General features: G+C 47.3%; 80 protein-coding genes and 3 pseudogenes (2 of these 83 only partly in view). 69 read left to right on the top strand and 14 right to left on the bottom strand.

Features of this window, described 5'->3' with window-relative positions; genetic code table 11:
* From EJQ19_RS08995 to sigK, 8 genes are all read left to right on the top strand, one after another.
* Positions 1-769, top strand: partial view of a carbohydrate ABC transporter permease gene (locus EJQ19_RS08995; RefSeq protein WP_126140867.1) — the 3' portion only. It extends 119 nt beyond the left edge of the window; 769 of the gene's 888 nt are visible here — the last part of the coding sequence; the start codon falls outside the window, past its left edge; the stop codon is at positions 767-769.
* Positions 770-850: 81 nt separating this feature from the next.
* A complete protein-coding gene (locus EJQ19_RS08990; protein ID WP_126140866.1) occupies positions 851-2470 on the top strand; it encodes an extracellular solute-binding protein in 1620 nt (539 codons plus the stop codon).
* 399 nt (positions 2471-2869) lie between these two features.
* Positions 2870-4474: an extracellular solute-binding protein gene (locus EJQ19_RS08985; RefSeq protein ID WP_126140865.1), complete on the top strand. Its 1605-nt coding sequence runs from the start codon at positions 2870-2872 to the stop codon at positions 4472-4474.
* 84 nt (positions 4475-4558) lie between these two features.
* Entirely contained in the window at positions 4559-11065 is a 6507-nt protein-coding gene (locus tag EJQ19_RS08980; RefSeq protein WP_164716410.1) for a glycosyl hydrolase 53 family protein, read from the top strand.
* A 164-nt stretch (positions 11066-11229) separates the two neighbouring features.
* A complete protein-coding gene (locus tag EJQ19_RS08975; protein ID WP_164716409.1) occupies positions 11230-12864 on the top strand; it encodes an S-layer homology domain-containing protein in 1635 nt (544 codons plus the stop codon).
* Between the two features lie 258 nt (positions 12865-13122).
* A complete protein-coding gene (locus EJQ19_RS08970) occupies positions 13123-15342 on the top strand; it encodes a helix-turn-helix domain-containing protein (RefSeq protein ID WP_126140862.1) in 2220 nt (739 codons plus the stop codon).
* A 290-nt stretch (positions 15343-15632) separates the two neighbouring features.
* Positions 15633-15920, top strand: a complete 288-nt coding sequence (locus tag EJQ19_RS08965) for a hypothetical protein (RefSeq protein ID WP_126140861.1) — start codon at positions 15633-15635, stop codon at positions 15918-15920.
* A gap of 290 nt (positions 15921-16210) precedes the next feature.
* Positions 16211-16735: an RNA polymerase sporulation sigma factor SigK gene (gene sigK / locus EJQ19_RS08960; RefSeq protein WP_126140860.1), complete on the top strand. Its 525-nt coding sequence runs from the start codon at positions 16211-16213 to the stop codon at positions 16733-16735.
* Positions 16736-16894: 159 nt separating this feature from the next.
* Here the strand turns inward: sigK and EJQ19_RS08955 are convergent, their stop codons facing one another.
* The gene (locus EJQ19_RS08955; protein WP_164716407.1) at positions 16895-19330 is read right to left on the bottom strand and encodes a sialidase family protein; all 2436 of its coding nucleotides are present in this window, start codon (positions 19328-19330) and stop codon (positions 16895-16897) included.
* A gap of 350 nt (positions 19331-19680) precedes the next feature.
* Between EJQ19_RS08955 and EJQ19_RS08950 the strand changes: the two genes are divergently transcribed.
* The 9 genes from EJQ19_RS08950 to EJQ19_RS08910 all read left to right on the top strand — a co-directional run bounded on the left by EJQ19_RS08950 (position 19681) and on the right by EJQ19_RS08910 (position 31171).
* Positions 19681-20850 carry a mandelate racemase/muconate lactonizing enzyme family protein gene (locus tag EJQ19_RS08950; protein WP_126140858.1) on the top strand — a complete coding sequence of 390 codons (1170 nt, stop codon included), beginning with the start codon at positions 19681-19683 and terminating at the stop codon, positions 20848-20850.
* Between the two features lie 22 nt (positions 20851-20872).
* On the top strand, positions 20873-21835 hold the full coding sequence (locus EJQ19_RS08945) for a D-2-hydroxyacid dehydrogenase (RefSeq protein ID WP_126140857.1): 963 nt from the start codon (positions 20873-20875) through the stop codon (positions 21833-21835).
* A 27-nt stretch (positions 21836-21862) separates the two neighbouring features.
* Positions 21863-22936 carry a sialidase family protein gene (locus EJQ19_RS08940; RefSeq protein ID WP_126140856.1) on the top strand — a complete coding sequence of 358 codons (1074 nt, stop codon included), beginning with the start codon at positions 21863-21865 and terminating at the stop codon, positions 22934-22936.
* Between the two features lie 119 nt (positions 22937-23055).
* The gene (locus tag EJQ19_RS08935) at positions 23056-23835 is read left to right on the top strand and encodes a response regulator transcription factor (protein ID WP_126140855.1); all 780 of its coding nucleotides are present in this window, start codon (positions 23056-23058) and stop codon (positions 23833-23835) included.
* On the top strand, positions 23835-26624 hold the full coding sequence (locus EJQ19_RS08930; protein WP_126140854.1) for a sensor histidine kinase: 2790 nt from the start codon (positions 23835-23837) through the stop codon (positions 26622-26624). Before EJQ19_RS08935 ends, EJQ19_RS08930 begins: the two co-directional genes overlap by 1 nt.
* 99 nt (positions 26625-26723) lie before the next feature.
* Positions 26724-28403, top strand: a complete 1680-nt coding sequence (locus EJQ19_RS08925; RefSeq protein ID WP_126140853.1) for a type 2 periplasmic-binding domain-containing protein — start codon at positions 26724-26726, stop codon at positions 28401-28403.
* 83 nt (positions 28404-28486) lie between these two features.
* Positions 28487-29437 carry an ABC transporter permease gene (locus tag EJQ19_RS08920; RefSeq protein WP_126140852.1) on the top strand — a complete coding sequence of 317 codons (951 nt, stop codon included), beginning with the start codon at positions 28487-28489 and terminating at the stop codon, positions 29435-29437.
* A gap of 2 nt (positions 29438-29439) precedes the next feature.
* Positions 29440-30351, top strand: a complete 912-nt coding sequence (locus EJQ19_RS08915; RefSeq protein ID WP_241242802.1) for a carbohydrate ABC transporter permease — start codon at positions 29440-29442, stop codon at positions 30349-30351.
* 16 nt (positions 30352-30367) lie between these two features.
* Positions 30368-31171 carry a polysaccharide deacetylase family protein gene (locus EJQ19_RS08910; RefSeq protein ID WP_126140851.1) on the top strand — a complete coding sequence of 268 codons (804 nt, stop codon included), beginning with the start codon at positions 30368-30370 and terminating at the stop codon, positions 31169-31171.
* A 92-nt stretch (positions 31172-31263) separates the two neighbouring features.
* Here EJQ19_RS08910 and EJQ19_RS08905 read toward each other — a convergent pair whose 3' ends face one another.
* The 3 genes from EJQ19_RS08905 to EJQ19_RS08895 all read right to left on the bottom strand — a co-directional run bounded on the left by EJQ19_RS08905 (position 31264) and on the right by EJQ19_RS08895 (position 34447).
* Complete coding sequence (locus EJQ19_RS08905) at positions 31264-32103, bottom strand: carbohydrate ABC transporter permease (RefSeq protein ID WP_126140850.1); 840 nt, start codon at positions 32101-32103, stop codon at positions 31264-31266.
* Positions 32104-32114: 11 nt separating this feature from the next.
* On the bottom strand, positions 32115-32999 hold the full coding sequence (locus EJQ19_RS08900; protein ID WP_164716405.1) for a carbohydrate ABC transporter permease: 885 nt from the start codon (positions 32997-32999) through the stop codon (positions 32115-32117).
* Between the two features lie 89 nt (positions 33000-33088).
* On the bottom strand, positions 33089-34447 hold the full coding sequence (locus tag EJQ19_RS08895; protein ID WP_126140848.1) for an ABC transporter substrate-binding protein: 1359 nt from the start codon (positions 34445-34447) through the stop codon (positions 33089-33091).
* A 177-nt stretch (positions 34448-34624) separates the two neighbouring features.
* Here EJQ19_RS08895 and EJQ19_RS08890 point away from each other — a divergent pair, with 177 nt between their 5' ends.
* From EJQ19_RS08890 to EJQ19_RS08845, 10 genes and pseudogenes are all read left to right on the top strand, one after another.
* Positions 34625-36424, top strand: coding sequence for a sensor histidine kinase (locus EJQ19_RS08890; protein WP_126140847.1), 1800 nt, complete (start codon positions 34625-34627; stop codon positions 36422-36424).
* Positions 36405-38024 carry a response regulator transcription factor gene (locus tag EJQ19_RS08885; RefSeq protein ID WP_164716403.1) on the top strand — a complete coding sequence of 540 codons (1620 nt, stop codon included), beginning with the start codon at positions 36405-36407 and terminating at the stop codon, positions 38022-38024. Before EJQ19_RS08890 ends, EJQ19_RS08885 begins: the two co-directional genes overlap by 20 nt.
* Before the next feature lie 44 nt (positions 38025-38068).
* Positions 38069-40393, top strand: a complete 2325-nt coding sequence (locus EJQ19_RS08880; protein WP_164716401.1) for a helix-turn-helix domain-containing protein — start codon at positions 38069-38071, stop codon at positions 40391-40393.
* Between the two features lie 269 nt (positions 40394-40662).
* Positions 40663-41547, top strand: coding sequence for an ABC transporter permease (locus tag EJQ19_RS08875; protein WP_241242801.1), 885 nt, complete (start codon positions 40663-40665; stop codon positions 41545-41547).
* 24 nt (positions 41548-41571) lie between these two features.
* Positions 41572-42441 carry a carbohydrate ABC transporter permease gene (locus EJQ19_RS08870; RefSeq protein ID WP_241242800.1) on the top strand — a complete coding sequence of 290 codons (870 nt, stop codon included), beginning with the start codon at positions 41572-41574 and terminating at the stop codon, positions 42439-42441.
* Between the two features lie 58 nt (positions 42442-42499).
* Positions 42500-44095, top strand: coding sequence for an extracellular solute-binding protein (locus EJQ19_RS08865; protein ID WP_126140842.1), 1596 nt, complete (start codon positions 42500-42502; stop codon positions 44093-44095).
* A 100-nt stretch (positions 44096-44195) separates the two neighbouring features.
* Positions 44196-49274, top strand: a complete 5079-nt coding sequence (locus tag EJQ19_RS08860; RefSeq protein ID WP_126140841.1) for a CBM96 family carbohydrate-binding protein — start codon at positions 44196-44198, stop codon at positions 49272-49274.
* A gap of 93 nt (positions 49275-49367) precedes the next feature.
* Positions 49368-49964, top strand: a complete 597-nt coding sequence (locus EJQ19_RS08855; protein WP_164716400.1) for a cellulase family glycosylhydrolase — start codon at positions 49368-49370, stop codon at positions 49962-49964.
* A 21-nt stretch (positions 49965-49985) separates the two neighbouring features.
* Positions 49986-50492, top strand: a pseudogene (locus EJQ19_RS08850) (glycosyl hydrolase); the annotation flags it as partial.
* Between the two features lie 128 nt (positions 50493-50620).
* Positions 50621-51226: a hypothetical protein gene (locus tag EJQ19_RS08845; protein ID WP_126140838.1), complete on the top strand. Its 606-nt coding sequence runs from the start codon at positions 50621-50623 to the stop codon at positions 51224-51226.
* A 4-nt stretch (positions 51227-51230) separates the two neighbouring features.
* Here the strand turns inward: EJQ19_RS08845 and EJQ19_RS08840 are convergent, their stop codons facing one another.
* Complete coding sequence (locus EJQ19_RS08840) at positions 51231-52100, bottom strand: AraC family transcriptional regulator (protein WP_126140837.1); 870 nt, start codon at positions 52098-52100, stop codon at positions 51231-51233.
* A gap of 164 nt (positions 52101-52264) precedes the next feature.
* On the opposite strand from EJQ19_RS08840, the gene EJQ19_RS08835 reads away from it, so the two are divergent.
* The 11 genes and pseudogenes from EJQ19_RS08835 to EJQ19_RS08785 form a co-directional block, all read left to right on the top strand.
* Positions 52265-53227, top strand: coding sequence for an N-acetylneuraminate lyase (locus EJQ19_RS08835; protein ID WP_126140836.1), 963 nt, complete (start codon positions 52265-52267; stop codon positions 53225-53227).
* Between the two features lie 12 nt (positions 53228-53239).
* Positions 53240-53713: a NanQ anomerase/TabA/YiaL family protein gene (locus EJQ19_RS08830; RefSeq protein WP_126140835.1), complete on the top strand. Its 474-nt coding sequence runs from the start codon at positions 53240-53242 to the stop codon at positions 53711-53713.
* Between the two features lie 258 nt (positions 53714-53971).
* The gene (locus EJQ19_RS08825; RefSeq protein ID WP_126140834.1) at positions 53972-54895 is read left to right on the top strand and encodes an ArsR/SmtB family transcription factor; all 924 of its coding nucleotides are present in this window, start codon (positions 53972-53974) and stop codon (positions 54893-54895) included.
* Between the two features lie 243 nt (positions 54896-55138).
* Positions 55139-56533 (top strand): ABC transporter substrate-binding protein, encoded by a 1395-nt coding sequence (locus tag EJQ19_RS08820; RefSeq protein WP_206438386.1) that lies wholly within the window; start codon positions 55139-55141, stop codon positions 56531-56533.
* Between the two features lie 80 nt (positions 56534-56613).
* Positions 56614-57513: a carbohydrate ABC transporter permease gene (locus EJQ19_RS08815; protein WP_126140833.1), complete on the top strand. Its 900-nt coding sequence runs from the start codon at positions 56614-56616 to the stop codon at positions 57511-57513.
* Between the two features lie 18 nt (positions 57514-57531).
* Positions 57532-58368, top strand: a complete 837-nt coding sequence (locus tag EJQ19_RS08810; protein WP_126140832.1) for a carbohydrate ABC transporter permease — start codon at positions 57532-57534, stop codon at positions 58366-58368.
* 104 nt (positions 58369-58472) lie between these two features.
* Positions 58473-60836, top strand: coding sequence for a family 43 glycosylhydrolase (locus tag EJQ19_RS08805; protein ID WP_206438385.1), 2364 nt, complete (start codon positions 58473-58475; stop codon positions 60834-60836).
* A gap of 99 nt (positions 60837-60935) precedes the next feature.
* The gene (locus EJQ19_RS08800; protein ID WP_126140830.1) at positions 60936-63008 is read left to right on the top strand and encodes a hypothetical protein; all 2073 of its coding nucleotides are present in this window, start codon (positions 60936-60938) and stop codon (positions 63006-63008) included.
* 279 nt (positions 63009-63287) lie between these two features.
* Positions 63288-65048: a glycoside hydrolase family 2 protein gene (locus EJQ19_RS08795; protein WP_126140829.1), complete on the top strand. Its 1761-nt coding sequence runs from the start codon at positions 63288-63290 to the stop codon at positions 65046-65048.
* A 138-nt stretch (positions 65049-65186) separates the two neighbouring features.
* Positions 65187-66134, top strand: coding sequence for a glycoside hydrolase family 43 protein (locus EJQ19_RS08790; RefSeq protein WP_126140828.1), 948 nt, complete (start codon positions 65187-65189; stop codon positions 66132-66134).
* An 8-nt stretch (positions 66135-66142) separates the two neighbouring features.
* Positions 66143-66250 (top strand): annotated as a pseudogene (locus tag EJQ19_RS08785) (sigma factor-like helix-turn-helix DNA-binding protein); the annotation flags it as partial.
* A gap of 153 nt (positions 66251-66403) precedes the next feature.
* On the opposite strand, the gene EJQ19_RS08780 reads toward EJQ19_RS08785, so the two are convergent.
* Positions 66404-67759 (bottom strand): LLM class flavin-dependent oxidoreductase, encoded by a 1356-nt coding sequence (locus tag EJQ19_RS08780; protein WP_126140827.1) that lies wholly within the window; start codon positions 67757-67759, stop codon positions 66404-66406.
* Positions 67760-68468: 709 nt separating this feature from the next.
* Here EJQ19_RS08780 and EJQ19_RS08775 point away from each other — a divergent pair.
* From EJQ19_RS08775 to solA, 12 genes and pseudogenes are all read left to right on the top strand, one after another.
* A pseudogene (locus EJQ19_RS08775) lies at positions 68469-69085 on the top strand (lyase family protein); the annotation flags it as partial.
* A 433-nt stretch (positions 69086-69518) separates the two neighbouring features.
* On the top strand, positions 69519-70853 hold the full coding sequence (locus EJQ19_RS08760; RefSeq protein ID WP_126140826.1) for an LLM class flavin-dependent oxidoreductase: 1335 nt from the start codon (positions 69519-69521) through the stop codon (positions 70851-70853).
* 1 nt (position 70854) lies between these two features.
* The gene (locus tag EJQ19_RS08755; RefSeq protein ID WP_126140825.1) at positions 70855-71391 is read left to right on the top strand and encodes a GNAT family N-acetyltransferase; all 537 of its coding nucleotides are present in this window, start codon (positions 70855-70857) and stop codon (positions 71389-71391) included.
* Positions 71392-71416: 25 nt separating this feature from the next.
* Complete coding sequence (locus EJQ19_RS08750) at positions 71417-72313, top strand: transporter substrate-binding domain-containing protein (protein WP_126140824.1); 897 nt, start codon at positions 71417-71419, stop codon at positions 72311-72313.
* Positions 72314-72346: 33 nt separating this feature from the next.
* Positions 72347-73051, top strand: a complete 705-nt coding sequence (locus tag EJQ19_RS08745) for an amino acid ABC transporter permease (RefSeq protein WP_126140823.1) — start codon at positions 72347-72349, stop codon at positions 73049-73051.
* A gap of 59 nt (positions 73052-73110) precedes the next feature.
* Complete coding sequence (locus EJQ19_RS08740; RefSeq protein ID WP_126140822.1) at positions 73111-73779, top strand: amino acid ABC transporter permease; 669 nt, start codon at positions 73111-73113, stop codon at positions 73777-73779.
* 20 nt (positions 73780-73799) lie between these two features.
* Positions 73800-74552 (top strand): amino acid ABC transporter ATP-binding protein, encoded by a 753-nt coding sequence (locus tag EJQ19_RS08735; RefSeq protein ID WP_126140821.1) that lies wholly within the window; start codon positions 73800-73802, stop codon positions 74550-74552.
* A 12-nt stretch (positions 74553-74564) separates the two neighbouring features.
* The gene (locus EJQ19_RS08730) at positions 74565-75581 is read left to right on the top strand and encodes an LLM class flavin-dependent oxidoreductase (RefSeq protein ID WP_126140820.1); all 1017 of its coding nucleotides are present in this window, start codon (positions 74565-74567) and stop codon (positions 75579-75581) included.
* A 42-nt stretch (positions 75582-75623) separates the two neighbouring features.
* Positions 75624-76115, top strand: a complete 492-nt coding sequence (locus EJQ19_RS08725) for a DinB family protein (RefSeq protein ID WP_126140819.1) — start codon at positions 75624-75626, stop codon at positions 76113-76115.
* Positions 76112-76651: a GNAT family N-acetyltransferase gene (locus tag EJQ19_RS08720; RefSeq protein ID WP_126140818.1), complete on the top strand. Its 540-nt coding sequence runs from the start codon at positions 76112-76114 to the stop codon at positions 76649-76651. The genes EJQ19_RS08725 and EJQ19_RS08720 overlap by 4 nt, the downstream gene beginning before the upstream one ends.
* Complete coding sequence (locus EJQ19_RS08715) at positions 76648-77682, top strand: LLM class flavin-dependent oxidoreductase (RefSeq protein ID WP_126140817.1); 1035 nt, start codon at positions 76648-76650, stop codon at positions 77680-77682. The genes EJQ19_RS08720 and EJQ19_RS08715 overlap by 4 nt, the downstream gene beginning before the upstream one ends.
* Positions 77679-78821, top strand: a complete 1143-nt coding sequence (gene solA / locus EJQ19_RS08710; protein WP_241242799.1) for an N-methyl-L-tryptophan oxidase — start codon at positions 77679-77681, stop codon at positions 78819-78821. Before EJQ19_RS08715 ends, solA begins: the two co-directional genes overlap by 4 nt.
* Positions 78822-78911: 90 nt before the next feature.
* On the opposite strand, the gene EJQ19_RS08705 is transcribed toward solA, so the two are convergent.
* The 5 genes from EJQ19_RS08705 to EJQ19_RS08685 are packed head-to-tail and all read right to left on the bottom strand — an operon-like array spanning position 78912 to position 83996.
* Positions 78912-80129, bottom strand: coding sequence for an aminotransferase-like domain-containing protein (locus tag EJQ19_RS08705; protein WP_126140815.1), 1218 nt, complete (start codon positions 80127-80129; stop codon positions 78912-78914).
* Between the two features lie 24 nt (positions 80130-80153).
* Entirely contained in the window at positions 80154-80930 is a 777-nt protein-coding gene (locus EJQ19_RS08700; RefSeq protein ID WP_126140814.1) for an ATP-binding cassette domain-containing protein, read from the bottom strand.
* Between the two features lie 17 nt (positions 80931-80947).
* Complete coding sequence (locus EJQ19_RS08695) at positions 80948-81733, bottom strand: ABC transporter permease subunit (RefSeq protein WP_126140813.1); 786 nt, start codon at positions 81731-81733, stop codon at positions 80948-80950.
* A gap of 25 nt (positions 81734-81758) precedes the next feature.
* The gene (locus EJQ19_RS08690) at positions 81759-82853 is read right to left on the bottom strand and encodes an ABC transporter substrate-binding protein (RefSeq protein ID WP_126140812.1); all 1095 of its coding nucleotides are present in this window, start codon (positions 82851-82853) and stop codon (positions 81759-81761) included.
* Positions 82854-82886: 33 nt separating this feature from the next.
* A complete protein-coding gene (locus tag EJQ19_RS08685; RefSeq protein ID WP_164716396.1) occupies positions 82887-83996 on the bottom strand; it encodes an iron-containing alcohol dehydrogenase family protein in 1110 nt (369 codons plus the stop codon).
* A gap of 441 nt (positions 83997-84437) precedes the next feature.
* Between EJQ19_RS08685 and EJQ19_RS08680 the strand changes: the two genes are divergently transcribed.
* On the top strand, positions 84438-84887 hold the full coding sequence (locus EJQ19_RS08680) for an acetyltransferase (protein ID WP_126140810.1): 450 nt from the start codon (positions 84438-84440) through the stop codon (positions 84885-84887).
* Between the two features lie 12 nt (positions 84888-84899).
* On the opposite strand, the gene ilvN is transcribed toward EJQ19_RS08680, so the two are convergent.
* Entirely contained in the window at positions 84900-85115 is a 216-nt protein-coding gene (gene ilvN, locus EJQ19_RS33025; RefSeq protein WP_420901668.1) for an acetolactate synthase small subunit, read from the bottom strand.
* 270 nt (positions 85116-85385) lie between these two features.
* On the opposite strand from ilvN, the gene EJQ19_RS08670 reads away from it, so the two are divergent.
* From EJQ19_RS08670 to EJQ19_RS08640, 7 genes are all read left to right on the top strand, one after another.
* Positions 85386-87731 carry a helix-turn-helix domain-containing protein gene (locus tag EJQ19_RS08670; protein WP_164716392.1) on the top strand — a complete coding sequence of 782 codons (2346 nt, stop codon included), beginning with the start codon at positions 85386-85388 and terminating at the stop codon, positions 87729-87731.
* A gap of 171 nt (positions 87732-87902) precedes the next feature.
* The gene (locus EJQ19_RS08665; protein ID WP_164716390.1) at positions 87903-88808 is read left to right on the top strand and encodes an SGNH/GDSL hydrolase family protein; all 906 of its coding nucleotides are present in this window, start codon (positions 87903-87905) and stop codon (positions 88806-88808) included.
* Between the two features lie 231 nt (positions 88809-89039).
* Entirely contained in the window at positions 89040-89942 is a 903-nt protein-coding gene (locus tag EJQ19_RS08660; RefSeq protein WP_126140807.1) for an ABC transporter permease, read from the top strand.
* Positions 89943-89954: 12 nt separating this feature from the next.
* Positions 89955-90863, top strand: a complete 909-nt coding sequence (locus tag EJQ19_RS08655; protein ID WP_126140806.1) for a carbohydrate ABC transporter permease — start codon at positions 89955-89957, stop codon at positions 90861-90863.
* 72 nt (positions 90864-90935) lie between these two features.
* Positions 90936-92483 (top strand): DUF3502 domain-containing protein, encoded by a 1548-nt coding sequence (locus EJQ19_RS08650; RefSeq protein ID WP_126140805.1) that lies wholly within the window; start codon positions 90936-90938, stop codon positions 92481-92483.
* Between the two features lie 88 nt (positions 92484-92571).
* Complete coding sequence (locus EJQ19_RS08645; protein ID WP_126140804.1) at positions 92572-98838, top strand: OmpL47-type beta-barrel domain-containing protein; 6267 nt, start codon at positions 92572-92574, stop codon at positions 98836-98838.
* Between the two features lie 60 nt (positions 98839-98898).
* The gene (locus EJQ19_RS08640) at positions 98899-99975 is read left to right on the top strand and encodes a Gfo/Idh/MocA family protein (RefSeq protein ID WP_126140803.1); all 1077 of its coding nucleotides are present in this window, start codon (positions 98899-98901) and stop codon (positions 99973-99975) included.
* Positions 99976-100031: 56 nt separating this feature from the next.
* Here EJQ19_RS08640 and EJQ19_RS08635 read toward each other — a convergent pair whose 3' ends face one another.
* The gene (locus tag EJQ19_RS08635) at positions 100032-102578 is read right to left on the bottom strand and encodes a glycoside hydrolase family 2 protein (RefSeq protein WP_164716387.1); all 2547 of its coding nucleotides are present in this window, start codon (positions 102576-102578) and stop codon (positions 100032-100034) included.
* 113 nt (positions 102579-102691) lie between these two features.
* On the opposite strand from EJQ19_RS08635, the gene EJQ19_RS08630 reads away from it, so the two are divergent.
* The 6 genes from EJQ19_RS08630 (at position 102692) to EJQ19_RS08605 (ending at position 108190) form a co-directional block, all read left to right on the top strand.
* On the top strand, positions 102692-103546 hold the full coding sequence (locus EJQ19_RS08630) for an AraC family transcriptional regulator (RefSeq protein WP_126140801.1): 855 nt from the start codon (positions 102692-102694) through the stop codon (positions 103544-103546).
* Between the two features lie 83 nt (positions 103547-103629).
* Entirely contained in the window at positions 103630-104466 is an 837-nt protein-coding gene (locus tag EJQ19_RS08625) for a class I fructose-bisphosphate aldolase (RefSeq protein ID WP_126140800.1), read from the top strand.
* A gap of 13 nt (positions 104467-104479) precedes the next feature.
* Positions 104480-105640 (top strand): Gfo/Idh/MocA family protein, encoded by a 1161-nt coding sequence (locus tag EJQ19_RS08620; RefSeq protein ID WP_126140799.1) that lies wholly within the window; start codon positions 104480-104482, stop codon positions 105638-105640.
* Between the two features lie 2 nt (positions 105641-105642).
* Positions 105643-106860 (top strand): carbohydrate kinase family protein, encoded by a 1218-nt coding sequence (locus EJQ19_RS08615; RefSeq protein ID WP_126140798.1) that lies wholly within the window; start codon positions 105643-105645, stop codon positions 106858-106860.
* Between the two features lie 4 nt (positions 106861-106864).
* A complete protein-coding gene (locus EJQ19_RS08610) occupies positions 106865-107401 on the top strand; it encodes a D-lyxose/D-mannose family sugar isomerase (RefSeq protein WP_126140797.1) in 537 nt (178 codons plus the stop codon).
* 30 nt (positions 107402-107431) lie between these two features.
* Entirely contained in the window at positions 107432-108190 is a 759-nt protein-coding gene (locus EJQ19_RS08605; RefSeq protein WP_126140796.1) for a DeoR/GlpR family DNA-binding transcription regulator, read from the top strand.
* Here the strand turns inward: EJQ19_RS08605 and EJQ19_RS08600 are convergent.
* Positions 108187-109059 carry a helix-turn-helix transcriptional regulator gene (locus EJQ19_RS08600; RefSeq protein ID WP_164716385.1) on the bottom strand — a complete coding sequence of 291 codons (873 nt, stop codon included), beginning with the start codon at positions 109057-109059 and terminating at the stop codon, positions 108187-108189. The genes EJQ19_RS08605 and EJQ19_RS08600 overlap by 4 nt on opposite strands.
* Before the next feature lie 153 nt (positions 109060-109212).
* On the opposite strand from EJQ19_RS08600, the gene EJQ19_RS08595 reads away from it, so the two are divergent.
* The 5 genes from EJQ19_RS08595 to EJQ19_RS08575 form a co-directional block, all read left to right on the top strand.
* Positions 109213-111690: a glycoside hydrolase family 38 N-terminal domain-containing protein gene (locus tag EJQ19_RS08595; RefSeq protein WP_126140794.1), complete on the top strand. Its 2478-nt coding sequence runs from the start codon at positions 109213-109215 to the stop codon at positions 111688-111690.
* A gap of 18 nt (positions 111691-111708) precedes the next feature.
* Positions 111709-112236: a carbon-nitrogen hydrolase family protein gene (locus EJQ19_RS08590; protein ID WP_126140793.1), complete on the top strand. Its 528-nt coding sequence runs from the start codon at positions 111709-111711 to the stop codon at positions 112234-112236.
* 26 nt (positions 112237-112262) lie between these two features.
* The gene (locus EJQ19_RS08585; RefSeq protein WP_126140792.1) at positions 112263-113174 is read left to right on the top strand and encodes a dienelactone hydrolase family protein; all 912 of its coding nucleotides are present in this window, start codon (positions 112263-112265) and stop codon (positions 113172-113174) included.
* 366 nt (positions 113175-113540) lie between these two features.
* The gene (locus tag EJQ19_RS08580; protein ID WP_126140881.1) at positions 113541-114476 is read left to right on the top strand and encodes an ABC transporter permease; all 936 of its coding nucleotides are present in this window, start codon (positions 113541-113543) and stop codon (positions 114474-114476) included.
* A 15-nt stretch (positions 114477-114491) separates the two neighbouring features.
* Positions 114492-115343: the 5' portion of a carbohydrate ABC transporter permease gene (locus EJQ19_RS08575; protein WP_126140791.1), read on the top strand. Its footprint extends 30 nt past the window's final position; the window shows 852 of its 882 coding nt (coding positions 1-852); the start codon lies at positions 114492-114494; the stop codon falls past the right edge of the window.

Below are 115343 nucleotides of genomic sequence, written 5' to 3'. Positions count from 1 at the left end.
CTCGCTAAGCTCCAAACATGCGATCTTGTCTGATTTGGTGACAATTTTCCCGCGGGGATGGGACTTTAACGCTTATGGTATTGTATTTCAAGATACGAGAATGCTTTGGTCAATGGGACTGACGATTGTCCTGACTGTTACGTATACGACTTTGAGTATGATCATGAGTATTTGTGCGGCGTATCCGTTAACGAAGGAACGTCTCAAAGGCAGGAAATTTTTCATGCTGCTCATCGTTTTCACGATGTTTTTCAGCGGAGGCTTGATTCCCGAGTATTTGCTGGTGAAGCAACTGGGCATGTTGGATAGTCTGTGGGCTTTGATCGTGCCTGGCATGATCTCCGCGTTCAATCTGATTATTCTACGGTCTTTCTTTTCTTCGATACCCGCCTCGTTGGAGGAGTCGGCGTATTTGGACGGGAGCTCCCATATCGGGACGTTGACCCGGATTATTTTGCCGCTTTCCATGCCGGCACTGGCAACACTGTGCTTGTTCTATGCGGTATCCCGCTGGAATGGTTTCATGGATGCGCTCTTCTATATCACGCATGCTGAAATGTACCCGATCCAATTGAAGCTGTATCAGGTTGTGATGAATAGCATGGTGACGGATTTGACGGCTCAGGAAGGGGCTTCACAGATTGAGTCTGTGCCAGAAAGCCTGAAGGCAGCGAGTATTATGTTCGCGACGACGCCGATTCTGATTGTGTATCCTTGGCTGCAGCGTTATTTTGTGTCAGGAGTTATGATCGGCGCGGTGAAGGGGTAAACTGGTAGTCGCGGTTTTACCCTGTTATTGAGGATTGTACATCCAGTCATGATACAATACATGCAAAGGGGAGTTCGTCTTATGAAAATGATGCAACGTAAAGTATTGGGGGCTTCAACCGTTGTACTGCTGCTCGCTGGTATTCTGTCCGCATGTTCCGGCAATACCAAAGAAGCTGCGCCAAGCGCGTCCGCAGGAGCCACGGCAACCAGCAATGCAAGCAAGGAGCCTGTCACGCTGAAGGTGGAGGTATTCGATCGTGGAAATGCGCCTGCTGGTGCAGGTCCGGTGGACAATAACTTCTGGACGCAGTGGATCCAGAAAAACTTCGGCGACCCGAACAACATCAAGCTGCAATTCGTCCCGGTTCCGCGGAACCAAGAGGTCGATAAGCTGAACGTTCTGATGGCCTCCGGCGATGCTCCGGATCTCGTGTTTACGTATGACACGACGACAATCAATAACTATGTCAAAAGCGGCGGCCTAACCGATCTGACCAAGGTGCTCGACGAGAATGGCCCGAATCTAAAGAAATTCCTGGGTCCAGATGTCTTGAAGTACGGCATTTTCAGCGGAAAGCAATTCACGATCCCTGCGAAAAGAACGCTTCAATTCACCCAATCCTCTTACATTCGTAAAGATTGGCTAGATAAACTCGGTATGCCGGTGCCAAAGACGACCGATGAATTTTATAAAACGATGAAAGCATTTAAAGAAAAAGATCCGGGCCAAACCGGCGGTAAAGTCATTCCTTATGATTTCAGCACACTGGACAGCAACGGCATCACCTCGGCCTTCGTGTTGATGAACTCGTTCGAGAAGAAAGTGTCCGAAGAAGATAACTATGCACTTTCCACGTCCAACTTTATTCCTGAGCTCACGAAGCCGGGCTTCAAGGAAGGCGTGCAGTTTATGAATAAACTGAATGCCGAGGGCCTGATTAATTCTGATTTTGCCCTGGATAAAGACGGCAAAGCGTTCCAAAAAGATGTCTCCAACGGTCTAGTTGGCGCATTCACAGCCTTAGCTGCACATAACGATTTGATGGGGAACGGCCAAGTGTTCGATACGTTGAAAAAGAATGTGCCGGGCGCGGAATATGTGGCGATGGATCCGTTTACGAATGAAGAAGGCAAGTCGATCAAATCGATCTATGATCCGATCGGCGCTTACATCATGATTCCGAAATCCAGCAAGCATGCAGCGGAAGCGGTTAAGTACCTTGATTGGATGTCGAAGCCGGATGTGCTTTTTACATTGCAGAACGGGATCGAAGGTCAGCACTATACGATGGAGAACGGCTTCCCGAAAGCGATTACGACGGACGAGGCGAAGAAGACTTTCTATAACAACATTGATATCGCGATTATCAGCAACGGTAAGGATTTTGGATCTACGGAGAAAAATATTCAAGCAGCTACACTAGCGTTCCCGAACTATGCGGAATTGGCGAAACAAACGATTATCAATGGGTTAAAAGACGGCTTCACACTGCCGCGCTTCGATCGTCCGATTGATTCCGAGATTAAATTCGGCAAAACGATCAAGGATAAAGCGATGGAGACGGTCGTGAAGAGCATTCTGGCGAAGCCGGAAGACTTCTCCAAGACGTATGAAGCTGGAACGCAGGAATATTTGAAAATCGGCGGTCAAACCGTGATTGATGAGCGCAGAGCGGCTTATAAGGAAATGAAAAAGTAAGACATGGTTATGCGAAAGACGAAAGACGAAAGACGAAAGACGAAAGACGAAAGACGAAAGACGGACCCCATTGCTGCAATGGGGTCCGTCTAGTTTTGTATGCCGATGCTGGCGTACAAGATGAGGGAATGCCGGTAGTGACCGACATTCCTTTTTTTGTGCTAAACAGCCGAAAAAGCCCGCCGCATCAACGTTTCTGAAATTAGTTTATGCCCTGAAAAGAGTTTATTGTGCAACGATTCGCCGTCCGCGTATAGTGTGATTACCGTCACCGACAATGAGACTTTGGAAGCGTTTGCTAGCTCAAAGGTTTCTCCTAATGGTCGGTTAATCCCTCCCTGTTAGGGAGGTTAACATATACAAAACGATGATGTTCACGGCGAAAGGGGATAACAAAAGATGAATGTAACACAACGCAAATGGTTGGGAGCATCGGCAGTACTACTTGTCCTAACAAGTATGCTTTCTGCATGCTCGAACGGCTCCAAGGAAACGACGTCGGCAAGCTCATCCGCAACAGCGGCAACAAGCAGCGCAAGTAAAGAGCCAGTTACGCTGAAGATCGAGGTGTTCGATCGTGGCAATGCGCCGGCTGGCGCAGGTCCGGTGGATAATAACTTTTGGACGCAGTGGATTCAGAAAAATTTTGGCGACCCAAACAACATCAAGCTGCAATTCATTCCGGTTCCCCGCAATCAAGAGGTGGATAAACTTAACGTGCTGATGGCTTCCGGCGACGCACCGGATATGGTGTTCACGTACGACCAGCCTACGATCAACAATTATGTCAAAAACGGAGGGCTCACCGACCTTGGCAAGCTGATCGACGATAATGGACCGAACCTGAAGAAGTTTCTCGGTCAGGATGTGTTAAACTACGGCATATTCAGCGGCAAGCAGTATACGATTCCGGCGAAGCGACCGCTGCAATTCACGCAATCCTCTTATATCCGCAAGGATTGGCTGGACAAGCTGGGCATGCCGGTTCCAAAGACGACGGATGAATTTTACAAAACAATGAAAGCGTTTAAAGAGAAGGATCCGGGGCAGACGGGCGGCAAAGTGATTCCTTATGATTTCAGCGCGATGAACGGCACGAACATTACGACGGCGGGACTGTTAATCAGTTCTTTTGTGAAGAAAATCTCGGAAGAGGATTTCTACGCTGTGCCTGAGCTGCTGAAGCCGGGGTACAAAGAAGGCGTGCAATTCTTGAACAAAATGAACCAAGAGGGCCTCATCAATCCCGATTTTGCTTTGGATAAAGACGGAAAAACATTCGAGAAAGATGTTGCGAACGGCCTGGTCGGAGCCTTCACGGCATTAGCTGCTCATCCAAATCTGATGGGCAACGGCGGCGTGCTCGACACGCTCAAAAAGAATGTTCCAGGTGCGGAATTCGTCGCGATGGATCCGTTCACGAATGAAGAAGGCAAGCATCCGAAGGGGATTTACGATCCGATCGGCGCCTACATCATCGTTCCGAAAACGAGCAAGCATGCGGCGGAAGTCGTGAAGTATCTGGACTGGATGTCGAAACCGGACGTGCTCTTCACGTTGCAGAACGGCATCGAAGGCCAGCACTACACGCTGGAGAACGGCTTTCCGAAAGCGATTACGACAGATGAAGCGAAGAAAACGTTCTACAATAACACTGACATTGCTATGATCAGCAACGGCAAAGACTTCGGTTCCAAGGATAAGAATATCGATGCTGCTGCTATTCAATTCCCGAACTACAAAGAGTTGGCGAAGCAAACGATCATCAATGCGTTAAATGACGGCTATACAAACCCGCGCTTCGATCGTCCGATTGATGCTGAGATTAAGAACGCCAAAACGCTGTCGGACAAAGCACAGGAAGCCGTTGTTAAGAGCGTCTTGGCGAAGCCGGAAGAGTTCAGCAAAACATTCGACGCAATCACAGCCGAATATTTGAAAATCGGTGGACAGGCCATGATCGATGAGAAACGGGCAGCTTATAAGGATATGAAGAAGAAATAACTAGGTTTGCATACGGGGGAGATGGAAGCACGTTCTGACCGAACGCCGTCTCCCTCTTTAGTTCAAGAGGAGGGAGATGTCTCGATGCTAAAAAAGATACTTTCTAGTCTGCTCTCAGTGTTGATTTTATTTTCAATTGTATCTACGAGACCAGTTGTGACTGTATATGCACAGGAAGATGTAGGGGGAGGAAACTTAGGATTTGAATCTAATTTTGATGAGTGGAAAGTAAATGGTAATGTAACGATACAAGCTACGGGAGGAAAAAGCGGTAACTATGCGTTAATGAAATCCGGCTCTTCTTTAAGCAAGACGGTCAAAGGGATTCCCCAGGGAAGCTATACGGTAAGCATGTGGGTAAAAGGTGCAACTAGCAGCAACTCCGCTAAAGTAACGATGAAAGATACAGGGGGCCCTGATTCCGTACTTAAAGTGGATACCTTCTTAGACGCGAGCACATGGCGGCAAATTGCTCATAGAAATGTACTGGTCTATAACGGGCAAATGACGATTAATATTGATGCAGGAACGTCAAGCGGGCTGCAGATTGATGAGGTTACAATAACGCTAGATTCAAATGATAACAATCCGGTGAAAAACTGGGATTTTGAAGGGGGACTTCAAAACTGGGTCACCAAAGGTGGAGTTAATCTTGACACAGCAAATGCCGATACAGGTGTAAATGCAGTTAAACTGGCGGATCATTCTGAAGTAAGTCAAAAAGTGTCTGTAAAGCCTAATACAGATTATATTGCGACTGTTCGCATGAAAGTAGATCAGCAAGACACGTACAAAACAACCAAACAGTACGACCTAACCAATACATCTGTTTTGGGTCTATTGGTTGAGAGGGTAACGCTGGGCAATCGCGTTAATCTTGGTGTTAGAGGCTTGGATGGAGTTGTTCTGCGTCAGGCTCCTGCCAGTACTGAAGGGTATGCATTGGTCACAATCGCGTTTCACACTGGCGTAAATCAAACTGAGGTTGAGTTGTACGCAAACACCATATTTGATCAAAACTATATCAATTCTGTCACCGTGCATGAAAATAAAGATACAGACCATCCTTTTCCAAATGGGTGGCAAAGACCCAAATATGATGAAATGGACAATACTCACCCGGCAGATGGATGGACTTCAAATGGCAGCCAGTTTGCTTATGTTGATAATCTGAATGTGTTCGAAGTATCCAATGATTACATTAAAGGGGCAGACATGACTTTTCTTCAGGCAATGGAGGATGCTGGAGGAAAATATTTTGCAAATGGTGTGCAGCAGGATGCATTGAGGATTCTTTCCAACCATGGCGTGAATTCCATATTGACTACGCTATGGGTCAAGGCTGGAAATCCAGTTTATGACTGGATCACTTTAACGCCATTAAAAACAGCAACCACAGGTTATGATGGAGAAACGGTTACCGGACGTCAAACGATACCAGGATATTTCGATAAAAAACATAGTGTTGCGATTGGCAAACGCGCTAACGAATTAAATATGACATATACACCGAGTTTCCACTATAGCGATACATGGATTAGTGCGGCTAAAGCACATATCCCGTATGAATGGATTGAAAAAGATTACAATGGGAAGCTGTCGAACCCTGATATTCAGATGCTTGAAACGGCAGTGTATAACTATGTGCATGATACCCTTTCTGAGATGAAGTCTCAAGGTGTCAATGTTATCTCTGTGAAGAATGGAAATGAACAGGATGGCGGACTATTATTCCCGGTAGCCATGGGTTCAAATTATACGCAGCATGCAGCAATCATAACCGCTTCTTCACGTGCGGTAAAAGAAATTTATCCTAGTGCAATCAACACGATACACACAAATACCGGATACGATCCTGCGCAAATCTCAGGCTTTTTCCAGGCTTTTGCTAATCGCGGAGCTGAATATGACGGGATGGCTTTCTCACTCTATGGCGGGCGTGAAGTTACGGGCCAATTTGGCATGATGAATACCGCCATGCAGAATAGTGCCACAAAATACTATGATTATATTAATGTAGAAACGGGATTCTCATTCACGACTTCTTCTCAGATTGTTGACACGGAGAGTACCTTGGGGTTGTCACAATATTATAGCGCTAGTCCAAATGGGCAGTACAATTACCTGCTGGATTATATGCAGGCGCCTCTTGATTTACCTAATCCTTATGGCACAACAAGAGGATTCTACTATTGGAACACGGAGTCATTAGCGATCTATGGAGCTGGCGCTAAGGCAGGAGAAGGTCCAGGACCTAGCAAGCGTGGCATGTTTAACAATGGCGCAGAAAGCATTAAAGAAATGGGCAGTACGCAGGTCGGTAAATCAGGCGATATGATGGATAGTATGTATGCCTACCTGATCAGGGGACATGTTAAGAAATCATCGGATACCGTCTATAGCCCATTGCGATACAACGGAGTCAATTATGATGTAGGTGAGGCTACCAGCTTAACATTTATGAATAATAACTTGACCCTTAGTGTAGGCAAGGTCAGCCGTTTGCAGCCTACAATTGCGCCAATGGATAAGTTGCTTACTGATTATAAAATTCGTTACAGTTCTAATAACCCTAGTGTGGCTGAAGTATCTAACGCTGGTCTTGTTACAGGAAGATCTGCTGGAACAGCCGTCATCACTGCAACAATTGGAACAGTCACTACAACAGTGAATGTGACGGTTACTGATACGGTTGCGACAAGCGGAATTTCGATTACCTATGACATTATAAGAGCCGGAATCAGCGTTGGCTCAGGGACAATAACGCCAGGAAGTACAATTAATGCCAAACCTTTTGATAAGATGAAGTTTAAAAGTGCGGTTTCGGGTACGCCCACCAATAAAGCAGTGGTATATACAGTATCCGATCCCAAGATTGCATGGTGGTATGGAGATACTTGGCAGACCGATGACAAAACAATTCGTACACTTTCGGATAAGCTTTCAACGGCCAATTATGAACCAGTTGTACAGCTTAATCCGATTAAAGGCGGAACAGCTGCGATCACTGTTGCATCAGCAGACGGAGCAAGCAGTGTGAACTTCAATGTGGCCGTCACTCAAACAAATGTTACCGGTATATCCATTAATGGTGGAAATCGTTCTGTTCTCGCTGGTAAGAGCTTGCAACTAACTGCTGCTATAACCCCAAGTGACGCATCCTTTTACAAGGTGAACTGGAGCAGTGATAACGAAAGTATTGCGAAAGTGGATTCGACAGGATGGATTACGGCCATTAAACCTGGCAGCACAACAATTAGAGTCATATCTGATTCCAATCCTGCAATAACGGCATCCATAACGCTAACTGTTACTGATGTACTCGTTGAAAAACTACTGCTCTCAAGTAGCAAGATAGGGTTGCCTGTTGGAAGCAGCAAGGCACTCGTCTATTTAGCACTTCCAGATAATGCAGTGAATAAGGCCGCTATATGGAGTATTAAATCAGGGGATGAGGGGACTATCACTGTAAATCAAAATGGTGTAGTGACGGGGCTGAAGACTGGTACTGGAACCGTTTTTGTTACTTCGGCTGATGGCAGTCATGTGACCGCAGAATGTATTGTACAAGTGGTAGAAGGATCGATAGCTTCAACGAGTATGAAGTTATCCAAAAATGAAGTATGGGTTAAATCCAATTATTTTTCACCCGATTCAACTGTAAAGGGTGATAGCAAGCCTGCAAATAAGCTGGAAGCGATATTTACACCAGAGGAAGCCACGAATACTGGCGTCATTTGGTCCTCTAACAATGATGCGGTGGCATCTGTAGATGCAAATGGCATTATTACAGCACATAAGACAGGTGTAGCCGTGATTACTGCGACATCTATAGATGGCGGTTTTACGGATAAAGCGACCATCTATGTCCCTCAAATCAGTGAGGATTGGGAAAACTACAGTTTAGGCACCAAAGGTGGCTTTACAGATGGCAACACGTTTACTTACCAAGTAGTGGACGCGTCTGGCAATAAAAAACTTCAGGCATCTGTAGCTAGTAAAGCTGGCAGTAGCACTTCACTAAGCCGTAGAACCTTCACTCCGGTAAGTGACGATCTAGTGGTTGTTGATTTTGACTGGAATGTAGGTTCCTTTACAGCAGATAACCGTTACAGAGGCGGACATATTTCAATTGAAGATACAAACGGAAATACGTATTTGGCATTAGCCACATACCCGGCACCAACTGCAGGGGCCAATTCTGGGATCTATCCTGAAATGACGTATTACTATAATAAAACATACAATTCGACGGCATTTCCCGCAAAAAATGGAACCGTAAATGGAGATTTTAACTACATCCATGGTGGCTTCACAGGGACCAGCGGGACTGTCGGGAGTTATGCAGATACGAAAGATGTAGGTATAGGCTTTAAAGGAGCAAACAAAGATTACAATGTAAGAGTAAATCTGGATTTTAAAAACAAAAAGATCAGCTTTACAGTGACAGATAAGAGTAGCCCAAGCATCACATCCACAGTTACCAATTTAGCCATGGATCCCAGGATTAGTTATTCAAATGGCTTCGGTGCAATTGCCTTTTCACATTATTTCAACTCCGTTGCATCATGGACTACGGCGATAGATAATTTGTCCGTTTATCCGACAACAATTCAGCCAGAGAAGATTGAATATAAAGTGGATGCTATTAATGTGAATGCGAGTCAAGGAATTAAGCTGGTACCCGTAAAAGATGCTTTGAGTTCTACCGCGAAGATTAATGCGCGTGTAACTCCAACCGATGCCAATCAGAATATGGTATTTACGCCGCTAGGTGATTTAGTGGGGGTTGTGACTGTAGATGCAAATGGGAACATAACTGTAAATCCAGCTGCATTGGTCAACTATGGGAATTATGAAGCCATTCAAAGTGTTAGTGGTTATGTCCGAGTATCCTCTGTCAGTACACCTAGCGTATACACCGATGTGCAAGTTACTGTAGGTAGTCCAAATGCATCTGAAATTCTCCAGGTATATGTTGACGGCAAGGAGTATCTCCTACCTGTGACATTGGCTGCAAATGCAACTTCAAAGTTAACCTTCGCTGCTTCTGGTGGGGACGGGGTATCAGATATTTACGCGTATAACTGGAAAGTAACTTATGGTAATGCCCAAATTGATGCAAATGGTCGATTATCCGCATCTGCACCTGGAAAAGTCATCGTTACATTTACAATTGATGTATTCCGGAAGCAAGAGGTTCGAACGCTAGAATTTAATATTAAAGACCTAACAACACATCAGGTTACTTATGACATAAACGGTGGTTCGGGAGCAATGCCAGTTGAGATAGCTAAAGCAGCAGGCGATACGTTTGCTGCAGCAGAAGTTGCTGGCGTAACTGCACCACAAGGTAAACGTTTCAAAGAATGGAATACGAATCGAGACGGAAATGGTACGGCATATACCGCGGGCGCGGAAGTGACCATGCCGGCTGACAATCTGACGCTTTATGCGATTTGGGAAGCGGTGAGCGTCATCGGTCTACCTTCCGTTCCTCAGAATGTGAGCGTAACGGCAGCAAGTGCGAGTTCGATCGTTGTGGGGTGGAATCCTGCCAAAGATGCTGTCAGCTACAATGTGTATCGTTCGGATTCGGAGAATGGCACGTATACGAAACGAAATGCTTCGCTTGTGACAACGGCGGCTTATACAGACAATGGGCTATCTGCATCAACGACCTACTACTACAAGGTGTTGGCTGTTAATGCTGCGGGTGAATCGGCGCAATCTGCTGCGGTATCTGCGACGACAAGTGCTGCTCCGCCAGTTAATACAACGGCTTATTCTTTAACCGGACCAAGCGCTGTGAATGTTGATCAGTCCTTCCAATTAACATACGGTTTGTCCAATGTAACTGAAAGTGTTTATGCTAAATCGGTCACTGTGAATTACGATCCTGCTGTACTGGAGTTTGTGGATATGAGCTCCTTATTAAATGGCTTTATGGTTGTAGGAAGCACGACAGCCCCAGGTAGTGTGAAAATCGTAGAAGCGAACACCGGATCTACAAGTCCAGTGACGGGTACGCTGGATCTACTTGCACTTACCTTCAAGGCGCTTGCCCCATCGGTAAGTACGAACGTGTATATGACAGGTATCGTGCTGGGAGATCAGTTCGGCAATGAAGTGACCGTGGCAAGCGGTAGCGGAACTGGTCATTGGCTGACAGTTGCCATAACTGTTCATGTCAACAAATCTACTCTCGCTTCGATGGTCGCTGATGTGAATTCGGTTGTAGCTGGGGCCAAAGTGCTAAACGCTGCATCACCGCGTTATGGTTACTACCCTCAAAGCGCGATAGATGCGATTAAAGCTGCGCTAACTGCAGCGAATACAGTTCTAGCTCTAGACTCAGCAACACAAGTCCAAGTTGATGCTGCTGCTGCGACGCTTACGCAGGCTTTGACACTGTTCCGAGCAACTGCGAGTCAGTCGGCTGGTGTTGGCGATTTGGCCATAATTGCTGCAAACTATCATGCGAACAGCAGCCATGCGAATTGGCAAGTGCTCCGGCTTTATGATCTAAACAATGACGGGAAGTTGGATCTCTACGACCTTGTCTCCATGGCTCAACGAATTCTGAACTAATACTTTTGCGGTTAGATGGGAGATGACGTTGTCATCTCCCATCCATCGCAACATGGGGGAATATAAGGATGAAACGGTTTTTACAATGGTTAGGTATGACATCGTTACTACTAATTTCACTAGTTCCATTTTCAGCCGCAGCACAAGAAGGAAGCAACTTTCAATTGGTTCCTTCTACGGCAAGTGTGAAAGCTGGCGAAAGCGTAACGTTTACAGTCGCGGGTAAATCACTCGCGGACGTTTATGGCGCAGAGTTTGAATTTTTCTATGACCCAGCGAAACTGAAGTACACCGGTGTAAGAGGCCTCGGAACAGATGAGTTTGTGATGGCGCCGACCTTAGACGGCAATAAGATTGAACTTGTCTATACACGAACGAAACCTGTGGCAGGGCTGACCGGGGATCGCAATTTATTCACAGTAACCTTTCAGTCAGTAGGGACAGGTGCTGCTGCGGTTAGCATTACTCCTACAACTGTTCTAAACAGTCAGAGCCAGCTTATGTCTGGTATCTCGGGTGGTTCCGCCAACGTGTCAATAACCTCCGGTGACAGCACGAGCACTTCGTTACCAAACGGAGGAAGTACGAGTACTCCACCACCCAGTAACCCAGCCACACCGTCAACACCCCCGGCGCCTGTGCCTGGCGTAGTCTCGGTCGAAGCAACGCTGTCAGGTAAAGGCGTCGTCAACATCGACGTCGACTCAAAGGTTTTGCTGGCAGCGGCGGTATCCTCGCTGAATAAAACTGTACTGATTCAACTCGGCAATACTGCTGGAACGAAGGCATTGAGCGTTACGCTGCCTGCCGGAGCGTGGAATCAAGCAGGAGCTGCAACAGGCAAAGTAAAATCAATCACCTTTGAAACAGGAATCGCGAATGTCTCAATTGATACCAAGCTAATCGAAAAATCGCCTGCTGTCGGCTTAAATTCGAAGCTTCAGTTAACGGTCGCGAAAGTTGAACCAACGACTCTCCCGGCAGATATTAGACAAACGACTGGCTCACAGACTGTATATGATTTTAGCCTGAGTCTCGATGGGCAGAAGATCACCAAATTTAATGGAGAAATTAAAGTTGAACTCCCGTATACGCTCGCTCCTGGAGAGAAGCCGAATCAGGTAGTCATTTACTATCTCGCAGATGACGGTACGCTAGAGGTTGTTAAAAATGGGCGCTACAATGCCTCAACAGGCATGGTGGAATTTAAACCGAAGCACTTTAGCAAGTATACGGCAAATTATGCGTCGATTGCCTTCCGAGACATGGATGGAGCAGTATGGGCAAAAGAAGCGGTGCTCGGGCTGGCTGCTCGTGAAGTGATTCAGGGACGCAGCGAGGGGAGCTTTGTGCCTGGCGGAGACGTGACCAGGGCTGAATTCGTACAAATGCTAGCGCAGCTGTTTGATTTGCAAAACACGGCGAAGTCTGCTCCGTTCACCGACGTTACGACTGGCACCTGGTATTATGGCGCCATCGCATCGGCGCAGCAAGCCGGCCTCGTCCAAGGCAAAGCGGACGGGAGCTTCGGCGTGAACGACCGGATCACCCGGGAGGACATGGCGGTGCTGATCTATCGTGCCTGGCAGCTGCTCGGCGCGGGTACGCTGAACAGCGGTGCGGGAATCACAGTGTTCCAGGATCAGAAGCTGACGTCGGATTACGCTAAAGAAGCCGTCGCAGCCTTGCAGTATGAGGGACTTATGAACGGCGTAACCGAGGGCTTCTTTGATCCGAAGGGCGCGTCGACAAGAGCGCAAGCGGCAATGGTACTGTATCGATTGTATCAACGCATGTAATACCTTAGAATTTATAAAATTAGATGTACTTTCTACACCTTGTGTGTGTCGGGCAGATTGGAGAGAGTACCCACTCTATGGACTTTCGGAAATAAGTTAACCAAACGGAAATCGGTTTATTGCAGGAATCGGAATAGGCACTTATAGTGAGAGCAAGCCCTAAACGGCGATCTGAAAAAATGTGGAAGCGTACTCATGCTACACTCGTGTGTGTTATAGTAAGGAAACAACCAAGGCTGCAAACAGGGTGAGCAAACGATGAAAAATAACACGTATATTCGGCGCATGATGTTCTCCTATTTACCGATCCTGTTCCTAACGATTTCGATTCTGATTTCGATCTTCGTAACGGTGATCAATGAACTCAACGTTCGCAATGCGATTCAAGCCAACAAAGTCACGACGGAATATATCAGCAACATGGTCGATAACTCATTAAAAACGATTGATGCCGACGCCCGTAAAGTGATTCAAACGAACACGGACTTGCAAGCGTTTCTCGAAACGCCCTCGGATCGTCTACTTAGCTATACGGCCTCCAAAATTTTAAGCGACATGATGGTCCAGCATAATTTTATCGATTCCGTCTATTTCTACCGAGCTAAAGATAAGTTTGTTCTCGATCAAAGCGCGATTCGGTCGATTGACTTATTTCAGGACCGTGAGGCGATCCAGGAGATCATTCAGCAGCCGTATCCGGTCAATTGGTCGTCTCCGCGGATCAAAAACGGGGACACCAAGATGAATCAAAAGGTGGTCACGCTCGGGCGAAAAATCCCGCTGGATTCAGGCAGTCTGGGGTACATGATCATTAATGTGAATATGGATGCGATGTCCAAATTCGTGGATACGATGATCGACCGTACGGTGACCAATGCGCAGATCTACGATGCGCAGCATCAGCCCTTTTTCTCGGCTGTCAGCCATAGCGAAAAAGACAATAGTGTACTGGCCGAAGTCACCTCGGATTATTCAGGCTGGACGTATCAAACCGGGATAAAAGGGAGCCGGCTGTACAGTATTTTGCTGCACGGTAATACGATCTGGATCGTTGCGGCGCTTGGTGCGATCGCTTTGGCCATCGGTTCTACATTTTATGTGACGCGCCGGAGTTATCGTCCGATTGAGGCGATTCTACACCGGATCGACCGATTCTCTAATTCATTCATGTCGAATGATCTTAAAAATGGGACGAATGAATTTGCCTTCATTGATCACGCGATTGAACGGCTCATTACGAACAATATGGCGTTTCAAGAAAAGCAGGTTGAGCATCTGACGGTTCGCAGGCAGCAGTTTTTGCAGAACCTGTTGAACGGAGAATACGCGGAAGATCAGGAAGTATGGAAGCTGGAAAGCGAACGTTATGCGCTTCGGGAAGACTGCCGATATATCGTGGCGCTGCTCGAGATCGACCATTATGTACAATTTTGCCTAACATATAATCAGAAGGATCAGTCGCTGTTCAAATTTGTGATCAGCTCAGTGGCGGAAGAATTCGCGGAACAGAATGGACAGCAGGTTTTGATGGAGTGGGTGTCGAAGAATCGGCTCGTGCTTCTTTACATCTCTCATGAGGATCAGGATGTCGAACACCATCTGCTGAAATTGGCCGAACAGATCCGCGCTTGGATTGAGGGGCAGTTGGATTTTACCGTGACGTTAGGCGTAGGGACTGTGGCGGAGGACGTGGCGTTAATCCGCCGTTCTTATCAGGAAGCGGGTCAGGCGGTCAACCGTAAAGTGACGCTGGGCACGAATCAAATTATTGATTCCATTGAAAGCGGCGACAGACTGACAGACGAGTGGTTTACGTATCTGCAGCTGATTCAAGCTGTCGTACGGCAGGTTCGCATGACGGAGAATGGCTGGCTAGAGAATTATGCCAGGCTATTCCATGAAATGCGCGTCGGGCAGCTGCCTAGAGAAGAGATCGCAAGACTTCTGGAATACTTCATTTTTCAATTGGAGCGGGAGCTGGACGGCATTCAGCCGGAAATCGATACGTTTTGGAGAAATAATTTGAAGCTAGACATGCTGCATGGCTTGGAAGAAATGGAGACGCTTCAGGAACTGGAATCCCGTTATCGCACGTTGTTGGAGAGCGTGGTAGATCAAATTCAAGACCTTTCGCAAAACCGGAAGCACCATGCCTTGATGAAGGAAATCCGCAGCTATGTGGCGGAGAACTTCACGGATCCGAACCTTTCGCTGACGCTGCTTAGCGATCGCTTCCAAGTGAATTCGAAATACTTGAGCCAATTGTTTAAAGAAGAACTCGGCGAAAATTTCAGCGATGTCTTGATTTCGCTGCGAATGGCGTATGCCCAGAAACTGCTAGTCGAAACGATGGAAACGGTCCAGGATATTTCGGTCAAAGTAGGGTATACGAATTCAATCTCGTTCAGCCGTATTTTCAAGAAGTGCGTCGGCTTATCGCCAGGGCAATACCGGGAGTCGCAGCTTCCGAATAATTGATTAGGAGGACCGCCGTTGCCGGCGGTCTTTTGGTCTATAATCTGCCAGAGGAAATGGAAATGAAAGAACAATTTCCGAACATTCGGGGGACAATCGTGGATGAGGGAAATGAGCTATAATTTAGGATAAGGATTTTGGAGGGGGCGTCAATGCCAGACAGACTTGCTTGATCAGCTTGATCAGCTTCACCAGAGGGCTTTTATATTGGAACGAAAAAACATAGACAACTATCCGCTCGCTTTACATTTCCATATCGGCTATGCGCTGGTGTGGGTGCGCAGTGGAAAGACATGGTACATCCTAGAGGATCGCGTGTTTCCATCGAGCCGAACAGCCTGCTGTTATTTCAAGGGTGGACGATCCACAAGGTCAAAAGACGGAGCCGGACGCCGTATGAGCGCGACATCGCGCACTTTCTCCCGGATTTTGTAACGGATTGGGAAGAAGATGAGACGGCGTCGCTCGCTACGCAGCTTGAGCAGGTTGCGTGCCGTAATATCCGTCTCGGACAATACGAATATTACGGCACGGTTTATGAACGGAACGAAAACCCTTATAAAGTAAACACAATAATATAATAAAGTAGCCCCGCAATATTGTGAAAGAAACCTAGACGCCTTAAATAAAGGATATACTACACTGTTGTCTTATTTGGATGAAAAAGCTGATTATGCATTACATTTATTCGAACAAGCCAAGAAAAGTAGGGGATAAGGACAGATAATGTAATATTTCTAGGGTAATCCCTTCATACATTGGATGCGCCTTCATACGCCGCTCAGCTGCGACTGGAGCTGACGTTCCGTTGAAGCGCAGACGAATCGTGCTGTGCCGAAGGTGAACGCGAAGATTACTGTAGTAATCTACCTTGCTTCGTGTTCACAACGTCAAAAAATTCGACAATACCGGCGAAGATCTCGAGGTCTTGATCTCGATCGGGACCATCGGTCTGATTAAAGCGATCGAATCGTTCTCGCCGAACAAAGGCACGAAGCTCGCCACATTCGCGGCGCGCTGTATCGAGAACGAGATCTTAATGCATTTGCGTTCATTGAAGAAAACACGTAAAGACGTATCCCTGCATGACCCGATCGGAACGGATAAAGAGGGGAACGAAATCACGCTGATCGACATCCTCGGCAGCGAAGCGGACGATGTCGTGGATGCAGTGCAGCTGAAGATCGAGAAGAGCAAGATCTATAAGAACTTGGATATATTGGATGACCGTGAGAAAGAAGTCGTGGTTGGCCGATTCGGGCTCGAACTCGGCGGGGAGGAGCGGACGCAGCGGGAGATCGCGAAGGAGCTGGGGATCAGCCGCAGCTACGTGTCTCGGATAGAGAAAAGGGCGCTCATGAAGTTGTATCATGAGTTTTATAAGGCGAAGCGATAAGAGACGGAGAGATGCCATGATTGCTGAGTCACGGAGACGATGGAGGCATGTGCTTCATACAAATCGCGCGAATGGGCTTGGTTTATCATTGGAGATGTTAAAAAGGTAGGTGCTGCTAGAACGCAGTACCTACCTTTTTGGACTGTAATTGTTTTCATTCTATTGCAAGCTTTGCACATCAGCAGCACTTAAAGGATAAGCGAATATGCTAACTTGGTCGATCAGGCCGTTCATCGTACTAGCGGAATTGACGCCTACGGTCAACGGAAACGCATTTGAAATATTTCCTCCCGTAAGTGCAGTGTTTTGGCCGACCAAAACGGAATCGACGTATAGCTTAAGACCCGAAGCTCGATCAGCAACAGCCACGACATGATGCCATTGCCCGTCTGCAAAGGTCGCTGTGGATTGAACCGCATCACTGGTACTCCCATAATCCAACAAAAATCGAATCGTATTGTTTGTTTCAAATCGTAACCAATACGCCGCGTTGGTATCACCTTTATTCACAATGTATTTAACGGTTCCCGGTATACTCGTCTTCACCCAGGCGGAAATGGAGAAATTTCCTGTGGTTCCGAAATCAAAATCATTACTGAAGGGATCTCCCAACGTGGCATAATCGCCATTTCCGTCAAAGCTTAAAGCACCGCCAAACATACCGTTTGTACTCCGGACGGCATTCGTAATAGTTCCATGATAACCGTTTAAGGTAGAATCGAGCACGGTACTCCCTGTGGTTTCATCGAACTTCCAATATCCGCTCAACCCGTATAAATGTCCTATTTCCGTAGCATTTAAAGCGTAGTTGTAAAGTCGTACTTCATCAATGGAACCATTCATTGTGTTTGCAGAGCTGTTGCCAAGCGTCAATGGCAGGGAGTTGGAGATGGACCCGCTCGTAGGGTTGGTATCTTGACCTACTAATACTCCGTCCACGTAAAGCTTAAGACCTGTTGCTCTATCGGCTACACCAACAACATGATGCCATTGTCCGTCTGTGAAGGTAGCTGTCGATTGAGCGGAATCGAAGGTGCTGCCGTAGTCGAGAAGAAATTTAATCGTATTGTTGGCCTCAAAACGTAACCAGTACGAAGCGTTCGTGTCTCCTTTATTCAGAATGTACTTTGTTGTGCCCGTTACACTGGTTTTCACCCAAGCGGAAACCGAGAAGCTTTGTGAGGTTCCGAAATTAAACGCACCGCTGGAGGGATTGCCTAAGTTCACATAGTCGCCACTGCCGTTAAAGTTTAAAGCGCTGCCGAATTTGCCGTTCGAGTTTCGTGTCGCATTTACAATGGTTCCGGGATATAGACCGGTCGCGGAATCCACAACAGTAGTTCCTGAGGTTTCATCTAATTGCCAGTTGCCGACCATCGACTTATTCCACCAAATTCTCGAGACGATGGCCCGATTCGGAACGAGGGATCTCCATTCGTTGCTTGTCACGATGCTCAATTCTGGTGTAACTGCAGTGGTTCCAAAATTGCCTAATTGTGCACGGTTATCCGTGATCGACATCACGATTTGTTCCGTGTTTTTTTTGAGCCGAAGCGTAACCGGATCGACTTCGGCCATCCACAAAGGAGCCCGATATCTAAGTATATCGGTGTTGGAAGCGTCTTGACGAGTATAAACCAGATAGAGTGTATTCGGTTGTGTCACCCAATGCATCTGCGTATTCATACTTCCGGTTACAGCGGTTCCGTCCTCCCATTGTAAGGGCACCGCAGACTGCCAGGTCAAGCCGTCACTGCTTTTGGCCAACCTGTTCTGAATATCATCGCGAAGGGTCATAAAGTATTCGTTATTGTATTTGGTAAGGGAGGTTTCAATGCCGGAACGATTCCCGTTGCCTCCTGTATCGGGGACCGATGTACCTTGGCTGATGTAGGATAGCGCAGTCCCGTTAAAGGAGGCTTTAACAACCTTTACATTGCCTGTTCCGTCCAATAAATTGATTGGCCAAAGAATATCACCTGAACCATCGCCTACTTCATAAGGATAAACGCTGCCGGTATGGCCGTAAACATTAGGCCAGTCGAATAAATACCAGTCGCTGCTCCAAGTTGAACTGGCAGGATCATATACCGCATAAGCGGGGTAATTATGTTTCTTGTTGAAATTAAGGTCGTACGATTGGGCCATGCCGTAAAGGATGATCTTTCCTGTTTTTTCGTGATAAACGGGTACGGGATCAATTAACATCCCCTGGTAGCCATCAGGCAGTGTCTTCCATTGATATTGTGGGATGGTTGTAAGGGAGGACCAAGTCTCCCCAAGATCTGTACTGAACGTATAGGCGATATCATAGAAAACGTCAGACAAATTGGTAGGGCTTTCATTTTTATCTTTGGATACGGTGCACATGATTTGTGGACTAGCACCGTTAGGTATGGTTGCGCACCGCAAGTGAGTCCACCAAAAGTTATTTGAACCGTCATTTTGATAAACTACCTTTTCATCAAGTGTATAAGAAGGTGGCGAAGAAGCATGAGCAACAGATGAATTTACAACGATGAAACACCCAAGCATCAAGGTAAATATTAAAGTAAAACTGAGGCTATACAGAAGTATTCTTTGCATTTCTTTCATCATAAAGTCTCCTCTCAACATTCAACTGCCATGAATCCCAGTATTCGGTAAGCGCATTCAAAAATAGGTCCCCATGATTCTCCTCCCCTATCGGATTTAAAAGCTTGATCTTATCCTATCACTATGAATGCTGTACGATAACGGATGAAATTTAGATTTAGTGGACTAAATAAAGGAATATGCTGCTGATTTTACACCCTGTCATCCACGACAAAAGAACGTCTCCAATTTTGTGAAGATTGTATTAGATACCTCTAATGATTGTGTTACGGACCTCAGATGCTTCTTTTATATAATGAATAGCGGAGCCACCGTGTTTGGTGAAATTGAGCATCGAGGGGGAAAGCGTAATGAAAATTACATCAGTTAAATGTATCCTTGTCAGCGCTCCGTACGCAAATAAAGGGGATGCAGAGCGGGAAATTTGCCTGAAAACGGGATATCGTCCCACAGCCTTTCTGAAAGTGGAAACCGATGCAGGCATTTACGGTTTAGGTGAAACCTACGCGGGCACTTATGCGCCCGAAGCAGTCAGAGGGATCGCAGAACAGATGGAACACGATCTAATTGGACAAAATCCGATGTCCGTCCTTGAGATGTCCGATCGAATGCGGGTTGCTAATTACTACCTGGGTCGGATGGGATTAACACAATGCGTGATCGGCGGCATCGAAATGGCGCTTTGGGATCTCAAAGGCAAGGCGCTTGGCGTTCCTGTGTACGAATTGCTCGGGGGTAAGGTGCATAATGAAATAATGGCGTATGCGAGCGGTGGTAATAATAAGCCGATGGACGAGCTTAAACAAGAAATGCATGACTATGCGAAACAAGGATTCCGGGCGGTGAAAATTCGCATCAACCTGCTCCCGGATATCGACGCGATTGAAGAGAAGGTAGCTGTATGCCGTGAAGCGCTTGGACCATATATCGGAGTGGCTGTTGATGCCGCACAAGGCTTGGCGAAATATCCATGGTCTGTCAAAAAGGCCATTGAGATTGCAAAGCGTATTGAGAAATACAACCTACTGTGGATTGAAGAGCCGGCAGAGGTAACAAACTATGAAGGATTTGCGGAAATTCGGCGCAACGTCAGCATTCCGGTTGCAGGAGGGGAGACGGTAACGAGCTTGGTAGAAGCTGAATCTTATTTGAAAGCCAATTCGCTCGACCTGTTTCAGCCGGATGCGGCCGTTATCGGGGGATTGAGCGTGTTCCGCCGTGTGGCGCAAATGTGTGAACGCAAGTCCATTCCAATTGCCGTTCATGCATGGTGTGGAGGCGTAGGCATCATGGGGAATTTCCACGCGGCGTTCGCTTCTAGGAACTGTACGATTCTGGAGCTTTCCAGTGTGCCGAATCCCCTGCGTGAGGAAATGATGGTTGAGCCTTTGAAAATGGTGAATGGATACATACAGGTTCCATCGACCCCTGGGTTGGGCGTACACTTGCCAGATGGACTGGAAGAGAAATATCCATACCTTCCAGGTTCCGTATATCGAGTTCCGCTGACGGTTTCTTAATAGGGAGATGAACGAATAAACGATGAAACCTCACGTCCTAGTGGCAGTCAATGGATTTACGGAAAAACACATGGAGCGTATCCAGCAAGTCGTGTCTGGTTGGGCAACGTTGGAGCAAATTAACGAAGAAACCTCGGAATCTGTTTACCGTGAAAAGATAGGAAGGTCTCACATCGTGGTTGGTTGGCCCAAAGCGGAATGGCTTGCAGGAAGCCCGGTTCGGCTTGTCCAATTAGGAAGTGTTGGTTATGACGCTTTCTTGGGCAGTACGACGCAAGATCATGCCTCGTTTACACTTTGTAACGCTAGCGGTGTCATGTCGGTTGCAGTGGCAGAACATTTAATTGCTATGATGTTCGCACTGACACGACGTATTTCACATCATATACGCGATATGCATGAACATAAATGGCGTCGTCAATTCGAATATGAAGAGGTGTTTGGCAGCACGGCATGCATTGTCGGCGTTGGCGACATAGGGACAGAAATCGCGCGACGTCTGCGCGCTCTGGGCGTTCGCACGATTGGCGTGCGACGTGAAATCGGAGAGTTGCATCCTTACATGGATGACATGTACCCGATCTCTCGAATGAACGAAGCTTTAGCCCAAGCTGATCATGTGATCCTGATTTTACCAGGCAACGCATCAACTGAGAAATTGTTTAACTATAACATGTTCGCTTCAATGAAGAATGGAGCCTATTTCTATAATCTGGCCCGCGGAAGTATTGTCGACGAGAATGTTCTTCATGCGGCATTGACTAGCGGTAGGCTGAAGGGAGCGGGGCTTGATGTCTTTGAGATAGAGCCGCTTCCGCAGGGAAGTCCGTTATGGGAATTGGATAATGTGATTATTTCACCGCATGCTGGAGGACGCTCGGTGAAAGAATTCGATCGGTTCTGCCAGTTGCTCTTGAACAATCTGATGAATTACCGTGACGGAAAATCGTTTCTCAATCAAGTCAATTATAAAAGGGAAAGTTAGCCATGGCCCTATACGAGGTGAAATGTCATGATAAATACTATCCAATATGCGACAATTGCCAAATCCTCCGCCCATAACCCAAGGAACGATACGGCCTCCATTGCTGAGCTGAAAGACGGCACATTGTTAGCGGTTTGGCACAAGTATGACGGTACATTTGGAAGCGATTTCGATCTATGCCGCATTTATGCCAAAACCTCCATGGATGGCGGAATAACCTGGGGACGCGAGCGGATGCTGATCGATGTCCATCCGGGAGATCATAATGTCCAGGCTCCGGGTCTTTGTCTTCTTCCGAACGGAACGTTAATACTCCATTGTTTAAGGGGCCATCAGGGGGGAGCCAGCTCCACGATGGAAGTCCATGCCTCGAAGGATGGAGGCGAAACGTGGGAACTGTTGACACACATTTGGGAACGTTCGGGGGGCCAATGGCTGCAAGGCGGCGCGAATCACCTCAATCGGTTGTCCAGTGGCCGATTGCTGCTTCCCTTCCACTTCGGCACGGGCCATCAAGGCGGTCAGCATAATGAGATCGGATGCTACTATAGCGATGATGACGGATTTACGTGGACGCGTGCCGCAGGCACCGTAGATCTGCCTATGCGTGGCGCGATGGAATCCTCCGTTGCTGAAATGAGCGGCGGACGTCTTCTGATGTCCATCAGATCTCAATTGGGCTCCGTGTTTATGTGCCATTCAACAGATGGGGGCAACACGTGGAGCTTACCGCAAACAAGCGGTTTGAAATCGCCGGAATCCTGCACGTGCTTACGGCGGATTCCCGGGACCGATGCCCTGTTTCTGTTATGGAACGATAGCCAGTACGAACCCGGTAAGCATCATTTTGGCCGACGCACACCTTTAAGTGCAGCGATTTCTAAGGATGGCGGGGAATCATGGCGAAGGCTGGGGAATATTGCGGAGGGGCCGAATGAATATACGAATCTGAATTGTATGTTCACGAAATCGGGTAAAGCGATTATTACGTATATGCAGGTTGAGGATCCGGCCTTTCAGGAGCTGGAAATGGATCCGCCCTTCAAACGAACGGGGATCGATTTAATGGCGGCTGTGTTAGACACCGAAAGAATGGTGTAAGTAAGGCAACTATCGTCGAAAGACGGTAGTTGTTTTTTCATACTTAGCAAGGTAACATCTAGGTAAGGAGATACAGTCTTCTCTATTTGTAAGCGCTTATAGCAGGGGGGAGGATTCCGATGTTCAAGGTGTTAATCGCTGACGATGAGGCGTTTATTCGGGAAAGAGTCGTCAATAACATGCCGTGGGAAGAAATTGGATTTGAAGTGGCGGGGTGCGCTTCAGATGGCGAAATAGCGTTACAAATGGCGCGGGAAAGTCATCCGGATGTCATTTTGACGGATATCTTAATGCCGAATATGACCGGACTTGAGCTTGCACAGTGTTTGAAAGGTGAATTTCCGCATATCAAGGTCGCGCTGATGAGCGCTTATGATGATTTTCAATATGCGAAGGAAGCGATCCGTTTTGGGGTGAAAGGCTATCTGCTTAAGCCAATCATTCGTGATGAATTCATCGAGCTGTTCCAAGGTGTCGCTAATGATTTGAAGCAAGAGGCCGGGAGGTCGACTTCTTCCGTTAATCCTTTGGCTGTAAAGACGAATGGAGATCGCAATGCTTACGTTGCTGTTGCTAAGCAATATATTGCAGAGAACTATACGGAGCGAATCAAGCTTGAAGACGTCGCAGAGCGGCTGCACGTCAATTCGAACTACTTCAGCACGTTGTTCAAGCGGGAAACGGGAAAAAATTTTATCGATTACCTGAACGAAGTTAGAATCAAGGAGTCGATGAATCTGCTGCTGCACACGGATTACAAAGTTTTTGAAATTTCGATGAGTGTCGGTTACGGCAACTTTTCGTATTTCAACAAAATATTCAAACGATTAAGCGGTGTAACGCCGCAAGCCTATAGAGAATCGGGCGGCTCGGCCTATCGGTTCAAGGAAGATACGTAATGAAGCGCAAAGAGATCAGGTTGAATCGTTTTTTGCTGCTGTTCTCCCTTACGATCGTTTCGCTAATGCTCATCATTATCGGCAATGTGCTCTACGTGCGAACGGTACATTATATTGACGAGAAGACCGATATGATGCAAGCGATGAAGTTAAATCAAACAGCCGCGGATGTGCGCAAGCAATTCGAAGATATTTACCAAACCATCGATAGTTTGCGGAATAACACAGTGTTAATTCAATCGCTGGACAAACTAGAGCGGCCAAACGCAAAATCGTATGAAAAGGTGAACCTATCTCAAAATATAGAGTCCTCCCTATTTAATTTGAATAAAGGAAATGAGCTGATCAGTGGCATTACGATTTGGACAAAGGGAGGCCAGTACAGTTCAAATGCCAAATATTCCTCTTATTATTTTGAAGGCAATCAATTGACGCTGGCCAGCCTGGAGAATCAGATCACGTTTGTCTCCTTAAACCAGACATATCAAGTATTCGGTTTGACACCCTTGGAGATTCAAGAGGATGCACTGAGAAATCTACTGGATACGTGGAACAAATCGAGTTATTTTATGTGTCCGATCAAAGGTCCAGAGGGAACACTCGGAATCCTCACGATCAATTTAAATATTGGCTCGTTTAACCATATCCTCCCATATGGCGAATCGCTGGCGGTTGTGGATGCGAAGGATCAGGTGTTGTTTAAGGGAATCGAAGTAACGCAAGCAATCAATGAACTGTTGAAAAGTGCGGGAAATACGCAGCAAATGGATGGCATTTCATTCTCGGGCAAACGTTATTTCTTTCGAGATATCGGATTTCATGACATCCGCATCGCGTTGGCCGAAACGGAATCGGGGTTTCATAAAAGGCAATTTCTGGCGCTTGGGGGATATGCGCTCATTATTTTAGGCGGCAGCGCACTGCTTACTTTTTTTCTATCGTATGTGATCGGCCGCAAAATTTTGTTCCCCTTGCACAGTTTGATCAGTTGGATCGGCAGGCAGCGCAGCTTGGAGGAAAGATGGCAACCTATAGATGTTGTGCGGCATAGCTACAAAAGATTCACGATGCGAGACCGTTTATTTGTCTATTTCTTAATTACGATCTTGCTGCCAATCTGTCTTTTTGTAACGGGGTTTTATGTGCAATCGTCCAAAATCATTACGCAGGAATTGGAACAAACTTTCTATACGTTGTTTGATAAGACAGCTCACCGGGTAGAGTTATTTGCCGATCAAAAAGAGTCTGCCATGACCCGTTTGGCTTATGACGCTTTCGTTGCATCCTACGTGGATCAACCGTCCGATAATCTTCAACAACATATGGATCAACTCATTTTTGACAGTTTTTTGCCCGTTCTCAGCGAGGATGCCATCGGTATCTACAATATCAATAATCAATTGATCTACAGCAATCGCTATAAGCATGCCAACCAAATCGATCCGATTTTCTTCGAACACATGCTTGCTAGCCGAAAGCCTATTTTTTATTGGCTTCCATCGACAGATACAGCCTCATCTACGGTAAGTTTGGGCATCGGCATCGTCGATATTAATCGTTATTCCAGCCCGATTGCTTATATGAAAACAGATATCAACGGTGTTTTCTTTACGAATCTGTATGCCGATCTGAACGGTAATGGCAGTGAAGCGTTCATCGTGGATGAGAATGGCCGCATAATCTCCCATCCGGATATGGGAAGAATCGCGCAGAAAGCCGACATTCCAGCCTCATTGTATCAATCGGAGGGGACTCGAATCCGCACCGATAGCGCCATTTATTTTTCTAAGAAAATTGCCGCTTTACCTTGGTATGTGATTTCAAAGTACGATGCTTCGGCGATCAGGGATCAAGTGATACGTTTATTTTTCGATGACATTTATTTGTTGGTCATTCTTTTATTGCTGATCCTCCTATTTTCCTATCTGATGTCACAGTATTTAGTGCAACCGCTAGCTTCCATTCAAAACCGTTATCTAAACATTGATCTCGAGCATGTTGATCAATTGACGCTCCACAGAAGCTTTGCAATCGATGAAGTTGAACAGTTGCGAGTCTCTTTCAACCATATGCTGGAGAGAATTAACGGGCTCGTACAGGATACACTCCAGGCAAATGAAGAAAGGCTGACCCTTGAATTTGAGAAAAAGGAGCTGCACATCGAGGCGCTGCAGGCACAAATTAATCCCCATTTCCTGTACAATACATTGGAAAATATCATCTATATGATTGAAAAGGGAGAGCGTCATTTGGCCGTAGATATGATCGGATTACTAAGTCGTCTGTTTCGATACGCCATGGGGAAAGACAGCCCGCTGACGACGCTTAGAGATGAGATGGTCTACTGCCAGTCCTATTCGAAGATCATGAGTTACCGGTATAAGAACAGAATTCATTTCGAGTGGCAGATGGACGAATCGCTGAACGCGTGTATCGTGAATAAGATGATCCTCCAGCCCATTATTGAGAATGCCATTAGGCATACCCTTAAGATGAACAACAACGAAATTAAGATTTGGGTCAGTTGCAGGAAAAATGTTCATCAGCTTGAGGTGGTCGTAACGGATAACGGTCCAGGCATTGAGCCCCAAAAGTTGGATGAAATCCGACTTCGCTTGGACAATAGAGAGCGAGGAAATGTAGGGTTATACAATGTCAATAGTCGAATCAAGCTCCATTTCGGCGATGCCTATGGCTTATCGATCGATAGTGCTGGTGTTGGAACGACGGTGACAATCCGGCTTCCGTACGAGCACGTTAATCCTATGGAAGCGTCCTCACATGTGTGAGATTCGTATTATAAACCCCTGACGATTGTGTTACGGATCTCAGGGGCTTCCTATTTATAATGAAGAGGTAAGGCAAACGATAAGCGTAGGGGGAAGGATATGAAAAGTAAAAAAGTAAGCGCTGCCGCACTTGGTTTGGCCGTGATCTTGACGGCTTCAGGATGCTCGGGGGAGAAGGCAGCGAGTGACGCGAAGCCTACACAGGCTTCAGACAAGCCGGCGGATACCTCGAAAACGCTGGAAATCAGTTGGGTTGGCCAAGGGGCAAGAGGCAAGATTGAAGACAACAACAAGGTTCAACAGATGATTGAAAAGAAATTCAATGTGAAATTGAAAAATCGGAAGCTGGATGTCAACAACAAGGAACAAAAAAATCTAATGGTTGCGTCGGGAGAATTGCCGGATATCGCCTTCATGGATTCCCCGGAAAAGCTATATTCGGATGCTGTGACCCGCAGCATATCTAAGGATATGATCACGAAGTACGCACCCAATTACGCCAAAGTATTAAACGACCTGCCAACGGGATGGAAAGTGAATCAAGTCCCCGGTAAGCAGGGTGAATATTATGCCCTTACCGGCTATAAACAAGATTGGGATAATCTCACTTGGGGTCAGGTGTACCGACTGGATTGGATGGAGAAACTCGGATTTAAACCTAAAGATGACATCATTCCTGTGGCTACTTCCGGCGGTGCCGAACGAATTTTCTTTTCCAAGCAAGCGTTTACGCTAGAGGAAGAGCAGAAAATGTTCGAAGCGTTTGCCAACAATGATCCTGACGGTAACGGTAAAAAGGATACGTACGGTTTGCTTCTGAACAACAGCGATGCTTCCTGGGCTTTAAATACGGAAGCGGGGGCGTTTGGCTTTGGTTGGGATTATAATCTTGAGGAAAACGGAAAAGTAGTCGGTTATGCGATCTCCCAAAACTATAAAGAGTTTCTAACCTATATGGCCTCTCTGAATAAAAAGGGGTATATCGATCCGGAATTCACTACCTTAAACCGCGCTAAAAGCTGGGAAAAGTTCGCTGCCGGGAAATACGGCGCAGCGCAGGTGCAAGTACAAGCTGCGGGCATGGTGCCTTTTACGTTCAATCGTCCGCCCGGAAATCTCGTCCTGAAGGATCCGACTGCGAAATTCCTGTTCACCCCGCCGCCGATCGGTCCTAAAGGTCAGCAGGGTTCGGCTGCCTACACGCCTGTAGACGGACTTGGCTACGCAATGGTCATTAAAAAGGACGTCTCGGATGAAAAATTAGCGCGTATTCTTCAGATCTTTGATTATTTGAACTTGGATAAAGACGGGCTCATGCTCTCCGCGTTCGGTGAAGAAGGCAAAGATTATACATGGGAAGCTGAGCCTTATAAGTCGGCTGTCATTCCTAAACAGACAGCGGAAGCCGATCGCGAAAAAGACGGGATAGGTTACTATAATTTACCGATCCAATTAGGAAATGTGAATGCGTATTACAGCAATGCGGCTGTTTCGAAATTGACCGATCTCTATTTCGGTGTTGAAGCAGGCAGGAACATTGCCTATCGGCCGTTTAAGTGGGATTATTTCAATCAAACCAAATACAACGAACTGAATACCAAATATGCTGCGAAATTAAAAACGATAACGGATGAATTCTTGTTTAAGGCTATTACAGGCGAGCTTAACGTCGATTCTGCCTGGGATGCCTACGTGAAAAATTGGCGCAGCAGCGGCGGTGATGAACTTCTTGCCGAACTGGAAAAAGCGCCGAAAGTCGCCGATCTCCGCAAGAAGTAACGTTAGGTAAAGCGAATATGCACTAAAGTGGGGTAGATTTGTCAGTGGCAAATCTACCCGCTTGCTGGAAAGGCGGTAGAAAGATGGCAATCTCAGTTGAAACTCCCATCATGAAAGCGAAATCAGACCGAGCTCTGAAGTGGAAAAAAGCCAAAAAAATGAAAATGTTATATGTGCTTTTACTTTTGCCTGTGATTCATCTCGCAATTTTTCATTATGCGCCGATGTATGGCGTTATCATTGCTTTTAAGGATTTTAAAGCGGGGCTTGGCATTTGGGACAGTCCTTGGAACAATTTCGAACATTTTAAAAATATGTTTCACGATTTTGTATTTATACGAGCACTTCGAAATACGGTCATCATCAGCGTGCTGCGGCTTGTGGTAGGCTTTACGTTCCCGATTATCTTTGCGCTGCTGATCAACGAAATCATGCACAATAAATTCAAGAGAACCGTGCAAAGTATCTCGTACTTACCCCATTTTATGTCGTGGGTCATTATTGCCAGCATGGTCGTAGAGGTCTTCTCGCCACAGCGGGGGATTGTCAATTACCTCATTACGTTATTCGGCGGCACACCGATCAATTTTTTATCCAGTAAAACTTTTTTCGTTCCTCTTCTATTGATTTCCGATGCCTGGAAAGAGGTGGGCTGGGCGTCGATTCTATATCTGGCTTCGATATCTTCAATTTCACCGGAGATTTATGAAGCGGCAGAATCAGATGGGGCTAACCGTTTTCACAAAATGATTTATATTACACTGCCATCGCTTATTCCTGTGATCACGATTCTATTTCTACTTCGTTTGGGTCACATCTTGTCCGGCGGGTTTGATCAAATCCTTAATTTGTATAGTCCGTTGGTCTATGAAGTTGGAGATATCGTGGATACCTATGTGTATCGCGCGGGTCTCGTCGAATTTCGATTGGATTATTCCGCTGCAGTCGGACTGTTCAAAAACCTGGTGGGGGTTGTTCTTCTCGTCACAGTGAATCAGATTGTACGCAAATTCAACGACTATGGGGTGTGGTGAACATGAGGCAAGTGCAGCAAAGAGCAGGCAGAATCGGCATCAGGCTCCAACCCGGTTGGTGGTTTGTTGGTCTAAACAGCATGTTTATGATTCTTTTTTCATTGGTCATCCTCTATCCGTTCTGGCAGGTGGTCGTGCTCTCTTTTTCCGACGGAAGAGAAGCTACGACGCTCGGTTTTCATTTTTGGCCGAAACATTGGTCCTTTGAAGCCTATCGGTATTTGCTTTCCTCCGGGGAGATCGTTCGACCCTACATCAACTCCATTGTACGTACAGTTCTAGGGACTCTACTTGAGGTTTTATTTACCATTCTGGCTGCTTACCCGCTTGCCAAGAAAGAACTGCCTTTTCGCGGAGGGCTGACCACATACTTCATCATCCCGATGTTTTTCAGCGGGGGGTTAATTCCTACGTATCTGATTATTCGCAGTTTGGGGCTCCTCGACAACTTTTTAGTTCTCATTATTCCGGGGGCCGTTGCCATCTTCAGTATTATCATCATGCGGAACTATTTTATGTCATTGGATACAGCGATGGAGGAATCCGCCGTGATCGACGGAGCGGGTTATTTGACGCTTCTGTTTCGAATCATTTTGCCGGTGTCGACACCAGTACTGGCTACGATCGCGCTTTGGGGAGCTGTTGAGCATTGGAACGCCTGGTTTGATGCCATGATCTATATTCGCGACCGCAACTTGACGGTAATTCAAGTGATTATGCGTGAGATGCTGGCATCGGTCAGCGAGCAAAGCAACGAGGTGATGCTTAGCAATAATGCGCAGCAAGCGCAGCTTGCGATGAGCAATGTCCGCTCGGGGATTGCGCTGCTTTCGATTGGACCAATCATATTCATCTATCCATGGATGCAAAAATATTTCATTAAGGGAGCTATGATTGGCTCCGTAAAAGGTTGAAATCGGGAGGGAACCTATGCGTATTCGTTTTGATTTATTTCCCGGCGGAAAGAGCAAAGCTCTGACATTAAGTTACGATGACGGACGGGAATTTGACCGGGAAATGGTTCGGATCTTAAATCGTTACGGCATCCGGGCGACGTTTCACTTGAACTCTGGCTTCTTGGGCAAGCCAGGGTATTTGGAACGTTCGGAAGTGAAAGAATTATTCAGCGGGCATGAGGTGTCCGGGCATACAGTTAACCATCCGTTTTTGAATATGTCGCCAAAGGAAAGGATCGCCGATGAGATTTTGCAGGATCGCAGCGCGTTGGAGCAACTTGCCGAATATCCCGTAAAGGGGTTGTCATTCCCGTACGGCGCTTGGAACAAGGAGGTTGTGGCGCTGCTTCCTGCCCTTGGCGTGGAATATGCCCGAACCACGAATCATCATGGCGGCTTTCATATGCCGGACGATTTTTTATTATGGTCGCCGACTTGCCATCATCGCGATATGCTGGAGTTCGGTCAGAAGTTTATCGATGATCAACCGCGTCATCCACGCCTGTCACTGCTCTATGTGTGGGGTCACAGCTATGAGTTTAACAACAATAACAACTGGGATCAGCTAGAGCAATTTGGCGAAAGGATCGGTCGCCGACCTGATGTGTGGTATGCGACCAATATTGAAATCGTGCTGTACATGACGGCATTGCGTCAATTGCGGTTTGCTGTTTCAGGTGAATGGGTTCATAATGCAAGCGCCCTATCTGTATGGCTGAGCGTGGAAGGGCAAGCTGTTGAAATCCAACCGGGCGAAACCAAAAGGTTGGTCGTGTGAAATCAAGTATGCTGCGAAAGTGGTTAATATAGAAACGTACAAACGAGTGTTAAAGGAGGCGAACCTTCTTAACACTCGTTACTGTGTTGAAATTATCCTTTAACACTGCCGGCGGTTAAACCTTCAATGAGAAATTTCTGAATGATAGCAAAGATCACGATAATCGGAAGGATGATAATCACACCGCTAGCCAGGATGCCTCCCCAATTGGTAGAGCCCATGCTTTCCATCACTTCGGCGATGCCGACTTGAACGGTTTTGGCAGATAGAGAGTTCGTTAGAATTAGCGAGTATTGGTAATCGTTCCAACCGAGAATAAAGGAATAGAGGCTAATCGCAACTAAGCCTGGCAAAGCAAGTGGAATCACGACAGCAAATAATGTTTTGAATTTCGTAGCTCCATCCATGTAGGCCGCTTCTTCCAGATCGATCGGGATGGTTTTGAAAAAACCGCTCATGATCCAGACGCCAACAGGAATGGTCATTGTACCGTAAATCATGACGAGAATGGTTTTCGTATTCAAAAGCGATACCATGGAGGCAAACTTATACCATGGAATCATAATCATGGGGCCTTGAATCATTTGGGCCAATACGAGCAGGACGAAGATCAGCTTGATCCCTGGAACTTTATATCTGGCTAAACCATAACCGCTGATACATGCGATCAAACCGGTTATCAACGCAGTAATCGCGCAGGTGATCAGGGAGTTGGACAACAGTTTGCCGAGCTGTATCCCTTTTTTTCCGAGAGCCCATGAATAACTATCCAAGGTAAAAGGCGACACCAACCAAGTCGGTTTAGAGGCAAATATGGCTTCGTCGCTCTTGAATGACGTATCCAATAGCCAGAGAAAAGGGACTAAGGTAAAAACTAATAATAGGAACAGAATCGTATATTTCCAACATCTCATCAAGTAAGTTTCTCTCATGTTCTCGCCCCTTAACTATTATCTTTACCAAACAATCGTGCGTAAACAAATACCATCATCAACACAATCAGCATCGATAAAGTTCCAATAGCAGCACCCTTACCCAAGTCCAAATAAACGAACGCGTGCGTGTATAAATAGGTCGGCAGAATGCTGGTTGTGTAACCCGGCCCACCGTTGGTTAGTGCCCAGATCATTTCGAACTTCGTCCAAGAAGCGATGATGGAAACCATACCGGTGACATACATGATCGGTTTTAACGAAGGTAGGGTGACATAAAGGAATTTTTGCCAAGTGGTTGCTCCGTCTATTTCTGCCGCTTCCTTCATCTCACTGGAAATTCCCTGTAGGGCGGAAAGCAGCATCAACGTGACATAGGGAAATCCTTTCCATGTGGAAGTGAGCAGCAAGGACGGCCACACCCAAAATTCGTGTCCAAGCCAGACAATGTTGTCTTGAAGCAGATGCAGCAGCTTTAAGTAGTAATTGAGCAGCCCATATTGTCCGTCGTAAATCCATTTCCAAATGATGCCGATGACAACAACAGGAGAAACCCAGGGAACCATCACTAACCCGCGCCAAAGGCCTCGAAGTCGAAGCTTCTGATTCAGGATGAGCGCAGCAGGAACGGCAATGAGAAATTGCAGCAGCGTGGAACCAAGGACCCAAACAAGACTATTTCTAAGAATAGTCCAGAAATGTTCATCATGCATCGTCAACTCTTTATAGTTGTTCAAGCCCGTAAATTGCATGCCACCGCCATGAAGAAGCGAGTATTTGAAGAAGCTGAGACGAACCGTATCGAACAAAGGATAGAACTGAAAGATAGCAACGTATAATACGACTGGCGCAAGCAGCATATAGCCGAAAGCATACCGTTTGATTGGGGTGTTCATAGATGAACTTCCTCCTCTGTAAGCGAAATAAAAAAGGGGAACCGCGACTGTATAATCCTTGTCAGTTCCCCGATGAAGCATGACGAAAGTTATTTAAACTTATCTTTAATTTTATTGATCCCGTCTTTGATCGCTGTATACGATTCTTCCGTACTCAGTTTACCCATAAGAAGCTTCGTCATATTATCTTGCACAAGGGTCTCGATCTCCGGCTGTCCTAGGATAGTTGCCATGGGTACGCCGTTGTTGACAAGAATTTGGTTAAAGTCTTGCAAAATTCGCTTGTGTCCATCGATGGCTTTGGGATAAACCTTTTCAGCCTTCTTGACGATTTCATCCAAATTGGCATTTTTGACTGCGGTGACGTTGACGACGGCAGCTTCTGTCGTATTAAACTCGGAGGACGACCACTCTTCGATTAGCCTCCAAGCGACATCTTTATTTTTGCTGCCTTTGAACATGCCTACGCCAACGCTCGAGACAGGGGCTTGCGCATTGGGCCCGGAAGGTCCCTTCGGATAAGGAATCGCTCGGGTAACCTTAATGATGTCTGGATTGATGCTGTAGACATTCGCGGAAAAGTAGGTTCCTGCAGCAACCATGCCTACTTCTCCGTTGCTGAATGAGCGCCACATTTCCGGATAACCCCAAGTGAAATGTGCTTTCGGTTCATAGGCTTCCAGCCGTTTGAAATGATCCAGCGTCTCGATATATTTCTTCTTGGATGCTTCCGACGTATCGTCCAGCACTAGGCCATTGCTGTAAGCAGCCGTAAAGGGAACTCTGAAAGCGAAGCGAGCTACGCCCAGCGGGTATCCGAAGCCGTACTTATCGCCTTTGGTCATGAGCTGCGCTGCTTTCTCTACGCTGTCCCACGTTTTCAAGTCTTCGATTTTCATGCCGACTTCATTCAACATTTGTTCATTGACCATGAGAGTGAAGGAGTTGGCAAGGTTCGGAACGGAATAGATTTTATCTCCTTGGGACGCATACTCCAGTGTGCCTGGGAGAAAATCTTCTTTTTTCAATGCGGCTCCTTTTTTATTGAAATAGGGGGAAAGATCCTCCAAGCCATTCAGCTGGACAAGGTTGGTGACGTCTTGGGTCATCGTGATATCCGGAAAGTCAGCAGAAGAAAGCATAATAGGCAATTTCTTATCCATATCCTGCCAGGACAAGAACATATACTCAATGTTGACGTTCGGATACTTTTCTTTCATTTTTGTTTTAAATTGATCGGCTAACTCTTTCTCTGCCTCGGATGTCCCCGGATAGACGAACCGGATATCCGCTTTCACGGTTTTCCAATCGATTTCTTTCGAGGCTGCGGCTGGTGTTGACGCTTGTCCGCTATTGTCCGCTGGTTTCGAACTGCAGCCGGTCAGCGCTGCTCCTGCCAGTAACAATAGACTGATGAGAACCGCTGCAGGCTTTTTTACTTGTTTCATGTTTACCCCTCCTTGATGATTTGCTTACAAATTTATCGTAAATGTTCTCGAATTGTATTACAATGTGACGATTTTAAGGATTGGTGGACTTATTCATGCAAGTGCGGGATGACTATACCGCAGACGGTTATAAAGCTTTATAATGCAATTAATTACCAGAAGTGAGGAGAAAACAGGATGTTTCAGTTCCAAACCTTACAAACCAAAATGCTGGTTTCCTTCATTTTGCTCGTGCTGATTCCCGTCATTGGCCTTGGCAGCTTCTCGTATAGCATAGCAACCCGCTCTTTGGAGAAACAGACGATGCAGAATCAAGTGCAAATCATCCGGTTGATTGCAGACAATGTGAAACATATGCTGGATGATGCAACGGACCTCTCTTCCTTTATTGTGGGGAACGAAACCATTCAATCGCTGCTAAGCGAGGTCAGCCCTCCGTCTGCAGGCGATCCGCAAAAGACGATTTTTAATTATTTATCTAATTTGAAAATAGCGAAAAAGTATATCTCACTTATTATCTTGTATGGCGAAAATGATTTTATATTTAAGGATTTCTCCGGGTTTTATAGGCAGGTGGTGCCCTATGAGGAATTTAAAGATTCCCCCTTGTATATGGCGACAGCAGCGCTTGACGGCCAGCCTCACTTGGATTATTCAGGCTCCTCGCTGTTTATATATGCACATAATTACAATGATATCGTGCTAGGCCGGCGGATTGTAAGCTTGTATGATGCCGACAAAAAGCTGGGCATGTTTTTTCTGGGCATGAATCGGGATGCGATCCGTGAGGCCATCCAGGACGTGCAGATCAGCCGGACGACCAATCTGCTTCTGTTCGACGATAATTATCATCTCGTTGCCAGCAAACTGGATGATAAAGAAATGAGCAAGCATTTTAAAGACAATGTAAACGGAATTAAACAACTGCTGCAGCCCAATCAAACCTGGATGTATGAAATCGAGAATAAAAAATATTTAGCCGCGAACACGTCCATTGAGGCTTATGGCTGGCATATTGTGAGCCTAACTCCCATGGAAGACATCCAAAAGCAATATGGCATTGTGCTCAGCAGCACGATTATCCTGTCATTCTCGCTCCTGCTCGTGGCGATTGTGATGTCAATCTTGCTTTCCAAAGGCATTACCTTGCCGATTAAGAAATTGCTGCGGTCTATGAATAATTTTAAACGAGGGGACTTTAATCAAAAGGTTCCCGTGGAGTCGAAGGATGAAATCGGGCTGCTCACGCAAAAGTACAATGAAATGGTCGCCCAATTGAATGAGTTAATTCAGAAAGTGTATATCAGTCAAACGAATCAGAAGATGATTGAATTGAGGACGCTGCAAGCCCAGATTGAGCCGCATTTTCTCTACAATACGTTGGATTACATTTTCTTTAGCTCCAAAATTAACGGAGATAATCACACGGCGAAAGTCGTTCAATCGTTAAGCGAATTATTTCGGCTCTCGCTGAATAAGGGTGAAGATTACTACAAATTGGAAAATGAAATCAATCAAATCAAAGCCTACATCAGTATTCAGCATGCACGTTTCCCTAGTCGATTCACGCCCATTTGGGATATTGATGCTGCAATTGGCCATTTTATTACGATGAAGCTTCTGCTCCAACCTATTGTGGAAAATGCCATCCTGCATGCCTTCGAACCGGAAATGGAGCGCCAAGGTGTTCTTCTGCTTCGTTCCTATGTTCAAGGAAACGATATTGTTTGCATCGTGCAGGACAATGGCAAGGGCATGGATCCTGACCAGGTGAAACAACTGTTGTATATTCCAGTACGAAGCAAAGGCGGGTATGGCTTGCGCAATGTGAATGAAAGGCTGCAGATGATGTTCGGCCCTGCCTATGCGCTGCAAATCAACAGCACGCCTGATGTCGGAACCACGGTAATTGTACGAATTCCAATGATCGAGAATGAAGCACAATGGGGGAAACTATATGAAAGTCATGGTCATTGATGATGAAGCGATCGTTATAAAAGGATTAAGGATGATCATTCCCTGGGAAGAATACGGCTTCGAGTGGCTGCCGCCGGCGGAAAACGGAAGGAAAGCCTTGGAGCAAATGGCCTGCACCATGCCCAATTTGATTATCGTAGATTGCCAGATGCCCGTCATGGGGGGCGTGGAGCTGCTTGCCGAAATTCGCAATCGGGAATGGGCAATGAAATCCGTCATTCTCAGCGGTCATGATGAATTCGATTATGTCAGACAAGCGCTTCAGCTTGGCGCCTCTGATTATCTGCTGAAGCCGCCGGACACGGATATGCTGTTAGAAGTGCTCGTTAAGATCAAAAAGGAATGGGAGGAAGAAAATCAACGATACCGCCAGCTGCAGGAAAATATGCCGCTAATCCGTGACAGGTTTCTGAGAAGCTTACTGGAAGGAGCCAGGCTCCCCGAGAAGCTGTTTATAGAGAAAACGGCCTATCTGAACGTTCCTTTAACCTTGGAGCCTTTCCGAATCGTCTTGCTGCAAATCGAACAGGATCCTGAAATGCTCAGAGATTTTAATTATGAAGATCAACAGCTGATGAATTTTGCTATTCAGAACATTGCGGAGGAAACGTTGCAGCAATGGGAAAAGAAATGCATTTTTCTGGAGACATCGGGTAAGTTTGTACTGATTATGCATATGACATGCTCCCTGGAGGAACTTCGCCGTGACCTGCGGCAGTTGGTGATGAATATAAAGATGACCTTAAAATACTTTGTTACCGTCGGCGTCTCTGCCCATAACGGACAGTTGCTTCACGAAGGAAAGATGGCCTATGGACAAGCCAAGATGGCCTTGGAATACAAATATTATACCGGGCCGAATGAAGTTATTTTTATTGACGATGTAGACTGGGAAATGTCCAAGAGCAGGAAAAAGAGCGATGGACAGGATTCACTGATAACGGAAGCGCCTGCCGCGGAAGACCTATCAACGGCTTATGAACGGCTGCGAATGGCGCTCAAGATCGGCAATCTTCAGGAATTGGAGGCGTGGATGCAATACTTTTTCACCGAACTGCAGGAGAAAGAGATCGCGATTCCATTGACGAAAACAGAAAGTCTGCAAGCCATGATCTATGGCGCCAATGTGATATCCGAGCTGCATCCCAAGATGCAATTGGATCAGTTGTTGACCGCTGAACAGATTCAATGTGTTGTAGCCGCCGCTACCTTGCAGGAGCTGAGTCAAATCTGCAAGTCGTTCCTTCGCTATTTGCTCCACCTGACCGTTGAGTTGCGCAAATCTGGCAGGAATAACGTTGTGGAGAACGTGAAGGCTATGCTGGAGACTCAATTTGCCAGCAACCTTTCGCTGGATATCATTGCTAAAGAAGTATTTGTATCGCCTGTCTATTTGAGCTTTTTATTTAAGCAGGTCGAGGGCATAAATTTAACCGATTATATAACCCAGGTTCGGATGGATAAGGCCAAGCAACTGCTGCTGGGCTCTAATCTCAAAACGTATGAAATCGCGAATCGCGTGGGGTACCAAGACGAGAAATATTTCAGTAGACTCTTCAAAAAGAGAATCGGGATGACCCCTACTGAATTCCGTCAATAAGACCAGCGAGATCAAGTGAGCGATTGTAGCAGGGAGAGATGTCTATGAAGTTGAGTATTTCTGGCAAGGTCATGTTTATTTACAGCTTGGTCTTTATTGCGATCATTTTTTTAACCTTTTGGTTATCTTATGCAGGAACCGTTGGACGATTGGAACAGGATCTGCAGACTACCCATCTTGCCTTGTTAAAGCAGATTGATGATAAGATCGAAATCGTTTTCCGCCAAACGGAGAAAGATTTGCTGAATATGTCGCAGGAGTTAGAGTATGTTTATTTCATGTATGACAGTTATGATGATGCGGCTCAGAAATATGCGAATTTTTTTGGATTGTCCAACAAGCTGAAAACGCTTGTACATACGAATGAACTGTTTTCATCTATATTCCTTTATTCAGAGGTAAGCGGTGATATGCTAACCGATAAAATCTATATGAAGGGGGATGTCTCACAAGACACCTGGTTGGCTAACTACATAAAGATGAAAGGTCATTCAAAATGGTTGGCAACACATAAAGTATGGGACGGCGAAAAAGAACAGGATGTCATCACGCTGATCCGCTCCTATCCTTCCATCAGCAGCCCTGAATATCGAAAAGGACTTGTTGCCATCAATATCAATGAAGATGTTCTTTATCGAATGATCAAGAATGTGTATGAAAAAGAGCAAGATGGACATACCTTCATCATTGATGATCAGGCCAATATAGTGACGCATGATGACTCAACGCAATTGTATAAAAACTTGGCGAATATTCCTTATATTGGGCAGGTTTTGAGCCGCAGCGGTAGCGGACATTTCACAGTGAAAATAGAGGGGATTGAGCAATCGATATTTTATACGGCCTCAAATTATACAGGGTGGCGAATTGTCAGCGTAATTCCCAAATCTAACATGTATCAGCCTTTGGAATCTACACGGAGTTTGATGATTGCGTTTGCCGTCGGCATGGTTCTTCTAGCTCTTACAGTTCTTTTTTACGTAAACCGTCGGACCTTTAAGCCCTTGGACCGATTAGTCGGGAAAATGTCAGGAGCGTTCAAGCCAGTCCATCCGGAGCATGAATCAGTGAGAGGTTCCGTTGGACTGGGTTACCTAGAAACGGTATTCGACCAAATGTTTGTAGACCGTGAGCACCTAGAGAAGCAGGTCCGGGATTCCAAACCCGTATTGAAATGGAGAATCATCTTAGACATGCTGTCCGGGTATAGAACGGAGTACGCCTCTGTGCGCCATCACCTGGAATTCACCGGAATCCGCTTGTATGCTCATAGGTTTGTCGTGTGTACGGCCGAGATCGCTAAGGAAGGCAGCGTTAGCCCGAAAGATGTAACCTTGTATACGTATGCGTTATGCAACGTTGCGGAAGAGTTGATGAATATGGAGAACTCGGGGGCCGCAGTCGATTTAGGAGCGGGGTTCGCTGCCATCGTTTTTAGTTTTGCAGAAGGAGATAGGGAACAAAACCATCTGCGTGCATTGGCCGTCCTCGATTTGGTCTTGGATGTCATGAAGAGGCAATTCGAGCTTCAAGTGACCATCGGTGTAGGAAGATGTTATCAGGAAATGAAGGATATTCCCGTATCGTACGAGGAGTCGCAAAAGGCTCTGCAATATAAAATGGTCATCGGCAGTCATTCCGTTATTTCTATCGAAGATGTGCTGGGGCATGATAATCAGGACTATTACCGCTTGATAACGATGACGGATCGAATTGTGGAAGCGGTAAAGCAGACAGAGAACGGGATATTAGAGGGATACATATCCGAATTGTTTATAGAAGCGGTCAACGGCAGCTTATCTCCCGATTTGATAAGGCAACTCTCCTACGAATTGATCATGAAATCATTGCAGGTCGTTGCTTCGGTCGGCATAAATACAGAGGAAACGCTTAGAGAGATGGGGAATCTCCACCAACGGATTCATCAATGCGACAATTGGCAGGATGCACAACGGATTGTCCAAACCGTACTTGAAGGACTTGCGGGGAAAATTGAAGAAAAACGAAGTCAACGGGGAAGCAATAAAACCATAGATAGGTTATTGCCTTACATTCAAGATCATTATCGTGACAGTGAATTTTCTCTCGAGTTGCTGTCCGAAAGGTTTCAGTTAAATCCGACCTACGTTAGCAAGTTGTTCAAAGAATATACGGAGAAAAACTTCATTGATTATTTGATTGAGATCCGGATTAATGCTTCCAAGGAGCTCCTTGCTGTTAAGAACCGCAAGATTAACGATATAGCGGAAGGGGTTGGATACACGAATACACGCAGCTATCTTCGCGCTTTTAAAAAATATACGGGCATGACACCAACCGAATATCGGGAGTGGGTGCTCATGTCTGAAGAAAAATCAGCGTCGGAGTAAGCTTCAACGAGCAAAACCTAAGATTAAGGTACCACCCTAAAGAAATGTAACCAGACCAAATACAAAAAATAGATACGAAGCACATAACAAGTCTATTTCCTTCTCTTATCGCCTAACCTACAATCAAACCGTAAGCGAACGAAGGTTTGACAAATGACATAACGAGAGGGTGATACGATATGAAGGGTAGGCTCCCGGCAACAGAATTACGGACCGGGACACAAACGGTTGGTATCGGAAAGTTCAGGCAAACGGTATGGAGAAGGCTGATGCAGGATAAACATTTATATTTGATGCTCCTGCCTGTCATCAGCTTTTACATTCTGTTCAAGTACGCTCCGATGCTCGGTGAGATCATAGCATTTAAGAATTATCGGTTTGTGGACGGCATTTTCGGAAGCCAATGGGTTGGATTCAAGCATTTTCAAATGATTTTCACAAGCCCGGACTTTTGGCGGATTTTGAGAAACACACTCGTACTTAACCTGTACAGTCTCATTCTCGGATTCCCCGTCCCGATTGTCCTTGCACTTTTGCTCAATGAAGCAAGGCGGAAATGGTATAAGAGCATGGTGCAAAATATGCTGTACGTTCCTCACTTCATGTCATGGGCAGTGCTCGGCGGAATTGTGGTTGCCGTGTTATCACCAAGCACGGGAGTTGTGAATATGGTCATCAAGAAATTAACTGCATGGGACTCCGTTTACTTCATGGCCGACTCGTTCTGGTGGCCGATTGTCTATACGTTATCGAGTACCTGGAGGGAAGCAGGGTGGGGGACGATTCTGTATATGGCGGCAATCGTCTCGATTGATCCGCAGCTCTATGATGCAGCGAAGATGGACGGTGCCAACAAGCTACGACAGATATGGCACATTACATTACCAGGCATTCGCAGTACGATTGCCATACTGCTTATTCTTAGAATGGGGCAAATGATGGATGTGGGGTTGGAACAAACACTTGTTCTGCAAAATAACTCGGTACTTGATGTTGCAGATGTAATTAGCACCTATGTGTATCGGGTAGGTTTGCAGAATATGAGTTACAGCTATACAACAGCGATAGGTTTGTTCCAATCGGCTGTCGGCCTGATCCTGATCGTTGGCGTTAACCGGATGATTCGAATGTCCGGAGAACGGGGGTTATGGTAAGCCATGTATAGGACTAACAAAAAGATGCTAAATGGATTTGCAAGAATAAGTGTTTACATACTCCTTGGCTGTTTCTCATTATTGACTCTATTCCCATTCTGGTACGAAATTGCGGCATCTTTCAGCAGCAGCAGAGCGATTAATTCCGGAGAAGTTTTCTTATGGCCAGTCGAGTTCAATGTAGTTGCCTATGAACGTTTGTTTGACGATGGCCAGTTATTTGTAGCCATGCGCAACACAGTTGTTGTCACGGTTGTCGGAACGGCGCTTAATATGGTCATGACCATTCTGGCAGCTTATCCGCTCTCAAAAAGAAGACTCCTCGGTCGAAACACGCTGCTCATGATGATCACGGTTACGATGTTGTTTGTTGCTGGCATCATTCCTAACTTTATCCTCATCAAAACGTTAGGTTTAATGAACTCGTACTGGGCTGTTTGGCTGCCTGGATTAATCAGCACCTACAATATGTTTGTGATGAAAACATTTATGGAAGGGCTGCCTGAGGAAATTGAGGAGTCTGCATCTATGGATGGTGCCGGCGATTGGCTAAAATTAATGCAGATCTTTATCCCGCTCTGTAAGCCTATTTTGGCTGCATTATCCTTGTTCTATGCCGTTAGTTGGTGGAACAGCTACTTTAACGTGATGCTCTACATCACAAAGTCGGCCAAACTGACCGTTATGGTAAAGGTTTATCAGATGGTTAACAAGGTAGATGAGAATTTATTAAACAATATTGGAGGAAATGATGCGGCGGAACGAATTCTGCTTACTCCGGAAGCGATAAAAGCAGCTGCTGTTGTCATCGCTGTGATGCCGATTCTTTGCGTATATCCATTCCTTCAGAAATATTTTGTCAAAGGCGTTTTGATCGGTTCGGTCAAAGGTTGATCTCCAAAGCGAACTGACGCTAGATTTCCATTTCATACAGATAAAGGGGATAAATTGAATGAGCAAGTTCAAATACGCAGGAAATGCCGTTCTCGCTGTAACCATGGCTTTGTCATTACTTGTCGCATGCAGCTCCAATCAGACTTCTTCGGTACCAACAAGCAGTTCGCCGGCTTCCTCCTCAGCACCCAGTTCGGGACCTAAGAAAGAAATCAGCATATCGATGTTCGATCGCGGTACGGTACCGACGGAGGAAGGCACTTATGAAAACAATCGGTGGACAAAGTGGATCAATGAGAAGTCGCCTGTGAATGTCAAATGGGTTCCCGTTACCAGGAGCCAAGCGCAGCCCAAATTGAATGCTCTTATCGCTTCCGGTGAAGCGCCTGATTTAATCTGGGAATACGACCGAAATTATATTAGCCAATTGGCCAACCAAGGCGTTATTCAGCCGATCGGCGATTATATCAACAAGTACAGCACAACGTACAAAGCATATCTGGAGAAACACCCGGAGCTCAAGCCTTATTTGAACGTCAACGGTCAAACGTATGCGGTTTCGTTCGCGCGAGAAACAGTCGCCAATCACGGCATGTGGATTCGTCAGGACTGGTTGGATAAGCTAGGACTGAAAGCTCCGACTACGGCTGAAGAATTTATAGAAGTCGCTCGCAAATTCAGAGATGGCGATCCGGATGGCAACGGTAAAGCGGACACCGTACCGATCTCATTAAGCGGTAGCGGCACCGGTATTTTGCGAGCTTTATTTTTCACCCAAGAAAATCAGTGGTATGTGGAAGGCGGCAAGCTGGAATACGGCAGGCTCCTTGACCGTTTTACGGATTCGCTTGCGTTCCAGAAGCAGCTTTTTGACGAGGGATTGATCGACAAGGAATATATTACAGACACCAACTTTCAGCGTTCAAGTCAGTTGTTGACGACCGGTAAAGCAGGCATATATTTGGGACAATGGGGTACGGTAAATATCGATAACGCCTATCGCGATTTACTGAAAAATGTGCCGGATGCGAAGTTGGTTCCGCTTGAATCGATCAGCACCAAGTATGGCAAGAGCGGCTTATACCAGGAAGCGCCTCCGAGTGTATTTACGGTATTCAACAGTAAAATGAAGGAAGATCAAATCAAATCAGCCATTCAATTTTTAGACTGGATGCTGAAGGATGGATGGGTGCCTCTCAAGTATGGGGAGGAGAACGTCCATTATAAAACGGTTGATGGCGCTAGGCAGACCATCAATCAAGACAAATTTGTCAAGGAAGTCAGTTATGCCGGCGAGTACGCGCTTATGATCGATTCGATTATGACACCTAAATTGATTATAGACACGGCGGCGAAGGATGAGCTATCCCAGAACTATGCCAAGTTGAAGGCGAAGTCGCTTGAATTGGCAATGAAGAATGTGTACCGGAGAGATATTCCGTATAGCCCGGATATTCCTGAATTAACCCAGTTGATCGCTACGTTCTCACCGATCGCCGTTCAGATTGAAACGAAAGTGGTTACCGGCGGGAAGTCGATAACAGCCCAGGATGGAATGAATGATCTTCGCAAAGAATGGAAGCGCCTAGGCGGAGATAGCGTCGACAAACAGGTTCAGGATTGGTACCAGAAGAACAAGAACAATTTTAAATAACAATCGGTAACGAAATTGGCAAACTCTTTTTCCGGATGTCCGTGATGTCCGGGAGAAGAGCTTGGCTTATAAGTTAAAAATAACGAGAAGAGGTGAGTTCGTGTTAAAAAAAATGCAATTGAAAGTAACAAGCATGGTTTTAGCCTTTTCAATGACAGCCGCTTTGCTCCAAGGTTTTGTTGCTCCGCTTGTTCCCTTTGCAAATGATAACATGTCAGCTTTTGCAGCGTCAGCCGATCCAGTTAGCTCCCAGTTATATCCGAGCGAAGACACCTATGTCAGAAATGGAGGGAACGCGAATACGAATTTTGGATCCACTACAACACTAGGTGTAAAGAGTTTTGCTGCAGATATTAATATTAACCGACAAGCTTTCATGAAATATGATTTAAGTTCTTTTGCAGGTGAGATCGGATCCGCCAAGTTAAAGATATATGCTATTGACACGGAGAATTCAACGATCGGCGTTCAAGTATTTGGCATGGAAGACGACGCATGGAAAGGAAACACGGTAACCTGGAATACCAAGCCTATTCCCGAACATTACATAGCCAATATCAATGTAGGCAAAACAGCGAGCTGGTATGAAATCGATGTGACGGCATTTGTGAAAAAGCAAAAGGCGTTGGATCAGACGGCAAGTTTCGCGTTCTTGGAGCAGGCGGCAATAGGTCATGCTGTGAACATCAACAGTGTGGAGAATGTGGAGAACCGTCCGTATTTGGAGATTTCCGCTGATCGAATAAATGCAAGCTCTCCCAATTGGCCATCTGGGGGATCCGTCAACATTTCTAACGTGAGCGCAACAAGCCTGCAGCTGAACTGGTCTGCGGCGGCAGACCCTGCAGGCGTGACTAGCTATAACATTTATCAAAACGAAAATGTCATCGGAACGGTTGGCGGATCGGTAACCTCGTATACGGTGACAGGATTGCAGGTCGGACAGAAGGTTACGTTCAAGGTTGAAGCCGGTAATGCCCTGAATCAATGGAGTAACGACGGGCCCTATGTGACCATAACGTTGCCCAACCCTAAACAGACGGTTTTGCTGCCACTCGAGGACACTTATGTTCGGGGCGGCGGGAACGCGAATGATAACTATGGAACATCTGCGTTGCTAGGCGTGAAGAATTTTGATGCAGATGCCAATTTAAACCGGCAAACGTATATGAAATATGATTTAAGTTATTTTGCCAGCGAGATCGCTTCGGCTAAATTAAAGATCTATGCCATTGATACCGAGAATTCGACGATTGGTGTCCAAGTATTTGGCATGGAGAATGATGCATGGAAAGCAAACATGGTAACTTGGAATACGAAGCCAGCTCTCGATACTTACATAGCCAATATCAATGTAGGCAAAACAGCGGGCTGGTATGAAATCGATGTGACTGCTTTTGTGAAACGGCAAAAGGCGTTGGATCAGACGGTCAGTTTCGCGTTCATAGAGCAAGCTGCACAAGGGCATGCTGTGCAAATTAACAGCATGGAAAACACGGTGAACCGTCCGTATCTGGAACTTTCTACCGATCGCGTAAATGCAAACGCTCCCAATTGGCCGTCTGGAGGAAGCCTCACCATTTCGAATTTCAACGAAACAGGCTTGCAATTAAACTGGTCGGCTGCCGCGGATCCTGTAGGCGTGACCGCTTATAAAATTTATCAAAACGGCATCGAGCTAGGGACAGTAGCCGGTACTGCAAGCTCATTTACAGTTACGGGGCTGCAAATCGATCAAAAGTATACGTTTAAGGTCGAGGCTGGGAACGCCTTGAATCAATGGAGCACGGATGGCCCCTTTGTTACAGCGGCGCTGCCACCCACGAAACTGGTTCAGCTTCGTCCGGGTAATGTGTTTATCAATAATGAAGCTATTCAATTTAAGGTAATAACCACAAGACCAAGCGTAGCGTGGGAAGTCTTTGATTATCAAGGCGCTGCGGTTTCCGAGGGGATCAGCCCGGTTGCTCAGGGCGAGGCGATAGTGACGGTTCCTTTTACAACGTTCGGTTATTTCACCTTACAAATCAAGGTCGATTCTAACGTTAGTGATCCCATTTCCATCAAAACTCCGTTTGCCGTGCTTTCTCCCTTAGGTCAATCGGTGAATGAGAATTCACCGTTTGGGATGGCTACCCATCTGCACCGTATCCCGCCAGCGGATGCTGCTAATATGATCGACATGATGAACTATGCCGGTGTCGGTATGGTTCGAGACGGCAGAGAATGGAACAGTATTGAAAAGCAGAAGGGTTCATACACCTTTTCTCCTTCTCCCGATGATTACATGGCAAAGTTGAATGATGATCATTTTGATTTCATGTTTGTTTCCGGGTTCAACAACCCTTATTACGACAACAATAGCACCCCTTATACCAATGAGGGCCGCGAAGGATTCGCCAATTATGTGAAGGCGTACGCGGATCATTATGACGGGCAGCTTGATGCTATTGAAGTTTTCAATGAATTCAACGGAAGCTTCGGGGACAGAGGAAACGGCCCGGCAGATTCGAAGCCGGAATACTATTTTCCATTGCTGAAAAAAACATATGAAACCGTCAAGGCTGCGCATCCCGACTTGCCTGTCGTAGGCATGGTCATGGCGATTGACCTGAATTGGATGGAAAAAGTATTCCAACTTGGGGGCATGCAATATTTGGATGTGATTTCCGTTCATCCTTATGTATATCCAGGTGAGCCGGAGCGGTTGGAAAGTCAAATAATAGGTTTGCAGAACTTGATCCGGCAATACAATAACGGGCAGCTGAAACCGATCTGGATCTCTGAAACAGGCTGGCCGACGCAACGGGACAGTCGCGGAGTGGATGAACAGAAGCAGGCGGACTATCTAATTCGCAGTTATGTCGTTTCAATCGCGAACGGTATCGACAAAGTCATCTGGTACGATTTTATGAACGATGGCGTTCAACTCAATTATAACGAAGATAATTTCGGCATCATCCGTAATACCAATGATAAACTGGGCGCTTACACGCCTAAGCCTGCATACGCAGCTTATGCGACCATGTCAAGAGCGCTTGGCGGCGCACAGTTTGTAAGTAAGGATTCGACGGATACTGACATCCGAAGTTACGTTTTCCAAAAGGACGGTGAACAAATAAGAGCTATGTGGGCAGCAGGTTCGTCGGTTCCGGCTGTTATTCATACCGCCAATCCGATCCAAATCACGGATATGATGGGAAATACAGATACGTATGTCCCTCATAATGGGAACGTATATGTGACCTTAAACGATGAGCCGTATTTTATTAAAGGGCATATTTCCGGAGTCGAGAAGGATTCCACGTTCTCCCTGCATGGAAATCCCGCCCGGGTTGGTGATCCGATCCAGCTGACATTGGAAACCGATAATACAACATCTGCACCATACTCATTTAACTTGAAGGTTGAAGGTGAGTCACATCCGGTATTTGCCGAGGGTGGTCATAAGGTTACCCAAATGCTGACCGTCACCAATTTGAATGAACCCGGAACCCGCTTGGTTAAGGGCTTCTTGATGAAAGGGAATGACAAGATCGGCATAATAAGGAGCGCGGTTACAGCTCTTCAGTCTTATGAAGTCAAGGTTCGTCCCATTATTGCCGACGTAGATACGATGAGCAAAACGCTTCAAATTCAGATCAGCAATCTTTCTGCCACCAAAGGATTGCAAGTTAGAAAAGTCGAATGGAAGTTCGGTACGAAATCGGGAACGAAGGAATTGCATGCTGTGGTACAGTCCAGTTCTGCAGATGTATTTGATATTCCGCTTACCGGGTACGGTCTAGGGGTAACGAATACGCTTAAAGTCACGGTTTACTTTGATGACTACGACCCATTCACTTATGAAGGAACGGCTGAATTCAATCCCATTATGCAAGGGACGGTTAGCGTTGATGGAGCGCTCGATCCAGAAACGGCAGCCGCTTCCTCCACAATCGACCTGTCCAAGGGGACGGTCAAGATGACAGGTTATCAAGGATCAAATGATTTGAGCGGGAAATTTTGGCTTAACTTCGATTCAAATCGTCTGTATATCACAGCAAGAGTCAAAGATGACACCATGTCGGCACCTTTTTCTGGAGCGGACATTTATAAAAATGACAGCTTTCAATTCGCAATTTCGAACGGCCTCCCGGGAGAGAGTCTCAGTTGGTATGAATACGGGATTTCCCAAACACCAAACGGTCCGCAAATTTATCGCTGGATTACACCTCCGGGAGTAAGTAAAGGGTTGGTGACCAATGGCAATCTTGTCGTGACAAGAGATGAAGATCAGCACGAGACAATTTACGAATTGACGCTTCCTTGGTCGGAATTAACACCGATCAAAGCAGAAAGAAACGGAGTCATCAGCTTCTCATTATTAGTGAATGACAATGATGGTAACGGCAGAAAAGGTTGGATTGAATGGGGGGCCGGTATAGGTGACGGTAAATTATCCAATAAATTCCGTGCTATGCAGTGGATCGTAACGGATGATACCCCGCCTACTACAGCAGCTGCACTTGCCGGAACGAAGCATAACGAATGGTATGCGTCTGATGTCAAAGTTAAACTTAGCGCCACGGATGATCGGTCCGGCGTGACAGAGTCCGTGTATAGTTTGAATGGCGGCGCCACATGGCAGCCATACACGCATGAACTTATTTTTGCCGAAGATGGAGCACATACGTTGTTATACCGCTCAACCGACGCTGTAGGAAATGTAGAACAAACGAAGTCGGTTACATTCCAAATTGATCAGACTTCCCCGATTGTGCAAATTTCCGGCGTTGGCACGTTTACAGTCGATCAACACGTGAAGATCGCATGTTCGGCAGCAGATAGCGTGTCTGGCATCGTGTACAGCAATTGCAACGGGCTGCTGGTTGATAGTCCTGCCTATATGCTCGGATTAGGCACACACCAGGTATTGGCCACTGCTGAGGATGCGGCAGGCCACATGACAATCGAAACATCAAGTTACTTAATTCAAGTGACAGGGGACAGCTTAGCAGCATTAACGGAGCGTTTCGTAACCGGAGAAGGATCGAAAGGAGTGGTCAACTCGCTTGTCAAAAAGCTGGAACATTCCCAGTATGGCGCTTATGTGAACGAGATATCAGCGCAAAAAGGAAAACGGATTGGGAACGAGTTGGCAGACATCTTGATTGAACTTGCCCACGCGCTAGAATGATGGTCTGCCCCGGTTAGAAAGTAAATCTGACCGGGGCTTTCCTTATACATGGCGATCCAACATGCATTTTCAAATTGAATGGAGGGACTTTATATGTTTCTGAGGAAGATGGGGATTTTCTTGATGATTTGTCTTGCAGGCATCATCGGTTTACCGCTTAACCAAGCCAACGCCATCGATTCCGACTACTTTGGGGTGAATGACCCCTTGCAACGCTACACGACGGATTACACGACGGAAATCAATCAAATCGCCGATTCCCAAATTCAATGGATCCGCATTTCCCCGGAATGGGGCAGGATTGAAACGGCCAAAGGCGTGTATGACACGGCCTACTTGAATCAATTGGATAATATGGTCAATCAATTGACCGCAAAGGGCATTCATATTGTCTGGATTTTATGTTATACCGCACCTTGGGCTTCCTCCATGCCAGGGGCACCTTCACCGGATATAGCCAGATATAAACCAGCCAATTGGGTGGATTGGGAAAGCTATGTCAATTTTATAACCACAAGGTATCAAGGGAAAATTCAGTATTGGGAGGTTTGGAACGAGCAGGATTCGTTAGGATTCTGGAAGAGCAGTATCGACGATTACAATACCCTTCTGCAGAAAGCTTATACCGGTGTCAAAGCAACGGACTCATCCAATACCGTATTATTGGGGGGATTGGCTTTATCAAGTTAGGGTCTCGGCACATGGTTCGATACGTTGATGAGCAAGGGGGCAGGGAATTATTTTGACATCATTAATTACCATGCATACGGGGCATCACCGCTTCTGGTCAGTAAATATAACGGGATGATGGACATCGTAAATAAGTACAGTGCGACCTTGGGAAGCAAGCCGATCTGGATAACGGAAACCGGCTCTTCTTCGATGGGAACGAATGAATATCAAAAAGCTGACTACGCGGATCAAGTGTATGCGATGAACAAACGGTGGCCAAATATCGCCAAGACATTTTGGTATAATTATAGAGACACGGACACGAGCAATGTTAAGGAGGACAATTTTGGTCTGGTTGCTAAAAATTTATCACCGCTAAAGGCTTTGTACCATTTCCAAGCGTTGAACGGTGCCGAAAGCTTCTTCGGCGCGCAAGTGGAAAATGCGCTCACGTTATTTATGAACACGTCTCCGGCAGACAGCGGAGTAACGAGCTATGGATCTTATATCCAGGTTCCCCCAATAAATATGCATATTTTCGATTGAACGACCAATGGCTTTATGACACGAACGACGGGCTTGATACAACGGCTACGATAGAAGTGACCTATCTAGACAGCGGGTCCGGCTCATGGCAGCTTCAATACGATGGGCAGGGGGGAGCCTATACAACAATGGCTAAAGTGTATGTAGGCAACACAGGTGGGTGGAAAACCCAAACGTATACCTTAAACGACATTAAATTCGACAACAGGCAAAATAGTTCTTCCGATTTTCGTATTTATGCCGATAACAATGGATTGAAATCATTCAGCAAGGTAACGGTGAGAAAACAAAGCAACCACGCGAAAGTTATATTGAAAAATGTCAACAACTACACCTTGATCGAGCAAGTTCAATCGAGTGATCCAACGAAAGAACCGTATACGACGGTGGAGACAATCGGTGGTGTGGAAGCGCGCAAAATATCAGGCGACAACAAATATTTCTATTTTCAGGTATCTGACGGATTCGCCCGAACAGGTGATGCACAGTTGACGATTAAAGTTTCGTATTACGATTCCGGAACCGACACCATATTGATCCAATACAATGCGCTTAACGCCATATATAAACCATTGCATATTGTTAAAACAGGAACGAATACTTGGAAGGAAGCTGCATTTACGATAACAGATGCGAATTTTAGAAACTTGCAGAATAATGCCAACGATTTTCGTATCGGCAATGATTACGACGGAAGTGTCGAATACATTCGGTCGGTGGAAGTAATCAAGTGATTTTTCATTGCAGCTTTCTTAAATGCTGCTCCCGGTAATCGCGCGGCGACATTCCCTTCATGCGATGAAAAGCGCGCGAGAACGTGGGATAGGAAGAAAAACCCGATTCGTAGCCGATCTGAGAGATGGGCAAATCGGAGGAAATGAGCAGGCTGCAAGCGTGACGGACCCGAAGCTCATGAAGGAATTCGATGAAATGGATGCCGAATTCGCTGCCAAACTGTGTGCTGAGTTGTGTAGGATGGATGTGAAACTGTTCGGATAAGGATGTTAGCGATAACGCTTCGAGATAATGTTCGTAAACATACTGGACGATGGGCCAAACACCCTTGGAATTTTTTTGGTGTTGTTTTTCGATCCGCTTTCCATTTGGCTTGTCGCTGCCCCGAACGAACATGGCTAACGCTTCGAGCAGCAGCGCCCGGAGCATAATGGGCTTCCAGGCTTTCAACGATTCGTATTCCCGGTACATCCGTTCCCATAGCAAAAGTCCTTCCTGGAAATCGTGATCCTTTAATTGGATATGCGAAGATCTGGGATTCTCGCTGCCAAATAGAAACTCGTTCATTCCCCAGGCCGATTCAGGGCCCGCGGTAAGCAGCTTCATGTCGAAATTACAAATATACATCTGCAGTGTCTCGCCCGGGGTAGCATCATATTCGTGAATCTGGTAAGGCAGCAAAAGAACGATAGTGCCGGGCTGCAAATGATGCTCGGCACCATTGATGCGTTCCTTGCCTGTCCCTTCAAGCACCAATGATAATTCAATAAAGTCATGGCGATGCGATGGGACCGAGATATACTTCTTTTTTTTCATATAAAAAGGAAAGTCTGTTTGGACGTTCGGGTATTCGAACAAGTACTGCGGATACATGGCGCCTTTTCCTCCCTTCGATCTAGTTTCATTATAAATGAGGCGATTTAATAAAGAAATGAGAGAATTAATAAAAAAGTGAGAGAAGATTCGCCGTGCCAGGGGCTACAATACAATCATCATGATTCACATCATGCGCGATGGCGCCAAGGGAGAGATAAGGTATGACGACAACGAATGAAACTGCAAACCATGACAAACGATCCGCGTTCCGCGGTATTTTTACGGCGCTGCTTACACCATTGCATAAGGATGGAACGATCGATTTCGACTCTTTGGCAAATCTCGTAGAGCATCAAATTAGTCAGGGTATCCATGGGTTTTATGTGGGGGGGAGCACCGGCGAAGGATTTATTTTGACAACCGATGAGCGGGAACACGTATTGGAGACGGTAGTCCGGACGGCGGCTGGGCGCGTTAAGATCATTGCACACATTGGCTGCATCTCCACGATGGAATCGATCCGGCTTGCTAAGCATGCCGAGCAACAAGGCGTCGACGCAGCATCGGCTGTTGTTCCTTTCTACTACAAGGTGTCGATGCAAGAAATCCGCGAGCACTATGAAGCCATTATGGCTGCGACTTCTCTGCCGATGATCATCTACCATTTCCCAGGAGCGACGGGGGTCAGCCTGTCCATGGACTTCTACGAGCTGATGAGTCGCAATCCTCAATGTATCGGGGTAAAATTCACGTCGCTGAATTTGTTCGAAATGCAGCAGATTCGGGCGAGATGCGGCCGCGAGTTCCTAATTTTCAATGGACACGACGAAATTTATTCAGGAGGCGCTTTTGCGGGAGCGGACGGCGCGATCGGCAGCACGTTTAATATGATGCCAGGCTTGTTCGCGCAGATGTATAAGCTGATTGCGGCGGAAGAACGGCCTCATATGCCGACGCTGCAGGCGTTGCAATCCGAGGCAAACGAAGTGATCGCGCATATGATCCAATTCGATGTCATTCCATATGAGAAATATATGCTTTACTTGCAGGGCGTTATCTCATCTTGGACCGTCCGCCAGCCGCTTAAACAGTTTACTGAGAAAGAACGCGAACAAATCAAGGCATTCTACGAGGGAAGTGACGTGCTGTGTCGTCACCGGAATGGTATAGGTACCGGTCATTAGGAGGTGCTTGCCATGATTATCGATACGATCCGTTATCGCCGGGATCATCATTACCCATATGGTGAGGCTGTATGTCGTGCACTCGAATATATCATTCATTTGAATCCGAACGATATGCGGTCTACAGTTGAATTAGAAGGAAAGAACATGTACTTGATGAAGCAGAAACCGACGACCAAGCTGTTCGAGGAACAACTGGCCGAAGCTCATGCCTGTTATGCCGATATCCATCTCGTGTTAGCAGGGGAAGAGTGGCAAGGCTTCGCCTCTCCTTCAGATAAGAACCAGGCTGTTGAAGACCAATTGGAAAAAAGGGATTACATCCTGTTCCAACATGTTGAGAACGAAGGACGCATTCGGCTTCTACCGGGCGATTTTACCGTCTATTGGCCTGGTGAAATTCACCGCCCAAATTGTCATCTAGCTGGGAGTGTTGATCTGGTTAAGATCGTTGTTAAGATTCACCGTGATTTGCTCGCAACTTAACATTCTCACATTCAATTGAAAACGATCATCCCCCGGTAGGCTCTCTGAGCTTCCGGGTTATTTATTTTACCTTGCTTCGTATACGTTCATGATTGTGAACGAAGGCTTTCTCCTTTTGAATGGAAGATGAAATAAACTTACAACGATGGATCTTTTGCTGTTATATAATAAGTGGACAAGAGATGAGAATATTCGTTAATATATTGTAAAAAACGTTTACAAGCTCGAAAATTTAGTTTGTTTATGGGGGGATTACGTATGTTGGAATTATCAATTAATGAACCAGATCAATTAGTCGCGGTTGCTCATGCACTTTCTTCACATACCAGAATCAATATAATCAAGCTCCTCTTGCAACATCATAAACTGAATATCATTGAAATTGCCGAAATGCTTAAAATTCCGGTTTCGACGACTGCGCTTAATGTCAAAGTTTTGGAGGAATCAGGGCTTATCTTAACGGAATTACAGCCTGCATCTCGAGGAGCAATGAAGGTCTGCAGCCGTAATTTTGATGACGTGCACATGTGTTTGAACCCAATTGCCATGTATAAAAACCCTAACAAATTTTATGAGATCGAGATGCCCATCGGTCATTTTACGAACTTCGAGGTATTTCCGACTTGCGGTATGGCCAATCTAAATGGAATGGTTATTCCGGAGGATGATCCGGTTAGCTTTTATCACCCTGAGAGTAAAACAGCTGAAATTATATGGTTGCGGCAGGGATGGATCGAATATCGGTTTCCTAAAGTGATACCACAGCATGCAACGATCACATCCATCGAGTTTTCGTTGGAAATTTGTTCTGAAGCGCCTAACTATAACAATGAGTGGCCTTCAGACATCACTGTATGGGTCAATGGCATAGAGATAGGAACCTGGACTTCACCAGGCGATTTCGGTGACCATAGAGGCAAACATAACCCTTTGTGGTGGAATGACAGCAGTACGCAGTACGGTATTCTGAAAACATGGAGAGTGGATGAAAAGCGGAGTTCTATCGATAATGAAAAATCATCCTCTACCTCGCTTGCGGATCTTCATCTTGAGAAATATCCTTTCATTGAATTCAAAATTGGGGTTAAGCCTGATGCTTTGCACCATGGAGGAATCAACTTATTTGGTCGCGGCTTCGGCGATTATGCCCAAGCAATTGTGATGAAAATTCAATATGTGTAGATAGATAGAAAAGGTAATGCCTATAAAGCCTGTTTGTTANNTAACAAACAGGCTTTATAGCTATATTACGCCGAAATAAACATAATATATGAAAGAAAGCGTTGACAAATGGATTATACTGGGTTAGCATGTGAATATAAACATTTAAATTGAAACAAAACAAATTAAATGTTTGGCTGATTCTTATCAATACTTTTCAAATTTATGCCGTTTTAAACCAAAATCTGATTTGGGGGAGTTTAAATGAACGTATTGAAAAGTAAGGTGGCTAAGCTTTCTGTACCTCTAATGCTAAGTTTTGCTATGGTTGTAACGGGATGCTCAAAAAGCACAATGCAATCGACAGATAAATCCTCTACGCAACCTTCTGACCAAGCAGCACCTACAACTGCTGCTGCATCAGCCAAACCTGCAGAGAATTCCGAGATTTCCTTTATGGGCTGGGGCGGCGATACGGAAAAGGCTGTTTTTCAAAAATTAACTGATTCTTATATGCAGAAGTATCCTACAAAGAAAGTGAAATATACCATTGTACCACCTGCTGAGTATTCTCAAAAGTTGGAAACCTTAATTGCTTCGGGTAAAGCGCCGGATGTTTTCTATGCGAATGAGCCTCTGTTTCAAAAGCTTGCTGGCAGTGGAACGCTACTAAAGATGGATGATTTAATTGCAAAGTCAGCCTCTTTTGATGAAAAAAATGTGTGGAAAAAGGGATTAGACCGTTATCGCTTCGATGGTAAAGTTTTAGGAAAAGGAAGCCTGTACGGTTTGCCTAAAGATGTAGGTCCATGGGCATTCGCTTACAACAAAGATCTGTTTGATAAAGCGGGCGTCAAATATCCAAGTGCAAAAGCTGGCGAATGGACTTGGAATGATATGATTGAAGCAGCCAAAAAAATCACAACACAAGGTGCAAATGGGAAGACAGATGTATTCGGGGTAGCCGGTTTTTCATTGGAATCAGCCGTATGGGCGAACGGCGGCGACTATATTGATTACAATACAGGAACCATTAAAATTGACGAGCCTGCTTTCATTGAAGCCTTACAATTCGTAGCTGATTTAAAATTGAAATATAAAGTTAGTCCTTCACCAACCGATGAAAAAGCGCAAGGTGGCTATGCCCGCTTTGTTGCAGGCAAAATAGGCATGTTCCCAATGGGACCATGGGATCAGCCTGGTTTTTGGAAACTGCCTTTCGGATGGGACATTGCGGCATGGCCAGCAAGTCCGAAAACAGGGAAAACGGCAACTTGGTTAGGCTCTGCCGGTTTCGTGATTTCCAGCAAAACCAAATTCCCTGAAGATGCATTTAATTTGGCTGCTTATTTAAGTCTAGATCGTGACTCACAGAAAGAAAACTACCAACTGGGTCAAGCGGTTCCGAATCTGGTCGACATGGCGAAAGGTGAGTTCTTAAAGATGGAGAAGGCTCCGGCAAATCGTCAAGTATTCTTAGACATCATAGAAGATTACGGTCATCCGCCGATTGCTGTAGGATCCGTAGATACGAAATGGCTCGATACCTTTAACCAAGAAGTAAGCCGCGTATGGGAAGGGAAACAAACTGCTGAGGAATGGGTGAAAGAAATGAAACCTAAACTTCAAGAACTCTACGATAAAGGAAATAAGAAATAATAAATAAGGATACAGAAGGACGAAAATAGAAGCCGATGGCTTCCAGTTTCGTCCTTCGTCCTAAAACAGGTGGGATGAGTATGATAACGGCAAGGAAAATTCCAGGTTTTAGACGGCGTGAAATCGTATGGTCGTACCTATTTGTAGCTATTCCGGTTCTCGGGTTTATCATCTTTGGGCTTGCACCTCTAGTATCATCGTTTGTGTTAAGTTTTATGGATTGGGACATGGTCAGTCCTGCGCAATGGAATGGTACTGGAAATTATAAAGAAATGATAGTAGATGAAAAGTTTTATAAATCGTTGTATAACACCTTATATTTACTTATTGAAATACCGATAGGAATGGTCTTTTCTCTTTTTATTGCCATTCTGATGAATCGCAAACTTAAAGGTGTTTCTTTCCTGAGAACGATATACTATATTCCTGTCATTTCCCCAATTATTGCAGTTTCTTTGCTATGGAAATGGATCTTGAATAATGATTATGGGTTGATCAATGATTGGATTTATAGTTTATTTGGAATCCAGGGACCTAATTGGTTAGGTGATCCTCATTGGGTAAAGCCTTCTTTCATCCTTATGGGCTTATGGGGGGGAGTTGGCAGAACTATGGTTTTATATTTGGCGGGGCTGCAAGCCATTGCTCCCGATTATTATGAGGCGGCAACCGTTGATGGTGCGAACCGTTGGAATCTATTTCGTTATATTACATTTCCGTTACTCTCACCGATTCATTTCTTTGTTATTGTCATGGGGATTATCGGTACCTTCCAATCGTTTAGCCAAGTGTACATTATGGCTTCAGATGGTGGACCGGAATACAGTGGGGCAACGATCGTCTTCTATATCTTTAATGAAGCTTTTAAGTATTTCAATATGGGTTACGCGAGTGCGGTCGCTTGGGTATTAGGTATCTTAATCTTCATCATCACACTAATTCAATTTAAATTATCCAAACGTTGGGTATATAACGACTAGAGAAAGGGAGGCTGCTTGATGAATAGAAGTGAGCGTTCCATGAATGTGACGATCTACGTTATTCTGTTTCTCGGTTCTTTTATTATGCTGGCGCCATTTGTATGGACGGTTTCGACAGCATTTAAAACGCAAGAGCATGTGTTTGATTTCCCGCCGAAATGGATACCGGATCCATTTACATGGCTTAACTTTGTGGAGGTTTGGAATAAAGCCCCGTTGCTAACCGGCTTTATGAATAGTCTTATTATTGTGATTTGTGTTTTGAGCGTGGGATTGTTTGTTTCCACGATGGCTGCTTATGCGTTTTCCAAATTTAATTTTCCGTTTAAAGAGACTATTTTTCTTTGTTTGCTCGGCACGATGATGATTCCCTACTCCGTGGTGATGATTCCTCAATTTATCGGTTTTTCTTATTTGAACTGGGTGGATACGCTGCTTCCTCTCATTGTACCCGGCTTGTTCGGCAATATCGTGACGATCTTTTTTTTCAGGCAATTCATGCAAGGGAGCATTCCTTCGGACTTAATTGATGCATCCAAAATCGATGGTGCGAGCTATTTCCGAACCTTTGCCACTGTGGCGATTCCCATCGTTAAGCCGGCCATTGCCGCACAGGCTGCACTTGGATTCATGGGGATATGGAATGATTTTCTTGGACCGGTGATCTATTTGCATTCGACTGAAAAACAAACGATTCAAGTTATTATTGCGAGTTTGCAAGCTAACTATATATCGCAAGCCAACTATCCCAATATGATGGCTGCTGCCTTGATCGCCTTAGTGCCGGTTGTTATCGTGTTTTTTTTCTGCCAGCGGTACTTTATTGAATCCTTAAGCATCAGTGGATTAAAATGACAAAACGCAGAATACGAACGAAAAGAATATTGATGGGGTTAGGTATCTTATGCCTATTAGCCATAGTGATTATAATGTCATTTAGCGGAAAAAGAAGAGGTCCTATGTTGAATTCTACGCTTGGGGAGTCGTATCAGAATTCATTGGCGCTTGAGCAGGAATGGCCTGATTACGGGATAGGCGATCCCTACGTGATGCGATATAACGGACTCTATTATTTATATTGCAGTACGAAGGATTTTCGTGTGGGTATTAAAGCTTGGAGCTCAAGCGATTTGATTCATTGGAAATATGAGGGGCTAGTTACGGATGAGCCACTGACCGAAGGGGCTTACGCACCGGAAGTCGTTTACTGGAATGGTTTTTTCTATATGTATACCTCGCCTGCAGGAAAAGGCCATTATGTGCTTCGCAGCGAGAGCCCGATTGGACCGTTCACGATTCAAACTGGAAATTTGGGCTTATCCATTGATGGTTCTGTATTTATTGATGATGACGGTAAATGGTATTTTACCCATGCGAGCGATAAAGGTATTATTGGACACGAAATGCCGGATCCCTACACCATGACTGCGGAAAAGACGCTTAACGCTTATTTGGGTCATTGGACCGAAGGGTCAATGATTATTAAACGCGACGGCAAATATTTCATAACGTATACAGGAAATCACGTGTTTAGTAAAGGATATCGGATCAATTACGCTGTAGCGACAGACTCGCCAATCGGAACCTACAAGGTGATGGAAAATAACCCGATCGTCATCAGCACGAAACAAAATTTTAATGGGCTCGGCCACAGTTCCAGTGTGATAGGTCCCAACCTCGATGCTTATTATATGTTTTATCATAATTTAATTGGTCATTCGAAGGAAGGGCCTCCGGTTCGTATGCTAAATATGGATCGAATCGTTTTTAACGGTGAGAAAATGGGAGTTCTTGGCGATGGTACTCATTTTCCTCAACCGGTTCCACGAATGCCGGATTTCTATGATGGCGTCAATAAACCGCTGGAAAAGGGACTCTGGGATGTTCGTGTCAAAGCAGATGAAACGAAGTGGTTGAGCAGTAAATCTACCGATAAGAACCGGTTTACAGCTGAATTTAATTTTCGCATGAATATGGAGAATACACGGGAGGGGGAGGCCTCTTTCGAGATCATCTTTTCCTACACGGATGACAATCATTTTAACTCAGTTCGTGTTGATCCCGTGTTGCGAAGTATATCCTTGTTGGAAATGAAGGATGGGAAGAAGAATCAGATTGCAATCGCTGAGCTTCCCCAATCGATGGACTTCGCTAAACTGCATACCATTCGAGTTGAAAGTGATGTTCGAAGCACAAAAATCTATTTTGATCAAATGAACAAGCTGACTGTTACAGATATCACTGCGAAATCGGGGAAAATCGGGTATGCCTATCGAAATGTGAAGCCGACATTGGAATTCACGGCATTTTCTAATGAAGCCGACGGCAGCAGCGACTTTGAGACGGCCAAACCGGTTCCCGGAAGTATTGAAGCGGTCCATTATATGGCTGGAAAAGATCAAGGTTTCCATGTTGGGCATCCCGTTAAAGGATCTGTAATGCGTGAAGACGATGGTGTTCCCATCCAATCGAGCGAAGACGGCAGTAATGCCGTTAATATGATGGGAAAGGGCGATTGGCTCGCCTATAGGATTAATGTGGAGTCAGACGGAATCTATGGTTTCGATGCCATGTTGAAGGAAGACGGTAACGATAATGTGGTGGAACTGCAAGTGGATGGGAAGCCCCAACGTTTCGTACTAGATGATAGTCAGAGCGAAGGAAACCTGTGGGTTAAAAAGCACTTAGGACAAATAAAGCTAACGCAAGGCGAGCATATTTTGACAGTAAAACTAGTCAAAGGAAAATTGAATTACCGCTTTTTAGATATATACAGAGTCACTGAACTGCCGACAGAAAAGCTTTCAAACATGTTTAATCAAATATTGCCTGAAGATATGTATGGCAAATGGGTAAAGCATGAAGAAGGCTATGCCGTACAAACGGAAGGCTCGGATGCCAAAATGTATGCGGGCAGCGATGAATGGACGGACTATCGAGTGGAAGTTGATTTGAAATCCACTGCGGATTCGATTGAAGAGGCAGGGCTCTTGTTTCGTGTCACGAACGAATCTGAATTTCCTGAGCAAGTAAGGGATTCATTTATGGGCTATCAACTCACCTTCCGCAACGGACGTATGATTTTGAAGAAAATGAATTATGACCAGGATGAGGTAGATTCAGCTCCGATCAGTTTTGCAACTGGATCAATCGTACATATCGCTGTTGACGTAAATGGAGCGACAATGAAGGTATATGTAAACGATTCGAAGCAGCCTGCCCTGGAATGGACAGATGCCAATGCGTGGATGCATGGGAAAATCGGTATTCGTTCAGCGTCGCCATCTTGGCTATTTACCAATTTATCCTTAGTAAGGAGGTGATTTCATAGTTAAATGACGTTAGATTACTCCTAGATCCAACACAAGCACGCAATGAATAAGCTATTCGGTTAACATTTTTTCAAAGGAGGAAATGGTAAGATGAAAGCTAAAAGTCGTTTGCGCTTGGGGATATTCATGATGGTTGTGATGATGGTGGCTACGCTTATTATGCCATTTAATATGGCTCAAGCGGCAACGAGCGGGATGGCTTGGCCAACGTCAAACACGACAGTTTACACTACTGGTTCAGGTGGAGTCTGGTATCCGCGGATGCTTCAGGTGAGCAGCGGTAATATGCTAGTTTCCTTTGATACAAATGCGGACGGAGGTTTTACGAAGGTTAAAGTAGCGAAAAGCACGGATGGTGGCCTTACATGGGGGACGCCTATTACAGCCGCTTCTGATGCGAATGGGGATGTCGGCAATGGTCAGATGCTTCTATTAACCAATGGAGACATTTGGTTGGCTTATCGCGTGGTCATACATTCTGGCAGCACGTATACCACTTATTTGAAAGTTCGCAAGAGCAGCGATGGGGGCAGTACCTGGTCGGATCTGGGAAACGGGCAAATAGCGACCGAATCTGAAGGCTCCTTCAATGGCGTATGGGAGCCATTCCTCGGTTATGTGGGAAGCACGATTACCGTCATGTATGCGGACGATAGCTCAGCCGTTGTCGGTTCATCGGGAAAGCAGAAAATATTGATGAAAACATGGAGCGGAAGCGGTTGGAGCAGTGCGACAGTTGTCAGCGACGGTGTCGCTAATAACTCCAGAGACGGCATGCCGGTTTTCACAAAAATGGCAGACGGCAGGTACATTGTGGTATTCGAAGCTACGGACATTAGCGGGCATCCATTTGGAATCAAATATAAAATTTCCTCCAATGGCGTAGATTGGTCAGGCCCACGGCAAACCATGTTTATTCCAACGAATGCAGGGAAAAAAGCCGGAGCGCCGTTTGTCGTCAAACTGGGCGACGGCAGATTAATGGCTAGCTTTCAAACAGACGATTCCAGCGCCAATACAGGAGACGGTTATTCTTCGATGCGAACGATGATCAGCTCCGATAACGGAGCGACATGGGGGTATTTATATAATGTATTCCCTGTATCGGACACGAAGTTCTCCAACTGGAATTCATTAATGGCTGTTGATACGACTCGCGTTATGGCAGTCACATCCGCCAACTTTCCTAGTACTGGCATTTACTTGCGGACGGGAAATGCAGGTACTCCCTCGAACGTGAATCTTGCCGATAATTGGGGATTTGAAACGGCCAATGTAAACGGATGGACGACATATGGGGCAGATTATCCAAACCGGATTCATATTCATGGGCTAAATGACGGTATTGCGCGTGCACCGGGGGGAGGAAACTACTTTATCGGTCTTGCTGGAACCAGTTCTCCTGGTACTGCTTATATCGGTCAGACAATCACTGGTTTGGATAGCGGTATCTACACAATGCGAGCGTATTTGAGGAGCAGCGGCGGCCAGACCAGTAACTACATGGAAGTGAAAGACTATGGTGGAGCTACACTGCAAACTAATTTTCCCGTTACAGGAACTTGGACACAGGTAACCATCTCTGGTATTAGTGTAACAAACGCACAGGCAACTATCGGTTTTTACACTGCGAATACAAGCGATAGCCAATGGGCGGATATTGACAATGTTGAATTTATCAAAACAGCTTCGACCACGCCGCTGAATGACAATCTCACGAATAACTGGGGATTTGAAACGGCAAATGTAAACGGATGGACGACATATGGGGCAGACTATCCAGATCGGATTCACATTCATGGTATTAACGACGGGATCACGCGTGCACCTGGAGGAGGGAACTACTTCATCGGTCTTGCTGGCATTAGCTCTCCAGCTACAGCTTATGTTGGCCAGACCATTACAGGTCTGCAAAACGGAACATATACGATGCGAGCTTATTTAAGGAGCAGTGGCGGTCAGACTAGTAACTATATGGAAGTGAAAGACTATGGTGGGACTACTCGCCAAACCAATTTTCCGGTTACTTCGACATGGACGCAGGTGACGATCTCCGGCATTAGCGTGACTAATGGTCAAGCGACCATCGGTTTTTTCGCCTCGAATAGCAGCAGCAGCCAATGGGCAGATATCGATAATGTTGAATTTTTCCGAACCAATTAACTGAATGCATTTCTCGCGTCAATGAAATATAGAAAAGGTAATGCTCTTAAGGCCCATTTGTTACATGTTAAATGTAACAAATGGGTTTTGCAACTATATTTCGCTTAAATAAACATGAAATATGTATGAAAACGTTGACGGATGGATTTTACTGGATTATCATGTGAATATAAACAACTAAGTTGTAATTAATCGACTGAGTGCATTTCCCGCCCACATGATGGTTTGTGCACGGGCCAGCTTAACACAATCATATGAAACAGGAGTGATCATCACGAGATGACGACAAAAATGTATATAAAGGACTATCCAAGGCCTCAGTTTGTACGAGAATTATGGAAGAGTTTAAACGGTGAGTGGGATTTTCGTTTCGATGACGAGAATGTTGGAGAGAAAGAAAAGTGGTATGAGGAGTTTGCTGGGGACCTCAAGATCATGGTTCCGTTCACCTATGAAACGAAAGCGAGCGGCATTGGTGAAGAGGCATTTCACCCTCATATATGGTATCACCGACCGCTGGAAGTTCCGAAGGAACAGGAAAGTAAACGGATCATCCTGCATTTCCAAGCGGTGGACTATCTCGCTAAATTATGGGTGAACGGAACGTATGTAGGTCAACATCAAGGTGGATATGCTGCGTTTTCATTTGATATTACACCCTATATTCTATTTGGTCAGTCAAACAGCCTAGTCATGAAGGTGGAAGACAGCCAGAGCTGCACGCAGCCACGCGGCAAGCAGCGTTGGGTGAAAGACAATTTTGAATGCTTCTATGTTCAGACAACTGGAATTTGGCAAAGTGTATGGTTGGAATATGTGGCGGAATCTTATATCAAATCTGTGAAAATGACACCTGATCTTGACAGTCAATCCGTACGATTCGAATACCAAACGCATGGTGAATTAAAGCAGGGGCGGCTTCGCTTAGAGACTCGAATCAGTTTTAAAGGGAAGATCCTCAAACAAACTGCTTTGATCGTGGATCGGCCTTGGCTTCAATTGGAAGTAGATTTGCTGCATGAAGTTAATGGTCCGTGGAAGGTAAATAGATGGTCTCCGCAAAAACCGAACTTATATGATGTGGAATTTGTTTTATTTCAAGATGACGTGGTGATCGACCACGTGTATTCTTACTTCGGCATGAGGAAGATTTCCATAGAAAAAGGAAAAGTTCTTCTCAATAATACGCCTATTTATCAGCGGTTAATTTTGGACCAAGGGTACTGGTCCGACAGTCATTTGACGCCGCCTTCGGAGCAGGCATTAATAGACGATATCGATGCTATTCTCGCCATGGGTTACAATGGGGTGAGGAAGCACATGAAAATTGAAGATGCGCGGTTTCTATATTGGTGCGATGTCAAAGGGCTTTTGGTATGGTCAGAGATGGCAGCCACTTTTGAATTTAATGATGAGGCCGTTGAGACTTTCACCAAGGAATGGGTCGAAATTGTAAGGCAGCAGTATAATCATCCGAGCATCATCACGTGGGTTCCTTTTAATGAGTCTTGGGGCATTATGCAAATTTTGACTGACCGTAAGCAGCAGAAGTTCACTGAGGGCATCTATCATCTGACCAAATCGATAGACCCGAATCGTCCTGTCATCACAAATGATGGATGGGAACATACCGTCTCAGACATTTTGACTTTACATGATTATGTGGAATCTGGTTCGGAATTCCTCAAGCGTTACGCGGATCAATCTCCTATTGTTAGCAATGACTGGGCGTTCAACAAAGGGAAGTATGCCCTAGCCCAAGGATACACGTATCGTGGCCAACCCATCATCATTAGCGAATTTGGCGGGATCGCTTTCCAAACGGATAAAGGCTGGGGGTACGGGAAGCAAGTGGTGACGGAAGAGGCCTTTATTGAACGTTTCCGAAGCATTACCCAAGCGATTAAGGATATCGATTACATTTGCGGGTATTGCTATACGCAAGTGACTGATGTCCAACAGGAAATGAACGGCCTTCTCACTGAAGATCGGAGTCCGAAGATTCCACTAGCGCTTATCAAAGAAATTAACCTCGCATAAAAGTTAAGAGGCGGTGTTGACTATGGAATATAGAAGACTTGGACGTACAAATTCAAGCTTGACCGCGGCCAGGCGGAGTCCAATTTTGATTCACAAGCCAGAAGTTTTAGTTTTGGAAGGAGTCTTTATAGGAGCACTATGAAAAAATTTCGAAACCCGATAATGGAAGTTGGCCCCGACCCTTGGATATATCGGCATACGGACGGTCATTATTATTTTATGGTGACACGAGGCGACCGGTTGGATTTATGGAAATCCGAATCGATGAGCGGAATTTCGAACGGCGCGATGAAGACCATCTGGACTCCTCCAGCGGAAGGGCTGGATCGCAGGAAACTGTGGGCTCCGGAAATCCATCATCTCGGTGACAAATGGTACGTTTATTTCACAGACAACAATGGCGGTGGAGACGATGCCCGCAAAATCTACGTGCTGGAAAATGAGCATGCCGATCCTCTAGAAGGCACATGGCGGATGAAGGGGGCCGTGAATACAGTCTTGCCCGGATTGGACGGAACGGTGCTGGAGCACAAGGGGAAGCTCTTTTTCATGTACGCGGGCTACGGACATTTTCCTAAATATGGATCGGCGATCTACGCCGCCGAGATGGAAAACCCTTGGACAATCAAGGGGGAGGAATCGCTGCTCACCAAGCCGGAATACGATTGGGAGCATCAAGGCGGAATGGCCATTAATGAGGGGCCTTGTTTCCTTAAGCGTTTCGGCAAAGTATTCCTGATTTATTCCGCAAGCACATGCTGGTCCGATGACTACGCACTGGGGATGCTGACAGCGAAGGAAGACAGCGATCTCCTGAATCCAGCTTCATGGACCAAGAGCGAGGAACCCGTATTCTGTAAATCGATTGAAAACTCCGTCTTCGGCCCTGGTCATAACAGCTTTACCGTATCCCCAGACGGAACGGAAGACTGGATCGTTTATCATGCCATACCGATATCTGAAGGCGGCAGTAAACGAAGAAGCGCAAGAATGCAGAAATTCGGTTGGACGGCGGACGGGAACCCAGACTTTGGCGCTCCGATACCGACAGAGGTTGAATTTGACGTCCCTTCCGGCGAAAAGTAATCATCGCGCAGCGGGAGATCGCGAAGGAGCTCGGGATTTCGCGGAGCTATGTGTCGCGGATTGAGAAGCGGGCTCAGATGAAGCTGTATCATGAGTTTTATAAGACGAAGCGGTAAGATGTATGAGTCTGGTATTGTACCGGGCTCTTTCTTTTTATGAATATGCCCAATACATGATTCATACGATGGTGAAATGCTTTTATCAGCGTTTTGTTTTTCACGCAAAACAAAAAAAACAAAGCCTCTTGGCTTTGTGTCTTAGCGATCTGGTCAACGGACAGCTCGTTGAGATTGAGGTGCCTTAACGAACGAATTAGCCGGATAGGGCAATTCATAATGATCGCGGAGCGTGCTTCCCGCATACTCTTTCCGGAACAGTCCTCGGCGTCTCAGCTCTGGGACAACGAGGTCAATAAATTCATCCAATCCATCATTCATCAGCTGCGGCATAATGTTAAAGCCATCAGCCGCACCTTCTGTGAACCAAGCTTCTAATTCATCGGTGACTTGCTTCACCGTGCCTGCGATTGTACGGTGACCGCGTCCACCAGCAAGCCTTAGAAGCAATTGGCGGAGAGTTAGGTTTTCTCTTTGTGCAAGATCAGTAATAAGTCGTGTTCGGCTTTGGTGTCCCCGCGTTTGTTCACTCACTGGCAGATCAGGCAGCGGGCCATCGAGTGGATATGAAGTGAGATCGAAACCGATGCGGTTGGACAGCTGCAGCAGGCTATAGTGCGGATTGGCCAACTCGTGGAGGTTGGCTTCCTTTTCCTTTGCAATGGACTCGGTTTCCCCGATAATCGGGCAGATGCCCGGCAAAATCTTCACCTGCTCTGGATTTCGACCATACTGTGCAGCCCGCGCTTTTACATCCGAATAAAAGGCCTGCGCATCCGATAAGGTCTGTTGAGCGGTAAAAATCGCTTCTGCAACGTGCGCAGCGAAATGACGCCCGTCCTCGGAAGACCCCGCCTGAACGAGAACCGGACGCCCTTGCGGAGAACGCGGTACATTTAGCGGTCCGCGTACGGAAAAGTGCTGGCCACGATGATTCAGCTCATGCACTTTGCTGCTGTCAGCATAAATGCCTTCATGCTGATCGAGGACCAGCGCATCATCTTCCCAGCTGTCCCATAGACCGGTCGTAACGTCGACAAATTCCTTTGCACGCTCGTACCGCTCTGCATGTTCCGGAATTTCATCAAAATTAAAATTTTGCGCTTCAACGTCGGTGCCCGAAGTGATAATATTCCATCCTGCTCGGCCTTTGCTGAGATGATCAATCGATGCGAAACGCCGCGCTACGTTGAACGGTTCGTTAAAGCTGGTGGAGACCGTAGCGATCAGCCCAATACGGTTCGTAGCAACCGCTAGCGCAGAGAGCAAAGTAAGCGGCTCCAATCCAAGCATCCCGTTGTAGGCGACAGCTTTCTTAGAGACGGAGTAACGGTCCGCCATAAATAAGGAATCGAACTTGGCATCCTCCGCTTTCTGGGCAAGTCTGAGGAAGTAGTCGAAATCCATTAGTTGACTCACATCCGTATTCGGATGCCTCCATGCCCCTTCATGATGACCTGCCGGGATCAAAAACAGATTTAAATGCATTTGTCGTTTCGCTTTACTCATGAAGACATTCTCCTTTTCCATCAAAGTATAAAAGACCCCCGGACATGTCGAGTAATGCTACAGCGACATTCCGGGAGCCTTTGGTTATCCAATCGGCTTGTAATTCATATTGTTGATAGACATCGTAGCATCGTTATTCCGATAATTCAAGTGGGGAATATATCTAGAAAATTTAGGATGTCATGGATGGTATTAATTCCGACTAAACCTATTGACCTTTAAGTACAATGAGTTACGATAATAACAACAGACGGCTGCTTCAAAATGTGGGGGGCTATAGTGAGCATACCGAGGTTTGTATGAATTGATGGATTTTCATTGACAAATTTTGGGATACAGTGTTATATTTAAATAAATACCTAGTAAACATATTGGAATAAAATAAAATCTTGTTCTGACCGGAAAACCGGAAGCATGGATGCTGAAATCCATGCTTTTTTTCATTAATAATTAAGAAGGTATTCATCATTGCGAGAGGAGATGCGTCCATGGGTTTGTTACTGAATCTCGTAGAGTTGCTCAAAAACAGAAAATCCTATTCACAGTCGATGTCGGAACATGTATTTCATAGTGTGGAATTTTTTACCAAGGTACATGGCTCGACGAGCGAATCCGACCTTCATTCTGAATTCTGGTATGTGAATGCCCAAGATGATCAATCGCGGAGGAGTGAGTGATATCATGGCCCCAATAAGGAACTCTTACAATGGCTAAGAAAGAATTGTTGACTCCCATGATGACGATTCATAAAGCGCATCTGATCATGCTGTCGGAGCAATCATTAATTAGTGATCGAGATGCTAACCTTTTGGCCGTTTCTTTAAAGGCGATTGATGAGAACCGATTGCGGGAAGCTTCTTATACGGGGGAGTTTGAAGATCTTTTTTTTGAGGTTGAGCAGCATTTGCAATTGTTAGCTGGAGAAGCTGCAGGAAATTTGCATCTAGGGCGCAGCCGTAACGATATGGGTATTGCTATCTATCGTCTTACATTGAGGGAGAAACTTTTGGATACGTTAGAATCCGCATTGTTCCTAGAGAAGCACCTGTTGCAGTTTGCGCGTTCTCACGTCGAAACGATTATGATTGGCTATACGCATACGCAACAAGCGCAACCAACGACGTTAGGACACTATGTGGCGGCAGTTTCGGACTCGCTTAGTCGGGATGTTCGACGCTTTCAATCCGCTTATGCCATCTCACGCAGACCGTACTCAGCATGATTCATAATACACCGTTTGGAGACATTGTCGTTACGGAGGATGATATGCAGCCCTACGCATGGAGAAGCCTTGCTGTGCTTGAATCGGTTTACCGGTTGCTTGCTAATGGTTTGTGCCGTTCGGAATGAAAGCTGCTCTTCACGTACTATCGTATCAGCCAGTTCTGTAACCGTGGAAAAGCTTTCCTCGGCCCTTGCTTCAAGCAAGTCCTTGTTAATGGATAACGTCGCCATGACATTACACGGATTCAAGCACGTTTCCTAGAGAGTTTGTTTACCGATATTTACAAGATCAAGTACGGGTATGCAGAGACCTTCGTTTCACGGAGTCAGATATCGAGTTGATTTTTGGAAACAATGCTAGAAAGCTGCTGCAAGTTGATTCAAATTAACTCTTTCCTTTGACGATGTCCTTATAGAAATTTTTATTCATGAATAGAAAATTGCGATAAACACTCTTACCCAATATTGAGATATGATATTCTCATAGTTAATTCCGACTATACCTATTGGTAAAATTGATAAAGGAGAGATTTCAATGTCAAAGCGACAATTAAAGCTGGGAGCTAATTTAAATGGTGTCGGCAATAGTATCTCCTTCTGGCGGCATCCCGACGTGCCGACAGATGCAAGCGTGGATCTAGCTTTCTACAAAGCTCAGGCCAAGAAGGCCGAGCAGGGTAAATTTGATCTTCTGTTTATTGCCGACGGCTTGTTTATTAATGAGAAATCCAATCCGCATTTTCTGAACCGTTTTGAGCCGTTGACTCTGCTTTCCGCTTTGAGTGAAGCGACATCGCATATCGGTCTAGTCGCAACCTTGTCTACTTCCTACAGCGAGCCGTTTACAGTGGCTAGGCAATTTGCTTCGATCGACCATCTTAGTGGCGGAAGAGCGGGCTGGAACGTCGTCACGTCCCCGCTTGAAGGCTCAGCGCTGAATTTCGGCAAGGGTGAACACCCGCATCATTCTCTGCGATATGAGATTGCGGAGGAGCATCTCGAGGTTGTGAAAGGACTGTGGGACTCGTGGGAGGACGATGCATTTGTCAGAGACAAATCTAGCGGGGTGTTTTTCGATCCCGCTAAGCTCCATACGCTGCACCACAAGGGCAAACATTTTGCCGTTCAGGGGCCGCTCAATGTGGCGCGCTCCAAACAAGGCTACCCAGTTGTGTTTCAAGCCGGTTCTTCGGATTCGGGCAAAGAGCTTGCCGCAAAGTCGGCAGATGCGGTCTATACTGGGCACGAGACATTCGAGCAAGCACGCGAGTTTTACCAGGATGTGAAAGCCAGAGCGGCCGCTTACGGACGCAATCCGGATGAGATTCTGATTTTCCCCGGTATCGGTCCGATTGTCGGCAAAACAGAAGAGGAAGCAGAACGCAAATATCAGGAAATTGCTGAACTCGTCACCATCGAACAGGCGCTGAATTATTTGGGGCGATATTTCGAGCATTATGACTTTTCGCAGCATGCACTGGATGAACCGTTTCCGGAACTTGGCGATTTCGGCAGCAATAGCTTCCGCAGCACAACAGACCGCATAAAGCGGGAGGCTAAAGAGGAGGGGCTGACACTTCGTCAGGTCGCGCTAAGGGCTTCGACGCCGAGAAGCAATTTCATCGGAACACCGGAGAAAGTGGCTGATCTCATTCAGCAATGGTTCGAGGGTGGTGCAGCCGACGGCTTCAACGTTCGGACTGTCGTACCGAATGGACTCGCTGACTTCGTCGATTTGGTTGTACCTATTCTGCAAGCGCGCGGTATTTTTCGGAAGGAGTATGAAAGTGATACACTGCGGGGCAACCTCGGTCTTAAAGTTCCCGCAAACCGTTATTTGCGGCAGCCTGAAGCGGTGGGAGGGGAGTAGGATGTCAACCGCCATTAACTTCATTGTACGGGATGCCTACCCGAGTGAATGTGGGAAGGCTATCGAGTTAACGTTGGAGGCATACCGGCAATATGAGCCGGACTTCGGTCCAACGTTCTGGGAATCCTACATAAGCAATATCAAGTCACAATGGGAGCGAAAGGGGGATTCATGGCGAATTGTCGCAGAGCAAGAGGGCGAGCTTATAGGCGCCTTGCTGCTATACCCGCCCCAAGAAGGCTTGTATGAGAAGCTGAAGGAGACGATTCCCTATCCGGAAATCCGCCTTCTAGGTGTTCACTCATCTGCTAGAGGCAAAGGCGTCGCTACCGCCTTGATCGGCGAAAGCGCCCGGCGCGCTAGGCAATCAGGAGCGGCTTATCTCGGATTGCACACATCGAACCGTATGCCTGATGCGGTCCGGCTTTACCTAAGTCTGGGGTTCGAACGTGAGCCCAGGTACGATTTCTTTGCAGCTGACAATACAACGGTGGTTGAAGCCTATCGACTACCGCTTCATACTGCAAACCATACATAAACAATAAATTGGAGGATATCCATCTATGAAAATATTAAAATCAACCACCCTAATTATAACTTCTGCTCTACTGTTCGCAGGCTGCGGAGCCAAAGAAGAAACGAAAACAGCGGGCTCGCCCGCAGCAGGCGGAGCTACATCGGCAGCCACATCCGCAGCCACATCCGCAGCCACATCGGCAGCAGCACCAGTTGCCGCAGCGCCGCAGAAGGTGAAGAAAATCGTGGTCGGAACGAGCGGGACATTCAAAGACGTGACTTTCCTTGATGATAAGGGGAACTTAACTGGCTATGATATCGAACTGACCAAGGAAATCGACAAACGTCTACCCGATTACGAGTTCGAATTTAAAACAATGGAATTTGCCAACATCCTTTTGAGTCTGGAAGCGGGGAAAGTTGATTTGGCTGTCAATCAATACGAAGTAAACAGCGAACGGCAAGCCAAGTTCCTATTCAACGACGAAGCCTATAACGTCTGGCCAAGTAGAGTTGTTGTTAACAAAGACAACAACACGGTGAAGTCGATTGAAGATCTCAAAGGCAAAAAGGTCATTACCTCTCCGGGAAGCAACGGCGCCGTCTGGCTGCAGGATTACAATAAAAACAACGGGAATCCTTTTGAATTGGTCTACTCCGGAAGTGGAGGAACGAACGATGTGATTAATCAGATCAAAACAGGCCGTGTAGATGCTACAATCTCAACGGCGTTTCAAGTAGCGGGCCGCAATAGGGACGCGGATGCTCAGCAAAAAGTTGTAGGTCCTGTACTGTATACCTCGAAAATTTACTATGTTTTACGTAAAGATGAAACCGAATTGAAAAGCAAAATTGATGAGGCGCTCAAAGAAATTAAAAAAGACGGAACACTGGCGAGCCTCAGCAAGAAATGGTTGGGAGAAGATTTTACAGTGACACAATAATGAAAGGAGTCATAGAAAGGCGGAAGGGACCCAATGGGAAAACCGTTTGATTATTCATTGATCTGGGTGTATTTGCCGAAGCTGTTGTCCTACCTGCACGTCACGTTGTTCATCGTGCTGGCTTCGGTTGTATGCGGCATACTGCTTGGTCTCATCATTGCTTTGCCTAGGCTGTACCGAATACCGGTGCTTAACCGATTGGTCATTATTTATATTTCCTATACAAGAGGCACGCCGATTCTCATCCAGCTGTTCCTCGTATATTACGGCGTGCCAGAACTGCTTAAAGCGATCGGAATCGACGTCAGTGATGTTCAGCCGTTAGTTTTCGTTATTCTGACTTATGCGCTTCATTTTGCGGCTTATTTCTCTGAGATTGTCAGGGCATCTGTGAATGCCGTAGACCGCGGTCAGGCAGAGGCGGGCTACGCGATCGGCATGACCAGCTATGCCGTGTTGATGAGAATTGTTCTGCCTCAAGCATGGAAAGTGGCGCTGCCGAATGTGGCCAATCTGACGATTGGTACACTGAAGGACACATCGCTTGCCTACACGCTGGGCGTAATGGATCTTGTCGGACGTGCCGAAATGCTGGGTACGACATACCACTTCCTTGAGATATGGATTGCGCTTTCCATCATTTACTACGCAATCGTCCTCATTCTTGAACAAATATATCATCGATTTGAGCGCAAGGTGAACCGTTTTGAAAAAGCAGTCACAGCTCTCAATTCGTAGGAAGGGAGGGAGCAGTCATCCACATTGATTTCGAATTTATGCTTGAAGCTTTCAGGGCCATGCTGAAGGCACTGCCGCTCACGCTCGTCATCGCGATCGTCCCTTTGTTTACGGGATTCATCGTTGGTGGCCTGGTTGCCTTTATCCGCATGTACAGGGTCAAGTACCTTCACCGAATTGCACAATTTTACGTATCTTTCTTCCGGGGAACACCACTCCTGCTTCATATTATGCTCGTTTATTTTGCGATCCCCATGATCTTCGATGCCATTGCTGTGAAGAATGGCTGGAGCATGCGCTCCAGCGCCATCCCGCTGATTTTATTCATCTTCGTAGCGTTCACCCTGAATGTCGGCGCCTATATGTCGGAGACGATCCGATCGGGTATTTTGTCTGTTTCCAAGGATCAACTCGAATCAGCCTATTCAGTTGGCATGACCACGTGGCAAGGCATGAGGCGTATCGTCCTCCCACAGGCGTTGCATGTAAGCTTGCCAAATTTGCTGAGCAAGTTTATCAGCCTGCTGCACGGTTCTTCACTAGCTTTTATGATATCGCTGCAGGAAATTAACGGAACTGCGCATATCGTCGCCATGAGGAATTGGAAATATCTTGAGGCTTATATCGCTGCAGCCGTAATTTACTGGATATTGACCATTATTGCCGAAAATATCTCCAGTTTCCTGGAAAAACGCATGAATGTATACAACCGCAGTGGCGTTGCTTAGAAAACTAAAGGAGGTGCAGCATGATTCAGATCGCAAACCTCACCAAATCGTTTGGTCGCAATCAGGTGCTGAAAGGCATCGATCTTACCGTTAACAAAGGTGAAGTCGTCGCTATCTTAGGTCCGAGTGGTTCAGGTAAAACAACATTGCTTCGATGTGTAAATTACCTGGAGAAGCCCAGCGACGGCGCGATCACAATTGATAATTTCCGAGTGGATTGTAAGAAAGTGTCCAAGAAAGAGATTCATCTTTTGCGCCAAAGGACGGCGATGGTGTTTCAGCAGTACAATTTGTTCCGCCACAAGACAGCGCTTGAAAATGTCATGGAAGGACTGCTGATTGTCAAAAAACTTTCAAAGCAAGAAGCGCGTAAGATTAGTGTCGAACTGCTGGAAAGGGTTGGTCTTGGGGGAAAGCTGGATGCTTATCCGTCCCAACTATCCGGCGGTCAACAGCAGCGGGTCGGCATCGCACGGGCACTTGCGCTAAATCCAGATGTCATCTTGTTCGATGAGCCAACGTCGGCGTTAGATCCTGAATTGGTCGGCGAAGTGCTCGCGGTCATCCGCAAGATTGCCAGAGAAGGCATTACGATGATTATTGTCACACATGAGATGACCTTTGCACAGGAGGTCGCCAGCCACGTAGTGTTTATGGACGAAGGCGTCATTGTCGAGGAAGGCAAGCCGAATGAACTCTTTAATCGGCCAAAAGAAGAGCGGACCAAGCAGTTTCTTAGCCGTATTCGTCCAGAACTTTCATATTCGATCTAGGAGGCACCCCCGATGACGATTTCAATTAGTATTTTGGACCAAAGTCCGATCTATCCCGGAAGCACGGCCGCAGAGGCGCTTGCGCAGACGATTCGGCTAGCTCAAAAAGCTGAGGAGCTCGGCTATCGCAGATTTTGGGTGTCGGAACACCATGACTCCGAATTCCTCGCTGGTTCCTCGCCGGAGGTGCTTATTTCGCACTTGCTGGCCAAAACAGAGCGAATCCGCGTCGGCTCAGGCGGCATTATGCTGCAGCACTACAGTCCCTATAAAGTTGCTGAAAATTTCAATGTGCTGGCTTCTCTTGCACCTGGAAGGGTTGATTTGGGTGTCGGCCGAGCACCTGGCGGACTACCTCGCAGCACGCAGGCGCTGCAGCATGGAGTGACAGCTCCACAGTCGCTGACGGAGAAGCTGGTTGAGCTTGAAGCTTACGTGAACAATCAGATTCCGGAGGATCATCCGCTGTCCGGCATTAGAGTGACGCCGGTAGCAAGCATTCCGGCTGACATCTACTTGCTTGGAGCGAGTCTGGATAGTGCTCAGCTTGCTGCTTCGTTAGGTCTGCCTTATGTATTTTCCTTATCGATTAATGGAGATCGGTCAGTCGCCATAGAGGCGATACAAGCGTATAGAGCTTCGTTCCAGCGCGTTTCGAATCGTACGGCAAAAGCTTTACTTGCCTTGCCTGTCATAGTGGCAGAAACGGATCAGGAAGCGCATGCCTTCGCTGTCGAACAGAAGCACTACAAGGTGTATTTGGCCAGCGGGAGAAAGGCGACCGTAGGTACGCTGGAGCAGGCCGAGGAGTTTGGCAGACAAGCGAAAGAGTCTTATACAATCGAAGAAAAAACGACGGAAGTCACGCGAGGCTCCAAAGAGACCGTACGTGAGCAATTGTTAGATTTGCAGCGGCGTACAGGTGTTGATGAATTCATTGTAACGACCAGAATCGAGGATTTCTCCGAAAGACTTCGTTCGTATGAACGGCTAGCGGAAGCGTTGAGTGGGATTGAAGCGGCAATATAGCCCTATTTTATGAAAGTACTATAATTATTAGGAGGATACGAGATGTGTCGTCATGATATTCAAGCGTATTTGGATACGCATAATCTATTAATCCAGGCCGTAGAGGGATTAAACCATAAGCAATTGACATGGAAAGAATCACCTTCATCCTGGAGTGTGACGGAAGTGCTAGGTCACCTCGCTGATCATAGCATTGTCATTTCCTTCCGGATTCGTGACATTTTAGCCGAGACGACGGTTCGTCTTCCTGCTTTCGATCAGGACGCTTGGGTAAGCGGACAAAAGGCCAATGACAGCGATGCTTCTGATATATTGACTGTATTCAATCAACTACTCCGCTATAACAGCCTGCTATTTTACCGACTGACGGACGAGGAGTGGCAGAAGGCCGGCATTAATGCCAAAGGTGACTCTGTCACCATTACGAATATCATTCAGGGCTTTACGAAGCATGTGAACACGCATCTCAACCAAATCGAACGCATTAAACGATCCTTGGCAGCCACATCTCAGCAAGAGGTGAATTCGCCATGAGTGAGATCTATCGTCTAGCTGAGCCCAGTGATGCCGAGCGGCTTGTGGATGTCATCTATGATGCGTATATCACAATACGTGAGCTAGAGCTGCAATGGCCTGCAGCGCATGCCGATTTGGCTTTGGTCGAAGAAAATATCGTGAAAAATGCTTGTTACGTCTTGGAAAAAGAAGGTCAGATTGTCGCTACGCTAACCTTGTCCAAGGAAACCACGAACAGATGGAACAGCGAGTATCCGTTTCTCAAATGGTTCGCTGTACATCCGGATGCGCAAGGCAGCGGATTCGGAACCAAGCTGCTCACTTGGGTGGAAGAAGTCGTCATTCGCGATGAAGTTGGTGCTTCCGCTGTTACGCTTGCCACGGCGGAGAAGCATCCTTGGCTGCTGAATATGTATGAACGTAAAGGATATGAACGCATTGATGCCATTGACAGAGGCAATGGTGACGGCACGATGTATCTACTGCGAAAAATAGTGAATCCTCATTTATATCACACGGAGCGGTTAGGGCACCACATAGGAGGCACTAGATGAAATTTGCGTTGTTCAGCTTAGTTATGAATATTCCCAATGCCGTAACCGGTGAAACGCTGACCACTCAGCAGAAGTTTCAGAACATACTGAAGCAGGCCATTTATGCCGAAGAGCTGGGTTTTGACGCCTACGGCATCGGAGAAAGACACGGACCTCCGTTTCTTTCTTCTTCACCGCCTGTATTACTGACAGCCATAGCGGCTCATACCTCGCGGATCCGTCTGTTGACAACAGTTGCGGTGCTCAGCGTACTGGATCCTGTGCGTGTTGCCGAAGACTATGCGACGCTGGATCATCTTTCGGGTGGCCGCTTGGAGCTTATTATCGGCAAAGGCAACGATCCGCGCCATTACCCGCTTTTTGGCATCAAAGAAGAGGAACAATGGGAATCGCTTGCAGAGAGGTATGCCCTGCTCAAACGATTATGGAGCGAAGAAAACGTCAGCTGGGAGGGCAAATATCGACCGCCTTTGCAGGATGTCACTATTTTGCCAAGGCCGTATCAACGAACGATTCCAATATGGCACGGCAGCGCATCCTCACCGCTGTCTACAGAGCTAGCAGCCAAATATGGCGAACCGATTTTTTCCTCCAATACGTTTCATCCGCTTCCTAAGTATAAGGCGCTGATCGATCACTATCGGGAGAGATGGGCCTATTATGGGCATGATCCGCAGCACGCAACGGTTGGAGCGGGCGCGGGTACTTTATATTTGGCCAAAACCACGGAGGAAGCCATTCGGCGTTTTCGTCCGTATTACGAGGCATTTCATTCCACGGATTCGGCGAAACACAATCAGTCCCCTTTTACGAGTCTGGAGGATAACTTGGCGAATGGACCGCTATTAGTGGGCAGTCCGGAGCGCGTCATTGAAAAAATACTTACCTATCATTCGGCCTATGGCCATCAGGTGATGTCGATCAGTGTGGATGGCCTGACAGAAGCAGAACAGAGGGAGCAAATGTCATGGTTTGCCGCTGAAGTTGCCCCCGTGCTTCGTCGGGAGATTTCGAGCAGCGTATGGTCATGAAAAATTCATATGATGTGATCATTGTCGGAGCCGGATCTATGGGGATGAGCGCAGGCTATCATCTGGCCAAACGGGGTGTTCGCACATTGCTGATCGATTCATTCGATCCTCCGCATGATCAGGGAAGCCATCATGGCGAACCACGGCTTATCCGCCATGCATATAGCGGAGGGAAGCCCTATATCCATTTGGCGTTGGAGGCTGACCGCTTATGGCGAGAGCTCGAGGAGGCCAGCGGGCAGAAATTGCTCGTCCGTTCCGGCGTTCTCAATATGGCTAATCAATCTGTTAGCAAATTCGCAAGTCGATTTCCCGATGCAGAGGAGGCAGGCGTGCAGGTTGAAAGGCTGGATGCCACAGAGGTACATCGACGTTGGCCGGGGATCGTGCTCCCTGAGTCATATGAAGCGATGTATGAGCCGAACGCTGGTTATTTGCACAGCGAGCGCTGTGTCGCCGCATATCGCAAGTTGGCGTTGGCCGAAGGAGCCACGCTGCTGCCCTATAACCCGGTTCAGCATATCCAAGCAGACCGGGCAGGCGTTCGTGTGCGTACACATGCAGGTGAATTTACAGCGGAACAGCTGATTGTAAGCGCTGGAGCTTGGTTCAAGAGCTTAGAGCCTTTCGTCTCGCTTCCCATCCGCGCTGTCCGCAAGACAGTAGGCTGGTTTCGGACTGAGCCCAGACTTTACGATGCCGGCGCATTCCCGGGATTTACACTCGGAACTGATCACGGAGGGTATTACGGCTTTCCGAGCATTAACGGCAACGGCCTCAAGATCGGCCGCCATGATGGGGGATTACCTTGGGCTCCGGGGCAGCAGGCAGCGCCATTCGGCCATCTGGAGCAGGATGAAGGTGATTTGCGCCGAACGCTGGCCGCCTTCTTACCCCAGGCAGCAGGGGATTTGCTGCAAGGAGCTGTTTGCAAGTATGAATTGACGCCCGATGAGAATTTCATTATCGATCGGCATCCAGCTTATGCCAATGTCCTCGTAGCAGGAGGCTTTTCCGGACATGGATTCAAATTTGCCAGTGCTGTCGGATCGCTGCTCGCCGATCTAATTCAACTGGTACCAACATCAGTCGAGGTGGACACCTTTTCGTTATCCCGTTTTAACCAAATAAAGTCCTAGAAACGAATCACAAGTTGGCTGTTATGAGTCTTACATACAAAACAAACCCAGACGCAAATTGTCTGGGTTTGTTCTTTAGCTTACCACTGTCTACGTGGACGACATAGTCTTACTCAAGTAAGCAAAGTAAGCATCGGCCAATTTTTGCACACCGCGAACGATTTGATCCTCGGAGACGTAGCTGAAACACAGTCTAAGGTACGAATGCCCTTCCGCTTCAGCATTAACGTAGAAGCTCCGTCCATCGACAAAGGAGACTCCCCGGTCAGCGGCATCTTGCAGGAACTCAGTCGTATTGACGTGATCCTGGAAACGAAGCCAAATGTAGAAACCACCTTCTGGCTGATGAAAAGTGACATGGTCGCCGAAATCGGTTCGAATGGCGTCAGCCATTACATCACTTTGCCTGCGGTAATGGGCGATAAGGCTTTCGATATGAGGCTGAAAAGGGAATTCATCCAGGAGTTTTGCCACAATTTCCTGTGTGAAAACACCGATGCTGCCTCCTAAATTCAATAATCGAGCCTTCGTTAGTATGCTTTTGTCGGCTATCAGCCAGCCGAGCCGCAGACCTGGAGCAATAATTTTCGAAAACGTATTCAAATAAATCACACGCTCTGGAAATAACGAATAGAGAGACGGATAACGTTTGCCCGAAAAATTTAGCTCGGAATACGCATCATCTTCCAGAATGAAAAAGTTGTATTCTCTCGCTAAGCGTACAAGCTGCTTCCTCCGAGGAATGGAAAGCGTCACGCCGCCTGGGTTATGGTAAGTAGGCATCGTATATAAAAATTTGGGAATCCGCTTGCCATTAGATCTCGCATCGATCAGGGCTTCCTCAATGAGATCAACGCGTACGCCATTTTCATCGATAGGGAAAGACGTTATCGTTGCTTCTGCTACACGGAATGCTTGTAAAGCGCTGAAGAAGGAAGGAGCTTCAACCCAAACATGATCGCCTGGTTCCACGAGGATTCGTGTGGTTAAATCAATGCCCTGTGTGGAGCCGTAGGTCACGAGGATTTGATCCGTATCCACATGAATGTCGTTCAGCTTGGAACGGTTTTGTATCCACGCAAGTACTTTTCCAGGGCCAGGTGCGCCTGAATATTGCAGAGCTTTGCGGCCTTGTTGCGTCACGGCCTCAGCAGCAGCATAGGAAAGCAGCTCGATGGGGAATAAGTGGGGAGCAGCGAAACCAAAGGAAAGATGTATATGATCAGGCTTCGTGACGGTTGTACTACCGATAGAAGGTGTAGTAGGGATTCGTTTAGCAAACGAAAAGGGCTCTAACTCCGTAGACATGGCTTTCCTACCTTTCCTTTCCTATTAAATGGAATAAGATAATTTGCGCTCTTGGGTTGTGCCTGCATCAGTAAGTTCTTTTTTCAGTACCCGATTCAAAATCAGATTCTCAAAGTAAATAAAACCGTTATCCCTCTCTCTAGGTCTAGCTAGCGTAATACGGGTATCCTGCGCAATGCGACCATCTTCGATGAGTAATACGCGATCTGCCAAAGCAACCGCTTCGCTGATATCATGCGTAACGAGTACGGTGGTGAAGCCCTGTTCCGACCACAATCGTTCAATTAATTGTTGCATCTCAATGCGTGTTAACGCGTCCAACGCGCCTAATGGTTCATCCAACAACAGCAATCTAGGACGACTAACGAGTGCTCTTGCTAACGCAACGCGCTGTTTTTGACCGCCCGAAAGTACGCTTGGCCATTGCTTTGCCCGCTCGAGAAGACCAACCTCCTCCAGCGCGGCTTCTGCACTCGCTTTATTTTTGTCAGGGGCGGCGATGCGCACATTGTCTATGACTTTTTTCCACGGAAGCAGACGGGCCTCCTGAAAAAGGACCCGCGTATCTGGAGTCGTACGCACATGTGTGCGATTATCTAGGGATATTGAGCCATCTGACGGCTGCTCCAGACCCGCGATTAACCGAAGCAACGTACTTTTGCCGCACCCGCTGCGTCCGACAATGGCAACGAATTCCCCTGGTTCGATGTGGAAATCAATGCCCGAAAGTACAGGTGTTTGATCAAATTTTTTGGACATGTGACGAATATGGATGCTGGATCCTTTCTTATCAATCGACATGCTGACCCTCCTTCACATTAACGCTTTGTATAATTCGGATGCCACTGAAGGCCCCATCGTTCCAACAATTTGGCGGCGGTATCCGATAATTTGCCGAGCAGCGCATAGATCAGAATACTGAGCACAATCACATCCATTTGAAAAAATTCCCGTGCGTTCATGGCCATATAGCCTAATCCTGACTTGGCAGCTACGGTCTCAGCGACAATCAGTGTGAGCCACATGATGCCGAGCGCGTAGCGGACGCCAACCAGAATGGAAGGCAGTGCGCCAGGCAAAATAATGTAGACATACAAGGAAAGACGGCTCAAACCGTATACCTTTCCCATTTCAATAAGTCCTGGATCAATCGATCGGATGCCATGAAAAGTGTTGAGATAGATGGGGAAGAAGACCCCCAGCGAGACTAGCACGAGTTTGGCAGGCTCTTCAATGCCGAACCAAATAATAACGAGTGGGATTAATGAAAGATGTGGTATCGTCCGGACCATCTGAATGGAGGAGTCGGACAGCTTCTCCGCTGTACGGAAAAACCCGTTCAGCAGTCCGAATAAGAAGCCTAGGCCCCCACCAAGCAGAAGTCCGCTAAATGCTCGCCTTGCACTGATGCCGATATGTTTCAGCAGTTCCCCAGACTTTAACATATCAATGAATACGTTCAAAACTTTCAAGGGTTGAGGCAATACATTGGAAGGGATGATTCCGGTTGTAGTCAACAGATGCCAGGCTATAACGGTTAAAAGCGGGAATATCCAGGGAGCCGCTCGGAAAAATATGCGTTGGCTCTTGGTTTCACGGGACATAGGAACACTCCTTGTTATAATCTACTTATTTTGCAGCAACAATTTGCTGTAATTCCGCCTCAAACGCTTTGCTCCATGTCGTGCTGACATCGACTTTTCCTTTTAGCAAGCCAACCGTGCTTAATGCGTCTGCGACATCTTGCTGGGAAGTAATCGCTTTGGAGAAATCAACTGACAGTTTGGAAGGGCGTTGTTGCTCGCCTTGTCTTAAGGTATCCAGTGCCTGCTCGACAGGCTGTTTCGTATTTGTCGCTGTAATTTCAGCCCATTTCTGCTGATTGTTTCGCGTCCATTCATAGAATTTGTTCAATCTCCCTAAGAAATCGACAATCGCTGCATGTTTGGCGGGATCATTGATAGCATCAGGTGTAGCTTCGTATAGGAAGTTGCCTGATAAAATGTCTTTTGCGCTAGCAAGTAGCGTTGCACCGTTCTGTTTTGCTGAGATGATTGCGTTACCATAACTTGCTAACGCGTCTACTTTGCCGCTGAGGAGTGCGCTTAATCCGTCTGAAGTCGACAGCTGAACAGGTTCGATATCGTTCCAAGTCAATCCAGCGTTTTGCAATATTTTCACAAGAAAATAATGAGCTGTTGTTGCATTGACATAGGCGACTTTTTTGCCTTTCAGATCGGCAACAGTTTTAAGAGTTGAGCCTTTGGGAATCACGATTTCCTGATTTAATGTGGTGGATTCGAATGATGCAATAACTTTGAAATTGCCACCATTAGCAGCCTGAGCAGCGAATAAAGGTGGAATTTCACTCGTGGAGCCGAGATCGAGATTGTTGGCGGCCATCGCTTCCAATTGCAAATTGCCTCCCTGGAAGACGCTAAACTGTAGCTTATAAGGTGTTTTATCAAGCCCTGCTTCCTTGAAGCCGGCTTCGAGATTGCCCCAGCCCGTTTGACCGACCCGAAGTGTAACTTTGCTGAGATCCACCGAAGGAGTTGCTGTCGTACTGGCAGCAGTCGGCGATGCTGATCTAGTGCTGGCAGAAGGCGAAGATGTGCTTTTTGAAGTGCTAGTTGATGCGTTACCGCTGGCGCAGCCGGCTGATACACTCAAAATGAATAACGAAAGAAGCGTATGCTTGGTATATTTGGCAATGACAGACATGAGTGGAGTTCCACCTTTCATTTGGTTAAGTGATTAATGTGTGATATATGTTCCTTGCAGGATGTTAAGCCCAAGTTGATCCGTTTGGAGGATAGCTTCATGTAGTAGTGAGGGGGTAACTTCAAAGGAGAGATTACGAATAGCTTCCACACGTAGAGGTACGCCAGCAGCGATAAGTGGCGCTACGGTAGCTGGTAGATCCTCGAACCCTAATTGTTTCAAAGTCACGGGAAGCTTTAAGCTGATAAGGAGCCTTGCTAAGCGTTCAATTTCTTCAGCTGGGCGCTTTTCGAGCACGGTTTGCGTAAGCAAGCCAAAAGCGACTCTTTCACCGTGCAACGTGCCGGATGTTTGCGGAAAATGTGTTAGGCTGCTGTCTAAGGAATGGGCAATGCCTGCTCGTGCCGTTCCGCCTTGCACCGTCCCCGCCAGTCCTGCCAGTACAATAACCGCGTCGACGGCCTCTTTGAAAGCAGGTGTAATGGTGCCTGTTCCTGCGGTTTGAATGGCTTGCAGCGCGTAAGTGTGCAAACGGTCTAATGCAAGCTTGGAAATTTGCGTGGAGATTCGAATATCCAATCCTTCCGGCTCGTCATTCACGTTAACGACGGTTTCGTACCATTTAACAATCGTATCGCCAATGCCCGCTGCCAGGTATCTACGGGGAGCTTCAACGAGTATTTGCGTGTCCGCTAGCACTAGAACGGGGGAGCTTGTAAGCCCTAGATAACCCGAGGAACGACCTTGGTCGTCGTAGATGACGGAGAGCGCAGCCCAGGATGCGCAAGTTGCGGCAATCGTCGGCACCGCTACGACGGGAAGACGAAGTTTTTCGCCCACAACTTTGGTAATATCTAACGCTTTGCCTCCGCCAATTCCAATAAGTAATTCGGCTTGATGCGCAATGGCTTCGCTTGTGTAAGTGGCAATTTCCTCCGTCGTAACTTTACCTTCAAATTGACTGATTGCATACTCGACACCAGCCTGCTGAAGGCTCAGCAACAATTGCGTTCGTACAGTGTGCAGCGCTTTATGGCCAGTTATGATGAGTGCTTTTTTTCCGTAAGGGGCAATGAGTTCACCGCTCTTGGCTAGAATGCCTGGTTCATTGAAATACTGGGCAGGTGCTTTAATAGCGACCATAACTTCACTCCTATCCATGATTCGTGTTTTGACTAGTGTATAATCTTATAATTCCTATTGAAAAAGTTGGTATTAATTAATAACTACTCTAGCACTTTGTTATTGCGGCGTCTAATTGATGTTTTCTATTCATGATAATGAATAATTGGAATATTCTATAGGTCATTTAAGGCTGGAACGGCTCCCCTTAGATCTACTAGTGATCGTGGAAACACAGATAAACCTTTCATTCAGAAAGGTTTACCTGTGTTTCTTTTCTGCGGGAACATATTTTTCGAGCCTAACCATCGATGATACTTATTGTTTCCGTTGAGTTTTCGGGGCATGTAGCATAAGATTAATTTATACTCGGCAATTTAAAACGATTTTTATACGATACTCATAGGATTTTAGCGGGAAGGCACGATACTTTGATAAACTTTAAATAATGGAGGACGAAAAGTGTTAAAATCGATCGTACAGTATCAAACTCACTATCATGATAAATTAGTCAATATTTGGTACCGAGCTGTCGTCCGTACCCATACCTTCCTGACTAGCGCGGAAATTGAATTTTACCATCAGATCGTTCGAAATGGCGCTTTGGAAGAGGTTGAAATTTGGATTGAATTAAATGAAGATCTAGAACCGATTGGATTTATCGGGATGGACGGATCGAAAATCGAAATGTTATTCGTAGATCCTGACTATCACGGGTGCGGTACAGGCCGCCGGTTAATTAAACATGTAGAAGCACTAAAGGGAGCAAATCTCCGGGTTGATGTTAATGAGCAAAATGACAGCGCATACGGCTTCTATCAACGACTTGGTTTTGTTAGAATTGGCAGGTCTGAACTTGATTCTTCTGGCAATCCCTTCCCTCTGCTCCACCTGGCGTATATTCGGCCCTAAAGGTGTGCATGCTTAGCCGCGATTCATTGCCGTTTCGCCTGTTCGGGTCACCTCCAAAATGCCGTAGGACCGAATCAATTGAAGGAAAGCGTCGTTTTTCTCCGAATTGCCGACGATTTGAACGATTATCGAAGACGGCCCGACATCGATAACTGAGCATCGAAACGTATCTATCAAGCTCTGTATTTCAGCACGTTTGGCTGACTCAAGTCTTATCTTGATGAGCAAAGCCTTATCAAGGATCAACTGAGTGATAGCTGATTCAGGTTCATATTTCAGATCGCCCTGCGCGGATCGTTGATCCGGCTGTGGCGGTCTTTTTAACGTTTTTACAAAACTTTAAAAGTACCATATTCATAGGAAATGACTTATATTAAAGTATACATTCGAATTTAAAGCAATTACATTCTAGTTAGATGATATAATGCCGATGGCGCGGCGGGATGGGACGGGGGCATGCCAGTCTCTTTCACTTCAAATAAAGGGGAATATACAGGCATGAACATCAAATCTTTTTTTGGAGCTAAAGCCTATTTTGTAAAAATGTTTCTTTGGATCAGCGTGGCTATTCTCGCTCTGGTTGTTGTTCTTTCCACGGTTGTTTATGTGAATTCGCAAAATCTTTTGGTTAAAAATGAATATGAAGCCAATCAAAAAATACTGTATCAAGTCAAATATAATATGTCGTTTATGGATCAAACGATTTCCAATTTATCGAAATTTCTTTACCTGAATAGTGATGTAACCGCTATTATGTATGCGAAGAAGGAAGACATGCTGGAAGTGGCTAGCCACTTGTCGAAGGTCGCCAGTTCTGTCACTTCAGCGAATCCCTACATTCACTCCATCGGCATTTATAATCGAAATCTGGATCAATCGTATAGTTCGGGGTTCCCTTTATTTTTTAAAGATCAGATGCTCTACGACTTTATTAACTCGGATAAAGTGCTGCCGAAGCTGAAACCGATTTTCCGTGATATTAAAAAACTGGTCAACGGGGTAACCGAGCCTGAGTATGTTTACTCCTATTTCATCTACGAAACACCCCTGAGCGGGGCAAAGCCGGATGGCGTTGTTATCATTAACGTAAAGCCGCAGTGGTTGCTGGAGAATATTAATCAAATCAATATGATCGATAAACAAAAAGGAGATCACGTATTTATTCTGAATGAGTCAGGTGAATACGTGGATGATGGTACCGATGAATCTGCAGTCAAGACGTGGCTGAAAACGGATTTTCTGGACTATCGAACAGCGCATCCGCTGGCGGATCGCGACGGTTTTTTTCAAAGCAAGCATGACGGCACGCAATATTTAGTTACGTATACCAATGTCGACAACACGGGATTGACGCTGCTCAAAACGCAGCCTGTACTTGAAATCTACAAGTATATCAACAGTCTTAGGACGAGTATTATCATAATTACGCTTATTTTCCTGGTTATGGCGCTCGTCGTATCGATTGGCATTTCTCGGAAACTATATCGACCGGTGGGGACGCTGGTCAATTCCATTATGCTGGATCGGATTCGAAGATCGGACAAAGACGAGGTTGTCGATGAGATCTCGTATTTGAATACTGTATACAGACAATCCATGGAGATGCTCGATCATTATGATAAGGAAAAGATGCAATATCACGATGTCATGAAGCATTATTGGTTAAGCCGCCTGCTCACGGAAAGTTTATCGATAGGCAGGTCAGAATTGGAAGGCATTTTTAAAGAAATGAGGATTTCTTTAGAGTTGGAAGGTTCTTACGCTGTATGTGTATTGAAAATTGATAACTATAAGGAATTTCAGCATACGTTCCACGCCAAGGATAGGGACACAATTCGCTTTGCTATGATCAATATTGCTTCAGAAATTATGGCCGAATCGTACGCGAACGAAGGACTGGACATGAAGGACGATCATGTGGTGTTGATTGTAAGTATTCCGGATGAAGAAGATCAGTTTCAAGCGCGTATTCACACGTTGATCCAAGAAGCGCAAGAGCATGTTTCCCGATATTTTAAAATTTCTTTTACGGCATCGATTAGTGAAAAGACGAGTCACATGCAGGAATTGAACGGCATGTACAATAAGGCGCTCGATCAGGCGATGTATCGTGTTTTACTCGGTCATTCTTCGGTCATCACCTACGAAGCGGTTAGGAAAAATGTGGAAAGCAAGAAGACGGGATATTCCAAAAATCAAGAGGAACGGCTTGTGGAGGCCATGAAGTCGAGCAATACCACGGTGATCGAGGAGGTTCTGGGGACTATTTTCAAAGAGGTGGGCACGCTCAATTATCACAATGCTTTAGTCTCCATCATAAGGCTTGTGGATGCGGTCATTGAGACGCTGGAAGCAATGAAAGTGACGGCTGCCCCATCGTTGCATATTTCTTCGATTAGTCGCAATATCCTGGAGAAAGAGACCATTGCCGAGATTCATCGGATCATTGTGGGTGCCCTGCAAGATTCGCTCCAAAAAGATTTCGAGGGAAATGCCAATAACCTCAACTACTTTTTGGTGGAGGCGGTCACGGAATACATTCATAACCATTATCAAGATCCTTCGCTTAGCCTGACTTCGATCGCTTCGATCATGAAAATATCCACAAGAAATTTAAGTAAAACGTATAAGTCAGCTACCCAGATCTCGATCCCTGATTTCATCAACGAGTTCAGATTAGCCAAAGCGGCAGAACTTCTTGTCCAAGATGACCTTAGTGTGTATGAGATCGCTGAAAAAGTCGGAATCTTGAATGAAACCTACTTTTTCAGCATGTTCAAAAAGAAATATAAGGTCACGCCGAAGGAGTATGCCTTGCAGAGAAATATGACGAAATTAATATAAAAGCTTCCCCCTTAACGACCGATCTCATCGATTCGGAATCCTAAAGTGGAGTTGAAGGAGCAGGTGCCCATGCATTCAGAGAGCCGCCGACAGATAGCGGAAGCATTTATTTTTGTCCAAGAAGAGAACATGTCTACCCGATACCGTCCCATAGTCAAGGGAGGGATGGTATTGCGGAGTCATGCGGATGAGGATCATCCGGACACGATCAGTTACACAGAGGGCATCGACTATGTCGTCGATTACGATCGCGGTGTCATTCGCCGGACGAAGAAAAGCCGGATCCCGGATTGGTCCCATCACGAATTATACGGCCAAACGGCGTTTGACCATGCAGCGTTCCCGAACTGCAGCAATCGTGCATTTACCGTGTATGGGGATTATGTGTATGAGAGCGATCCATTGGCTGAAAGCTTCGTTGCCCCCGATAGCGGAAATCGAGCCAGGATGGAGCGCTGGCTTGCCAAATTGCGAAGCGGCGAGGAGAGTTCGATCGTTGTTTTTGGTGACAGCATTAGTGCAGGTGGGGAGGCGAGCGAAGAGAAGTTTAGGTACGCCAACCGGGTTCATCAATTTCTTGTTGACGAGTATCCGCGCAGCCGAATCCGTCTGTTGAACAAATCCGTCGGTGGTGAAACGAGCAAGGATGGAATGAATCGCTTACAGCGCGATGTCATTGCTTTGAATCCTGATCTCGTGATCATCGGATTCGGCATGAACGATCAGAACAAATATGGGGAGGGGGTTGGCGTTCCACCGGCGGATTTTGAAAGCAATCTTCGTCAAATGATTGAGGCTGTCAAGGAGTTGGACAATAGCGATCTTGTGCTCGTGGCGCCTTGCCTGCCGAATCCGACATGGTGGTATGCCAGCGGATTAACTGGCGAGTATGCGGAAGTTATCCGCCGATTGGGGCGGGAATACGGTGTCGGCGTAGCTGACGTCACAGCAATTTGGGAGCAGGAACTGGCCGCCGGCAAATCGCCGGGAAGTCTGCTTTTGAACAACATCAATCATCCGAATGATTATGGGCACTGGCTTTATTTCCAAGCTTTTGTCCCGCTGCTGAAAGCTTGAGAAATCAAGCTTTTTTTGTTTGTTGAGAACTTCGCAAAACCCGCCGCTCAGACCAAAGTTAAAGGAAAGCACTTGATTTGGAGGCTTCTATCCTCTTAGAAAACCGGCTTAGTTACACATTTTTGAAGGAAATGACCTAGTTTATAATATACAATTCCCAGGGCATCCCCTAAAGTTGGGGTATCGACAAGGATGGCAGTCAAAATTACTAAGCTAGGATGTGTTGGATGGATGGTAAGAATTTTTAAGAAAAATTTCGGGGTGACGCTGCTGGCATTGCCAGGCTTCCTGCTTATTTTACTCTTTAATTATGTTCCGCTGTATGGACTGCTGCTTCCGTTTAAGAATTACAAATACAACCTGGGGATATGGAATAGCCCTTGGGTGGGGTTAGACAATTTCGGCTTCTTATTTCATGGCAATGTGCTGTATCGCGTTCTGCGAAATACGATCCTGTATAACATGGTGTTCATTACGTTGGGGACGTTTCTCGCCATCGTCATTGCCCTTTTGCTTTTTGAGCTCAGCCGTAAATTTGTAAAGGTCTACCAAACAATTCTGTTTATTCCTTACTTTATTTCCTGGGTTGTTGCCGGCTTTGCCTTCAGGGCGCTGTTTGATATGGAGCATGGTGTGATCAACAGCGTTTTGACTGCTCTGGGTAAAGCGCCGATCCTCTGGTACAGCGAACCGCAGTATTGGCCGTATATTCTTGTGGCGGCTGCCGTTTGGAAGGGATTGGGGTATGGATCCGTCATCTATTATGCCGCTCTGATGGGGATTGATGCCGAGTATTATGATGCTGCGAAAATCGACGGTGCGAGCAAAGTGAGGCAGGCTTTTTCGATCTCGATTCCAATGATCAAGCCGATGATTATCATGTTGGTTATCCTGCAAATCGGAAGCATTTGCTACAGTGATTTCGGACTCTTTTACAATGTGACGCTGAATTCATCCCTGATCTATGAGACAACAGATGTCATCGATACGTTCGTTTATCGCTCTCTGATTGATATGGGGGATATTGGCATGGCATCGGCAGCAGGCTTTTTTCAGTCGATCGTCGGATTTTGCCTGGTGTTGTGCACCAATTATATCGTGAGAAGAATCAACCCGGAAAATTCACTTTTCTAAGGAGCCTCGACTATGAATCCTCAAAGAGCAATTCGGTTAAAGCCTACATTCACGATGGGGAAACTCATCATTCATATCTTGTTTATCTTGTTGTGTGCGGTATGCGTGTTTCCTTTTCTCGTGATCATTGGCACCTCATTTCAAACGGAGAATGACATTATCAAATTTGGCTATTCGATGATTCCGAAGAACTTTACGTTAGATGCCTACAAGGTGATTCTTCACGAGCCTAAAGTTCTGCTCAATTCCTACTTAGTTACAATCGGTACGACGGTTGTAGGGTCGTTAATTGGCATGTGGGTCACGACGTCGTATGCCTACGCGATTTCGCGCAAAGATTATTCCTATCGCTCGTTCCTTGCTTTTTTTATCTTCTTCACAATGCTCTTTCATGGGGGGATGGTTCCCTCCTATATCCTCATGGTGAAATGGCTGGGACTCCGCAACAATATTCTGGCACTTATCCTGCCCTATCTGATTAGCGGCTGGTTCGTGCTCCTGATGAAAGGATTCTTGCAGACCATCCCAGATGCGATCATCGAGTCCGCGAAAATGGATGGCGCAGGGGAGCTGCGGATATTTACGCAGATTGTGCTGCAAATATCCAAACCGGCACTCGCGACGTTAGGTTTGTTCTTTGCGCTCCAGTACTGGAATGACTGGTGGCTGACCTTGCTTTATATGGACCAAGATCACCTCATGAAGCTGCAATACTTACTGATTAAGGTTCTCAAAAATATGGAGTATTTGAATTCAAGCGAGGCCATTCAATATGGACTTGTGAAACCGGGCATGCAAGTACCTTCCTTAAGTGCTCGTATGGCGATGTGTATTTTGGCTGCAGGACCGATGCTGCTGGTTTTCCCGCTGTTTCAGAGATATTTCGTACAGGGGCTAACAGTTGGTTCTGTCAAAGGTTGATAGTTTCTAGATGCAGGAAAACCACGCTGCATCTGTAAATTATATAAAGACAATATAAGGGAGGCAATCCACGTGAAAGGTCAAAGAACAAAAGCGGCAAAGTGGTTTGGATCAGGAGCATCCGTCTTGCTTACAACTGCGATCGTGATTAGCGGGTGCAGTACAGCCGAGAAACCGAAAGAAAGCGCCAGTCCCGCTGCGAGTACGGGGACGAGTGCGAGCTTGACGAAGGATTTTGTTGAGATTAGCTGGTATATGCCAAAACCGATCGACAATTTGAAAGATCAGGAAGCAGTTGAAGCGGAAGCGAACAAATTAATCAAAGAGAAATTGAATGCCAATCTACACTTCAACATGATTGATAACGCAGGCTGGGAAGATAAGATCAAGCTGAAATCAGCCGCCGGCGAGCCTTACGACCTCGTATTTACGTCAAATACGTCCAATAACTTAAATGCCAATGTGCAAAAAGGGGCGTTTATGCCGCTGGATGACCTCTTGCAGAAGTATGGTCAAAATATTTTAAAGAAGGTAGATCCGCGCGCGTGGAAGGCTGTAACTTACAAAGGGAAGATTATGGCAATTCCAGCCCAGACCCCATATAGTCCGGCATCTGCCTATGTGTTCAAAAAAGATTTAGTTGAAAAGTATAAATTTGATTATAAGAGCGTCAAGAGTCTCAGCGACTTAGAGCCATTCCTGAAAACAATTAAAGAGAATGAGCCGAACATGATTCCCGTTATTGCAACAGCCAATGGCGCGACCTCTGGCGTAGGATTGCCCGACTATACGACCGTTGTAGGCGGGATCTCTTTTAGCGAGAAAGAAGGCAAATTCGTCAAGACGCTGGATATTCCTCAGAATTACGAGAATTATCGCATTATGAACGACTTCTATAAAAAAGGTTATATTGCCAAAGACGCGGCGATCAAAACGGATTATCTCGCAGAAGCGAAATCCGGAAAATATGCCGTGCTGCGCGACTCCGGCGGTTATACCGAGGATGGGTCGAAATCGACAAGCACGTATGGCTTCCCGACCGTTGAAACCTTCAGCTCGCAACCGACGATATCCACGGCGTCCATGACGGCAGCTGCGACTGCGATTAGTGCAACATCGAAGAATCCGGAAAGAGCGATGATGCTGCTCGATTATATTTGGAGCGATAAGTACTTATTGAATACACTTGCCTATGGCGTGGAGGGGAAAAACTACACGGTTAAATCAGGTACAGTGAAAGATGACAATCCGACGATTGTGGCTAAAAGTGGAGCTGAACAAACATGGGCCATTTGGCATAACTGGCTTGGGCCGCTTTGGGATCAGTGGGATTCCAACTGGAACTCAACGAAAGCCTTGGAAGCCATGAGAAAAACAAACGAGAACGGTAAGGCTTCCGGTCTGCTTGGTTTTGTTTTCAATAACGAGCCGGTCAAAACGGAGATTGCGCAAATCAATGCTGTCAATAAAGAAGCGAATCCGATCTTTATTACGGGATCCATGCCGGATTATCCGAAGTATGTGGAGGAAACGAAGAAGAAACTGGTGGACGCTGGCATCGACAAAGTAATGGCAGAAATCCAGAAGCAATATGATGCTTGGAAGGCAGAGAATAAATAAAGCTTAAGCTTACGACAACAATGACTCTACGAATGAGAAGTAGGGTCATTGTTTCTAATCATGCAAATTCAGAAGGAAAGGGAGTTTGATGATGGGGAAAAAGCTGTTGGGCATGATCTTTATCTCTTTCGTTGTATGCGCTTTCGTATTTGTCTTTCAGCCGGGCGATGTTAGAGCGGATGCCGCCACTCCGGATGTAGGTTATGTGATGGACGAGGATTTCTCGTTCTTGTCAGCCTTGACGCCAGGGAACAGTCAGCCGTCCGGGTGGGATGTTCGCGCTGCAGGAGGGGCGCTAGTCTCCCTGTATAACACGAATTTCAAAATCAGCGATACGAGCACGGTACTGCCCGTTTCGATGAAGAAGAAGTTTGTTTCGCAAAGCGCAGGCCAGCTGACCATGGAATTTCGGATTAAGCCTTTGTCAGTCATTGACGGCTTGAAATGGCAGTTGCTCAGCGATGAGGTCGCAGGCGTGAGCTTAATTACACAAAACAATATGCTTAGTCTGGAAACGTCTCCAACCACTGTGCTTCCCTTGCAAACCTATGCGGCGAACATCGAGTATGGGATTAAGATCGACATCAATCTGAACACGCATACCACAGATGTGTACATCAATGGCGTAAAAAAGGCGAACGGGGCTGCTTTCAAGAATACAGTCTCAAATCTGAACCAGTTTCAAGTGCAAACCGGCGATGCCTCCATGGGGGATTTCTATTTTGGTCCTTTGAAAATTTATAAAGGGTACGCCGTGAATGAGCGGCTCATATCAGTCGTTGACGGCGGTGCGATTCCGCAGGATTGGACGGCGGTTACGTCAGGCGGCGCAATTACGGTTGCCAGCATGCTTAGTTCCCCGCAGCCGGATATCAACAGCATGAAGCTGAACGCGGCTAGCAGCACCGGCAGTATGAGTCTGTCGAAAGCGATATCGCCAATGGCGGATAACTTTACCTATGATTTCAAAGTTCTATACAAGCAGAAAGCGGATGGATTGGATGCTGAGCTGAAAAGCGGAACGACGAGCGTTATCAAACTAACGACGGCTGGCGATGATTTGGCTTATGTCAACGGCAGCGGGCAACCTGTCTCGCTGGATTACAAGTATTTAGCGAATCTGTGGACGCATATTCAGATTAAAGTGAACTGGGCGACCGCTTCAGCGGATATCTACATCAATGATAAGCGCAGAGCGCAAGGTGTGGCGCTGGCCCCGGGCGCGGTTTCCGTCGACACTCTCAAGTTCACCACCTCCTCTTCGTATCGCGGAGAAATGTGGCTGGATGACATTCTCATGTATAAAACGGAACCGCTCCCCGCCGACTATGTGCCGGCTCCCCAAGCGGTCAGTAAGGGCGAGAATGCTCCGGTTGTAGGCGTCCAAAGCTGCCCGATGTGGCGGGAAGGCCATCACCTAGGCTGGGATATGATTCAGCCTTACCCGGATCGGACGCCTCTGCTAGGGTTCTACGACGAAGGCAGCCCGGAGACGGCGGATTGGGAGACGAAATGGCTGATCGATCATGGCATCAATTTCCAGATGTCCTGCTGGTTCAGGCCCCTTGGCGGAGACACCAATCGGATGCCGATTAAAGATTCGTATTTATCGCATGCGTTGGATAACGGATATTTTAATAGCCAATATAGCGATCAGATCAATTTCGCGATTATGTTTGAAAACCTCAATTCCAAGGTCAAGGATGCTGAAGATTTCCGAACGAATCTCATTCCGTACTGGATTGAATATTATTTTAAAGATCCGCGTTATTTGAAGATCGATGGTAAACCTGTTTTCACGATCTACAATTATGACGAGTTATACAATGCTTTTAAAGGCAGCGATGGCAGCGATCATGTGAAGGATGAGCTGGATAACTTTCGAAGCGAAGTGGTAAAAGCGGGGCTTCCGGGTATTATCCTGCTGAACGTGTATAACGGGACGGACCCCCAGCAGTTGGCTAAACGCAAAGCTGCTGGTTTTGATGGGGTGTATGCATATTCCTGGGGCTCCTTTGGCGGACATCCAGAGTTTCAAAAGCTGAAGATGACGCAAGAGAGGGATGCCGGCGCCATCGATATTATCCCCGGTTTAAGCATGGGCAGAGATGATACAGCTTGGGGCTTGAACTTCGGTTATTATGCGACGCCGTCGGAATTCCAATCCTTGGCGCAGTGGACGAAGATTAGCTTCATGCCTTCGCTGCCGGCAGGCAGCCTGGGCAAAAAGCTGGTTATGCTGGACAACTGGAATGAGTTCGGAGAAGGCCATTTCATTATGCCTGCTGGGCTGGCCGGCTTTGGCTACGTGGACGCCATTCGCAATGTATTTGGCGACGGCGCGTCGCATACCGATAGCGTGCCGACGCAAGCCCAGAAGGATCGGATTAATACCCTGTATCCCGCGGGGAGAGTGGTTCCTAATCTAAACCAACCCCAGCCGGTGATGACCAACGTCTACGGGAACATGTGGGAGTTCAATACCCCAGGAGATGCGGAGGGCTGGACAGTCGAGAAGCAGATTGTGGGCGTGACTGTGCAAGACGGCACTTTTTCTGGCCAAACGAACAATACCGATCCCGGCATTCGCTCCGCAGACCACCTCGGGATTAAGGCGGAGGATATTCCTTATCTCGTTATTCGCATGAAGAACGGGACGAACGACATCGACGGCCGCTTCTTCTTTACGACAGAGGCGGATGGGACCTGGAATGAAGCCAAAGCCGTCGGCTTTTATGTGAACCCGCTGGATAACGGGTATACGGAATACGTGATTGAAGCGTGGCGAAACAAGAATTGGACGGGAACCATCCGGCAATTACGCATCGATCCGACTTCATCCGTCGGGCCAATCAGTATTGATTACATTCGAACGATTTACTCGCCGCAGCCCGGTATTCGGACTTTTATAGACGGCACGTACAAACCGTTCAGCCAACCGGCTCTTCTGCAGGACGGCATCGTAATGATGCCTATGAAAGAGACCTACCTGCAAATCGGGGCGAAGCCGGAATGGGATCCATCGAATGATACCTTGATTGCCGTGAAGGATAACGTTGTTTATCGACTGAAGGTTGGCGCTAGCGTTGCCTATAAGGGAAGCCAAGCGATTACGTTAGAACATGCGCCCGTCAAGCTTGCGAACGGAACCGTAATGGCGCCGCTCAGCTATCTTCATCAGGCCTTTGGCGCAATTGCCAAATGGGATGCGGCTACGCAAATAGTGAATGTGTATCCAACGGCGATCACCTGGGATTTTACGACGAGCAGCGGTTGGACGGCCAACAGTCAGATCGCGAATCCTGTCGTTGCGAATGGTGTCTTCAGCGGAACTTCAAACGGGATTTCGGGAAGCGTCCAACCAGCGATTCTTTCACCGGATAATTTGGAATTTCCAGCTTCGGATATTAGGCGGATTCGCGTCCGAATGAACAACATGACAGGCGGAGACGGGGCGAAAATTTATTTTACGACGACCTCGGATAGCACTTGGAATGAGGCGAAAATGCTCTCGTCTTATATCCTACCGAACGATGCCGTCTATCGGGAATATGTTTTCGATACGTCAAGCCTCGCTGCGTGGACGGGGACGATTAAACAGCTTCAAGTGGTGCCAACGACGGCTTCCGGAGCCTTCAATCTGGATTCCGTTCAATTGGAAATTACGCCGACGGTTGCTATCAAGGGAGATAATCTGATTGCTGATCCCGGATTTGAGGGAAGTCAAACATCACAGTTCTCCATGTCAGATGCGACGTTTGTCAAAGATCCGAGTCAGTTTCATAGCGGTCATCAGTCGGTAAAAATCACCAAAACGACGCGTTACGGAGGCATTAAATTCCCAGTAAATGTGGAAAAAGGAAAGCCTTATACGTACTCTGCATGGGCGAAGTTGGCGGGAGGTGCGACAACGAACGAACCGCTGAGACTCGGGCTTCAGTATAATCTGGACGGTGGGCCTCCCAAACAATTCATTATGTTTACAAGCACTGGCTTAAAGGCGGGCGATTGGACGCAGGTCGAAGGCACTTATACCATTCAGGAATCAGGAGTCGTCTCGAACGTTCTGATGTTCCTCTACACGGAGTACAATAATCCGGGCAGCGTTTATTTTGTCGATGACGTTGCGGTTAAACCGATCACGGATTCGGGAAGCCCGGCATGGGTTCATCCATCGAGTGTCAGCTTGGGTGTGACGTCACTCACGGTAGGCGTTGGTAAAACGAAGGCATTGATTCCTGTATTCACACCAGCGAATGTCAGCAACAAAGAATTAATTTGGCGTTCGAGCAATCCGGGTGTCGCAACGGTGGATGTGAATGGCATGGTGTATGGCGCAAGCTTGGGCACAGCAACTGTAACAGCAACAACGGTAGATGGCGGAAAAGTGGCATCCGTGCTCGTCACCGTCGATTCAACGGTTGCGGTTACGGGGGTGTCGCTAACACCGACTTCACTCAGCTTGCCGCTCGGCGCTCAGCAAACGCTTGTCCCGACGGTAACACCGGCCAATGCAACGAATAAGCTCATCAAATGGGAATCCGTGAATCCGATTGTGGCGGTCGTCGCTGCCGACGGAACGGTTACTGGCGTGGGCACAGGGACGACGCAAATTAAAGCAACCTCGGACGATTCGGGCATCCAAGCCATCGCAACGATTAACGTAACAACACCGACGAACGTGGTGAAAGGCACCAACCTTATTGTAGATCCGGGCATGGAAGGCAGTACATTAGCGGCTCCTAACTACGCTTATCTCGCCGTGCCTTCGCTGACTTCGGCGGAATATCATTCGGGCCAGCAATCCTTGCTGCTGACGAAATCTGATCGATACGGAGGCGTTAAATTTCCTGTCCCACTTGAAAAAGGCAAACCCTATTCCTATTCAGCCTGGGCGAAACTCGCATCCGGTTCTACCACAACCGAGACAATTAGGATCGGCTTGCAATATAAGGTAGACGGTAATCCTACGCCTAAGCAGTATATTATGTTCATCAGTCAACCCCTAAGTTCTACAGAATGGAAGCAAGTGCAAGGGAGTCTCATGATTAATGAAACGGGTGTTGTAACCGAAACGACCATGTTTTTATACACGGAAATTCCAGGTGCCGGCAATCCTTTTTATGTCGATGATGTGGAAGTCAGACCGCTAACTGTGGATAATGTCCCGCCCGTTACGAGTCATGATGCTACTTCCGGTTGGGTAACGACGGATCAAGTCGTTCATCTAACGGCCACCGATGGGGAAAGCGGCGTCGCTGGGACGTTCTACAGCTTGGATCATGGGGGCTATACAAGCGGAACTACCGTGTCGATTGCAGGGGAAGGCGTGCATACGCTGGATTTCTACAGCAAGGATGTGGCCGGCAATCAGGAAGCGACGCAAACGGTAAGCGTCCGTATCGACGGAACGGCGCCAGTCACGACGGCTGTCGTCCAGCCGTCAACGCCGGACGGACCAAGCGGTACCTACGTCAGCCCTGTTATGGTCACATTAAGCGCTTCGGATACCGCGTCTGGCGTTACGCAGGTCGTCTATAGCGTGAATAACGGCGTGACATGGACGCCTTATGCCGCTGCGCTCACCTTTGAAAAGCAGGGGGCCTATACGCTCCTATACCGAGCAACCGACGTAGCGGGCAATAGCGAGACAGCCAAGAGCGTAAGCTTCAATCTTGCCGCTTCAACGGTGAAGGTTCAGCTCAAGGACAGTGCCGGAAATCCGTTAAACGGCGGAGTAGTCAAATACTACGATGGCAGTTGGAAAGATTTTGGCGTAACGGATGCCCTGGGAACTGTAAGTAAGTCCTTGCAGGATAAAAGCTATACCTTTGGCATCACGTTCGAGGGAACGTATAAAGAGATTGTACAAAATACGGGAACAGACGCTGTCGTTGTCTTTCAGACCGTCAAGGCCAAGGTGCAGTTGAAGGATAGTCTGGGGAATCCGCTCGACACTGGTACGGTGAAGTATTATGCCGGAAGCTGGCGGACCATTGGCAATACAACCGGAGGCGAGATCAGCAAGGAGGTTCTGCCTAGCTCCTATACCTTTGGCCTGACGTATGGGGGAAGATATAAGGAGATCGTACAGAATACGGGAACAGACCCCGTTGTCGTATTTCAGACGGTCAAGGTTACGCTACAGCTGAAGGACAGCCAAGGGAATCTGTTAGACGCTGGTGTGGCATCCTACTACGCGGGAAGTTGGCAGCCGATTGGCGCTACAACAGGCGGAGGCGTCAGCAAGGAATTATTGCCGGGTTCTTATACGTTTGGCATGACTTACAATGGGACTTACAGAGAGATCGTCAAAGATATATCCACAGATCCAACAGTTGTATTTCAATTCTAAAAAGAAGATGGAAAGCCTCCCCTTTATGGGGAGGCACATCATACAAACAAAGGAGATTGCATGGTGACCAAGATAAAAGTAGGTATTATCGGTGTAGGAGAAGTCGCGCAAATGGTTCATTTGCCGATTCTGGATTCCTTATCTGAGCTGTATGAGATGGTGGCATTTTGTGATATTTCACCGAAGCTGTTAGCCAAGATCGGTGAGAAATATCGGGTTAAGCAATTATTTCTAAACTACAATGAGATGCTTGAACAGTGTGAGCTGGATGCTGTTTTTGTGCTGAATCATATGGATTATCATACGGAATGTACGATTGCGGCACTTAACAGGAACGTACACGTATTTGTAGAGAAGCCGATGTGCTGTACCCAACGTGAGGTTCATGAGATTATTCAAGCGCGTGACGCTTCAAGCGCACATGTCATGGTCGGTTATATGAGACGGTTTGCTCCCGCTTATCTGCGGGCGATTGAAGAGGTCAAGTCCTTGGGACCGATTATCTATGCCCGCGTGCGGGATATCATCGGCCCTAATCAGTTCTTCACGCGTCAATCCAGCCCGGTCTTTCGTTTCGATGATATCCCATCATCAGCTGCACAGGAACGCAAGGAGCGGACCGCCAGACTCATGAAAGAGGCAATTGGCGAAGTGTCAGATGAGATGTATGCAGCCTATGGCCTGCTGCTCGGACTAAACAGCCATGACATTTCGGCGATGAGAGAGCTAATCGGGATGCCGATCGGGGTGAAAGCAGCCTCCTCTTGGCTGGGCGGAAGATTCAAGAATGCCATCTTTGAATATGAGGGTTTTAACGTGACTTTTGAGACGGGGATCGATCAACAAGGTAGATTCGATGCGCATATCGAGGTCTATGGCGAGAACAAGTCCGTCCTTATCCAGTACGATACCCCGTATATCCGGCAGCTGCCAACGACATTGCATATCAATGAGACGAGCGGGGACAATTTTAATCAATCAACGGCTCGAACGACCTACAAGGATGCTTATGTGTATGAGTTGGAATATTTCCATGAAGTCGTCACGAAGAGGATGCCGCCGAAGACGACACCAGAGGATTATTTGCAGGATCTCATGATCTTTCAAATGATCATGGATGCAATTCAGCAGGAATAATCCGCATAGACAATAAAATAACCCGCTCATCATGGGTGAGCGGGTCATTTTTCGGTTTATGTTGAAGTCCGAACACATTTCACTTCGATTTCTCCTAAAGGTAATTTGTAAGGAGGGGAATAAATTGTAACGATTCTTGTTTCACCAGGGAGAAGATCAAAGTAATGGTCACTTAAACGAATATCGTCCGGTACGAGAAGATGTACGGCATGACAATACGTTTCTGCTTTGAGGTGTACAAGGATAGAATCTTTTTGTGGAACAATTTCTTGAATGCCTACTTGGGCTTCTGGAAGCGAAAGACTTCGAAAATCGGCTTGCCTAAGAATCGCAGGAAGAATACCGCGAGGATCCCCACAAGATTCAGGGATAACCGCTATCACGCCGTCTTCGGCGGTGGGAAGAAGAAATCGATGGATGATTCCCCGGGAACGTGCTGGAATGACGACATCTGCATACTCCGTGTTTCGAATACGGCCATCGTATGATAAGAAGCCACATTCCAATTTCTCAAGGATGGGCAGAGAGGTTTCGTTGATCGCCGTCACTTCAACGTATCCCGCATGTTGCCTTACAACTAACTTTATCGGCTGAAAAGCCCGTTTAACCGCATAGTAGGCGATCTTCCGACGAAGGTAATAATCTACGACACTCCAGCCGACTTCCCCCCAACAATCATTAAACATCCAGAATAAAGCGCCGGAGCATTGGCTATTCCTTCGCAGTGATTCTAACGAATACCCATACATAAGTCCCTGACACAGTCCGGCGTACAAGAGATACGCCTCTAAGCTTAATTCGCCGTCCGCTTTATAATGTTTGCGGATCCCTGCAATTACAGTATCTTTCTCGAACGTATTGGTATGAAGTGACCATACGCTTCCTTCCGTACGGATCGTTTCGCTCCCCAAATATTGGGCGACACTTGAAAACGTGCTAGGTCCGATATAGCCATATTCCGATACGAACTTTGACGTTACTTCATCATAAACCTCCGGTGTTATTCGTCTTACCATGTCGGGACTCATGGTCGCTTCACCCCAATGATGTCGATCCCCCATGGCATTCTCGTTCGGATGCGTGCCGCCATAGGGAGAGCTATTCCAATAAGGGATTGACGGGGAGTTGCGATGAACAATTTGAGGGGCAAGCTCGTTATAGAGGAAGGCCCCCCCATAAAAGTGCGGGTGCCGGGAATCCGTCCACCACTCGGCAAACCCCCAATGGTTCTCATTGTTTCCGCACCATAAAGCTAAGGAGGGATGGTTCCGCAGTCGTCGAGTTTGGTAATCCATCTCCTTAGATACTTCTTCCCTGAACCAAGATAGATGATCGGGATATTTCCCGCAGGTAAACATGAAATCATGCCAGATCAGCAAGCCGAACTCATCACATTTGTCGTAAAAGATCTTACGCTCATAAATCCCGCCACCCCAAACGCGAAGCATCGAAAAATGAGCTTCACGGGCCTCCTCGAGCAAAGCTGTATATTTGTCATCGCTGACGCGAGCTACAATGGAATCAGCCGGTACCCAATTCGCTCCCTTACAGAACATCGGTACCCCATTGACTTCAAAGGTAAACTGGCGCTCTACCTCATCGGGATTTCCTGCTATACGTTCCGTATTCAGATGAATCGTTCGAATTCCGATCCGGAACGGAGGGTATTCTGAGATATACTCGCCTATTATTAATTCAGCCTCCACCCTATACAGGGGCTGATCTCCCATTCCGTTGGGCCACCACAGCTTCACGTGTGGGATGGGGATCTCGATCGTCACATATTGGATCCCGGAGCGAAGGCAAAGCTTTCTCAGAGTCGCATGCTCCAAGGAGCCATCAGGGCGGAAGAGGGATAGCGTAAGTTCACCCTCTCTTGTCTCATAGGGGTGAAATTGTTTGATTTCCACTTCAAATCGTACTCGCGCTACGGGGTCCAAAGCTACCGTTTCCGCTTTAATTCCAGTGATCTCGGCAACGGAAGTTCCTTCTAACCAGATTTCCCCTGGGATCCCACATGTCGCAACCCGAGGCGCCCAATCCCATCCATACACAAACTGGGCTTTGCGAACGTTGGAGCGGCGTTCGTCGCCTCGTTTTCCTATTGCGCTGTTCTCTATGAGGAACAAGGAGCCCTCCGTCATAGCGATCTCTTGCTCTGAAACATGCTCAAGTCCGGATGTGACTCTAATAAGAAGCTCGTTGTTAGTGAGCGAGAGCATTTCTTTGATATTTGTAAGGAAGGGGTAGAATGCGCTGCGATGATGTCCAAGATGGACTCGATTCAACCAAATATCCGCTTCGCAATCCAGAGACTCGATGCATAAAGTCACCCTTTCCTCATTCAACATGTCTAGGCTGACATCGAATGTTTTGGCAAACCACCACGACTTTTTTTCCGTCCATTCGCTGTCCCAACAATGTTCTCCAACGAGAGGCTCCTTAATGACGTTGTTCTCGATAAGGGGAACGTGGATATCACAAGGGAGCGAAGCAACGTCGAACCATCCTGTTTGTTTATTGAAAATCTTGAATGACTGCTCTGGACTAACGGACAGGTCCTCATAGGTGAGACGCCAGTCCTGATTGAGAGATTGTCTCATTGTAGTTCCTCCTACTGATCGATCTGAGATTACGATACCAAAAACAGGAGAAAAACTCTTCATTTCCACTGATATATATTGAACTGTAATGATCTGTAAGGGGGGCACGAGGAATGCTTATACTCCATGCAAATGAAATCTTGGGAAAGGAATTGGATGCTCTTATCCTTTACCATAAAAATTTCCGGTATTGGTCCATTCCACATGCCCACGATTTTTACGAAATTTTTCTTGTCATCAAAGGGAGCGTCTGCCACGTGGTCAATGGTCAAAGCGAGCAATTAGATGAAGGGGCCTTGGTCTTTATTCGACCAGACGATCAGCATAGTTTTGAAGCGATCCATGATGAAAAAGTAGAGCTGCTAAATATGAATCTGCGTGACGAGCTTATTCTCGAGATTTTCGCTTTTTTAGGTCCGGGCTTTCCTTCTATTCCATTATTACATGCCAAAATGCCCCCTGTCCGTTATCTTTCTGCTGAGCAAGCCAGGGCGTTCATCCATCAATGTAGGGATATTTGGACGATCGTTCGTACCGATCAAGCTCAAATGAACAGTATGACACGCGGCTTGCTCGCAAGTCTCTTCACGCGAGCGTTTACCGAACAGCAAGATGGTGCTGCTTATGACAAAGCTCCGGGTTGGCTCAGAGAACTTCATGATCATGCAACGAAAAACGAGGTTTTCTTGAGCGGTGTGAATGCGTTGTATCAATCCGCCCCTTGTTCTCCCGAGCACGTTGCACGATGTTGGAAAAAGTATTATCAAGTGACCCCTACGCACTGGATCAATGAACAACGGCTTGCCTATGCGGCCGATCTTATCGAACATAGTGACTTGGACATTTTGGGTATTTGTTTGCACTGCGGCTTTGGAAGTCTTAGTTACTTTTATCGATTATTTAAGGAACGGTTTTTCTGCACCCCCATTGCGTATAGAGAAAAACACGGCAAACTCGACTTCGATTAGAGTTAGATTTTTATCTTGTTAAATGTTTGAAATTAACATAGTATAATGTTATAAACGATAATTTATTTGAGGAGATGAGCAGCTTGTTGAAACCACGTTTGAACCGCATGTTCAGTGAACAAGGGAAATGCTTCGATGTAGCGATTGATCACGGCTTTTTTAATGAGGTATCGTTTTTGACGGGAATTTCGGACATGAAGGCGGCTGTCGACACGGTCGTACAAGCGGGGCCGGATTGCATCCAGCTCAGCGTCGGTCAAGCAAGGCATTTGCAATCGATCCCAGGCAGCAGGAAGCCTGGTTTGGTCTTGCGCACGGATGCCGCCAACATCTATGGCAACATGCTCCCGCGTTACTTGTTCAGCGAACTCATTGACAAGGCAATTGAACATGCTGTGCGGATGGACGCGGTGGCGGTATGCGTGAACTTGCTTATGCTGCCGAACCAGCCGGAACTTCATCATCAGTGTGTGAAAAATGTGACCCTCCTCAAAACGGAGTGCGAGAAGTACGGCATGCCGCTCATGGTGGAGCCGCTGGTTATGCTCGGGAATGAGGCCAAAGGCGGGTACATGGTTGACGGCGATAGGGATAAAATCATGCCGCTCGTCCGGCAGGCCGTGGAGCTAGGCGCGGATGTCATTAAAGCGGACCCGTGCGATCATGTGGAGGAGTATCACCGGATCATTGAAGTGGCCTCCGGCATTCCTGTGCTCGTTCGCGGCGGCGGCAGAGCAAGCGACGAAGAGATTATGAGCCGTACGGTGGAATTGATGAAACAGGGAGCCTCCGGCATTGTATACGGGCGCAACGTGATTCAGCATCCCAATCCGGCGGGCATGACGAAAGCGCTGATGTCGATCGTTCACCATGGCGCTTCGGAAGATCAGGCGCTGTCCATTTTGAACACACAAGATTAGGGGGCGAGTTGCCATGGCCAGACAAACGGTACGTTTCGGAGTGATCGGCTGCGGCTTGATGGGCAAAGAGTTTGCCAGCGCGGCTGCCAGATGGTGTCACCTCACAGATCTGAGCTTTGAACCGCGTATTGTAGCGGTATGCGATGCCATCCCGACGGCTACGGAGTGGTTTCAGAAAAATGTTCCCAGCGTGGAGTACGTCTATAGCGACTATAAAGAGCTGCTGGCGAACCCGGATGTCGATGCGATTTACTGCGCAGTCCCGCATCATTTGCACGCGCAACTCTATATCGATATTATCCAGGCGGGCAAGCACTTGCTCGGGGAAAAGCCGTTTGGCATTGATCTCGAAGCAAATAGGGCCATTATGGCGGCCATTGATCAGAACCCTCAGGTCATCGTCCGCAGCTCATCGGAGTTTCCCTTTTTTCCAGGCGCGCAGCAGCTTGTGCAGTGGGTGCAGGAAGAGAAGTTCGGCCGGATCATCGAGGTAGAGGCGGGTTTCTGGCATTCCAGTGATTTGGACCCGACGAAGGTGATCAATTGGAAAAGGAAAGTCGCATCGAACGGCGAATACGGCTGTATGGGCGACCTCGGTCTGCACGTGCTGCATCTTCCGCTGCGGTTTGGCTGGAAGCCAGACACGGTCAGGGCGTTATTGTCCAAAATCGTGCCGCAGCGGCCCGACGGGAAGGGCGGCATGGCGCCTTGCGAGACTTGGGATAACGCGATTCTCGCTTGTGAGGTCAAGACGGATGGACAGCAATTCCCCATGATCCTGTCCACGAAACGGATTGCGCCGGGACATGCCAATACGTGGTTTATTCGCGTAACGGGCACCGACTTCTCCGCCGAATTTACAACGAAGAATCCGAAGCGGATTGCTTCGCTGCCTTATACGCCGGGCGGTGTGCAAGCTTGGCATGTGGCGGATGCGCCTTACCAATCGGCATATGGGACGATCACGGGCGGCATTTTTGAATTTGGCTTTTCCGATTCCATCTTACAGATGTGGGCGGCGTTCTGTGATGAGTTGGCCAACGGCCGGGACGGCATGCGCCAGCCGTTTTATTGCGCGACGCCGGAAGAAGCGGCGGACAGTCACCGCCTGTTCACGGCAGCCCTGGCATCGGGCCGAACAGGGAGCACGATTACGCTTAGGTGGGAGGAGTAACGTTGAGCAGCCAAGTTGAGATCATCGTCGCCGGACATATATGCCTCGATATTATACCTACGATTCATGAGAAAAAATCCGGATTGGACGCCCTGCTTATTCCCGGCAAGCTGGTCGACATCGGACCTGCTGTGATCGCGACAGGCGGCGCTGTTTCGAATACCGGGATTGCGCTGCACCGGTTAGGCAATCGGGTGTCGCTTAAGGGCAAAATCGGCTCCGACCAGTTCGGGGAAGCGATTCTGTCCATCCTTCGGTCGCAAGCTGCCTCGCTCGGGGATGGGATGATCGTGGCACAGGGGGAGAGCAGCTCCTACACGATTGTCATTTCCCCACCGCATATCGACCGGATCTTTTTGCATGCGACAGGGGCCAATGATACGTACTCGGCGGATGACTTGCAGCTGGAGGACTTACAGGGGGCGCGGCTGTTTCACTTCGGCTATCCACCGCTCATGCGCAGCATGTATGTGAACGAGGGGGCGGAATTGGCACGTTTACTCCGCAAGGTCAAAGAGGCAGGGCTCACCGTGTCGATGGACCTGGCGAAGCCTGACCCGGAATCCCCGGCTGGACAGGCGGATTGGCTGGCGATTTTGACGAAAGCGCTCCCGTATGTGGATGTGTTCATGCCCAGCTTTGAAGAAATCTTGTTCATGCTGCGGCGGGGCCTGTTCGAAGAACTGCTGTGCCAGGAACCTTCCGGCAATTTGCTCAGGTGGGCTAGCGGGGAGCTGCTTGCCGAGTTGTCCGGACAATTGCTCCACATGGGGGCAGCCGTGGTCGGCATTAAGTTAGGGGAATACGGCTTGTATCTGCGTACCACGACGGACAGCGAGCGGTTGCTTCGGATGGGCGCTTGTACGCCGGAGGCTGGGCTGCTGAATCAATGGCTTGGCTGTGAAATGCTCACGCCCTGCTATGAAGTGGAAGTCGTCGGCACGACGGGCGCCGGCGATTGCACAATTGCAGGCTTCCTGTCCGGGCTTGTCCGCGGCATGACGCCTGAAGACGCGCTGCAAGCTGCCATAGCGGTGGGCGCTTGCAATGTCGAACGGGCTGATGCCACGGGCGGCATTCCTCCTTGGGATCACGTGCTTGCCCGCATTGCGCAGGGATGGGCGAAACGCGACTCGGAGCTGTCTTTGGAGGGCTGGCAGCAGCGCTGTGACGGCATGTGGACGGGGCCACATCATCAACATTTGGCAAAGGATGTGTAGGGACATGAAAGATGAGCAAATCCTGGCCGCTCGCCGGCGCGCGGTAAAGAAACTGGCTGCTGCCGGTATTCAGTTGACCGATGTGGAACAAGCGAATGTGGAAGTGGCTGATTTTGGACTAGGCGAACTAGAGCTTCAAGGTCTGGAAATTGTAACTTATGTAAATAATGACCGCTATTGCGCCAAAGAGCTCGTGTTATTTCCGCGCCAAACCTGTCCCGAACATTTACATCCACCTGTCGGTGATGAGCCGGGCAAAATGGAAACGTTTCGCTGCCGTGCAGGAGTTGTGTATTTGTACGTCGAAGGTAAGGCGACATCGGCAATCGCAGCTCAGGTGCCGCCCGGCAGTGAGGCGCACTACACGGTATTCCATGAAGTCGCGCTGCGCCCGGGTGAGCAATATACGATCATGCCTGGCATCAAGCATTGGTTTCAGGCAGGCGACGCGGGGGCTATCGTCTCCGAGTTTTCCAGCACGAGCAGGGATGAATTCGATCTGTTTACCGACCCTCGGATCGCCCGTATGGCGAATTTATAATGATATATCACGAACTTGCGGAGGATTTTCATGTCAACGATACCCTTGAACCCACGTCAGCAGCAAATTTTGGAACGGATGGCTTTGGACGGCGAAGTGAAGCTGGTCGAGCTAAAAGCGATGTTCGACGTGACGGAAATGACGCTGCGCAGAGACTTGGAGAAGCTGGAGTTGGCAGGGCTGTTGAGGCGTACATTTGGCGGCGCTATCCTCATAGGCAACGATATTGCGCTGAAAGACCGCACCGGGGTGATGATGGAGGAGAAAATGCGGATGGGCCAGCGGGCAGCGGCCAGTCTGCAGGAGGGTGAATCCGTGTTCATCGACGGAGGCTCTACGACCCTGCAGATTGCCCGCTTCCTGCAACCCGAAATGGACATCACCGTCATCACCAATGCGCTGAACATCGCGACGGAACTGCTGAACAAGCAAATTCCAACGATCGTGGTTGGCGGCATGCTTGTGAACCGGACGGCTACGATGGTCGGACCGATGACCGCGTCATGGCTGGGCACGATGGCGATCGACCGCGTCTTTGTCGGGACGACGGGATTATCGGTCAAGCACGGCTTCAGCAATTCCAACATGCATGAAACCGAGATCAAGCGGCTTGTCATCCGGCAGGCTGCGGAAGTGAACGTGATAATGGATCATACGAAGCTAGGCATGAAGGATTTGTTTTCTTTTGCTACGATTGGTGAGGTAGACCGCTTGTTTACGGACCGTGAGCCGGAAGGTGAGCTGGCCGCTGCTTTGCGGAAGGAATCGGTGGATCTGGTTGTTTGTTAGCCGCTGCGATACGTCCGTGGGGAAACCTGATACACCTTCTTGAAGGCTCGGCTAAAATAGTGCACACTGGCAAATCCCGTCCGGTCAGCGATCTCCTGCATGGACAGTCGGGTCGACTTCAGCAGTTCGGCTGCCTTGGCGAGACGGATTTCCAACATGCGGTCCACGAGCGTTTTGCCGGAGAGCCGCTTGTACGTGCGGGCCAGATGGCCGTAGCTCATGTGTAGGGAGGCCGCTAATTCCGCAGCATGCCATTTAACCTTGTAATAATCCTCCAAATAGATGTCGACTTTGCGCAGGAGCGCTGCATCGGTATGCGACCCCGGCGCTGGATGACGGGGCTCGGCGTGCTGCAGCTCGCAAAGGGCAAGGACGATTTTGAATGCGCTAAGTCGCAGGCTTAAAGGGGAGGCGCCGCGGCTGCATTCGTCAAGAAGCGTATGGAAAAGGGAGGTAATGCCATGGTTGTCCGTGTAAACCCCCGGTTGCCAGGCAGCCAGCTTGGCGATACGCCCAGCCAGTGAATCGGTCTCTTCACAAGCAGAATCTTGGATTCGCCATCTTAAGCAAACGCCGCGGTGCGGGCGGTCCGGCACATACCGGTGGGCATGCACTTGGCCCGGCGGTACGACGATAAAATCGCCGGCGTTCATCTCCAGCATGCTGCTCTCAAAGCTCGTGAACATCGTTCCCTCGAACACCACATTCATCTCATACCACGTATGCGTATGCAAGGGAACCCCGGCTGCGCCTGCGGGATACTCCAGCAAGACTTCAATAAACTCAATGGTAGCGCCGTTTAGCGTCAGACAGCCGCTGACATCGGCCGGCTGTCCGGCCAAGGTATCCGGTGTATGCATCGTCCCCATGAGATGTTCCCCCATCTTTTTGCGCGTTATTAGGAATGCGTTCTCATCACTATACCACCCAAGCGATCATAATTGTGCAAAAATCTGTGATTTCCGTGAATGTGCCAACGCGGTTCTACCCTCCATAATAGAGAAAAAAGGAGGAATTCCGTCATGAAGAAGCTTCACTTAATCAGCAACGCCCATCTGGACCCCGTGTGGCAGTGGGAGTGGGAAGAAGGAGCGGCTGCAGCAGTGTCCACGTTCCGGGCAGCAGCGTCGTTCTGCGAGGAGTGGGACGGTTACGTTTTTAATCACAATGAAGCGTTGTTATACAGGTGGATCGAGGAATATGAGCCTGCGCTCTTTGAGCGCATTCAAAGGCTTGCCCGGGAAGGAAAATGGCACATTATGGGCGGCTGGTATTTGCAGCCGGATTGCAATATGCCCTCCGGTGAGTCCATGGTCCGGCATATGCTGTATGGACGGACGTATTTTCATGAGAAGTTCGGCCAAACGCCGACGACGGCCATTAATTTCGATTCGTTCGGCCACTCGCGGGGACTCGTGCAAATTATGCGGCAAGCCGGATTCGATTCGTACTTGTTCATGCGGCCGGATGGCCGGGTGGCGGGGCCGGCGCAAGATTTTGTGTGGGTTGGCTTTGACGGGTCGGAGCTGCTCGCGCATCAAATCAACAACGGCTACAATTCCTTGCTGGGTGAGGCTCGGACAAAGGTGGAGCGGTGGCTGGAGGAGCACCCGGACCAGGCGCTCAGCATGGTGCTGTGGGGCGTTGGCAACCATGGCGGCGGGCCGTCGCGCGCAGACTTGAAGCAATTGGGAGAGCTGGCTGCCGAGCAAGCAGGAGCGGTGGAGATTGTGCATTCGACGCCAGAGCAGTACTTTGCTGAGCTTAGGGCTCATGTGAATGAGCTGCCTCGCTTAGAGAACGACCTCAATCCGCGTTTTGTCGGCTGTTACACGTCGATGATTCGCATCAAGAGGGGCCACCGCAAACTGGAGAATGAACTGTTTCTGACGGAAAAAATGCTGTCCGCCGCCGCGCTCAGCGGGTTGCTGAGCTATCCGAAGGTCGAGCTGTCCGAGGCGTTCCATGACTTGATGCTCAGCCAGTTCCATGATATTTTGCCCGGCTCGTCCGTGCAGCCTGCTGAGGAAGCTTCACTTCGGCTGATCGACCATGGGCTTGAGATTGCTTCCCGGCTAAAAGCCAGGGCATTCTTTGCGCTGGCCGCAGGACAGCCGGAGATGGCGGAGGGCGAGTACCCGATTCTTGTGTACAACCCGCATCCGTATCCAATCCGCGGTGTGTTTGCCTGCGAGTTTATGCTCGCCGACCAGAACTGGAAGGATGAGCATTCGCTGCCGGTTGTATATCAGGACGGCGTGCGCATCCCTTCCCAAGGGGAGAAGGAGCACAGCAACCTGAGTCTGGATTGGCGGAAGCGGGTCGTTTTTGAAGCGGAGCTGGCGCCATTCGCGATGAACCGCTTCGCGTGCCGGATTGAGCTGCTGCCGGCCAAGCCGAAGCCTGAGCTTGCGGAACGGGATGGATATTTAACCTTTCATAGCGACAAGCTTGGTGTCAAGATCAACACGCACACGGGGCTTCTCGATGCCTATGAGGTGAATGGCGTGAGCATGCTGGCGGGCGGCGCCTTTCTACCTGTTGTCGTCGCGGACAACGAAGATCCTTGGCGCATGGATACGAATCGTTTCGAGCCTGACATCGGCGCGTTTCGTTTGATGGACCCGGGAGCGGGAACCGATTTTTCCGGGGTGAAAAACGTGCTGCTGCCCTCCGTGCGCGTCATTGAGGACGGCGAGGTGCGCACCGTCATCGAAGCTCTGCTCGAATACGGCCGCTCCGTCGTCATCCTGACCTATAAGCTGCCGAAGCGAGGCACGCAGGTTGAGGTCAGCGTGCGCGTGTTCTGGAACGAAAAGGACAAAATGCTGAAGCTGTCGCTGCCGACACTGTTGGAGGAGCCAAGCTATGCAGGGCAAACGATCTATGGCGTGCAGCCGCTGCCGCAGGACGGAACAGAGGCGGTGGCGCAGCGATGGACCGCGCTGGTGTCACACCAAGCGGACGCGGCGGTCACGCTGATCAACGACGGCATCTATGGGTCCGATTGCCGCGGGGCTACGCTGCGTCCGACGCTGCTGCGCAGTGCGGGCTATACGGCGCATCCGATTCTGGACCGCCCGCTCATGCCGAGCGACCGCTTCTCGCCGCGGATCGATCAAGGCGAGCGTCAATTTACGTTCTGGTTGAATGCGGGTCCCGCTCAAGCGCGCATGGCGCTGGTCGACCGCGAAGCGCAGGCGCTGGCCGAACGGCCGTATGCCTTGTCGTTCTGCCCCAGCGGGCAAGGCCAGCTGCCGCAAGTTCCTTTCGTGTTGGACAACGAGGCGGTTGCGGTCACAGCCTTCAAACTGGCCGAGGACGGCGACGGGTATATCGTGCGGCTGTTTGAACCGACAGGTCAAGCGCGGACGGCCGAACTACGTTTCCCCGCACACGAAGCCGTGCATTTGCTTGCGTTTAAGCCCTTTGAGGTAAAGACGCTGCGCGTGAAGCCGCACGAGGACGTGGTGCTGGAAAGTCCATTAATGGAGAGGTAAGGAGGAAGGAGGATTTGTATGAACGTTCACAGGTGCTGGCAGGTGGTGTTCCCGAATGGGGGACCGACAAGTGCTTGCGCCGGCACGCGAAAAATTCATCTGCCGTTATATGAAGCGGAAATGGGTGTCATGCCTGGGCATGACCATGTGGTCATCGACACCGACTTTGGGCGAATCGGGATACTAATTTGCCACGATCAAGAGTTTCCCGAATCTGCAAGGATCTTGGCGCTTCAAGGAGCGGAAGTCATTTTTATCCCAACGATCGGAAATGGCTTATTGCAGACAAGAGCGCGGGCTCGCGATAATGGACTGCATGTGGTCGTGGCCGGCTGCGGAGGCGGAGCTAACGCCAGTCGAGTTATTGATCCTAACGGTGAACTGATTGGCTATGTAGAGGACGAGGAGATGGGGGTTTGTGCTGCGGATCTCTATTTAGATCAACGGTTGTATAAGTACTGGCTGTCGGTCGGTCCAGGACGTGGAGAACCGCGCAGCTTGTATACCAAAGAAAGAAGACCTGAGACTTACCTGGATTTACTATAACTCGTACGTTGTGGAGGCTGTGAAGGATGGACGTCGTGGATCGTAGAGAAGAATTGCTGGGACTGCTGGGCAGGCTGCCGTCGCGAACGAAGCCGATTCAAGCGCAACTGTTGGAGGAACAAGAGCATCGTTCATATATCTTGGAGAAACTCGTATTGGACTTGAATGACCGCGAGCCGGTTCCGGCTTACTTTTTGCGCGCCAAGCATGCAACCCCCCATACGCCGGTCATGCTCTACAACCACTCGCATGGCGGGCGATACGCGGCCGGCAAAGAGGAACTGCTGTCCCCCGCCCCTTACATGTATGCCAAATCCTATGCCGAGAGTCTCACGGAATTAGGCTTCTCTGTGTTAGCTATTGACGCTTGGGCGTTTGGGGAGCGTAGCAGCCGCAGCGAGGCGACCATCTTCAAGGAACTGCTCTGGCAGGGCCGAACGATGTGGGGCATGATGGTGTTTGACAGCCTTCGCGCTGTCGACTATCTCGTCTCTCGCGCTGACGTCGATCCCGCAAGGATTGGCACACTAGGGATGTCGATGGGGAGTACGATGTCTTGGTGGCTCGCAGCATTGGACCCGCGGATTCAAGTGACAGTGGACATCTGCTGCCTGACCGATTTTGAGACGCTATTGGAAGAAGGCGGAATTGATCGGCATGGGTTATTTTACTACGTACCCGATTTACTGAATCATTTTACAACAGCGCAAATTAATGCCTTGATAGCTCCGCGCCCCCATTTGAGCTTGGCTGGAAACCTTGATCCGCTGACCCCGGTGAAAGGGTTGGACAAAATCGATCACGAGTTAAGAAGCGTCTATACTCAATTGCATGCTTCCGAATCCTGGAGGTTATCAAGGTACGATGTTGCCCATCTGGAGACGAAGGCGATGCGTGATGAAGTTATTGCGTACTTGCAAGCATGGTTAGATAAATGAGTGAAGGATTAATCGTATCACAATTGGTCTTGATTCGGAAAGTCGGGTCATACTTTGGAATTTACGGGAAATATGAAGGTGCAGTCTTCTCTCAAGATTTTGAGAAAACTGCACTTTTTTTTATTGTGATAAAAACTAAACGTGAGCTATTCTGCACATTAAATCATTACGATCACTGAAAAAAATGAATACTTGGAAATTGCGTGCTTGCTAAATCACCCGCCATGTAAGGGTTTTCAAGGTTAAGTGAAAGAAGTTAAATGAGTACGATAGCCTGTAACGAGACGGATAACGTATCATACGAGGTATCACCCCATACCATTTCAGTCAGGAGGAAATCGAGTGCAGCAACCCTTGGAAGCTAAAATGCAAAGAGCGGGATTAAGCGCATTGAAACGTTCGCAGCTCGTACGAGATCTCTTAAGAGATCGATGGATGTATCTACTACTATTTCCTGGGATCTTGTATTTCGTCGTATTTAAATATGTACCGATGCTTGGTCTAGTCATGGCGTTTCAGGACTACAAGCCTTTTACCGGATTTATGAACAGTCCATGGGTAGGCTTTAAACACTTTGAACGTTTTTTTATGGAGCCCCAATTCTGGTCACTATTTCGAAATACTTTGCTGTTAGCCATCTATAATTTAGTCTTCTTTTTTCCGCTTCCGATTGTATTAGCCCTCATGATTAATGAAGCGAGAAGGGAGATGTTCAAACGAATTGTTCAAACCCTCCTTTATTTGCCGCATTTCATATCGTGGGTCGTCGCTGTCGGTATATTTTATGTCCTATTTACGACAGAGGGTGGCGTCGTGAATGAATTGCTTGTGCGCTTTGGGTTTGAGAAAATTCCGTTTATGCTAAGCGAGGAATGGTTCAGACCGATGATCATTAGTCAGTCGATCTGGAAAGAGGCAGGTTGGGGGACGATTATCTTTTTAGCCGCTTTATCTGGGGTCGATTTGCAATTATATGAAGCCGCTCGGATGGATGGGGCTGGTCGGTGGCGTCAGCTCTGGCACATCACGATTCCTGCTATCCGCAGTACGATTGTGATCCTGTTTATTCTAAGACTGGGAAGCTTCCTGGATACAGGTTTTGAGCATATCTTTCTGATGTTGAACTCTATGAACCGGGAAGTAGGCGAAGTGTTCGATACTTATGTGTATATGAAGGGATTAACTCAGGCTCAGTATAGTTACAGTGCTGCAGTTGGTTTGTTCAAATCGTTAGTTGGACTGGTACTTGTGCTCGGCGCGAATCGGCTAGCGAAGAAGTTTGGCGAAGAAGGCGTTTATTAGGAGGTGAACTTATTCATGCCAACGAATGACAAGACGTTAAACAATAAAATATTCGATTGGGTTAACTATGCGCTATTGACCCTCGTTTCCTTGATCACGATTATTCCCTTTGTCTATATTGTTTCGGTATCGTTTGCAGCTCCTTCTGAGGTTGTCAAAGGCGGATTGCTGCTGATACCTACTAAATTTACGCTTAGCGCGTATAAATACATTTTCTCAACGGACACGATGATTAGAAGTATCGGAGTCTCGATTTATGTAACCGTTTTAGGAACATTGATCAATCTCATATTAACTTCATTCACAGCGTATCCATTGGCTCGGGCCACATTGCGCGGTCGTAAAACATTCCTGCTATTGATCCTCATTACGATGCTTTTCAGTGGCGGTATGATCCCGACCTACTTCGTCGTTAAATCGGTTGGACTGATCAATTCCTATTGGTCACTTATGATTCCAACAGCGATCAGTGCGTTTAACTTAGTTGTTCTGAAAAACTTTTTTCAGCAAATTCCAGACGGGTTGGAGGATGCTGCGAGAATTGACGGCTGCAATGATATCGGAACGTTGTTCAGAATTGTTCTGCCCTTATCCATGCCAGCTATGGCGACTTTCGGGCTGTTTTACGCGGTAGGACATTGGAATACGTTCTTCCACGCGGTCATTTATATCAACGATTCTGAGAAATGGCCCGTGCAGGTGGTGCTTAGGCAAATTGTGCTCATGTCCCAAGATAAAATTGGAGATTCGTCCTCTCAATCCGATCCAACGGATTATTTGCCTCAAACGATTCGAATGGCTTCGATTGTTGTTGCGACAATACCCATTGTTCTCGTATATCCATTCCTGCAGAAGCATTTCGCGAAA

Origin of the sequence: Paenibacillus whitsoniae (assembly GCF_003955665.1) — a bacterium.
Classification (GTDB): domain Bacteria; phylum Bacillota; class Bacilli; order Paenibacillales; family NBRC-103111; genus Paenibacillus_E; species Paenibacillus_E whitsoniae.
The sequence above is the reverse complement of the archived record's forward strand: the minus strand, read 5'-3'. Positions and strand labels throughout refer to the sequence as shown.

Bases quoted from the DNA above. Each gene is read 5' to 3' on its own strand.
- EJQ19_RS08990 (WP_126140866.1), top strand. From the start codon at position 851: ATGAAAATGATGCAACGTAAAGTATTGGGGGCTTCAACCGTTGTACTG.
- EJQ19_RS08985 (WP_126140865.1), top strand. From the start codon at position 2,870: ATGAATGTAACACAACGCAAATGGTTGGGAGCATCGGCAGTACTACTT.
- EJQ19_RS08980 (WP_164716410.1), top strand. From the start codon at position 4,559: ATGCTAAAAAAGATACTTTCTAGTCTGCTCTCAGTGTTGATTTTATTT.
- EJQ19_RS08970 (WP_126140862.1), top strand. From the start codon at position 13,123: ATGAAAAATAACACGTATATTCGGCGCATGATGTTCTCCTATTTACCG.
- EJQ19_RS08965 (WP_126140861.1), top strand. From the start codon at position 15,633: ATGGTACATCCTAGAGGATCGCGTGTTTCCATCGAGCCGAACAGCCTG.
- EJQ19_RS08955 (WP_164716407.1), bottom strand. From the start codon at position 19,330: ATGAAAGAAATGCAAAGAATACTTCTGTATAGCCTCAGTTTTACTTTA.
- EJQ19_RS08950 (WP_126140858.1), top strand. From the start codon at position 19,681: ATGAAAATTACATCAGTTAAATGTATCCTTGTCAGCGCTCCGTACGCA.
- EJQ19_RS08945 (WP_126140857.1), top strand. From the start codon at position 20,873: ATGAAACCTCACGTCCTAGTGGCAGTCAATGGATTTACGGAAAAACAC.
- EJQ19_RS08940 (WP_126140856.1), top strand. From the start codon at position 21,863: ATGATAAATACTATCCAATATGCGACAATTGCCAAATCCTCCGCCCAT.
- EJQ19_RS08935 (WP_126140855.1), top strand. From the start codon at position 23,056: ATGTTCAAGGTGTTAATCGCTGACGATGAGGCGTTTATTCGGGAAAGA.
- EJQ19_RS08930 (WP_126140854.1), top strand. From the start codon at position 23,835: ATGAAGCGCAAAGAGATCAGGTTGAATCGTTTTTTGCTGCTGTTCTCC.
- EJQ19_RS08925 (WP_126140853.1), top strand. From the start codon at position 26,724: ATGAAAAGTAAAAAAGTAAGCGCTGCCGCACTTGGTTTGGCCGTGATC.
- EJQ19_RS08920 (WP_126140852.1), top strand. From the start codon at position 28,487: ATGGCAATCTCAGTTGAAACTCCCATCATGAAAGCGAAATCAGACCGA.
- EJQ19_RS08915 (WP_241242802.1), top strand. From the start codon at position 29,440: ATGAGGCAAGTGCAGCAAAGAGCAGGCAGAATCGGCATCAGGCTCCAA.
- EJQ19_RS08910 (WP_126140851.1), top strand. From the start codon at position 30,368: ATGCGTATTCGTTTTGATTTATTTCCCGGCGGAAAGAGCAAAGCTCTG.
- EJQ19_RS08905 (WP_126140850.1), bottom strand. From the start codon at position 32,103: ATGAGAGAAACTTACTTGATGAGATGTTGGAAATATACGATTCTGTTC.
- EJQ19_RS08900 (WP_164716405.1), bottom strand. From the start codon at position 32,999: ATGAACACCCCAATCAAACGGTATGCTTTCGGCTATATGCTGCTTGCG.
- EJQ19_RS08895 (WP_126140848.1), bottom strand. From the start codon at position 34,447: ATGAAACAAGTAAAAAAGCCTGCAGCGGTTCTCATCAGTCTATTGTTA.
- EJQ19_RS08890 (WP_126140847.1), top strand. From the start codon at position 34,625: ATGTTTCAGTTCCAAACCTTACAAACCAAAATGCTGGTTTCCTTCATT.
- EJQ19_RS08885 (WP_164716403.1), top strand. From the start codon at position 36,405: ATGAAAGTCATGGTCATTGATGATGAAGCGATCGTTATAAAAGGATTA.
- EJQ19_RS08880 (WP_164716401.1), top strand. From the start codon at position 38,069: ATGAAGTTGAGTATTTCTGGCAAGGTCATGTTTATTTACAGCTTGGTC.
- EJQ19_RS08875 (WP_241242801.1), top strand. From the start codon at position 40,663: ATGCAGGATAAACATTTATATTTGATGCTCCTGCCTGTCATCAGCTTT.
- EJQ19_RS08870 (WP_241242800.1), top strand. From the start codon at position 41,572: ATGCTAAATGGATTTGCAAGAATAAGTGTTTACATACTCCTTGGCTGT.
- EJQ19_RS08865 (WP_126140842.1), top strand. From the start codon at position 42,500: ATGAGCAAGTTCAAATACGCAGGAAATGCCGTTCTCGCTGTAACCATG.
- EJQ19_RS08855 (WP_164716400.1), top strand. From the start codon at position 49,368: ATGTTTCTGAGGAAGATGGGGATTTTCTTGATGATTTGTCTTGCAGGC.
- EJQ19_RS08845 (WP_126140838.1), top strand. From the start codon at position 50,621: ATGGCTAAAGTGTATGTAGGCAACACAGGTGGGTGGAAAACCCAAACG.
- EJQ19_RS08840 (WP_126140837.1), bottom strand. From the start codon at position 52,100: ATGTATCCGCAGTACTTGTTCGAATACCCGAACGTCCAAACAGACTTT.
- EJQ19_RS08835 (WP_126140836.1), top strand. From the start codon at position 52,265: ATGACGACAACGAATGAAACTGCAAACCATGACAAACGATCCGCGTTC.
- EJQ19_RS08830 (WP_126140835.1), top strand. From the start codon at position 53,240: ATGATTATCGATACGATCCGTTATCGCCGGGATCATCATTACCCATAT.
- EJQ19_RS08825 (WP_126140834.1), top strand. From the start codon at position 53,972: ATGTTGGAATTATCAATTAATGAACCAGATCAATTAGTCGCGGTTGCT.
- EJQ19_RS08820 (WP_206438386.1), top strand. From the start codon at position 55,139: ATGAACGTATTGAAAAGTAAGGTGGCTAAGCTTTCTGTACCTCTAATG.
- EJQ19_RS08815 (WP_126140833.1), top strand. From the start codon at position 56,614: ATGATAACGGCAAGGAAAATTCCAGGTTTTAGACGGCGTGAAATCGTA.
- EJQ19_RS08810 (WP_126140832.1), top strand. From the start codon at position 57,532: ATGAATAGAAGTGAGCGTTCCATGAATGTGACGATCTACGTTATTCTG.
- EJQ19_RS08805 (WP_206438385.1), top strand. From the start codon at position 58,473: ATGTTGAATTCTACGCTTGGGGAGTCGTATCAGAATTCATTGGCGCTT.
- EJQ19_RS08800 (WP_126140830.1), top strand. From the start codon at position 60,936: ATGAAAGCTAAAAGTCGTTTGCGCTTGGGGATATTCATGATGGTTGTG.
- EJQ19_RS08795 (WP_126140829.1), top strand. From the start codon at position 63,288: ATGACGACAAAAATGTATATAAAGGACTATCCAAGGCCTCAGTTTGTA.
- EJQ19_RS08790 (WP_126140828.1), top strand. From the start codon at position 65,187: ATGAAAAAATTTCGAAACCCGATAATGGAAGTTGGCCCCGACCCTTGG.
- EJQ19_RS08780 (WP_126140827.1), bottom strand. From the start codon at position 67,759: ATGAGTAAAGCGAAACGACAAATGCATTTAAATCTGTTTTTGATCCCG.
- EJQ19_RS08760 (WP_126140826.1), top strand. From the start codon at position 69,519: ATGTCAAAGCGACAATTAAAGCTGGGAGCTAATTTAAATGGTGTCGGC.
- EJQ19_RS08755 (WP_126140825.1), top strand. From the start codon at position 70,855: ATGTCAACCGCCATTAACTTCATTGTACGGGATGCCTACCCGAGTGAA.
- EJQ19_RS08750 (WP_126140824.1), top strand. From the start codon at position 71,417: ATGAAAATATTAAAATCAACCACCCTAATTATAACTTCTGCTCTACTG.
- EJQ19_RS08745 (WP_126140823.1), top strand. From the start codon at position 72,347: ATGGGAAAACCGTTTGATTATTCATTGATCTGGGTGTATTTGCCGAAG.
- EJQ19_RS08740 (WP_126140822.1), top strand. From the start codon at position 73,111: ATGCTGAAGGCACTGCCGCTCACGCTCGTCATCGCGATCGTCCCTTTG.
- EJQ19_RS08735 (WP_126140821.1), top strand. From the start codon at position 73,800: ATGATTCAGATCGCAAACCTCACCAAATCGTTTGGTCGCAATCAGGTG.
- EJQ19_RS08730 (WP_126140820.1), top strand. From the start codon at position 74,565: ATGACGATTTCAATTAGTATTTTGGACCAAAGTCCGATCTATCCCGGA.
- EJQ19_RS08725 (WP_126140819.1), top strand. From the start codon at position 75,624: ATGTGTCGTCATGATATTCAAGCGTATTTGGATACGCATAATCTATTA.
- EJQ19_RS08720 (WP_126140818.1), top strand. From the start codon at position 76,112: ATGAGTGAGATCTATCGTCTAGCTGAGCCCAGTGATGCCGAGCGGCTT.
- EJQ19_RS08715 (WP_126140817.1), top strand. From the start codon at position 76,648: ATGAAATTTGCGTTGTTCAGCTTAGTTATGAATATTCCCAATGCCGTA.
- solA (WP_241242799.1), top strand. From the start codon at position 77,679: ATGAAAAATTCATATGATGTGATCATTGTCGGAGCCGGATCTATGGGG.
- EJQ19_RS08705 (WP_126140815.1), bottom strand. From the start codon at position 80,129: ATGTCTACGGAGTTAGAGCCCTTTTCGTTTGCTAAACGAATCCCTACT.
- EJQ19_RS08700 (WP_126140814.1), bottom strand. From the start codon at position 80,930: ATGTCGATTGATAAGAAAGGATCCAGCATCCATATTCGTCACATGTCC.
- EJQ19_RS08695 (WP_126140813.1), bottom strand. From the start codon at position 81,733: ATGTCCCGTGAAACCAAGAGCCAACGCATATTTTTCCGAGCGGCTCCC.
- EJQ19_RS08690 (WP_126140812.1), bottom strand. From the start codon at position 82,853: ATGTCTGTCATTGCCAAATATACCAAGCATACGCTTCTTTCGTTATTC.
- EJQ19_RS08685 (WP_164716396.1), bottom strand. From the start codon at position 83,996: ATGGTCGCTATTAAAGCACCTGCCCAGTATTTCAATGAACCAGGCATT.
- EJQ19_RS08670 (WP_164716392.1), top strand. From the start codon at position 85,386: ATGAACATCAAATCTTTTTTTGGAGCTAAAGCCTATTTTGTAAAAATG.
- EJQ19_RS08660 (WP_126140807.1), top strand. From the start codon at position 89,040: ATGGTAAGAATTTTTAAGAAAAATTTCGGGGTGACGCTGCTGGCATTG.
- EJQ19_RS08655 (WP_126140806.1), top strand. From the start codon at position 89,955: ATGAATCCTCAAAGAGCAATTCGGTTAAAGCCTACATTCACGATGGGG.
- EJQ19_RS08645 (WP_126140804.1), top strand. From the start codon at position 92,572: ATGATGGGGAAAAAGCTGTTGGGCATGATCTTTATCTCTTTCGTTGTA.
- EJQ19_RS08640 (WP_126140803.1), top strand. From the start codon at position 98,899: ATGGTGACCAAGATAAAAGTAGGTATTATCGGTGTAGGAGAAGTCGCG.
- EJQ19_RS08635 (WP_164716387.1), bottom strand. From the start codon at position 102,578: ATGAGACAATCTCTCAATCAGGACTGGCGTCTCACCTATGAGGACCTG.
- EJQ19_RS08630 (WP_126140801.1), top strand. From the start codon at position 102,692: ATGCTTATACTCCATGCAAATGAAATCTTGGGAAAGGAATTGGATGCT.
- EJQ19_RS08620 (WP_126140799.1), top strand. From the start codon at position 104,480: ATGGCCAGACAAACGGTACGTTTCGGAGTGATCGGCTGCGGCTTGATG.
- EJQ19_RS08610 (WP_126140797.1), top strand. From the start codon at position 106,865: ATGAAAGATGAGCAAATCCTGGCCGCTCGCCGGCGCGCGGTAAAGAAA.
- EJQ19_RS08605 (WP_126140796.1), top strand. From the start codon at position 107,432: ATGTCAACGATACCCTTGAACCCACGTCAGCAGCAAATTTTGGAACGG.
- EJQ19_RS08600 (WP_164716385.1), bottom strand. From the start codon at position 109,059: ATGGGGACGATGCATACACCGGATACCTTGGCCGGACAGCCGGCCGAT.
- EJQ19_RS08595 (WP_126140794.1), top strand. From the start codon at position 109,213: ATGAAGAAGCTTCACTTAATCAGCAACGCCCATCTGGACCCCGTGTGG.
- EJQ19_RS08590 (WP_126140793.1), top strand. From the start codon at position 111,709: ATGAACGTTCACAGGTGCTGGCAGGTGGTGTTCCCGAATGGGGGACCG.
- EJQ19_RS08585 (WP_126140792.1), top strand. From the start codon at position 112,263: ATGGACGTCGTGGATCGTAGAGAAGAATTGCTGGGACTGCTGGGCAGG.
- EJQ19_RS08580 (WP_126140881.1), top strand. From the start codon at position 113,541: ATGCAAAGAGCGGGATTAAGCGCATTGAAACGTTCGCAGCTCGTACGA.